Source organism: Alsobacter metallidurans (assembly GCF_014636935.1).
Classification (GTDB): domain Bacteria; phylum Pseudomonadota; class Alphaproteobacteria; order Rhizobiales; family Beijerinckiaceae; genus Alsobacter; species Alsobacter metallidurans.
Genome location: NZ_BMES01000002.1, coordinates 1,532,948 through 1,648,290 on the forward strand (window position 1 = coordinate 1,532,948; position 115,343 = coordinate 1,648,290).

Consider the following 115,343-nt stretch of genomic DNA (forward strand, 5'->3'; position numbering starts at 1 on the left):
CAGCACGTCGAGGTCCTTGCGCGGCTCGATGAGGTTGAAGTGCACGTTGAGGCCGTGCGCGAACATCAGGGCCGCGCCCTGCTTCATGTTCGGGGCGAGCTCGTCGCGGTAGATGTCGGCCTGCAGCTCGTCCGGGGTGAGCATCATCACCACGTCGGCCCACTTGGCGGCTTCCACCACGGTCATGACCTTGAGGCCTTCGCCCTCGGCCTTCTTGACCGTCGGCGAGCCGGCGCGCAGCGCCACCGCGATGTTCTTCACGCCGCTGTCGCGCAGGTTCAGCGCATGGGCGTGGCCCTGCGAGCCGTAGCCCACGATGGCGACGTTCTTGCCCTTGATCAGGTTGATGTCCGCGTCGCGGTCGTAATAAACGCGCATGGTCTGGTCCTCTCCTGGGCTCCCGCCCCCGGCGGTTCGGCCCTCGTGTGTCTGGTTCCGTCCGGCCGGGTGGTGGAAGGAAGGTCCGGCCGGTGCTTTACTGGTCGAGGGCCCGTGAAACAAGCCCCAAGGCCAAGGTTGGCTGCGCGGAACAGCCATGCCGCCGCGCAATGATGTTTCCGCGAGCGCTTCGCGCCCAGGCGCTTTGCTGCCCACAACCCTTCATGCAGGACAGATTCATGCTCTCCCCCGTTCCCGCCACGTCGATCCTGTCATTCTGGCGCGAGGCCGGCCGGGATCGCTGGTTCGCCAAGGACGACGCCTTTGACGCGGAACTCCGTGAACGTTTCGAACCGACCCGGCAGGCCGCCGCCGACGGGCAGCTGGACGCTTGGTCCGAAACGCCGGAGGGCGCGCTTGCGCTGGTCCTTCTGCTGGACCAGTTGCCCCGCAACCTCTTCCGCAGGTCGCCCGAGGCGTTCGCCACCGATGAAATAGCCCGCCATGTCGCCTCCGCTGCCCTGGAGCGCGGCTTCGACCGGCAGGTCGACCCGGTGTTGCGCCCCTTCTTCTTTCTCCCCTTCATGCATTCGGAGGACCTCGCCGAGCAGGACCTCTGCGTCCGGCTCTATGAAGCCGCCGGCGACGAGGACGGCGCCAAATGGGCGAAGATGCATCGCGACATCATCGCCCGCTTCGGCCGCTTTCCGCATCGCAACCCGGTTCTCGGCCGCGACACCACACCCGAGGAAGCCGAGTTCCTGGCCGGAGACGGCTTCAAGGGCTGAGGCGCAAGCCTCAGGCCGGAAGCTCCAGCCCTTCCTTCTCGAACACCTTGCGGACCGCCGGCCGCGCCGTAACCCGGCGGACGAGCGCGGTCCAGTTCGGGTAGTCGGCCGCCATGTCGAAGCCGAGCGTCGGGCCGCGGCCCCAGAGCCAGAACACCGTGAGATAAAGGTCCGCGACCGAGAAGCTGTCGCCCGCCGCCCACTCGCGGCCCTTCAGCCGCGCGTCGACCTGCGCCCACACGTCCCGGCAGGTGGCCCGGCCCGCTTCCACAACCTCCGCCTTAGCGGCGTCGGACGCCGCGTAGCGCTCTGGCCGGCGCACATGCGCGTAGGAGACGTGAACCGTGGAGGAGCACCAGGCCAGCCACTCGGCGCAACGTACGTCGTCGCGCACGTCCTTGGGCCACAGGCCGGCGGCCGGATGGGTCAGCGCGATGTAGCGTAGAATGGCCGGAACTTCGGTGAGCACCCAGTCGCCATCCGCCAGCGCGGGCACGCGCGCCTTGGGGTTGATGGCCAGGTAGGCCGGCGAGCGCTGCTCGGCCTCGGCGAAGTTAACCCGCACGGCCTCGTAGTCGGCCCCGGCTTCCTCCAGCGCCATGTGGGCCGCGAGCGAGCAGGCGGCCGGCGAGAAGTAGAGCTTCAACGTCATGGCGTTTCCTCAGGTGTTGTTTTTGGTGTGGTCAGAGCGCCTCGGCGCCGCGCGCCATGGCGGCGATGCCGGTGCGAGACACCTCGACGAGGCCCACCACCGCCATCACGCGCAGGAAGCGCTCGATCTCCTCGGTCGCGCCCGTGATCTCGAACACGAAGGAGGTCAGCGTGGCGTCGACCGTGCGCGCCCCGAACGCGCTGGCGAGGCGCATGGCCTCGACCCGGCTCTCGCCCGAGCCGACCACCTTCACGAGCGCGAGCTCGCGCTCGATGGCCTCGCCCTGGATGGTGAGGTCCACCACGCGGTGCACCGGCACGAGCCGGTCCAGTTGGGCCTTGATCTGCTCGATCACCGGCCCGGTGCCGGTCGTCACGATGGTGATGCGCGAGACATGCGCCTCGTGCTCGGTTTCCGAAACCGTGAGGCTCTCGATGTTGTAGCCGCGGCCCGAGAACAGGCCCGAGATCCGCGCGAGAACGCCGGGCTCGTTGTCGACCAGCACCGACAGGGTGTGGCGCGCCGGCGGCTGCGTCTTGGGCGCGTCGGAATAGTGGGATTTCATCGGCATGTTCATCGTCGCCCCGCTTCGCTGTTCTGCTTGTTCTCAGCCCCTGAACGGCCCGACCTGTGGCTCGTCCACCTCGTCATGCGCGACGATCCAGGGCTCGGCCATGCCGGCCTGCTGCCATTCCACGAAGGCCGGGTGATCCAGCACGGCGTCCATGTAGGCGCGCGTGTCGGCATCCACCTCGATCGAATAGCCCCGCAGGCGCGTCACCACGGGCGCGAACATGGCGTCCGCCGCCGTGAACGCGCCGAACAGAAACGGCCCGCCCGCTTTAGCCCCGAAGCGCTCGCGCGCCTCCCGCCAGAGATGAACCACCCGCGCCACGTCCTGCGCCACGTCGGCGCCGCGATCCTTCGCGGCGTAGCGCTTGCGCAGGTTCATCGGGCAGGCCGAGCGCAGCGCCCGGAACCCGGCATGCATTTCCGACGCGATCGTGCGCGCGAAGGCCCGCGCCGCGATGTCCGCCGGCCAGACCGCCTTCTCGGGAAACCGGTCCGCCACATATTCCATGATCGCGACCGTTTCCCACACGGTGACGTCGCCATCCACCAGGATCGGCACCGTCCGCCCCGCCCCGTAGGCCTCCACGCGCGGCCGGAACTCCGGCGTGTCCAGCGGGATCAAGTCCTCCTCGAACGGCACGCCAAGCGCCCGCAGGAGAATCCAGGGACGCAGTGACCAGGACGAATAGGCCTTGTTGCCGATAGCGAGCTTCATGGGGCGGGCTCCTGATGACGCGGGACGGGCTCGGCCCGCTTGGCGGGCTCGCGCCCGCCCCGGATGATTAGACCAACTCGCGCCCGCGCGCGTCGATGATGTCGCCGGTCTTGCCCTCGAAGTCCGGCAGGATCATCTCGTTGTGCGCCTTGCCGGACGGGATCATCGGGAAGCAGTTCTCTTCCTTGGCGACGATGCAGTCGAAGATCACGGCCTTGGGGCTGTCGATCATCTCCATGATGGCGCGATCGAGGTCGGCCGGGTCCGAGCAGCGGATGCCGTGGCCGCCATAGGCCTCGGCCAGCTTCACGAAGTCCGGCAGCGCCTGCGAGTAGCTTTCCGAGTAGCGCCCGCCATGCAGCAACTCCTGCCACTGGCGCACCATGCCCATGTACTCGTTGTTCAGGATGAAGATCTTCACCGGCAGCCGGTACTGCAGCGCCGTCGACATCTCCTGCATGTTCATCAGGATCGAGGCTTCGCCGGCGATGTCGATCACCAACGCGTCCGGATGCGCCATCTGGGTCCCGACCGCGGCCGGCAGGCCGTAGCCCATGGTGCCCAGGCCGCCGGACGTCATCCAGCGGTTCGGCTCCTCGAAGCGGTAGTACTGCGCCGCCCACATCTGGTGCTGGCCGACCTCGGTCGTGATGTAGGTATCGCGATCCTTGGTCAGCTCGTAGAGCCGCTGCACGGCGTATTGCGGCTTGATCACCTTGGCGTCGTTTCGGTAGCCGAGGCAGTTGCGCGCGCGCCAGCCCTCGATGCGCTTCCACCACTCGCCCAGCGCCGCCTTGTCGACCTGCGGGGCGCGGCTGCGCCACAGGCGCACCATGTCCTCCAGCACGTGGCCGCAATCGCCGATGATGCCGATATCGACGCGCACGTTCTTGTTGATGGAGGACGGGTCGATATCCACGTGGATCTTCTTGGACTTGGGCGAGAACGCGTCCAGCCGGCCCGTGATGCGGTCGTCGAAGCGCGCGCCGATGCAGATCATGACGTCGCAGTCATGCATCGCGAGATTGGCCTCATAGGTGCCGTGCATGCCCAGCATGCCCAGCCACTGGTCGTCGGCGGCCGGATAGGCGCCGAGGCCCATCAGCGTCGACGTGATCGGATAGCCTGTCAGCCGCACCAGCTCGCGCAGCAGGGCGGACGCCTCGGGGCCCGAATTGATGACGCCGCCGCCGGTGTAGAACACCGGCCGCTTGGCCGAGGCGATCAGGTCGACCGCCGCCTGGATCTTGCCCATGTCGCCCTTGATCTGCGGGCGATAGGTCTTGTGCTGGTTCGACATCGGGCGGACATAGGTGCCCTTGGCGAACTGGACGTCCTTGGGGATATCGACCACGACGGGCCCCGGCCGCCCGTTCGAGGCGACATAGAACGCTTCGTGCAGGATGCGCGGCAGGTCCTCGATCGAGCGGACCAGATAGTTGTGCTTCGTGCAGTGGCGCGTGATGCCGACCGTGTCGCACTCCTGGAAAGCGTCCGAACCGATGAGATGCGTCGGCACCTGCCCGGTGATGCAGACCAGCGGGATCGAATCCAGCAGCGCATCGGTCAGGCCCGTGACGGCGTTGGTCGCGCCGGGCCCCGATGTCACCAGCACGCAGCCGACCTTGCCGGAGGACCGGGCGTAGCCCTCGGCGGCGTGGACGGCGCCCTGCTCGTGCCGCACCAGCACGTGCTTCACCTTGTCCTGCTGGAAGATGGCGTCGTAGATCGGCAGCACCGCGCCGCCCGGATAGCCGAAGAGGTGTTCGACGCCCTGGTCCTGCATCGCCTGGACGACCATTTCGGCGCCGGTCATCTGTCGGGTCATCGCTTCGCTCCCATCGGTTCAATCAGTGTTCGTTCGAGGTGAGGCAGACATTCGGGCAACAAAAAAGGCCCCGTTAGGGACCTCGGACACGGCGCCATCGTCGGGAGTGCGGTCTTATGACCGTCCCGTCTCTGGCGCCCCGGTTACAATAAGAATGTTGCGCACGCGTGCGTCCCTCGATGCGAAATCGTGCGGGACCGTAGTCGGGCGGCTACCTGCCGTCAAGCCGGTTTCGTTGCTGGCGCGCGATTGTCGACACCTCCCACCGGCGCGCCCTCCACAAAGCTCCAGCTCGCCAGCACGGCCCGCTCGGCCTCGGCGGGGTCGACCCAGAGCCAGCCCTCGCCCTGGTGCCGGAACCAGGTGAACTGGCGCTTGGCGTAGTGGCGCGTGTCCGCCTTGGCGCGCTGGATGGCTTCCGGCAGCGCCATCTCGCCGTGCAGAGCCTTGATCAGCCAGGGCGCGCCATGGGCCCGCATGCACGGCAAAGCCGGGTCGAGCCGCCGCGCCGCGAGCGCCTTCACCTCTTCCAGCGCGCCGAGGCTCACCATGGCGTCGAAGCGGGCGTCGATGCGGGCATAGAGCGCGTCGCGCTCGGGCGCCAGGAACACGCGCAGGCATGCGTCCGCCTCCAGCAGCGCCCCCGCCCGTGCGCCTTGGAACCGCACAAGCGGCTGCCCGGTCGCCTGAAACACCTCCAGGGCGCGGATGATCCGCTGGCGGTCGCTTGGCCGCAGCTGCGCGGCCGTTTCCGGATCGCGGTGCGCGAGCTCTTCGTGCAACTGCTCGGCCGGCACGTCGTGCGTCGCGGTGCGCACGGCCACGCGGATGTCCTCCGGCACGGTCGGAATATCGGAAAGCCCTTCCGTCAGGGCTTTGAAATAAAGCCCCGTTCCGCCCGTCACGATCGGCAACGACCCTTCAGCCCGCGCCTGCGCGAGTTCGGCCTCCATGGCCCGCAGCCATTTGCCGACCGACCACGCCTCGGCGGCGTCCACGGTTCCAAACAGCCGGTGCGGCGCGCTGGCCTCCTCGTCGGGCGTCGGACGGGCCGTGAGGATGCGAAGGTCGCGATAGACCTGCATGGAATCGGCGTTGATCACCACGCCGCCGAGCCGGCGCGCCAGCGCGATCGCGAGCGCGGACTTGCCGCTCGCGGTCGGTCCTGCGATGAGGATCGCCTGATAACCCTGCGCCACGGCGCCTTGCTCCTGCCCGGACCTTGTCGGCCCATGATCGACCACGTCGCGACGCTCGTCTCGAGCCCCGAACGCCCCGCCCTTTCCGATGCGCTGCTGGCGCGCGTCGCGCAAGTCCTGCCGGGGGCGGGATCGCCGCACATGCTGAATCCCGGCGTGGCGGCCGACATCCCGTTCCGCACACCGGCCGCCGCCGGCGACGTCCCCTATGACGCCCGCGCGCAGGCCGACCGCGCCCGCGCGGCGCTGGATGGCGCCCCTGTCGACGTAGTCGTCCAGCCGGTCGCGACCCGCCGCAAGAGGCTGTTTTTGGCCGACATGGATTCCACCATGATCGGGCAGGAATGCATCGACGAGCTGGCGGATTTCGTTGGCCTGAAGGACCGCGTCTCGGAGATCACCGAGCGCGCCATGCGGGGCGAGATCGCGTTTGAACCCGCCTTGCGGGAGCGTGTCGCCCTGCTGGCCGGGCTGGATGCCGGGGTGGTGGACCGCATCATCGCCGAGCGCATCACGCTGACGCCGGGCGGCTCGGCCCTGGTCCGCACCATGCGGCGCGACGGCGGCTACGCCGCGCTGGTGTCGGGCGGCTTCACGCTGTTCACGGCGCCGATCGGACGCACGATCGGCTTCGACGAGGATCGTTCAAACGTGTTGATCACAGACGGAACGAGGCTCGCCGGCCGCGTCGCGGAGCCGATCCTCGGCAAGGAAGCCAAGCTCGCCACGCTGATCGAGCTGCGCAACCGCTTCGGCCTCGCGCACGCCGACACGCTCGCGGTCGGCGACGGCGCCAACGACCTCGCGATGCTCAACGAAGCCGGCCTCGGCGTCGCTTTCCGGGCCAAGCCCGCGGTCGCCGCCGCAGCCCACGCCCGCGTGGAGCACGCCGACCTCACCGCTCTGCTGTATGCTCAGGGATACCGGGTTGAGGATTTCGCGGCCTGAAGCTCCGGCAAAGGGAAGCCTCTCCCGCAACCGCCATCCTCGTCATTGCGAGCCGGAGGCGAAGCAATCCAGCCTAAAGGCCCGGCGTTAGCTGGATTGCTTAACAACGCTCGCAATTACGGCCGAGCGGGTAACCGAGCCTCCGCGATCGGGAATCATGGCGCTGCCTCTCCACCGTCATCCCCGGCGACCTGCGGAGCAGGTCGGGAAGGGGATCCAGGGGCAAAAGCGCTCACCCCTGGATTCCCTTCCCGGCGCTACGCGCCGCCGGGGATGACCGAGGAAATTGAGCCTCAGCGCAGCTGAGTTGATGAAGGCGAGCTATGGCGCCGCGCGAGGCCTTCTCCCCGGAACGGGAGAAGGTGGCGCGTTGAGACAGATGAGGGGAGCGGCCCGACCGCCCTCACCCCAGCCCTCTCCCCGTCCCGGGGAGAGGGGGCCGATGGCGGACGTGTCCGTCAGTCCAGCCCCACCGCCACGAAGCGCACTTCGCCCTGGGCGTTGGCGACCAGCAGGAGAGCGGACTTCTTGCCGTCCTTCTTGAGCGCGTCGATGCGGCGCGTCATGGCGTCCGGGGTCGTCACCGGCTCCTGCTGCACCTCGACGATCACGTCGCCTGGCTGGATGCGTTTGTCGGCGGCCGGGGAGTTGGGATCGACGCGGCTCACCACCACGCCGCGCACGGTCTCCTTGATCGAGTAGCGCTTGCGCAACTCGTCGGTCACCGGGGACAGCTCGAGGCCGAGCGCGCGCTTCACCACCGGCTTGTCGGCCTCGGGCGCGCTGTTGTTGTTGCTCGCCAGTCGGGTCTTCTCGCCGTCCTCGAGGCGGCCGAGTTTCACCGTCTTGGTTTCTTCCTTGCCCTTGCGGACGATCTGGACCGCGACTTCCTTGCCCACGGGCGTCTGGCCGACGATGCGGGGCAGGTCCTTGGATTCCTTCACGTCGACGCCATCGAACTTGACGATCACGTCGCCTGCCTCGATGCCGGCGGGCTTGGCCGGGCCCTTGTCGTCGATGCCGGCCACAAGCGCGCCGCGCGGCGAACCGAGGCCCAGGCTTTCCGCAATGGCGTCATCCACGTTCTGAATGCGCACGCCGAGCCATCCGCGGCGGGTCTCGCCAAACTGCACCAGTTGGTCGATTACGGGCTTCGCCATGTTGGACGGCACCGAAAAGCCGATGCCGATGGAGCCGCCCGACGGAGACAGGATGGCGGTGTTGATGCCGATCACGTCGCCGTCCATGTTGAACAGCGGGCCGCCCGAATTGCCCTTGTTGATGGCAGCGTCGGTCTGGATGTAGTGGCCGTAGCTCTGGTCAGAGATGTCGCGGTTGCGCGCCGACACGATGCCGGCCGACACGGACCCGCCGAGGCCGAACGGATTGCCGATCGCGATCACCCAGTCGCCGATGCGCGACTTGTCGCTGTCGCCGAACTTCACCGCCTTCAGCGGCTTGTCGGACTTCACGCGCAGCACCGCGAGGTCGACCTTGGCGTCCTTGCCGACCACCTCGGCCTTCAGCTTGCGGCCGTCGGTGAAGATCACCGTCACGTCGTTGGCGTCGCCGATCACGTGGTTGTTGGTGATCACCAGCCCGGAGGCGTCGATCACGAAGCCGGAGCCGAGCGAGTTGGAGCGCCGCTGCGGCCGGGGCGTTCCAGGCCCCTGCTCGCCATTCTGGCCGCGCTGGTTGAAGAAGTCGTCGAAGAACTCCTGGAAGGGCGAGCCCGGCGGCAACTGCGGCGTCGGCACCGAGCGCTGCTCCGTCACCGTTGTGGCGGCCGAGATGTTCACCACCGCGTCCGTCACCTGCTCGGCGAGATCGGCGAAGGATTCGGGCGCGCTTCGCGCAAACGCCAAGGAGGGCGCCGCGATGGAGCCGGCCCCGATGGCCGTCGCCGCGACGCCTGTCGCCGTGACGGCCGCGATCGCCGTGCGCCGCAGGGTGATCAGGAAAGGCTTGGCCATGGGCATCCTCTGCAATGTTCGAACGCAGGCCGGCGTCGGTTCGCCGCCGCCCCGCGAAGCTGTGTGATCCACCGATGGCATCAATTTAGGGCAGAATGCGGACGCGGACGAGGGCTAGCTCGACCAATGTCCGCTTCGTGACCTCATCGGGCCACGACGCCGTCATTGCGAGCAGAGCGAAGCAATCCAGCTGACGCCGGTCATCGAGCCGACCGGCTGGATCGCCACGTCGCTCCGCTGCTCGCGAGGACGAAGGGGCGCCCAAAGGCGCCCCCGGGCCAATCCTCAGGGCTTCGGCTCGCCCGGCGCGGGCGGAGCCGCGGTCGAGACGCCCGGAGCCGGAGCCGGCGCCAGCGTGGCGGGAAGCCGTTGCTGGTCCTTCTTGGCGACAGGGTCGCCAAAGTACCGGAAGAAGTCCGAGTCTGGCGACAGCACCATCCGTGTGTCCCCCGACCGCATCGACGCCTCGTAGGCCTGCATCGACCGGTAGAAGGAGAAGAAGTCCGGATCGCGGTTGAAGGCGTCCGCGAGCAGCCGGTTCTTCTCGGCCTCGCCGTTGCCTCGCAACTCGTCGGCGCGGCGCGTCGCGTCAGCGCGCAGCACGACCACGTCGCGGTCGGCCTTGGCCTTGATGGTCTGCGACATCTGCGAGCCGTTGGCGCGGATGTCCGCCGCCTCGCGCTGGCGCTCCGTCTGCATGCGCTGGAACACCGCCTGGCTGTTTTGTTCCGGCAGGTCGGCGCGCCGCAGGCGCACGTCGACGATCTCGATGCCGAGCCCGTTGGCCTGGCGGTTCACGTCGTCGCGGATCTTGTGCATCAGCGTCTGGCGGTCGGTGCGCACCACGCCCGTGAAGCTCGCGTCGGCGAGCACGGAGCGCACCGTCGAGTTCACGATGGAGGTGAGACGCGCGCTGGCTCCGCTCACGGTGCCGACGCTCTGGTAGAAGCGCAGCGCGTCGATGACGCGATAGCGCGTGAAGGCGTCCACCACGAGGCGCTTCTGGTCGGACGCGATGACCTCCTGCGAGGGCAGCTCGAGATCCAGGATGCGCTTGTCGAGGTCAACCACGACGTCGATGAACGGCGCCTTCACGTAGAGGCCCGGCTCCGTGATCGGCGGCCGGGCGACCTTGCCGAAGCGGAAAACGAGCGCCTGGGAGGTCTGCCGCACCACGAAGGTGGAGCTGTAGAGCAGCACCGCGGCGAGCAGCGCCACGATGATGGCGACGAGGCGAGTGGTCGAGTTCATTTCTGCGCTCCCTGCGTCGGACGGCGCTGGAGCTCGTTCAGCGGCAGATAGGGCACCACGCCCTGGCCGTTGCCGTTCTTGGTGTCGATGATGATCTTGTCGGACGCGCCGAAGACGCGCTCCATGGTCTCCAGATACATGCGCTCACGCGTCACGTCCGGAGCCTTCCGGTATTCCTCGTAGACCTGCTTGAAGCGGCTCGCCGAACCGTTCGCCTCCGCGATGATGCGCTCGCGATAGGCCTCGGCCTCCTGGACGATGCGGGCGGCCTCGCCTCGCGCTTCCGGCACGACCTTGCTGGCGTAGGTCTCGGCCTCGTTGCGGGCGCGGTCCTGGTCCTGCCGGGCGGCCTGCACGTCGCGGAACGCGTCGATGACCTGCTGCGGCGGGTCCACCTTCTGCAGCTGCACGAGGCGGATCTCGACGCCGGCCTTGTAGGAGTTCAGCACGTCCTGCATCAGCTGCCGAACCTCGGTCTCGATCGCGCCGCGGTCGGTGGTGAGGATCTGCTGGATGTTGCGGCGGCCCACGACCTCGCGCATCGAGGCTTCGGCCACGGCCTTCACGGAGGCCTCCGGCGCCTGGATGTTGAACACGTAGTCGGCCGCGCGGGCCGGGTTGATCTGCCACTGCACGGCGAAATCGATGTCGACGATGTTCTCGTCGCCGGTGAGCATCAGGCTCTCTTCGCTGACATCGCGGAAGCCGACGCTCCGGCGCGCGCCCTCGGCGCTGCGGTAGCCGACCTCGGTCGTGTTCACGGTCGTGACGGCGCGCTTCTCGACGCTGCCGATCGGCGACGGGAAGTTGTAGTTCAGGCCCGGCTGGGTCGTGCCCGTGTAGCGGCCGAACACCATGTTGAGGCCGACCTCCTCGGGCCGCACGGTGTAGAAGCCGGTCGCCAGCCAAAGGAGCACCGCGCCGAGCGTGATCGCGGCCGCGCCCTTGGCGCCCATGCCGCCGCCGCCGGGCATCACCTGCCGGAGCTTGTCCTGACTGCGCCGAAGGAGCTCTTCGAGATCAGGCGGCGCACCGTTGCCGCCGCCGCCGCCCTGCGGGCCCGTTCCCCACGGTCCCTGCTTGCGCGGCCCCCAGGGTCCTCCCCCGCCGCTCTGATTGCTCCACGGCATCCAGCTGTCCTTCTTCCGCTCTGGCTGGTTATCGCTCGCGAGCCCGAGGGCGCGCGGCGTGTTTATGGCACGGAAGTGGGGTTTCGTCTGCGCTTCGTCAACGGAGGCTCGGCCGGATGGTTGACGAACCGGCGCAAAAGCCGCGGTCAGGCTTAACCGCCCGGCTGCGCCCGGATGCGCTCATAGTCCACGAACGAGAATGCGAACTCGTCGTCCGGCCCGGCCGGATGATCCTCGCGCGCAAGTTGCCGGAACTCCGCCGCGCTCACGGCCGGAAACGCTGCGTCGCCATCCGGGCTCGCCCGCACCACGGTGAGGCGGATCGCATCCACGAGCCCCATGGTCTCGGCGTAGACCTGTGCGCCGCCCGCGATCACGACGCTGTCGGCCCCCAGCCGCGCGCCGATCTCCTGGCCCAGCCTCAGGGCCTCGTCCAGATCATGCGCCACATGCACGCCATCGACCGCGAACGCCGGATCGCGCGTCAGCACGATGGTTTCGCGCCCGGGCAGCGGCTTGCCGATCGACAGGAAAGTCTTGCGCCCCATGATCAGCGGCCGCCCGATCGTGAGCGCGCGGAAGCGCCGCAGGTCGGACTTCAGCCGCCAGATCAGCCCGTTGTCGCGGCCGATCACGCCGTTCTCGGCGGCCGCCACCACGCTAACGAGCGGAAGGGTCGCCATCACCGCGCCTGGTCCGCAAGACGCCAAAGCGCCTCGCCGGTGACGCGGCACTTGAGCCAATCGTCAAGCGTCTCGGCTCCCTGCGCCTTGTAGAACGCGATGGACGGCTCGTTCCAGTCCAGCACCTGCCACTCCAGCCGGGCCAGGTTCTCGGCCACGCAGCGCTTGGCCAGGTTGGCCAGCAGCGCCTTGCCGAGGCCGTGGCCGCGCGCGTCCGGCCGCACGAACAGGTCCTCCAGGTAGATGCCGTGCCGGCCCCGGAAGGTGGAGAAGTTGTAGAACCACAGCGCAAAACCCACCGGCTGGCCGGCCCATTCGGCGATGTCGCAGAACACGCGCGGCTCCTCGCCGAACAGCGCCTCCCCGATCATCTCCGGCGTGGCGTCGATCTCGTGCGCCAGGCGCTCGTACTCGCCGAGCTCGCGGATGAGCTGCATCACGAGCGGGGCGTCGCCGCGAACGGCGGGGCGGATGTGCTGGTTCATGAAAGGTCCGGGATTCAGACCGCCACCGGCGCGCGGATGGCGGGGTGCGGCTCGTAGCCTTCGATGATCACGTCTTCATACGCGAAATCGAACAGGCTCTTCACGTCGGGGTTCAGGGTCAGCCTGGGCAGCGGCCGCGGCGCGCGCGACAGCTGCAGCGTCGCCTGCTCCATGTGGTTGGAATAAAGGTGCGCGTCCCCGAAGGAGTGCACGAACTCGCCCGGCTTCAGCCCGGTCACATGCGCCACCATGGCGGTCAGCAGCGCATAGCTGGCGATGTTGAACGGCACGCCGAGAAAGATATCGGCCGAGCGCTGGTAGAGCTGGCAGGAGAGCCTGCCCTCCGCGACATAGAACTGGAACAGACAGTGGCACGGCGCCAGCGCCATCTTGTCGAGATCGGCCGGGTTCCAGGCCGACACCACCAGCCGGCGCGAATCGGGGTTGCGGCGGATCTCGTCCAGCACCCAGCGGATCTGGTCCACCGTGCCGCCGCCCGGCTTTTCCCAGCTGCGCCACTGCTTGCCATAGACCGGGCCGAGCTCGCCCTCGTCGTCGGCCCACTCGTCCCAGATGCTCACGCCGTTGGCCTGCAGGTAAGACACGTTGGTGTCCCCGGCCAGAAACCACAGGAGCTCGTGCACGATGGATTTCAGGTGCAGCTTCTTGGTCGTGACCATCGGGAAGCCGTCGGCCAGGTCGAAGCGCATCTGGTGCCCGAACACGCTGAGCGTGCCCGTTCCGGTGCGATCCGCCTTGCGGACGCCCTCGGTCATCACCCGGCGCAGGAGGTCGTGGTAGGCTTGCATCGCAGAATCCTCTTCGCCGGACCTTATGCCATTGCGGACCGCCGGCCATCACCGACCGCGCTCCTCTTCACAACTTTTCCGATATTACGCTTGGCGAAAGCGGCGCCCCAGCGCCTGTCGGGACGGTTTTCGCCCCCCGCCCCTTCCGTTCGCGGAGCCGAGGCCCTATATTCACTCCTGTCGCCCGCAAGGGCGTCTATGGCGATAAACGGTCATCAGAATAAGCCTTACGGACCCGGGGGCGGTACCCGGCGCCTCCACCAGAACCCAGTCTCGGCTCTCCGGAGCTGGGCTCCGGCGGGGGCGAAACAGGATCGACGTGGGTGTAAAAGGTGCTCTTTCGCTCGGCATGGTACCGCCGTTATCGGGCTAAACTTATAGTTGCCAACGACAACTATGCTCAGGTTGCGGTGGCCGCGTAAGCGGTTTCTGAAACCTAAACAAAGCCCTTGCGGGTAGCACCGTAAGGCGGGGCTCGGAGGCGCCTGGCAACAGAAGCCTCCACTTTCCTTTTTCTCCGCTCCGGTTCGGGAATGCCGCAGGACCTCATCCGCTACGACCTTCTGGTGCAGGACGCGCTCAAGGGCGTTGTCCGCAAGGTCCTCGCCGACGCCGCCACAGTGGGCCTGCCGGGCGAACACCACTTCTACATTTCGTTTCGCACGGGTGATCCGGGCGTGCGCATCTCCAGCCGTCTTCGCGAGAAGTACCCGGAGGAGATGACGATCGTGCTGCAGCACCAGTTCTGGGACCTGTCGCAGACCGAGCACGCCTTCGAGGTCGGTCTGTCCTTCTCGGGCATCCCCGAGCGCCTGCTGATCCCGTTCGACGCCCTGACGGGCTTCTTTGATCCGTCCGTGCAGTTCGGCCTTAAATTCGAGCTGTCCGGAGCCGAAAGCGCCGACAACGACGAAGCCGAGCCCGACGAGGACGCCGCCCCGACGCCGATCGCGTCGGCGCCTGCCGCCCTGCCCCTGCGCAAGGTGGAAGCGAGCGAGCCCGCGGCCGACAAGGGCGAAGACGCCGATGCGGACGACAAGTCCGGCGCGCAAGTCGTCAGCCTCGACGCGTTCCGCAAGAAGACCTGATTTGGCGGCGGCTGGGCATGGCCGAGATCATCAACCTGCGGCGCGCCCGCAAAACCAAGGCGCGCGCCCAGGCGGACGCCAAGGCGGATGAAAACCGCGCCCGCTTCGGCCGTCCCAAGGCCGAGCGCACCCTCACCGCGAAAATCGACGACCTCGCCGCCAGGCGCCTCGAAGGACATCGCCTCGAACGCGATCAGCCTGACGGCGACCGCGTCCAGCCCCATCGCTTCCCCGACGACGAAACATGAGCGCGCCGCACTCGCGCGTGGTGAAGAGATCCGTCTTGCTCTCCGGACATCGCACCAGCGTATCGATCGAGGAGCCCTTCTGGGACGCCCTGAAGGAGATCGCGCAGGCGCGCGACACGAGCCTCAACGGCCTGATCGCCACCATCGACGCCGCGCGTAACGGCGAGAACCTGTCCTCGGCGATCCGGATCGCCGTTCTCGCGCATTACCGCCGTCAGGGCGCCGACGGCTGACCAGGCTCCGTGAAAGCCGGCTTGCCGGGGCTCTGCGGGACGCGAAGGTCCGGCGTGGCTTGGCCCATGATGCGGGCCGCCTCGGCCGCCCCTGAGTCGTCCTTGGTCGCCGGAGCCGCCTCACGCGCCGCCTGGGCCCGCGCGGCCCGTTCGGCCTCCACGCGCTGCCGCTCGGCGTCGAGACGCACGGCTTCGGTTCGCGCGGCTTCGATTCTCGCGGCCTCCCTGCGGGCCGCCTCCGCGGCGGCGTCGCGCGCGGCCTGTTCGCGCTCGGCCTGGTCGCGCGCCGCCTGCTCGCGGAGCGCCTGCTCCTCGCGCGCCTTGCGCTCGGCCGCCCGCTGCTCCTCGAGGCGCCTGGTTTCGGCCGCGATCCGGGCCTCCTCGGCCTTGCGGGCCTCCTCGGCGATCCGCGCCTCCTCGGCGGCGCGGGCCGCTTCGGCCTCCTGGCGCTCGCGCTCCAGCCGATCACGCTCGGCCTTGAGCCGGCGCACGAAGAAGGAGCGTTCGCGCAGGTCGGCTTCCGCGGCCTCCACCTTTTCGAGTTCGCGCGCCACCGCGTGGGTTGTGAGCGTGTTGGTGAGCAGCGAGACGTCGAGCTCGCGTTCGGCCGGCCCCGTCCGGTTCTTGCGCCAGGACAGCCCCGCCTGCGGCGCGGGACCGGACCAGCCCGGCGGCGGCTCCGCCGAAAGCGCGGCCCGGCCGTCGAACCGGGCAGTGCGCAGATCAAGCATCGCCGAACCTTGCGCCGACGTGGCGCCCTGGATCGACGCCGGCCCAAGCCGGGCCACGCCGTTGCTCAGCGTCACCGGAAGGTCGAGCTGGGGTACCTGGAGTCCCGCACGGTCCAGCGCCGTCCGCAACGCGGCCGCCACCTTCTGCACATCCCCGACCTCGCTCTGCGCATCGAGCGACGCCGCCACGGCGGGCAAGGCCGCCGGGTCGAAACGCGGGATGATGAGAGACCGGATGCGTGTGCGCCCCCCGCCCGAGAGCGCGGCCACGAGCGCCGACGGCGTTTCACCCGCGGCGGCCCCGTCGATCTCGCCGTCCAGGGCCCCGGCCATCCCGGCGTCGGGCAGCAAGGCCGGCAGGGAGACCCCCGCGAGGCTGATTTTGCCCGATGCGTTGGCGAGGCCGCCCTGGCGGCGCAACTGGAACCCACCCCCGACCGATCCGCCCATGAACGAGGCCTGCGCTTGCGACACCTCCAGAAGGTCGGGAGTCCAGCGCAATGCGAAGCGCGCGTCGTCGGCCGTCCATCCCTGGCCAAGGTCGAGCGCCTTGGCCGAGATGGCGAGTTGCGTCGCGAAAGGCGGCGGAAGCACCGGTCCGAAGCGGCTGGACGACCAGAGGGCGCCCGCGATAGGCGGTTGGCTTGGACCGAGCGAAAGGCCCGCGACCCCGGCCAAAGCGAGGCGCTCAAACGCCAGCGAGCCATCGAGCGTGGCTTTTTCCAGGTCGAGCCCGAGCTTGCCGCTGAAGGGCTGCCCGCCGAATTGGCCGTTCAGGTCGGACAGCGCCCACTTGGCTTCCGCGATTGTCACGCTGGCCTTCGCCTGCAGGGGCGCACGGCTCAGGCTGTCGGGGCCCGGCAAGGCGAGCAGCTGCATCAGCGGCGCCGCATCGGCGGCGCTCAGCGTGAAGGCGCCGGAAACGTCGGGGTCTGCCGTGGTCTGGCCGATCCGCCCTTCGCCGGCGAGCGTCGAGCCCGCCGCCGAGCCGGACAGCCGCAACGTCGCGCCGCCGCCGAAGCGGCCGTCGACATCCACGGCGAGGCGGCCTGGACCAAAGCCCGAAAGCGGCAACGCCTCGAAACCGAGCTGGCGCAGGAAGGGCGCGCTCTCGGTCGCATCCAGCTTGAAACTCATCGTCACCCGGTCGGCCGACTGGCCGCCGCCGAGCGTCGCCGCCCCAGCAAGCCGCGAGCCTGCCGCGGTTCCATCCAGGTTGATCTCGGTCGCCCCTGCTACGCCGGCCGCGCGTGTGGCCGAAATCTTGAGCTTCAACGGACTGAGCGCGGCCGCCCGCGTGGCGAGGAGGCCCGGGAACCGGCCCGGCGCGACCTTTTTCAGCAGCTCGGCCAGCGGCTCCACCCGGCGTGCGTCCACGGTTGCGTCCAGCCGCCCGCCTTTCTCGCCGACCTGCCCGGACGCCGTCACGGAAGCGCCGCCGACATCGGCGATGTCCAGCATGTCGATTGAGACGCCCTCGGCCCCGACCGAGAGCTTGACGCTGAGTCGCCCAGCCCCGACCGTCGGTCCACGCGCCTGGCCGACACGCACATTGCGGGCGTTGAGCGTGATCGCGACGTCGACGCCCTGCGCGGCGGCCGCCAGCGTGGAGACATCCGGAGCCTGTTCGATCGCGAGGCCGTCGGACGTCAACTGGGCCTCGAAGCGCCCCCGCGTGGTCGCTTCCGGCGGAGTGAAGCGCACCGTTCCCTGCAGCGTCGAGCGCTCCACCCGCAGCTTCAGCCCGCGCGCCGCCATCACGGCGGAGGAGAGCGAAACATCGGCCTCGGCCGCCATGTCCTTGGCGTCGCCGAGTCGGTTTGACCGCCCTGAGCGCTCTGCCTCGGCCCAGCCGAGCAGCCGCGACGCGTCCTTGGAGGTGACCCGAATTCGGCCGTCGAGCCGGCCGCCCTGCCCGAACGCCGCCTGGCCGGCGAGTTGCAGGTCGCTCGAGCCCGGCAGCGCGGCCTGGAACTGCTCGATCGTGAGCCCGGGCCCGCCCAGCGCCAGAGACGCCCGGGCGCCGCTCACCACGTCGCCGCCCACGAGAAGCGAGCCGACCTTCACGCCCACGGCGACCCGCAGGGGTGGGCTCGCGCCCGCATCGTCCATCCCGAACGCGTTGATCCAGGCGCCGAGAACCTCGGCCGGCGCGGGCGCGGTGCGCCCCTGCAGCGTGAACGGTTTGTCGAGGTCGATCTGCTTGGCTTCCAGCGTCAGCGCGAGGCGCGGCTCGCCCTGCAGGTCGAGCTGGCCCGAGCCGCTGAGCTTCACCGGGATTTCGTCGCCGCCGGCCTCGATCTCGGCCTGGCTCAGGTCGCCTGTGCGATTGCGCAGCTTGAGGTTCGCTCCCAGCGTCCATGGCCGCAGCGCGAAGCCGTCCTTGTCCGGCCAGCGTAGGCGCCCGCCAGCCAGAAGGCGACCATCGAACGCGGCCACGCCCGCGGCGTCGAACTGGATGCGCCCATCCGCCTCGCCGCGCTGGTGCCCATTGATGGCTTGCAGCACGAGCTTGACGCGGGTTCCCTGCTCTTCGGGCGCGCCCGTCGCGAGACGCAGGTCCACCGGGTTGTCGCCGATGCGCGCCCGCAGATTGGCCCTCCAGGGCCCCAGCAACGCCTGGGCGTCCGCCTCGCCGTCAATGTCCTCCAGCGCCGAAACCCGGCCCGAGGCGGCGTCGCGCACCCGCACGGTTCCGTCACGCAGCACGAGCCGCTCGATGGCGGCGGCGCGCAGGCCGTCGCTCGCCTGCGCCATCGCGTCCTGACCCTGGATGGCGCCATCCGGCGTCACGGTCGCTTCCAGCAATGGCCGGTCCAGCGTCGCCTCGACCACGCGAATGTCGCCACGCAGCAGCGGCATCACGGAGATTTCCGCCAGCACCCGGTCGGCCGACAGCGTTAGCCCGCGCCCCGCCTGCCCCACCGAAACGGTCTGCAGGTCGAGATGTGGCGAGGGAAGCAAGCGGACTTCTATCGGCCCCGCCACCGTGACGGGCAGGCCGAAGGCTTGCGTGAGCCGTTCCTCGATCCGCGGGCGCTGCGCCGTCCAGTCGACGAAATACGGTCCGACCAACGCCGTCGCGAGGGCGACGATCACCAGGATGGCCAGGCCGGTCAGAAGATCACGCAAGAAAAAGGGTCTCGGCTCTTGGGTTTCGAAGCTGGCCCACCTTAGCCGACTCTATGGCGCGAGGGTGACGCGGGCGCGCCGCCCGCCTCATTCGCCCATTCGGCGTGTCCGGGATGTCACGAGGGGAGGATCTTGCCCGGATTCATGATGTTGAGCGGATCCAGCGCCCGCTTGATCGCCCACATCGCATCCAATGTGGCGGGCGGATGCTCCATCGGGAGGTACTTCATCTTCTTCTGGCCGATGCCATGCTCGCCCGAGCACGTGCCCTCCATCGCGAGCGCCCGCTCGACGATGCGCTCCACGAAGGCGCTCACCTTGGCGACTTCGTCCGGGTCGTCCGCGTCAAACAGCGGCAGGACGTGGAAGTTGCCGTCCCCGACATGACCCACGATAGGGGCGAGCAGCCCCGTGGCCGCGATGTCGGCCTGCGTGTCCTCCACGCACTCGGCCAGCCGCGAGATCGGCACGCACACGTCCGTGGACAGGCTCTTGGCCCCCGGCCGCAGCGCATGCGCGGCCCAGTAGGCGTCGTGCCGGGCCTGCCACAGACGCGTCCGGTCCTCCGGCTTGGTCGCCCACTCGAAGGCGCCGCCGCCATATTCCGCCGCGATCTCGCCAAAGCGCTCGGCCTGCTCGCGCACGCCCGCATGGGTGCCGTGGAACTCCACGAACAGCATCGGCTGCTCGGGCAGCGACAGCTTGGAATAAATGTTGATCGCCCGCATCTGCGCGGCGTCCGCCAGCTCGATCCGCGCCACCGGCAGCCCCGACTGGATGGTCGCGATGGTGACGTCGCACGCCGCCTTGATGCTCGGGAACGAGCACACGCCCGCCGATACGGCCTCCGGGATGCCATGCAGCCGCAACGTCAGCTCGGTGATCACGCCCAGCGTGCCCTCCGCGCCGATCAGCAGCCGGGTGAGATCGTACCCGGCCGAGGACTTGCGCGCCCGCCGGGCCGTCTTGACGATCTCGCCGTTCGGCAGCACGGCCGTGATGGACAACACGTTGTCCTTCATGGTGCCGTACCGTACCGCGTTGGTGCCCGACGCGCGGGTCGACGCCATGCCGCCCAGCGATGCGTCGGCGCCCGGATCGATAGGAAAGAACAGCCCTTGGTCGCGCAGGTGCTCGTTCAGCATCTTGCGGGTGACGCCCGGCTCCACCACGCAGTCGAGATCCTCCGCGTGCACCGCGACCACGCGCTTCATCAGGCTGGTGTCGATGGAGACGCCGCCGAACGGCGCGTTGACGTGCCCCTCCAGCGAGGTGCCGGTCCCGAACGGGATCATCGGCACGCGGTGTATCGCGCAGAGCCGCACGATGGTGGCGACTTCCTCCGTCGTCTCCGGATAGACCACGACGTCCGGCGGCTGGTTCGCCACCCAGGTCAGCGTGTGCCCGTGCTGCTCGCGCACCGCCTGGCTGGTCACCGTCCGATTGCCGAACTGCCGCGTGAGCGCCAGCGTGACCGCCGCAAGCGCCTCGGCGTCGGGCCGGGCGGGCTTGTCGAAGGCCGGTGCGGCGGGTGAAATCGTCATTGCGTCTTGCCTTCGCGTGGCTGTTTGGGGATCATCCTAGCCGGCTTGCCGAAACCGGCAACCTGCCGCCCGCCGAAGCGCGGGGGCGCGCCCGTCGAGATCGAGACCAGAAGGGTTTCATGAAACGGACCCCCGAGAGCGCCGCGTTCTTCTTTGCCCCCTTTGTATCCTCCACGATGAGGATCGAGCCCGGCTGGATCGACTACAACGGCCACCTCAACATGGCCTACTACAACGTCCTGTTCGACCGCGCCGTCGACGAGGCCTTCGCGATGGTGGGGCTGGGCGAGGACTATGTCCGCGAGCGCCGCGCTTCCTATTTCACGGCCGAGTGCCATGTCCAGTACAAGCGCGAGCTGCGGCTGGAGGATCCGGTCCGCGCCACCATCCAGCTGCTGGATTTCGACGAGAAGCGCCTTCACGTCTACATGGAGCTGCGGCACGCCTCCGAGTTCTGGCTGTCGGCCACCTCCGAGAACATGATGCTGCACGTCGACCTCGACAGCCGCAAGGTCGCCCCCTTCCCGGCAGACGTGTTCGCCAGCCTGGCCATTATGAAGGCGGCCCATTCGGGCCTGCCCCACCCGGAAGCGCTCGGCCGCGTCATCGGCATGCCGGCCCGCGCCCGCGCGGCGCCGTCCGGCGTGCACTGACCCTGACGTCAGGCCCGCGACGCGACGCTTCGCCCTGCGTCCACCAGCGACTTGGCGCCGAACAGGATGAACATCACGCCCACCACCCGCGTCACCACGCGCCCGTGCCGCAAAAAGAACCGCCGCACCAGCGGCAGCCCAGCCCAGAACAGCACCACGATGTAGCCCAGAAAGAACCCGATCACGGCCGCGCCCATCAGCGCCGGGGCGGCGCTCCAGTCGATCTCGGCCGCATAGCGCACCGTCAGGGCCGTGAACACCGCCAGCGACACCGGATAGGATTTCGGATTGGTGACGCCGAACAGCAGCCCGGCCCGGATCGGCCGGAGGCTCCCGATGATCGCGGGTTCGCCCCCGCCCCGCGAGAACGCCGCCTTGCAGCCGAGATAGATCAAGTAGAGGCCGCACCCGACGCCAAGCGCATCGAACAACGCCGGGCCGATCTGGTTGACGCCCACGATGGCGGCCAACGCCAGAGCGCCCCACAGCAGGTCGCCAGCCAGATGCCCAAACAGAAACCGTGCGCCGGCGCCGCGCCCATGCTGCGCCGCCAGCGCGAACACGGCCAGAAATGCAGGCCCGGGCGTGACCGCGTAGATGAAACCCGCCACGACCGTGGCCCAGAACAGCGCTTGCGACATTGATTCCCCCGCCGGAGGATCACACGGCTGGCCGCAGCCGGGCAAGGCCAGGTGGTGCAATCCCTACGCTTACGAAGCAACAACACCACCATGGGATGCAAGATCTTCATGATCGTTTCAGAGTGTTTCTTCACCCGATCGCAATTCGCCGACTGTACAACCAAGTTCAATCGGCATGCCCAAAAGAATAAAGCATGCCCAGGGACGTCACCATGACCACGGACAGAGCTATCCCGGCGATGGCGGCAGCACAGCCATGTTCTCAGCCACGAACAAAGGCGCCGCCGCGCAACCGCGCTGGCCTGTTGACCCGTCTCTTACGGCTCAGACCTTCTGAATGCCCGCATTGCGAACTTTGCACGTGTCGCAGAACAACCGCGCACGGCGGCTGAAGTCTCTCCTTTCAGGCTCCCCGTCGACTCCGCCCCCCTTTCGCTTCATTTTGGCGGGAGAACGAATCGGAACCAGCGCGACCGTTCTGATGTGCCTCGCCGCCGCATCCCTGCGACGGGTTCGCATCGGTCGCCTCGACGGACATCATTCGTGAGCAATCCACTCAGCCTCGACGACGACTACCAGCCGCGTCCCGGCGGCCTCGCCGCGCGCGCCCGCGCCAGCGTGTCGGGCGGCCAGCAGGCCAACTATCTGCAGAACCTCAATCCCGAGCAACGCCGCGCGATCGAGACCACCGAGGGTCCCGTGCTGGTGCTCGCCGGCGCGGGAACCGGAAAGACGCGCGTCCTCACCACGCGCATCGCGCACATCATCGCAACGGGGCTCGCTTTCCCCTCGCAGATCCTTGCCGTCACCTTCACCAACAAGGCCGCGCGCGAGATGAAGGAGCGCGTCGGCCACCTGCTCGGCGGCGTGGCCGAGGGCATGCCCTGGCTCGGCACCTTCCATAGCGTCGGCACCAAGATCCTGCGTCGCCACGCCGAACTCGTGGGCCTGCGCTCGGATTTCACCATCCTGGATACGGACGACCAGATCCGCCTCATGCGGCAGGTTATTCAGGCGGAGGACATCGACGAGAAGCGCTGGCCGGCCCGCGCCCTGGCGGCTTTCATCGACGGCTGGAAGAATCGCGGCCTCACCCCCGATAAGGTCCCGGCCGGTGAATCCGCCGCCTTCGCGAATGGCCGCGGCGGCAAGCTCTACGCCGCCTACCAGGCGCGCCTGAAGCAGCTCAACGCCGCTGACTTTGGCGACCTCCTGCTGGAGAACCTGCGCCTGTTCCGCGAGCACCCGGACGTGCTCCAGAGCTACCAGGAGCGGTTCAAGTACATCCTGGTGGACGAGTACCAGGACACCAACGTCGCCCAGTATTTGTGGCTTCGCCTGCTTGCGCAGGGCCGCCGCAACGTGTCCTGCGTGGGCGACGACGACCAGTCGATCTATGGCTGGCGCGGCGCCGAGGTCGACAACATCCTGCGCTTCGAGCACGACTTCCCGGGCGCGACCGTGGTGCGGCTGGAGCGGAACTACCGCTCCACCGGCCATATCCTGGCCTCCGCCTCCCACCTGGTCGCCCACAACGAGGGCCGGCTCGGCAAGACTCTCCACACCGAGGACGAGCCCGGCGAGAAAGTGACGCTCACGGGCGCGTGGGATTCCGAGGAGGAGGCGCGCCTGATCGGCGAGGAGATCGAGGCGCTGCAGCACAAGGGCCACTCGCCCGCCCAGATGGCCGTCCTGGTGCGCATCTCGGCGCAGATGCGTGAGATCGAAGATCGCTTCGTCACGCTCGGCCTGCCCTACCGGGTCATCGGCGGCCCGCGGTTCTACGAACGGCTGGAGATCCGCGACGCGCTCGCCTATCTGCGCTGCGTCGCCAATCCCACGGACGACCTCGCCTTCGAGCGCATCGTCAACACGCCCAAGCGCGGCCTCGGCGACGCCACCATCGAGCAGCTCCACGTCTACGCCCGCAAGGCTCGCATTCCGCTGATGCAGGCCGCCCGCCAGATGGTGGAGACCGATGAGCTCAAGCCGAAGCCCCGCTCCACGCTGCGCGAGCTGATGGCGGCGTTCGGACGCTGGGCTTCCCGTATCGACGGCATGAAGCACAACGAGCTCGCCGAGCTGGTTCTGGAAGAGTCCGGCTATACCGACATGTGGCAGAAGGACCGCACGGCCGAGGCCGCGGGCCGGCTGGAGAACCTCAAGGAGCTCGTCCGCTCCATGGAGGAGTTCCCGGACCTCGGCGGCTTCCTGGAGCACGTGTCGCTCGTCATGGAGGCCTCGGACAACGACAGCACCGAGAAGGTGTCGATCATGACGCTCCATGGCGCCAAGGGCCTGGAGTTCGACACCGTGTTCCTGCCCGGATGGGAAGAGGGATTGTTCCCCAACCAGCGCGCGCTGGACGAGAGCGGCAAGGCCGGGCTCGAGGAAGAACGCCGCCTGGCCTATGTGGGCATCACGCGCGCCCGTCGCCGGGCCAAGATCTATTTCGCCTCCAACCGCCGCATCCACGGCATGTGGCAATCCACCATCCCGTCACGCTTCGTCGACGAGCTGCCGGAATCGCATGTGGAAGTCACCGAGGCCCCGGCTCATTATGGCGGCTATGGCGGCAGCCGCTTCGACAGGGCGCAGCCGTTCAGCGGCTCCACCTACGACACGCCGGGATGGCAGCGCGCCCAGGCGCGGTCGCGCGAAACGGGAGGCGGCGGCTTCGGCGAGAGCAGGCAGAGCGGCTTTGGCGGCGGGCAGGCCCGCAAGGGCCCCTTGCTGATCGAGGGCGAGCTCGTGGCGAAGTCCAGCGTCGGCAGCGATTTTTCAACCGGCGACCGCGTGTTCCACGTCAAGTTCGGCAACGGCTCGGTGGCGGCGGTCGACGGCAACAAGCTCACCATCGATTTCGACAAGGCCGGCCGCAAGATGGTGCTGGACGGGTTCGTCCAGCGGGCGGGGTGAGCGCCGACGACGATGATCGTCCGGTCATCTCGGCCCGCATGAGCCAGCTTTAGCCACTCTTTGTAGGCAGCTCCTGCGGGTTGGAGCGACTGCCTAAGCAGCCACGGCGGCGCGCGCCTGAGCGGGCGGCTCGATCGCGATCACCATCACGGCCTCAGGGAAGTCGGAGGCCCATTCCGGATCGGCTTTGATCTCGGAGAGGTCGCGCGTCTTGGGGAGGGGGAACCCGCCCTCGATCATGCTCTCGGTCCAGCCCGCGAGGGCTTCATTCGCCATTGCGAAGATGTCGTCGAGTTCGTCGGCAGCCGAGAAGCATCCTGGCGCGTCGGGGAACACCATCCCGTAGGCGCTGTCCGGATCCTTGGAAACGAGCGCGATGTAGGGCTTCATGCCGATGTCCTCACGCCCACCCAGCCTGCTTCTGAATCGCTCGGCCCGTGCCGATTGGTATGTCCCGCTACGGATACGGGACAGTCACGATACCAAAATGGCCTGCCTTGCCGAAGTCATGATATGACCCTGTGATCCTGAGCAGCGTCCATCCTTCCGAACGCAAACGACGGATGATTGTCGGGCTATCCCGATCCAGACTCATCCCTGAAATGTCCTGCGCCTAATGGCAGGAGCTTAGCAGTTCTCCCGAGCTCGGCAATTCACGCCTTCGCCTTCCCGATCGTGTCCGCCATCTTGGCCCCGCGCGCGCCCATTGGGGCGCCGCCCTTCTTGGTGGTGTCGCGCGCGGTCTGGTGTTCGACCTCCGAGTTCAGCTCGGCGCCGACCAGGATGATGATGGTGGACACCCACATCCAGATCATGAAGCCGATCGCCGCGCCGAGCGACCCATAGGTTTTGTCGTAATTGGCGAAGTTGGACGCGTAGAGCGACAACCCGCCCGAGGCCGCAAGCCACAGGAACGCCGCGATGAGACTGCCGGGCGACACCCAGCGCCATTGCGGCTCGGTGCGGCTCGGGCCGTAGCGATAGAGCACGGCCAACGCCAGCACGATCACCCCCAGCATCACGATCCAGGGCGCGATCGCGACCGCCCAACCCGCCAATGGACCCAGCGGCAGCACGTGCAGCACCAGCGGCACCGCAACCACGGTGCCGAGCGTCAGCACCAGGAAGATGAAGCTGCCCAGGGTGAACACGAGTGATTGCAGGTTGAGCCACACGAAGGAGCGCTTCTCCTTTTCGGCATAGGCCACGTTCAGGGCGTCGAACATCGCCTTCATGCCTGAGTTGGCGCTCCACAGCGAAACCACGAGGCCGATTGCGAACGTGAAACCGAGCGTGCTGGTCTCCTTGGAGGTGATGCTTTTCAGCTGCTCGCCGATGATGTCCGCGGCGCCGTAGGGCAGGATGTCCTTGGCCTGGTCGAGGTGCTGCTGGATCGTCGCCGGATCGGCGAACAGCCCGTAGATCGCCACGAACGCGCCGATCGCCGGGAACAGCGCCAGCAGGGCGTAAAAGGTGACGCCGGCCGCATTCGCCATCACACGGTCGTCGTTGATCTCCTCGTAGACGCGGAACAGGATGTCCTTCCAGCCCTTGGCGGGGATCTGCTCCGGGCTCGTCGCCGTGCGTCCCCGCCCCGGCTGGGCGGCGTCCAGCAGGCCGCCATGCTCCTTGCGGCCGGGATCGTCGTCATGGCCGCGATCCGAGGCCCCCCCGGGGTTGCGCTCGAGCAAGCCCGCGATCGCGCCCACCAGCGCCATCGAGACGAGGCTGACGGCGGTCGCGCTCAGCCGCGACTTGCGGCGCGGGCGGAACGTGCGGGAGGCGAAGACGGACATGATTGCTTCCTGGAACGGCGACTGGGCCTCGCCTGTGCAACGATAGGCGCCGAAGCGAGGTTCCATCCTGTCCGGGCCGTGACAGTGGCGTACGCCGCTGTATAAGGGCGCATGCTCGAAGGTCTGCATCCAAACCGCCCCACCCACCTGGCGCGTCTCGTCACGGACGAGCACACCGCGCGCCGGGTCGCCGACATTCTCGTCGAGAGCTTCGACCCCGCCGAAACGGCGGCCGCGGCCTTCGAGAACGAGGCGACGCTGGCCTGGGAGGTCGAGGTCTACTTCTCCGAGCCCCCGGACCAGGATGGCTTGCGCGAACTCATCGCAATCGCGGCCGGCGAAGAGGCCGCCCGCGAGATCGTGTTCGAGACCATCGCCGAGAAGGACTGGGTGAAGGCTTCGCTCGACGGCCTCAGCCTGGTGCGCGCCGGGCGTTTCACCGTGCATGGCTCCCATGACCGCGACCATGTGCCGGGCGCCAGCATCGGCATCGAGATCGAGGCCGCACTTGCGTTCGGCACCGGCCATCACGGCACCACGCGCGGCTGCCTTCTCATGCTGGACCAGATCCTGAAGCAGCGTCGCCCCACGCATGTGCTCGACGTCGGCACCGGCACCGGCGTGCTCGCGATCGCGGCCGCGCGGGCGCTCCACCGACCCGTGGCGGCCGGCGACATCGATCCCGTCGCCGTGGAGGCCGCCCGCCAGAACGCCCGCAACAACAAGGCCGGCGCTTATCTGCAGCCGGTCGTCGCCAAGGGCGTCGGCCACCCGGCGCTGATGCGCGGCCGGTTCTATGACCTGATCTTCGCCAACATCCTGGCCCGCCCGCTGATGCGCCTCGCGCCCAGCATCGCCTCCGTGGCCGCCCCCGGAGCCGACGTGGTGCTCTCGGGCCTGATCCCGCGCGACGTGCCCGGCGTGCTGGCCGCCTATCGGGCCCAGGGCCTCCATCTTGTGCGCCGCATGGAGCTGGAGGGCTGGGCCACCCTGCAGGTGCGCAGCGGCGGCGCGGGCGCGCTCCGGAGCTTCTGACGCCGTCGTCTTGACGACACCGGGCGGCGCCTTGACGCCGCCAAGCGCCTCGTGCACGGCTTGCGGCCGGTTGCAGCAGGCAGGTGCGTGATGGCTAAAGCGGTGTTCCAGTCGTTCGACGAAAAGGCGGATCCAGCCCACGGAGCGAGCCGCGTCGCCGCGCTGCGGGCCGAGCTGGTTCGCCGCGGCCTGGACGGCTTCGTGATCCCGCGCACGGACGAGCACCAGAACGAATATGTCGCGCCCGCTTATGAGCGCCTCGCCTGGCTGACCGGCTTCACGGGCTCCTGGGGCCTCGCGATCGTGCTCACGAAAGAGGCCGCAATCTTCGTTGATGGTCGCTACACCGTGCAGGTGCGCGAGCAGGTCGACGTCGCCGTGTTCGCCCCGCAACACCTGATCGACGCGCCGCCCGAGGGCTGGCTGGAGAAGCGCCTGAAGCCGGGCCAGAAGCTCGGCTATGATCCCAACCTTCACACCCATGACGGCGTGAAGCGCCTGGAGCGCGCCTGCACGGCCGCCGGGGCCACGCTGGTCCCCACCGACGCGAACCTCGTTGACGCGATCTGGACCGAGCGCCCCGCGCCGCCGATCGAGCCCGTGACGCTGCACCCGCTCGAATACGCGGGCGAGCCCGCCTCCGCCAAGCTCGACCGTGTTCGCGCCCGGCTGGCCGAGCTCGGCGACGCCGCGCTGGTGATCACCGACCCGCACGCCATGGCGTGGACCTTCAACATCCGCGGCGGCGACGTCTCGCATACGCCGCTGCCGCTCGGCTACGCGATCGTGCCGCGCGAGGGCCGGCCCAGCCTCTACCTCGAAGCCTGCAAGCTCTCCAACGAGGTCCGCTCCACCCTGGAGGACATGGCCGACGTCCGCGATCCCGGCCAGCTCGATCGCAGCCTGCAGTCGCTCGGCGCCGCCAAGCTGAAAGTCCGCTTCGACGCCGCCACAGCCTCCCGCCGCCTCGTCGCGGTGGTCGAGAAGGCCGGCGGAACGCCGGACGTGGGCGTCTGCCCGGTGGCGCTGCTGAAGGCCGTGAAGAACGGGGCCGAGATCGAGGGCTCCCGCGCCGCCCACCGCCGCGACGGCGCCGCCATGGCGAACTTCCTCGCCTGGTTCGCGCGCGAGGCCCCGCGCGGCGGCCAGACCGAAATCTCCGCCGTGGAGGCGCTGGAAGGGTTCCGGCGCGACACCGGCGCGCTGGCCGACGTGAGCTTCCCGTCCATCTCGGGGGCGGGCCCCAACTCCGCCATCCCGCACTACCGCGTCACCGAGCGCTCCAACCGGCCGATCGAGCCCGGCATCTTCCTGATCGACTCCGGCGGCCAGTACCGCGACGGCACCACCGACATCACCCGCACGATGGCGGTGGGCGAGCCCACGGCCGAGATGCGCGACCGCTTCACCCGCGTGCTCCAGGGCCACATCGCGATCGCGACGGCGGTGTTCCCCAAGGGCACGTCCGGCGCCCAGCTCGACAGCTTCGCGCGCCGCCCCCTCTGGGAGGCCGGCCTCGATTTCGACCACGGCACCGGCCACGGCATCGGCAGCTACCTGTCCGTGCACGAGGGCCCGCAGCGCCTCTCCAAGCTCGGAACCACGCCGCTCGAGCCCGGCATGATGCTGTCCAACGAGCCCGGCTACTACAAGGGCGGCGCCTTCGGCATCCGCATCGAGAACCTGATCCTGGTGGAGCCGCGCGACATCCCCGGCGCCGAGCGCGAGATGTACGGCTTTGAGACGCTGAGCTTCACGCCCATCGACCTAGCGCTGGTGGAGCCCTCGCTGCTCACGGACGCCGAGCTCGACTGGCTCAACGCCTACCACGCGAAGGTGCGCGCCATCATCGGCCCCATGGTCGGCGGCGACACGGCGGTCTGGCTCGACCAGGCGACTCGGCCGATCAGCCGCTAGAACGCCCCGGACGGCGAGCCCCCGGCTCGCACGCTCCCCCTAGTGGCCGGGCGTCTCAGGCGCCCGCCTCGCCCACCAGCTTCAGCCAGGCGTCCTCGTCCATTACCTCGACGCCGAGGTCCCGCGCATTGGCGAGCTTGGAGCCCGCTCCGGGCCCCGCCACCACGATGCTGGTCTTCTTGGAGACCGAGCCCGACACCTTGGCCCCCAGCCGCTCGGCCATGGCCTTGGCCTCCTCCCGCGTCATCTTCTCCAGCGCGCCCGTGAACACCACGGTCTTGCCAGCCACCGGGCTTTCGGCCGCCACCTGCTCGGGCGGCTCCGGCGTCACTTGCTCCAGCAATTCGGCCACCACCTCGCGGTTGTGCGGCTCGCCGAAGAAGTCGACGATCGATTCGGCCACCACCGGCCCGATGCCCTCGATGGAGGTCAACTCGTTGAGCGCCCCGGTGGCCGGATCCGCGGCAGCCACGGCGGCGTCCAGCAACGCCGGCATGCCGCCATAGTGGCGCGCCAGCAGCTTGGCGGTGGTCTCGCCCACATGCCGGATGCCGAGCGCGAAAATGAACCGGTGCAGCGCCACGCTGCGCCGCGTCTCGATGGAGGCGAAAAGGTTCCGCACCGAGGTCTCGCCATAGCCCTCCCGGTCCTTGAGCCGGCGCAACGAGCGCGCATCCCGCGCCTGCAGGGTGAAGATGTCCTGCGGCCGGGTGATCAGCCCGTCGCGGTAGAAGCTCTCGATCTGCTTGTCGCCCAGCCCCTCGATGTCGAAGGCGTTGCGGGAGGCGAAGTGCTTCAGCCGCTCCACCGCCTGGGCGGGGCAGACCAGCCCGCCCGTGCAGCGGCGCACCACGTCTTCCTTGCCGGTCTTGGGGTCAATCTCCCGCACCGCGTGGCTGCCGCAGGCCGGGCACACATGCGGGAACGCATAAGGCTGCGCCCTGTCGGGTCGTTTCTCGGGCACATGGCCGAGTATCTGCGGGATCACGTCGCCGGCCCGCTGCACGATCACGGTGTCGCCGATCCGCACGTCCTTGCGGGCGATCTCGTCCTCGTTGTGGAGGGTCGCGTTGGTCACCACCACGCCGCCCACCGTCACGGGCTTGAGCCGCGCCACGGGCGTCAGCGATCCGGTCCGCCCCACCTGGATCTCGATATCGAGCAGCTCGGTGGTGGCCTTCTCGGCCGGGAACTTGTGCGCCGTGGCCCAGCGCGGCGAACGCGACACGAAGCCGAGGCGCCGCTGCAGGTCGAGGTCGTCCACCTTGTAGACCACGCCGTCGATGTCATAGGGCAGGCTGGCGCGCTGCTCCTCGATAGCGCGGTACACCTCCAGCATCTCGGCCACGCTCTCGCAGCGTCGCATGAGCGGATTCGTGGGCAGGCCGAACCGCGCGAAGGCCTCCACCATGCCGGATTGCGTCCGCGCCGGCATCTCGCCTTTGATCTCTCCCCACGCATACGCAAAGAACCGCAGCGGCCGCGCCGCCGTGATGCGCGGGTCGAGCTGCCGCAGCGAGCCCGCGGCCGCGTTGCGCGGGTTGGCGAAGGGCGGCTTGCCCTCCGCTTCCTGCCGGGCGTTCATGGCGGCGAAATCCGGCTTGGTCATGTAGACCTCGCCCCTGACCTCCAACACCTCCGGCGCGCCCGCGATTCGGTTCGGAATCTCGCCGATCGTCCTCACGTTCTGTGTGACGTCCTCGCCCTCCTCGCCATCGCCGCGGGTCGCCGCCACGACGAGGTCTCCCTTCTCGTAGCGCAGCGAGCACGACAGCCCGTCGATCTTGGGCTCCGCCGTCACTGCCAGCGGCTTCTCGGCCGGCCAGTCCAGGAACCGCCGCACGCGGCCGACGAACTCCTCAACCTCGTCGTCCGCGAACACGTTGGCGAGCGACAGCATCGGCATGCGGTGCCGCACCTTGGCGAACTTCTCGGAAGGCTTCGCCCCGACGCCTTCGAGCGCGCCCGTGGCGGCCGCCGGAAACCGCGCCGCGATCGCGTCCGCCCGCCGCCGCAATGCGTCATAGGCCGCATCCGAGATCGTCGGCGCGTCCTGCTGGTGGTAGCGCACGTCGTGCCCGGCAATCTCGGCCGCCAGCGCGGCGTACTCGGCCTTGGCCTCCCGCGCCGTCATCTTCTCCGGATCAAGCGCCCGCAGCGCCTCGCCTCTCGCCATCCCGCGTCCTCTGTCGCGCCGCTAGAAACAGTCTAATCGCCAGCCTCACAAAGGCCGCAGCCCCCACCCTCCCCTTGAGAGGAGGGTGGGCTGAGGCGTCTTTCCCCGAGTAAGCGGGACCACGCTCAATCCGCCGCTTCCAGCAGGCGGCGCGCCGCCGCCCTCGCCTCGTCGGTGATCACCGCGCCGGCCAGCATGCGGGCGATCTCTTCGCGGCGCTGGGCCTGGTCGATCGGCAGCACGCGCGTGGCGATGCGGTCGTCGCCGGCCGGCGCATTGTCGATCGGCTTTTTGGAGATCAGCAGGTGCCGCTCGGCGCGCGCCGCCACCTGCGGGGCGTGCGTCACCGCCATCACCTGCACGCGCTCGGACAGGCGCGCCAGCCGTCCGCCGATCGCGTCAGCCACGGCCCCGCCCGCTCCGCTGTCGATTTCATCGAACACCAGCGTGGGCGCCGAGCCCTTGTCGGCCAGCACCACCTTGAGGGCGAGCATGAAGCGCGAGAGCTCGCCGCCCGACGCCACCTTCATAAGCGGGCCTGGCCGCGTGCCCGGGTTGGTCTGCACCCAGAACTCCACCCGGTCGAATCCCTCGGCCGCGCGGCTCGCCTCGTCGGCGTCGATCTGCACGATGAAACGCGCGCGCTCCAACTTCAGCGGCGGCAGCTCGGCGTTCACGGCGTCTTCGAGCGCCTTGCCGGCTTTGCGACGGGCGGCCGACAGCGCCCGGGCGGCCGCCACATAGGCGGCCTCGGCCGCCTCCGTCTGGGCCACGAGGGCGGCCAGATGCTCCTCGCCGTGCTCCAGGCTCTCGAGGTCGCCCCGGAAGCGCTGGCGCAGGGCCGCGAGGCCATCCACCGCGACGTTGTATTTGCGGGCCGCGGCGCGCAGCGCGAACAGCCGCTCCTCGGTTCTCTCCAGCACGCGCGGGTCGAAATCGGCGGCGCGCTGCGCCTCCTCGATCACCTGCCGGGCCGTTTCAAGCGCGTTTAGGGCGTCATCCAGCGCCTTGACGCTCGGGCCCACCAGCTCGGGCGCCTGAACGCCACGCCGTTCCAGACGGCGCAGGGCGGCCGACAGCGTCTCGATCGGCGAGCCGTGCCCCGCCACTGCGTCGTGCGCCTCGTTGATCTCGCCGGCCACCTTCTCGGAGGCCATCATGCGCTGGCGCTCGGTCGCGAGCTCCTCCTCCTCGCCCGCCACGGGCGCGAGCTTGTCGAGCTCGGCCGCCGCATGGGTGAGGAAATCGGCTTCCTTGCGGGCCGCGTCGATGCGCGCCTGCTGGGCCGCAAGCGCGTCGCGCGCGGTCTTCCATGCCTTGTGCGCTTCGGCGACGGCCGCCGAATCACACCCGCCGAACGCATCCAGCAGCGCCCGGTGAGCGCCCGGGTCCACCAGCGCACGGTCGTCGTGCTGGCCATGGATCTCCACCAGCGCGCCGCCGATGCTGCGCAGCACCTGCACGCTCACGGGCTGGTCGTTCACGAACGCGCGGGTGCGCCCATCCGCGAACTGCATGCGCCGCAGGATCAGGTCGCCGTCGTCCGGGATGTCGTGCTGGCGCGCCAGCGCACGGGCCGGATGCGCGGGCGGCAGGTCGAACACGGCCGTCACCTGGCCGCGATCCTCGCCATGCCGCACCAGCCCGCCATCGCCCCGCCCGCCCAGCGCCAGCGAGAACGCGTCCAGCAAGATCGACTTGCCCGCGCCCGTCTCCCCCGTGAGCACGCTGAGCCCGGGGCCAAACGGAATGTCGAGCCGGTCGATGAGAACGATGTCGCGGATCGCGAGCTGAACGAGCATGCGCTATGTGTCGCGAGGCGCGAGCGAAAAATCAACAGGCGATAGAGCCGCGTCGCGTGATCGGCCCTGACGCGCCGCTGATCCGAGCCCCGCATCATCGATGATCTCCGCCTCTCCGTCATGGCCGGGCTCGTCCCGGCCATCCACGCGGGAGTCCAGCGCGTGGATCCCCGGGTCAAGCCCGGGGATATCCGTGGAGGGATGGCGCAAGTCGACCGCGAAATTCCAGCGCACTCGCCGCTCCCCAAAGCCCCTCATCCTGAGGAGCGTCGCCTCTTGGCGATGCGTCTTGAAGGATGAGGGGCGCTGGTGGCGCAGCGAAGCCGGACGCCCCAAAACGAAAATGGCCGGGACGAGCCCGGCCATTCCAATCGAGAACGAAGAAAACCCTTACGACTGGCCGATCCGGAACGCCCGCATGGCCTTGCTCATCCAGGAGCCGCCGTCCTCGCGGGGCTCGAGGCCGCGCGTCTGCAGCAGGGCGTAGGTGTCCTTGTACCACTGGCTTTCGGGGAAGTTGTGGCCCAGAACCGCGCCGGCGGTCTGCGCCTCGGCGACGATGCCAAGCGCCAGGTAGCACTCGGCGAGGCGGGCCAGCGCCTCCTCGATCTGATTGGTGGTCTGGTAGGTGCTCACCACCGTCCGGAAGCGGTTGATCGCCGCCGTGTAGTTCTTCTGCTTGAGGTAGAAGCGGCCCACCGTCATCTCGCGGCCGGCCAGCTGGTCCTTGGCGACCTGGATCTTGAACTTCGCGTCCGACGCGTATTCGGACTGCGGCCAGCGGGTCACAACCTCCTGCAGGGCGAGCAGCGCCTTTTCGGTGCGCTCCTGGTCGCGGCTGACGTCCGGGATCTGGTTGTAATACGACATGCCGACCATGTAGGCCGCATAGGCGGCGTCCGGCGTCGAGGGATGCAGCGACAGGTAGCGCTTGCCCGACGTGATGGCTTCTTCGTAGTTGCGGCCGGTGTAATAGGCATAGGTCTGCAGGATCAGCGCCTTCTTGGACCAGACCGAGAAGGGGTACTGCTTGTCGAGGTCTGCGAACTTCTTGGCCGCACCCTCATATTCGTTCTTCTGCAGCAGGCCGAGGCCCTGGTTGTAGATCGTCTCAGCCGGCACCGAGGGGGTGATCTCGGGCTTGTACTTCTCTTCCTTGTCGAAGGGGTTCAAGTTCGAGATCGTGTCGCAGGCCGTCATCGGCAGGATGAGCGCAAGCGCGAACAGCGAACGCGCGAGACGGGCGCCCTGGGGGGAGAGAAAACGAATCTCGAAGCGCATGAAAGCCAGGCCCTCAGGTGAACGCCGCCCCGACCGCGTGGCGGCGAAGCGCAAATGACGCGCGCTTGTTTAGCGCAAGCCGTGCGGGATCGCTACCCGCCCGCGATGCGCGCCATGAAAATGCCCGAAGCTCGCCCGCGAGGGCGCCCTTCGGGCCACAGGGCGACGGAAGATCAGTTGGTTTCGGCCGCGAAGGCCAACGCCGGCCGGGCAGCCGATTCGGCGTGGCCGGTCTCGCGACGGCCGTTCTCGACAATCGCGTAGTTGGAGCGGTCGGCGAACAGCGCCTGCAGCACTGCAACATTCATGCGGTGGCCGCCGCAGTAGGAGCGGTAGCAACCCAGGATCGGCGAACCGGCGAGCGACAGGTCGCCCACCGCGTCCAGCGTCTTGTGGCGCACGAACTCGTCGGCGAAGCGCAGACCCTCGGGGTTGATCACCCCCTCGTCGCCCAGCGCCACCGTGTTGTCGAGCGACGCGCCCAGCGCGAAGCCGGCCTTCCAGAGGCGCTCCACGTCCTTCATGAAGCCGAAGGTGCGGGCCCGCGCGATGTCGCGGCGGAACACGCCTGGCTCCAGATCCAGAACGCGCTTCTGGCGGCCGATCAGCTGGGTGTCGAAATCGATCTCGACCTCGAGGCGGAAGCCGCGCGCGAAGGGGCGAAGCTCGGAGAACGCCCGGCCCTGCTCGACGCGCACGGGCTTGAGGATCTTGATGTAGCGGCGGCCCGAACCCTGGCGCTCGAGGCCGACCTGGTCGATCGCGTCCACGAAGGGGGCGGCGCTGCCGTCCATGATCGGAACTTCAGGGCCGTCGATCTCGACCAGGACGTTGTCGACGCCCAAGCCCGACAGGGCCGCCATAAGGTGTTCGATGGTGGCGACCGCCCCGGAGGCGGTCTCGCCGATGATGGTGCAGAGTTCCGTCGCGCTCACGGCGCTGTGGCGGGCCTGGATGAGGCGCTCACGGCCGCCGTCGAGGCGGGTCCGCAGGAAGCTGATTCCGGAGTCGACGTCGGCAGGGTGGAGAACGATCCGGACAGGAGCGCCCGAATGGACGCCGATGCCCTGCAATTCTACGCGGTCGCGAAGTGTCGTCTGCTTTTGACCAGCCATCATACCGTTCCACACATCCGCAATCCGGCGCTCTGGGCCGGAAAGCCATCCGTGTTCTGTTGACGCGCCCCTGCGAGTTTGTTTGGAGCTTTTTATCGGGCCGAAACCCGTCTCGCGAACCGGAACATACAGACGACCCGGAGTCGGGCCAAATCACGCTTTCTAACGCTTTGTAACACTCGCAATGCGAGCAATTCGTTAAGAAAAATAAAGGGTTCAGGCGTGGTTACAAATGGGTGAAGCCCGGCGCTGCGGGGCGCCGGGCTTCGAGAGGCCACGAGGGTTAGAAGATCAGTTCGACTGCCGGCGCAAGAACGCCGGGATCTCGAGCTGATCGTCCTCGAGGCGCTGGCTCGTGGGGCGGCCGTGCATGTCGAGCCCGCCCTGGGGCGCGCGGACCTGCGGGGCCGGGCGCTTGGCGTAGTCCTGGTGCACGGGGGCCGGCGCCTGCGGCTGGGCCTGCGGCACGTAGGTCGGCTGCGCCGCCCGCTGCTGCGGCGCGGGCTGTTGCACGGGAGCCGGGGCCGCCGCTTCCTCGCGACGTCCGAACCCGGCCGCGGCTAGGCGCTCCATCAGGGTCACGCGCTTCTTCTCGGGCGCCGGGGCGGGAGCCTGGGCCTGGGCGGGAGCGCGGTCCTGCATCATGCGCTGGCCCGGCAGCGGCAGCTCGTCCACGCGCGGCATGCGGGGCGGACGCACCACCTCCTCGGCGCGCGGGGGGATGAACGACGTGGGCTGGGGCGCGGGCTCCTGCATCGGCGCGCGCGGCGCCTCGGGCATGGGCTCGTACACGGCCGCCTTCGGCTGCGCCGGGCGCAGGGTCACGTCATTGTGCGTGATCGCGGGCGCGGCCGGCTCCGCGTACGCGGGCGCGGGCGCCTGCGCGGGCTCGGGCTGCTGCGTCTCGATGCGCGGCACCGCGCGGGCTTGGGCCTGCGCCATCTGCTCGTGGCGCGTGCGCACCTGCGTGCGCAGCCGCTCGGCCACCTCCGCGATCCCCTGGTCCATCGCGGGCGCGGAGCTCTTCTCCAGCAACTCGCTGTCGATGCCGGTGGCGACCACGGAGACGCGGACGATGCCTTCCAGCGAGTCGTCGCGGGTGGCGCCGAAGATCACGTTGGCGTCCTGGTCCACTTCCTCGCGGATGCGGGTGGCGGCCTCGTCGACCTCGTAGAGGGTGAGGTCGGAGCCGCCCGTGATGGAGATCAGCAGGCCGCGCGCGCCCTTCATGCAGACGTCGTCGAGCAGCGGGTTGGCGATCGCGGCCTCGGCGGCCCGCATGGCGCGCTTCTCGCCCGTGGCCTCGCCGGTGCCCATCATCGCCTTGCCCATCTCGCGCATCACGGCGCGGACGTCGGCGAAGTCGAGGTTGATCAGGCCTTCCTTGACCATCAGGTCGGTGATGCAGGCGACGCCCGAGTAGAGCACCCGGTCCGCCATCGCGAAGGCGTCCGCGAAGGTGGTCTGCTCGTTGGCGACCCGGAACAGGTTCTGGTTCGGGATCACGATCAGGGTGTCGACGGCCTTCTGCAGCTCGTTGATGCCCGACTCGGCGAGCCGCATGCGCCGCGCGCCCTCGAACTGGAACGGCTTCGTCACGACGCCGACCGTCAGGATGCCCATGTCGCGGGCCGCGCGGGCCACCACAGGGGCCGAGCCCGTGCCGGTGCCGCCGCCCATGCCGGCCGTCACGAACACCATGTGGGCGCCCGACAGCTGGTCGCGGATCTCGTCGATGACTTCCTCCGCGGCCGCGCGGCCGACTTCCGGCTGCGAGCCGGCGCCCAGGCCCTCGGTCACCTGGATGCCCATCTGGATCACCCGGTCGGCCTTGGACATCGTCAGGGCCTGCGCGTCGGTGTTGCCGACCACGAATTCGCAGCCCTGCAGCCCGAGCTCGATCATGTTGTTGACGGCGTTGCCGCCGGCGCCGCCGACACCGAACACGGTGATTCGGGGCTTGAGCTCACGGATGTCCGGAACCTTCAGATTGATCGTCATGATGTGTGGCCTCTCGTTTCTGTACTGGCGCCCCGCAGCGCCTTGTCTTGCCTCGTGGGACCTTGGCCGCCGCGCCTCGGTCCCGGTCCCTGTTTAGAAACTCTCCTTCAGCCACCGTCCCATGCGGGAGAAGTAGCCGTCGGTTCCGGTCGCCCGATACGCGCTCGGGCGGGGTACGAAATGTTCCAGCGCGGCCACCTGGGGGTAAACCAGGAGGCCGACCGGGGCCGCGAAAGAAGGACCTTTCGCGGCTTCCGGCAAACCCTGCACGCCAAGCGGCCGACCGATGCGGACCTGCTTGGACACGATCGTGCGGGCGAGCTCCGGCATGCCGGTGAGCAGCGCCCCGCCGCCGGCGAGCACGACGCGCCGACCCGTTTCGGCCGAGAAGCCCGACGCCTTGAGGCGATCCCGGACCAGCTCGAGCATTTCCTCGACGCGCGGACGGATGATGCGAACCAGGTGCGACTTCGGCACGTGGTTCACGGCGTCCCGCTCGTCCTCGTCCACGGACGCGACCGCGATGGTCTCGCGCTCGTCCGAGGATGTCGCGATGGTGGAGCCGTACAGCGTCTTCAGCCGCTCGGCGTGCGCGACGGTGGTGGAAAGCCCCCGCGCGATGTCCATCGTGATGTGATTGCCGCCCACCGCGAGCGAGTCGGTGTGCACGAGGTGCCCGCCCGCAAACACCCCGATGGAGGTCGTGCCGCCGCCGAGATCGATCACGACCGCGCCCATCTCGGCCTCGTCCTCCACCAGGGCGGACAGGCCGGCCGCGTAGGGCGTCGCCACGACGGCTTCGACGTCGAGGTGGCAGCGCTCCACCGCGAGCATCAGGTTGCGGACGGCGTTCTGGTCGGACGACACGACGTGCATGTCGACGCCGAGCTTCTCGCCCACCATGCCGTGCGGGTCGTTGATGCCCTTGGTGGCGTCCAGCGCGAAGCCGGTCGGCAGCGAATGCAGCACCGTGCGGCCGGGCCGCGCGCCCGTGGTGCTGGCGGCCTCCAGCACGCGATGAATGTCGCCGTCGCTGACGCCCGAGCCGCGCAGGCCGACGCCCGCATGGTAGCTGTCCGAACCGAGCCGCCCGCCCGTCATGTTGACGATGGCGGAGCGGATCTCGACCTTGGCCATGCGCTCGGCCGCGTCCACGGCGAGCCGGATGGCCTGCTCGGCCCCTTCGAGGTCGACGATGGCGCCGCCCTTGAGGCCGCGGGACCGCTGGTGGCCGATGCCGATGATGCGCGCCCTGTGGGTGCGGCCGCGCAGGAGGTCGCTTTCCGCCGCCGGGTCCAACCGGGCGACGAGGCACACGACCTTGGTGGTTCCGATGTCGATCACGGAGAGCACCATGCTCTTGCGCGGCGACAGCGGTTTCAGGCGCGGAGTCAGGCTGGGGTGACGATGGCTCACGTCGCGCTGCCCTTTATCTTGCTTTTGGCCTTGAGCGCTTCCGCGCGGGCGGTCGCCGCCTCTTCGCCGAGCCGCAGCACCACCCGGTCGGGGATGCGCAGATCGATGGCGAGGACGTCGCGGTCGAGAATCTTCTGGTCTTTGATCAGCCCGGCGAGCCGGGTGATCGCCTGCGACGGGTTTTCTTCCGGCAGGCGCACGTCGACGCCGTTGTCGAGCTTCAGCGTCCAGCGACGCTCGCCCACGAACATGCCGGCGCGCACATGCGCCTTCACGTCGGGGGCTGCGTCCATGAGTTTGGTGAAGGCCGTGGCCTTCAGGTTCGCACCGGGCCCGACCACGAGAGGCAGCCGGTTCAGGCGCGAATCGCTCAGCGTGTCCGTCACGGTGCCGTCGGCCGCGACCACGAAGACCTGGCCGTTTTTCTGCCAGAGCGCGTAGGCCTCTCGCTCCACGAGCGTGATCGCGAGGCCGCTCGGGTAGAGCTTGCGGACCGTGGCGTCCTTCACGAGCGGCATGTTCATCAGCCGCTCGCGGGCGGCGGCCGCGTCGAAGAACGGCAGCGAGCCGCGCGGGTCGATTCCGGCGACCTGCAGCACCTCGGTCTGGTTCAGCTCCACCAAGCCGCTGATCGCGACGTTCTGGATGCTGAAGCCGAACGCCCTGGCGACCACGTCGCGTGGCGAGCCGTAGCGGGCTGAAAAATCATCGTACTGCCCGCCCTGCACCGCGCCGTAAAGGCCGGCGCCGGCGAGAAACAGCGTGAGCAGGATCGTGCCGGTGAAACGCGGCAGGCGCGAGCCGGCCCGCTCCGAGGCGCGGATCAGCGGCTGGCGCGGCCGCGCCGGAGCGCGCCGTGAAACCAGCGCCGTGGACCGGGCCGGCGCCACGGCCGGAACGCTCGCGCCGGCATAAGCCGGCTGAGCCTGCGGAGCCCCAAAGGGCCCGCTCACCGATCGCAGGAGGCGTCCTCCACCATCCATCGAACCAACTCACCGAAACTATGGCCCGCGTGGGCCGCCAATTCCGGCACAAGAGACGTCTCGGTCATTCCGGGTTGCGTGTTGACTTCGAGACAGACGAGCTCGCCGGTTCCATCCGGCCGATCGTCGTATCGGAAGTCAGCACGACTGACGCCCCGGCAGCCAAGTGCTTGATGCGCCGTTAACGCCAACTCTTGAACCTGTTGGTAAATATTCGGTTTAATTTCTGCCGGAAGGACGTGGATCGACCCCCCCTTCGCGTACTTCGCGTCGTAGTCGTAAAACAGCCCCGTGGCGGGTCGGATGTCGATCACGCCCAGCGCCTTGTCGCCCATCACGGCGCACGTAAGTTCCCGTCCCGCCACGTAATTTTCGACCAGCATCATCTCCGAGATGTCCCAGTCCTCCCGCGCCAGCTCCTGCGGCGGATGGCTGCGATCCTCGCGCACGATGATGACACCGACCGACGAACCTTCGTTAACGGGTTTGATCACGTACGGAGGCTCCATGACGTGCCGCTTGGCCGCTTCGAGCCTGTGAACCGTGATGCCGCGCGGCACCGGAACGCCCGCCGCCGCCATCACGGCCTTGGCCCGATCCTTTTGCATCGCAAGGGCCGAAGCGAGCACGCCCGAGTGCGTGTAGGGGATGCGCAGCATCTCGAGGATGCCCTGCACGATGCCGTCCTCGCCCCAGCGGCCATGCAGCGCATTGAACGCCACGTCGGGCTTCAGGCGCGCCAGCGTGGCCGCAATGTCGCGGTCGACGTCAATCCGCGTGACGCGGTAGCCTTCGCCCTCCAGCGCATTGGCGCAAGCGCCGCCCGAACTCAGCGACACGGTGCGCTCGGCCGAGAGGCCGCCCATCAAAACCGCGACATGCTTGGTCATCGTGTTGTCTCCTGTTCGGCAGGGGGCGGTGCGGTCCTTCTCCCCGGGAGAAGGTGGTCCAAACAGCCGGATGGGGGTCCGATGGCCGGCACTGGCCAGCTGCGGCCGGAACTCCGACCGCCAGTCCCTCATCCGTCAGCTTCGCTGACACCGCCCCCCGGGGGGAGAAGGGCCGCGCCGCGACGTAGCGAATCAGGCTTGCAGCCCGACCCGCTTGATTTCCCACTCGAGCTCCACGCCCGACGTTTCGCGCACGCGCCTGCGCACCTCTTCGCCCAGGCCCTCGACCTCGGCGGCGGTGGCGCCCGGCTGCGCGATCAGAAAATTGGTGTGCAACTCGGACACCTGCGCGCCGCCCATGCGCAGGCCCCGGCAGCCCGCCTTGTCGACCAGCTCCCAGGCCTTGAGGCCCGGCGGGTTCTTGAAGGTGGACCCGCCCGTGCGGGTGTTCACCGGCTGGGAGGCCTGCCTCGCCTGCGTGATGTCGTTCATCTCGGCCAGAATGGCGGCCGGGTCGCCGGGCCGCCCCTCGAATGTCGCCTCGGTGAAGATCACGTCCTCGGCCACGCCGCAGTGGCGATAGGTGAAACCCATGTCGGCGAGCGCATAGGCGCGGACAGTCCCGTCCCGCGACACGCCGCGGCAGGACACCAGCACGTCCTTGGTCTCGCCCCCGTAGGCGCCCCCATTCATCCGCAGTGCGCCGCCGATTGCGCCCGGGATCCCGCGCAGAAACGACAACCCCGCCACCCCGGCCTCGGCGGCGACGCGCGCGACCTTGACGTCCGCCGCGCCCGCTCCGGCGCGAATGCGCAGGCCGTCGACCGCAATCGCCTGGAACCCCTTGCCGAGCCGGACCACCACGCCGGGCACGCCGCCGTCCCGAACCAGCAGGTTGGAGCCGAGGCCCACGACCAGGATCGGGACGTCAGACGGACAGCCGCGCAAAAAGATCGCGAGATCATCCTCGTCAGCGGGCTGGAACAGGGTCTGAGCGGGTCCGCCTGTGCGGAACCAAGACAGCCCGGCGAGCGGCGCATTCGCCTCCAGCGAGCCTCTCAGGCCCGGCGCGGCGGCATGGAGCGTGGCGGTGATGTCCGGGAAGCTCACCTCTTCGCGCCATCCAGCGCGGCGAGTTCGCCCGGCAGGGCGTAGGCCCAGTTGGTGATGGTGCCCGCCCCGAGGCAGACCACGTAGTCGCCGGGCTGCGCGACGCCGTACACGAGGCTGGCGAGTTCCGCCGGGCCGCTGAGCCGCATGACGTTGCGGTGGCCATGCGCCTTGATGCCCTGCACCAGCGAATCGCGGTCCGCGCCCGGGATCGGCTGCTCGCCGGCCGCGTAGGTGTCGGCCACGATCACCACGTCGGCGTCGTTGAAGCAGGTCGCGAACTGGTCGAACAGCGCCGACAGGCGCGAATAGCGATGCGGCTGCACCACCGCGACCACGTTGCCGGTGGTGGAAGCGCGCGCGGCGCGCAGCACGGCCGCGATCTCCACGGGGTGGTGACCGTAGTCGTCGAAGATCGCGACGCCGTTCCAGTCGCCCGTGCGGGTGAAGCGGCGCTTCACGCCCCCGAAGGCGCCCAGCGCCTCACGGATCTTCTCGGGCGTCATGCCCAGATGGTACGCCACCGCGATCGCCGCCGTGGCGTTGAGCGCGTTGTGGTGGCCCGGCATCGGCATCGTGAGATCGTCGATGCGGGTGAGCTCGCCGCTCTTGCGGTCGCGGATCTGCACGCTGAAGCGCGAACGGCCGCCTGTGAGGTCGATGTTGGACAGCCGCACGTCCGACTGGGGGTTCTCCCCGTAGGTGATCACCCGGCGATCCTCGATCTTGCCGACCAGCTCCTGCACGGTGGGATGATCGAGGCACATCACCGCGAAACCGTAGAAGGGCAGGTTTTCGACGAAGGCCCGGAACGCGTCCTTGATGGCCTCGAAGGTCTTGAAGTGGTCGAGGTGCTCGGGGTCGATATTGGTGATGATCGCCACGTCGGCGGGCAGCTTCAGGAAGGTGCCGTCGGATTCGTCGGCCTCCACCACCATCCAGTCGCCCGCGCCGAGGCGCGCATTGGTGCCGTAGGCGTTGATGATGCCGCCGTTGATCACCGTCGGATCGAACCCGCCGGCGTCCAGCAGGGTGGCGACCAGCGAGGTCGTGGTGGTCTTGCCGTGCGTGCCCGCGATGGCGACGCATTGCTTCAGGCGCATCAGCTCGGCCAGCATCTCGGCGCGGCGCACTACGGGCAGCCGGCGCTCGCGGGCGGCCATCAACTCCGGGTTATCGCGCTTGATCGCGGTGGAGACCACCACCACGGCGGCGTCGCCCAGCGCCTCGGCCGTATGGCCGACATGCACCACGATGCCCTTCTCGCGCAGGCGCTTGACGTTGGCGCTGTCGGACGCGTCCGTGCCCTGCACCGTGTAGCCGAGATTGTGCAGCACCTCGGCGATGCCCGACATGCCGATGCCGCCGATGCCGACGAAGTGGATGGGGCCGAGTTCGGTCGGCAGCTTCATGAGGGGTTCTCCATCAACATCGGCATTGGCGCTAGCGGGCGGAGGCCGCGACCTCGGCGACGAGGTCGGCGAGCCGGTCCGCCGCATCCGGGATGCCGGCGCTTTTGGCCGCTTCGGCGGCGCGGGTCAAACCGGAGGGGTCGGCCAGGCGGGCCGAAAGCTCGGCCGCAAGGCGTTCGGGGGTGAAATCGGCCTGGCGGATCACCGTCGCGGCGCCGCTCGCCTCGAGGCTCACCGCGTTGGCGGCCTGGTCGCCGTCCAGCGACTGCGCCAGCGGCACGAGGATGGAGGGGCGGCCGATCACCGTGAGTTCCGCCACCGTGGACGCGCCCGAGCGGGCCACAACGAGCTGCGCCTGCGCGATGCGGGCCGGCATGTCGCCGAAAAAGGGCGAGACCTCGGCCGCGACGCCAAGCCGGGCGTAGTGGTCGCGGACGCGGGCGAGGTCCTCGTCGCGGGCCTGCTGCACAAGATGCAGCCGGCCGCGCTCGGCGGGGGTCAGACGCTCCAGCGCGGGCGGGACGACGTCGCTCATCACCCGCGCGCCCTGGCTGCCGCCGAACACCACGACATGGAGCGGCCCGCCGGGCTCCGGCGCGGCGAATGGGATCCGGGCGGCGTCAAGCACGGGCAGGCGCACCGGGTTGCCGGTCTGGCGCTGCTTGCCCTTCAGCGCGCCCGCGACGCCGCGGACATCCGCAAAGCCGGTCGCGATGATCCGCGCGCGCGGCGCCAGCAGCCGGTTGGCGCGGCCGAGCACGCCGTTCTGCTCGTGGATGATGGTGGGAACGCCGCGCAGCGCCGCCGCCAGCACGGGCGGGACCGTCGGGTAGCCGCCGAAGCCCACCACGCAGGCGGGCTTGAGCCGGCCCACCAGGCTCCACGCCGCCAGCACGCCCTGGGCGAGCTTCGCGCCGGCGGCCAGCATCTGCGCGGGCGAACGGCCGCTGGGCGTCGCGGACGGGATCTCGTGCGTCTCCGCGGCCGGGAAGGCTTTGCCGTACTTCGTCGCCCGCTCGTCGGTGGCGAGGTGCACCGTGAACCCGCGCGCCGCCAGCGCGTGCGCGAGCGCCTCGGCCGGGAACAGGTGGCCGCCGGTGCCGCCGGCGGCGAGCAGGATGAGCTGGCCCGCCATCAGGCGTAAGCCTCCTCGTCGCGGTGGGTCGGGACGATGCGGTCGTAGTATTCCGAGCGCGGCCGGCGGCGCGTCACGGCCAGCAGGAAGCCCATGGCCAGCGCCAGCGAGATCAGCGACGAGCCGCCATAGCTGATGAACGGCAGCGTCATGCCCTTGGCCGGCATGATGTGCACGTTCACGGCCATGTTGATCACCGACTGCAGCCCGAACAGCATCACCAGCCCGGCCGCCGCCAGGCGACAGAACGGCTCCTCGTTGCGCCGCGACAGCACCAGGCCGCGCAGCACCACCATCGCGAAGATCGTCAGGAGGCCGATGCACACCAGGATGCCGAATTCCTCGGCCGTCACCGCAAAGATGAAGTCCGTGTGGCTGTCCGGCAGGATGCGCTTCACCGTGCCCTCGCCCGGCCCCTTGCCGAGCCAGCCGCCCTGCACGAAGGAGTCGATGGCGTTGTCCACCTGGAAGGTGTCGCCCGACGCCGGATCCAGGAAGCGGTTGATGCGCGCCGCCACGTGCGGCAGCAGGTGGTAGGCCACGAACAGCCCCAGCATGCTGATGCCGCCAAGGCCGGCGACCCAGAACAGGTGGAGGCCGGACAGGAACACGAGCCCGCACCAAACCAGCGTGATCAGCATGGTCTGGCCGATGTCGGGCTGCAGCACCAGCGGCACGATCGTGCAGGCCAGCAGCGCGAAGCCGAAGATGTTGCCCGGCACGTCGTTGCGCCGCCCGCCTTCCGAGAACGCCCAGGCGGCCAGGATCACGAAGGCCGGCTTCACGAACTCGGACGGCTGCACGGCCACGCCCGCGAACGAGATCCAGCGCCGCGCACCCTTCACCTCGGCGCCGAACAGCAGCGTGCAGACCACCAGCCCCATCGCGATCACGTACAGCCCCAAGGCCGTCCGGCGCACATGGCGCGGCGACAGGAAGCTGATCACCAGCATCACGATCAGCGCCGGCACGAGGTAGAACACCTGCCGGTAGACGAAATGGAAGGTCGGCAGGCCCAGCCGCTCGGCCACCGGCGGGCTGCCCGCCATGGTGAGCACGATGCCGAGCACCATGAGCAGCATCAGGCTGAACAGCAGCAGCCGATCGACGGTCCACCACCAGGTCGCAACGGGCGAGCGTTCCAGACGGGACGGCATGGGTCAGGCCTTTCCGAGCGGGATGACGTCAGGCAAAGCGAGCACGAGGTCGCGGAAATGCGCGCCCCGCACCTCGAAGTTCGGATACTGGTCGTAGGACGCGCAGGCCGGCGACAGCAGCACGACCGGCTCGGCCGCGTCCGATGCGGCGGCGTCCGAAGCCGCCATTGCGACCGCGGCGTCCAGCGTTCCGCAGCGCGCGTACGCGACCTTGCCCTCCAGCGTCGCCGCGAAGGCGTCGCTCGCCTGGCCGATCAGGTAGGCCTTGGCGACCCGGCCAAACAGCGGCGCCAGCGGCTGGACGCCGCCCTCCTTGGCGACGCCGCCGATAATCCAGTGGATCGCGCCCGGAAAGGCGGCCAACGCCTTCTCGGCCGCATCCGCGTTGGTGGCCTTGCTGTCGTTCACGAACAGCGTCTTGCCGGCGCGGCCGACCTGCTCCATCCGGTGCGCCAGGCCCGGGAAGCTCGCGAGCCCCCGCCGGATCGCCTGCTCGTCGACCCCGATCGCCTCCAGGGCCGCAATCGCCGCCGCGGCGTTCTGGGCGTTGTGCGCGCCGCGCAGCGAGCCGATCCCGGCGAGGTCGGCGAGCACGATGCGCCGCCCATGCGCCTTGCGGACGACCACGTGGTCCTCGGCGTAGAGCCCCTCGTCGAGCTCGCGCTCAACCGACACCGGAATCACCGCGCGGCCGGCCGCCTGCAGCCGTACCGCGATGGCGCGGCACCAGTCGTCGTCGACGCCCACCACCGCAAGGTCGGCGCGCGCCGCCAGCCGCTCCTTGATGGCGGCGTAGTTCTCCATGGAGCCATGCCGGTCGAGATGATCGGGCGTGATGTTCAGCAGCACGCCGACGCTGGGCGCCAGCGAGGGCGCGAGGTCGACCTGGAAGGACGAGCATTCGACGACATGCACGCGCCCGGCCGCGGGCGGATCCAGCAACAAGACTGCGGTGCCGATATTGCCGCCCATCTGCACGTCCATCCCGGCCGAGCGCACCAGATGGGCGATCAGCGCCGTGGTGGTCGACTTGCCGTTGGTGCCCGTGATGGCGATGAACGGCGCGTCGGGCGCAATCGCGGCGCGCTCACGGCAGAACAGCTCGACGTCGCCGATGATCTCGATCCCGGCCGCCCTCGCTTTCTCAACGGTCCAATGCGGCGCCGGGTGCGTCAGCGGCACGCCGGGCGACAGGATCAGGGCCGAGAAGCTGGACCAATCGGCGGCTGTCAGGTCTACCACCGGAATTCCGGCCTCGGCGGCCTTGCCGCGCGAGGTTGGCTTGTCGTCCCACGCCGCCACGTGCGCCCCGCCGGCCGCCAGCGCCTGAGCGGTGACGAGCCCAGAGCCGCCGAGCCCGAACAGGGCGACCGAGCGCCCGCGAAAGCAGGTGACGGGAGTCATGGCGTCGCCCTATCCCAGAAAGGCCGCAGCCCCACCCTCCCCCTCGAGGCGAGGGTGGGCTCGCGGCGGTCTGCTGAGGTTCGGACCATCCCGCTCACCGGAGCTTCAGGGTGGAGAGGCCCACCAGCGCGAGCACGATGGCGATGATCCAGAAGCGCACCACGACCTGCGGCTCGGACCAGCCGAGCTGCTCGAAATGGTGGTGGATCGGCGCCATGCGGAACACCCGCTTGCCGGTGAGCTTGAACGAGACCACCTGGATGATCACCGACATGGCTTCCAGCACAAACAGCCCGCCCACGATGGCGAGCACGATCTCGTGCTTGGTGGCGACCGCCACGGTGCCGAGCATGCCGCCCAGCGCCAGCGAGCCGGTGTCGCCCATGAAGATCTGCGCCGGGGGCGCGTTGAACCACAGGAAGCCGATGCCCGCCCCGATCATGGCGCCGCACAGCACCGCGAGCTCGCCAGTGCCGGGCACGAAGTGGATCTGCAGGTAGTTGGAATAGATCGCGTTGCCGGAGAGATACGCAATGAACCCGAAGGTCGCGGCCGCGATCATCACCGGCACGATCGCGAGGCCGTCGAGGCCGTCCGTGAGGTTCACGGCGTTGCCGGCCGCCACGATCACGAGCGCCCCGAAGGCGATAAAGAACACGCCGAGGTTGATCAGCACGTCCTTGAAGAACGGCACCGCAACTGCGCCGGCCAGCCGCACCGCGCCGAAGCCCGACATCTTCGGAATCACATAGGCGATCACCACGCAGGCCGCGCCCGCGATCACGAATTCCAGCGCGAGTCGCGAGCGGCCGCCAAAGCCCGCATGGCTTTGCTTGGTGACTTTCAGATAGTCGTCATAGAAGCCGATCGCCCCGAAACCGAGCGTCACCACGAGGACGACCCACACGTATGGGTTGAACAGGTTGCCCCAGACCAGCGTCGAGAACACGAAGCCGGACAGGATCATCAGACCGCCCATGGTGGGCGTGCCCTTCTTGGCGAGGTGGCTCTGCGGCCCGTCCGTGCGGATCGGCTGTCCCTTGCCCTGCTTGATGCGCAGGCCGGCAATGATGCGGGGGCCGAAAAAGAACACGAAGAACAGCGCCGTGGCGGTGGCAGCGCCGGTCCGCACCGTGATGTAGCGGAAGATGTTCAGCACGCTGAGCGTGGAGGAGAAATCGGAGAGCCAGGCGAGCATGGGGCGGCGACCTCAGGCGGCGTTGGTCGCGAAACGCGACTTGAGGGCGGCCACGATGGCGCCGGTGCGGCTCCCATTGGAGCCTTTGACGGTGACGACGTCGCCGGCGCGCAAGGCGCCCAGCACCGCGCCGGTGAGCTCGGCGGCGTTGGGCGCATAGGCGCCGCGCTTTTCCAGCGGCAGCTTCTGCCAGAGGTTTTTCATCAGCGGCCCGGCCGCGAAGACGAGGTCGATGTTGCAAGCCGCCACCGCCTCGGCGAGGCCCGCATGCAGCGCCGGCCCCTCAGGGCCGAGCTCCAGCATGTCGCCCAGCACCACGATGCGGCGGCCGCGCAGGCCGACCGGCGTCTGCGCGAGCACGTCCATGGCGGCCCGAATCGAGGCCGGATTGGCGTTGTAGCTCTCGTCATAGAGCGCGATCTCGCCGCCGGGCGCCGGCAGGCGGATCTGCTCGCCGCGTCCGCTGGGCGGCGTCACCTCCGCCATCGCGATGGCGGCAAGCGCCAGGTCGGCGCCAAGCGCCTCCACGACGGCCAGCACGCCGAGGCTGTTCATCGCCACATGCTTGCCCGGGCTGGCGATCCGGTAGGTCGCGGGCTCGCCGAACAAGGTGGCCTCCACGATCGACTGGTCCGGCTGCAGGATGATGCGGGTCATGCGCACATCCGCGCCGGGGGTCTCGCCGAAGCTCACGACGCGGCCGGCGGGCGAGTTCTCGGCGGCCTTGCGCAGGCGCTCGTAATGCGGGTTGTCGCGGTTGATCACCGCCACGCCGCCGGGCAGCAGCCCGGAGAAGATTTCCGCTTTCGCGTCCGCTATGGCCTCGATCGATCCGAGGTTCTCGAGATGCACCGGCTCCACGGTGGTGATCAGCGCCACGTGCGGCTGCACCATGGCGACCAGCGGCTCGATTTCGCCGGCGTGGTTCATGCCGATCTCGAACACGCCGAAGCGGCTGTCGGCTGGCATGCGGGCGAGTGTCAGCGGAACGCCCCAGTGGTTGTTGTAGGAGGCCGCCGAGGCGTGCGTGGCGCCCTGCGCCGAAAGCACGGTGCGCAGCGCCTCCTTGGTGCCGGTCTTCCCCACGGAGCCCGTGACGGCGACAATGCGGGCCTGGCTGCGGGCGCGGGACGCCCGGCCGAGCGCCACCATGGCGTCCAGCACGTCGGCCACGACGTAGAGGGCGCCCTGTCCCTCGAATTCGGCGGCGCGGTCCTGCGCCACCACGGCGGCGGCCGCGCCCTTGGCAAGGGCGGCGGCCACGAAGTCGTGCCCGTCGCGAGCGTCGCCCTTGATGGCGAAGAAAAGATCGCCCGGCTGCAACGTGCGGGTGTCTATCGAAACGCCGCAGACGTCCGGCGCCTCACCGATCGCGCGAGCCTGCATGGCGGCCACGAGCGCGTCTCCGGTCCAGAGCGGCGGGCGGGCGGCGGAGGGCGTCATGTCGGTCACGGTCAAGCCTCGGCGAGAGCGGCCGCAACCGCGTCGTGGTCGGAGAAGGGGAGCACCCGGTCGCCTATGATCTGGCCCGTTTCATGGCCCTTGCCGGCCACCAGCAGAACATCCCCGGGCTGTAGCCCCAAAGCCGCAGTGCGGATCGCCTCGGCGCGATCGCCGATCTCGCGTGCGCCCCGCGCGGCGGCCAGGATCTCAGCCCGGATCGCGGCCGGGTCCTCGCTGCGCGGATTGTCGTCCGTAACGATGGCGACGTCGGCCTTTTCGGCCGCGATCGCGCCCATGATCGGCCGCTTGCCGCGGTCGCGGTCGCCGCCGCAGCCGAACACGCAGATGAGCCGCCCCGTCGCATAAGGCCGCAGCGCGTCCAGCGCGCTCGCGAGCGCCTCAGGCTTGTGGGCGTAATCCACCACCGCCAGGCCGCCATTGCGCTCGCCGATGCGTTCCAGCCGTCCCCTGACGCCCTGCAGCGATGCGAGGGCCGCCATCACGCGGTCGAGGTCTTCCCCCGCCGCGATCGCGAGGCCGGCCGCCACAAGGGCGTTGGACGCTTGAAAGTCGCCGACGAGCGGCAGGCGCACCCGGAAGCTGCGGCCCTCGGCCTCCACCATGAGGTTCTGCGCGAAGCCATCCCGCTCCAGGGCGACGAGGCGCAGCGTCTTGCCGGTGCGGCCGGTGGACACAATGCGCTGGCCGCGCGCCTTGGCGGCCATCATGACCTCGATGGCGTGCTCGCCGTCCTGGTTCACCACGGCTGCGCCGTCGGCCGGCAGCAGCGTGTCGAACAGGCGCAGCTTGGCCTTGAGGTAGTCTTCCACGGTCGGGTGATAGTCGAGATGGTCCCGGCCCAGATTGGTGTAGCCCGCCGCCGCCAGCCGGACGCCGTCCAGGCGGCGCTGGTCGAGACCATGCGAGGACGCCTCCATGGCCAGGTGGGTCACGCCCTGCCCGGCGAGCTGGTCCAGCGTCTGGTGCAGCGTCACCGGGTCCGGCGTGGTGAGCGAGCCATAGACGGCGCCGCCCGGCGCCACCACCCCGATGGTCCCGAGGCTGGCGGCCTGGCGCCCGCAGGCGGCAAAGATCTGGCGGGTGAACTCCGCGACGGACGTCTTGCCGCTCGTGCCCGTCACGGCCACGATCGTGGCCGGCTGGCGCGGATGCATGCGGGCCGCGGCAAGCGCCAGCGCGCGGCGCACGTCCTCTACCTGCACATAGGCGACATCGGCGGGCAGATCCGCCGGCCGGGGCCCCTGCCCTGCCACGGCGGTCGCGCCGGCTTCCGCGGCGGCGCGCGCGTATGCGAGCCCGTCCGCCTTGGCGCCCGGCGCGGCGAAGAACACGAAGCCCGGGCCCGCCTTTCGGCTGTCCACCGCAACGCCCGCGACCGGACGATCGCGGTCCGGTCCAAAGGCGTGCGGAAGCAGGACTTCCGGAAGAAGGTCGGACAGCTTCATCAGCGAGTTCCCCAGGCCCCCATGCGGGCCATGATCGGGAACGGGGCGACCGGCGGATCGAAGCGCGGCGGGAGGCCCAGGATGGGGGCGACGCGTTCGATGACCTTTCCGGTGGTGGCGCCCGCGTTCCAGGCGGCGGTCGCGAAGCCGTAGGTTTCGGGCAGGCCCTGCGGCTCGTCGTAGATCACCAGGAACAGGTATTTCGGCTTGTCGGCCGGCGCAATCGCCATAAAGGTGGTGAACAGCCGGTTCTTGCTGTAGCGCCCGCCGATCACCTTCTCGGCCGTGCCGGTTTTGCCGCCCACGAAGTAGCCCGGCACCGCGGCCTTGCCGGCCGAGCCCTTCTCGGCGTTGAGCCGCATCACGTAGCGCAGCGCCTCGCTGGTCTCGGGCTTGATCACCCGATGGCCGAGCTTGGCGGCGTCCTCGGCGGTGCGCTTCAGGAAGGTCGGCGTCAGCATGTTGCCGCCGTTCACCAGCGCGCCCACGGCGGCCACCGCCTGCATGGGCGCCACCGCGAGGCCGTGGCCGAACGCGATCGTCATGGTGTTGAGCTCGCCCCAGCGGGCGGGCACGATCGGCTCGGCGCTTTCGGGCATCTCGGTCCGCATGCGGTCGAGCTGGCCCATCTTCTTCAGGAAGTCCTTGTGCCCCTGCACGCCGATGGCGAGCGCCATTCGGGCGGTGCCGATGTTGGAGGAGTGGATGAACACCTCCGGCACGGTCAGCACGCGGTTGGTGCCGTGATAGTCGTGGATGCGGAAGCGCCCATAGGCCAGCGCGTTTCGGGCGTCGAAGCTGGAATTGATCGACACCTTGCCGCTGTCCAGCGCCATCGCGGTGGTGAGCGCCTTGAAGGTCGAGCCCATCTCGTAGACGCCCACCGTCATGCGGTTGATGCGGTTGGGCTCCAGCGCGTCGACGGGGTTGTTGGGGTCGTAGTCCGGCAGCGACGCCAGCGCGACGATCTCGCCCGTGGTGACGTCCAGGATCATGCCGGCGCCGGCCTTGGCCTTGTATTTGTCGACGCCCTTCTGCACTTCGTCGCGCAGCGCGTGCTGGGCGCGCAGGTCGATGGAGAGCTGCACCGGCTTGAGGTCGGTGGACTGCCGGGCGAAGCCCGCCATCGCGAGGTCGGCCATGCCCTGGCCGTCGATCCACTTCTCGATGCCGGCGATGCCCTGGTTGTCCAGGTTGGTGAAGCCGAGGATGTGCGCGGCCGCGACGCCGTTCGGGTAGACGCGCTTGTTTTCCGGCATGAAGCCGACGCCCGGCAGGCCGAGGCGGTAGACCTCCTGCTGCTGCTTGGGGGTGATCTCGCGCTTCACCCAGACGAAGCCCTTTTTGGAGCCGAGCTTGTCGCGCAGGTCGCGCGCATCGACATCCGGCAGCACGGCGGTGATCAGCTCAACCGCCTCGTCCTTGTCGATGATGCGTCGGGGCTCGGCGAACACCGACACGGTCTTGATGTCTGTGGCCAGGATCTCGCCGTTGCGGTCCACGATGTCGGGCCGGATGCCGGCCGTTTCCTGCTGCGCGCGCTTGTAGTTGGTGGGCGGGTCCGGCCGCAGCCCGAGCTGCACCAGCCGCCCGGCGATCACCGCGTAGATGATCGTGAAGCTCGCAGCCACGATGAAGACGCGGTGCCCGCTCTTGTCGAGCCGCATCTGGAACAGGTTCTGCACGCCGCCCACCAGCCGCTGCGCGATGCTGCGCCGCGGCGCGCGCTCGAGCGCCTCGGGCGCGTCGTCATAGGCCGGATCGGGAGAGCCCTGATGGTCGCTCATCTGATCCTCACTGCTGCTTCTTGCGGATGGACGAGGTGGTGGTCGTGTCCTGGCGCGCCGCGCCCGGCGTCGCCCCGGGCGTCGTGGTGGGGGCCGAGAGCCCCAGCGCCTCGAGCTTCTTGCCGATGCTGTCCACCGGCGCCGGCCGGGTCGGGATCTCCGACCACCGCGTGATCTGCCCGATGGTCGCCGGCTGCGTCTCGGTGAACTGGTCGGCCAGCGCCTGCAGCCGATCCGGCTTGTTGAGGAACTGCCACTCCGCCCGCAGGATCGCGATGCTCTCGCGCTCGCGGGAGATCTGGTTCTTCAGCTTGGCGGCCTGCTCGGTCAGGTAAATCGTGTCGTACTTGACCCGATACGCGTAGAGCGCCGAGCCGATCAGCGCCAGGATGGCGGCGAGATGGAGGAAGCGGCGCATGGGTCAGCGGCCCTTCTTCTTGGCGCGGGGGGACGCGTCCGGCGCGGGCGCGGCAGGGGCCGTGGTGCGCTCGGCGGCGCGCAGCTTGGCCGAACGCGCCCGCGGATTGGCGGCGAGTTCGTCGTGCTGGGCGGTGAGCGGCTTGCGGTTCACCAGCGTGAAGGTGGCTGCGCCCCGCTCCAGCGCGGGCGCATGGCGCGACGGCGCGGCCTCGCGGCCGGCCCGCTCGGTGAGGAAGCGCTTCACGATCCGGTCTTCCAGCGAGTGGAACGTCACCACCACGAGCCGCCCGCCGGGCGCCAGAGCCCGCTCGGACGCTTCCAGCGCGCGCTCCAGCTCGCCCAGCTCGTCGTTCACGGCGATGCGCAGCGCCTGGAAGGTGCGGGTCGCCGGATGAATTCCGTCCGGGCTTTGCCACACAACCTTGGAGACGATGTCGGCGAGCTGCTTGGTGGTCTCGATCCGCGCGCCCTTGCGGGCCGCCACGATTGCGCGCGCGATGCCGCGCGAACGGCGCTCTTCGCCATACCGGTAGATGAGGTCGGCGAGCGGCCCCTCCTCCATGCCGTTCACGAGATCGGCGGCGCTTTCGCCGGCCTTCTCCATGCGCATGTCGAGCGGCCCGTCGAACCGGAACGAGAAGCCGCGCTCGGCGTCGTCGAGCTGCATGGACGAGACCCCGATGTCGAGCACCACGCCGTCGAGCGGCAGGAATCCATGGCCCGAGGCCACGCTTTCGAGATCGCCGAAACGCTCCTGCGCGAGAACCAGCCGCCCGTTCATGGCCGCCACGAGAGCCTGCCCGGCCGCGATCGCTTCCGGGTCACGGTCCAGCGCGAGCACGCGCAGGTCGGGCGCGGCCTCCAGGATCGCGCGCGTGTAGCCGCCGGCCCCGAAGGTGCCGTCGAGGTAAAGGCCGCCTGGCCTGGGAGACAGGGTGTCGAGAACTTCCCGCGCCAGCACGGGAACGTGACGAACCGGTCCGCCAGCGGCCTCGGGCATCCGAGCGCCGCGATCCGTCATCGTTCCCGTGCTCCGGGCGTCGAACTTGGCCGCAGGCCGCCGAGCTCCTTCTTGAGATCCCTCACCTTTCGCCTGGCCTCGTCGAGATGACGTTGGAAACGAGAGGGCTCCCAGATCTGGAACTTGTGCCCTAGCCCCACGAAGGTCACCGCATCCGTGATCCCCGCGTGAGCCTTGAGCGTGTCGGTCAGCCCGACCCGGCCTTCCGGGTCGACCTTCAGCACTTCGCTGATGCCGTAGAGCGCCGTCGAGAAGTGATCCCGCTCGTCCGAAAACGGCGGCAGCGTCTCGATGAGGCTGTCGATCTCCCGCAAGAGACCGTTGCCTCCGGCGTCCAGAGCGTCCGCCTCCAGGGATGGGTGCACGTAGAGCCCCTCGAACCCGTCCCTCGCCAGGACGGACCGGAAAGACGCCGGGATCGATACGCGACCTTTCGCATCCAGTTTGTTGGTGAAGCTGGAAACGAAGCGGTCCATCGAACTCCAGACCCGCACACACTCCCGAAGACGCCGCCTTGGCGTCCGCGATCCCGTCCTGACGCAGGCCGCAGGGAGCCGTCACGGAAGGGCAGGCCTCTGCCGTTTCCATGGGGTTCCGCCGCGATACAGACGCTTCGAACGGGATGATTTGGGATAGCATGGGCTGGTATGGGCGTCAATGGAAACGGGGCTGCGGAGGCGGTCGAATCCCCCTTCTCGCATTACGGGTGGTTAACGTTAACGAAGGGTTGCGAGTGAGGTTGTGAGCGCATCGCCAAGGCTCAAAAACCGCCGATTGGCGGCGGCCGCACGCGATGCCGGGCCAAGGCCGCAAACGCAAAAAGCCGGCGGCATCGCCGTCGGCTCGGGTCTGGCGCAAGGTTGAAGAATGATCGAGGTAGAAGCCCACCGAGATCGGGGCCCTCGCTGAACCCGGACGAAAGAGATCGCCAGTCGGCCTGTAAGCCGGGTTCTGTAGGGCCGCGGCGCTTGCGCGACGCGACGTGACGGCCATTCCTCTGGGACGATCGTTGCCGACCGCCTCGAGCAACCAACCCGGGCCACAAGGGATTGAGACATCCCCGCAACGGTTTCCCGCCGCCATGGCCCCTATTCGGTTTTGCTCCCGGCGGGGCTTGCCATGCCGCCTCTGTTGCCAGACGCGCGGTGCGCTCTTACCGCACCCTTTCACCCTGACCCCGGCCGGAGCCGAGGCGGTTTGCTTTCTGTGGCGCTTTCCCTGGGGTCGCCCCCGCCGGACGTTATCCGGCGCCGTGTCTCGATGGAGCCCGGACTTTCCTCCCTCCTCGCGGAGAGCGGCCGTCCAGCCGACTGGCCGGGCGGGTATGGCGGAGCCGGCCGGCGCGGTCAAGCGACGCGCCGGCCAGGGTCAATGCCCGAGCAGCCTCAGTTGCTCGCCATGATGGCCTGAGCCTTGCCGCAATAGGCGCGGTTGGCCGCGTTGATGCGCTTGGCGTAGTGGCCGCTCTGGTAGCGCATCACGGTCGCGCAGGTGGAGCCGCCCGACATGCGGTAGGCCTGCGCCAGGTACTTCATGCCGTAGGTCAGGTTGGTCTCGGGGTTCTTGAGGCCTGCGGCGCCGCCGCCATAGCCCAGCCCGCGCGCCGTCTGCGGCTTGATCTGCATGAGGCCGACCGCGCCGCCATTGCTGACGCCCGGCTGGTACCGGCTCTCGATGCGCACCACCGCGTCGGCGAGCGCGAACGGGATTCCGTTGGCGGCCGCATGCTTGGCGATCATCGCCTTCAAGCCGGAGCGTGCCTCGGAGCCGTAGCCGAGCGCCTTGCCGTGGCGCGTGCGCACCGGGGCCTCGACGGCCGGGGCGGCCTGTGGAGCCAGCGCGGGCGTCGGCTGCGCGGCGGAGGCCGCCGGAACCGTGGCGGGAGCCGGAAGGCTGCCGGTCTCGAGCGACGCCACCTTGCCAAGGCGCGAGGCCGCACGGGCTTCGCGGGCCTTTTGCACCTGCTCGCGGCGAGCGGCGCGGCGCTCCTGGCGGGTCAGCGACTTGGCCTTGGCGTTGGTCTGGGCCTGGGTCTGGGTCGTGGCCGCCTGCGCGGCGTTTTCGGTGCGGGCTTTTTCCTGCAGCAGAACGTTCAGCGGGCTCGAAGGGTCGCCGACATTGGCGCTTGCGCCGGTCGAAAACCCCGTGGCGACACACGCGGCCAGGCAGGCCGCGGCGATCGTCTTCTTCATCGATGTACTCCAACTCGGGTGGTGAAACCGGCAGGGCTGCGCCCGTCTGGCCGGGGGACGCCGATGCGTCCATGCGGTGGCCCCTTCCCCGTCCCCTGCAACGCAGAAGAACATCCCGGGCGCGCGCGTTCTGGCGCTTCCGGCGGCAAAGGGGCCTTCGCGGTCCGCCGTTCCGGCGAGCGCAATGAAGCGCCCGGCGAGGGGATGCGGCGAACCGGAGCTGAAAAGGGCTAGTTGGCGGTCGCGACCGTGGTCTTGACCTTGGCGCAGTAGGCTCGCGCCGCTCCCGTCATCGACGTGGCGCGATGGCCCGCCTGGTACTTCAGAACTGTCCTGCAGGTGTCCCCGCCGGACAGGCGATAAGCCTGCGCGAGATAGAGCATCCCGTAGCGCAGGTTGGTGTCGGCATCGAGCAGGCCGGCCGCACCGCCCGCATAGCCCAGCGAGCGGGCCGTCGCGAAGCTGATCTGCGTGAGCCCCAGATTGACGCCGTTGCGAGCCGCAGCATTGTAGCGGCTCTCGACCCGCACCACCGCGTCGGCCAGCGCCGGCGGGATGCCGTTGCGGGCTGCGTGCTGGGCGATCAGCGCCCGCACCGATCCGGCAGGGGCCGAGGCGTCGGCGGCCTTCTCGATCACGGCCGACGGTGTGGTCTCGGGCCCGATGGAGGCGGTCTCGACGAGCTTGGCGGTGACGACCGTGGGCTTGGCGGCGGCCGCACGGGTCTCGCCCTTGTCGCTTACCGCGATGATGCCGGCCTTGATGCGGCGCTCCTTGAGGGCAGCCTGATCGGCGGGCTTGCCGTCCTTGCCGGCGCCGAACAGCGCTTCGGCGAGGGACTTAGGCTGCTCGGCGGATGCGTGCTCGGCTGCCTTGGTGGAATTTTCGGGAACAACCGCGCCGGCGGCGCGTTTCTGGCCAACGCTGCGCTGCTCGGAGGCTCCAGCATCATCCTGGCCCGCGGTCGCGGCCACGCGCTTCACCGTCCGGCTCGACGCCTGGGCGGGAGAAAACGCCATGACGGCTATGGCCAAGCTCGCGCCGAATACCGGCAGCTTCGCGCTGTTGATCATGGTGGATCCTTTCGCCAAAGCGACATCCAGGTGCTCCTTCGTAGAACGCTCCTCAGGGTAGGGGAGATTAAGGCCAAGATGTGACCGGGGCAACTGGCCAAATTACTGATGCCAATCGGCAGCTTGGACTGGAGCCTGAAAACTAGATTAGTTCGCTCGCGAATAATACAGCGTTGCATCCGCTCTACTTGCTCCCGTGTCGAAACACTTGCTTTCCAAGAAGAAGGCGTGAATTCGGCAAAATGCCGATTCGCTCCGTTCGCACGGCCAAGTTCCCGTTGGCGTAGGCCAAGGGGGGAGGTACAATCCTCTGCTCGCGAAGGCGGGCTGCCGGGTTGAACAGGGGGCGTTGCATGAAGAGATTTCTGGTCATTTCCGCCGTTGCGCTCGCGCTGGCCGGCTGTGGCAGCACCCAAGGCGACCGCGCCCTCGTTGGCGGCGCGATGGGGGCGACAGCCGGCGCGGTGATCGGCGGTTTGGCCACGGGCCGGGCGGGCGGCGCAGTCGCGGGCGGCCTCATCGGAGCGGCCGGCGGCGCCATCGTGGGAGCCGCCACCACGCCGCAACCGGAGGTGCAGTGCTACTACAGCCGCTATTACGGCCGTCGGGTGTGCCGCGAAGTCGTGTATTGAGTTCAGCAGAACGGGATTGCGCGAACGCCGGCCCCGGGGCCGGCGTTTTCGTTTAGAAAGCCACCGTGGAGAAAAGCGTGGGAGTGCGGGTGTGATGTGGGGCAAGCTCGGCGGAGCCGGCCTTGGTTTTGCGATAGGCGGCCCGATCGGCGCCCTTCTGGGCGTGCTGGCCGGGCATGTGGTGTTCGACTCCGGGCTCTTCGCCGACGACAAGCAGCTGGTGTTCACGACCGGCCTGATCGCGCTCTCGGCCAAGATGGCCAAGGCCGACGGCGTGGTGACGCGTGACGAGGTCGCGGCGTTCCGGCAGGTGGTGTCTATCCCCGAGGATGAGGTCGTGAACGTCTCGCGCCTGTTCGATTTGGCGCAGCAGACTTCCGCGGGCTTCGAGGCCTACGCGCAGCAGATCGGCGAGCATTTCCGCGACGAGCCCGCCCTGCTGGAGGACGTGCTCGACGGGCTTTTCCACATCGCCAAGGCCGACCACGCGATCCACGAGGCCGAGCTGCGCTACGTCGCCGAGGTGGCGCGCATCTTCGGCTTCTCGGGCGCCGAATACGGGCGCATCGCGGCCCGCCACGTGCGCCTGCCGGACGACCCCTATTTCGCGCTCGGGGCCGAGCGGTCGTGGGATGACGAGCAGCTCAAGCGCCACTACCGCCAGCTCGTGGCCGCCAACCACCCCGACCGGCAAATCGCGCTCGGCCTGCCGCCCGCCGCGGTGAAGATCGCGACCGACCGCCTGGCCGCCATCAACGCCGCGTGGGAAACGCTACGCCAGGAACGCAACATCCGTTGAGCGCAGGTCCTTTCGGAAAGCCATGTCACTCCTGACCCCCGACAGCCCCCTCGCCCAGAAAGTCGTGCCCTCCCCCAACCAGGGCGAGCGCAAGGGCGGACGGCGGCCCGACATCCTCCTCGTCCACTACACCGGCATGCGCGACGCAGCGTCGGCGCTGGCGCGGCTCGCCGACCCGCTGGCGGAGGTGTCCTGCCACTACGTCGTGCTGGAGAACGGCCGCATCCTCCAGATGGTCCCGGAAGCGGCGCGCGCATGGCACGCCGGCGCATCCGTGTGGGCGGGCGAGACCGACATCAACTCGGCGTCGATCGGGATCGAGCTCGTGAACCCCGGCCATGACGGCGGCTACCCGGATTTCCCCGACGCGCAGGTCGAGGCCACGATCCGGCTTGGGCTCGACATAACGAGCCGCTGGCGCATTCCGGCCCACCGCGTGCTGGCTCATTCGGACGTCTCGCCCGGCCGCAAGGTCGATCCCGGCGAGAAGTTCCCGTGGGAGAGCCTGCACGCCGCCGGGCTCGGCCACTGGACCTCCCCTGCCCCGCTGGGCGACGGCCGATCCTTCGGGCCGGGCGAGGAAGGCCAGCCCATTCAGGCGCTGCAGGCCATGCTGGCGATGTATGGCTACGGCCTCGACATCTCGGGCGTCTTCGACCCGCGCACCGAGGCGGTCGTGGCGGCGTTCCAGCGCCATTTCCGGCCTGCGCTGGTGGATGGCGTGGCCGACGCGTCCACGATCACCACGCTGCGCGACCTCATCCGGTCTCGGCCGGAGCCCGCGGCGTAAGTTTCTGCGAGGCCTGGCCTACGCGCCTTGCGAGCGCCGCAATCGGTTCCCATCTGCGCCCCTCGTCCGGCGGTTGTCGCCCGGGCCCCGTTCGCGAGGAGGCTCACGTGAACCCCATCCCCGACCAGACCAATGGCGGCTTCGGCTGGCGCTGGAAACCCGTCGACATCGTCGTGCTGGTGATTGCCTTCGCGGTGTACTGGCCGCTCGGCTTCGGCGTGCTCGCCTGGAAACTGTGGAACGACCGCCAGCCGGTCCCGCAGGATCTCGGCCAGGCGCTTCAGACCGGCTTCGACCGCCTGCAGCGCGCCTTCGAGGGCGTGTTCAGCTCGGTGTCCGGCGCCGGCTTCACGGCCGCCGGCCCGGCTCCCACCGGCAACGCCGCCTTTGACGCGCATGTGCGCGCCGAGTGGTCGCGCATCGAGGCGGATCGCCAGAAGCTCAACGACGAGGTCGCGGCCTTCCGCGAGTACCTCAACAGCGAGCGCACCGGCGACCGCGACGTCTACGAGCGCTTCCGCCAGTCGCGCGGGGTGTGAGGGGAAGCCACTAAGCTGCTTCAACACCCCTCATCCTGAGGAGCCATGCGTCAGCATGGCGTCTCGAAGGACGAGGGGCTCCAGAACGCAACCTGGTTGAGCGCCCTGGAGTCCCTCGTCCTTCGAGACACATCGCCAAGGGGCGATGTTCCTCAGGATGAGGGTGTTGTTGTTTTGGGCCCGATCGCGAAGAGCGGCTTCTGCCTACCCGTTCGCGGCGCGCCGCAGCTGCGCGTCCGCGGGCGTGGCTTCCGCCTCCGGCCGCATCCCCAACAGGTGACACGTGGCGTAGACCAGGTCCGCCCGGTTCATCGTGTAGAAATGGAAATCCCGCACGCCGCGGTCCAGCAGGTCGATGGCCTGCTCGGCCGCCACCGCGGCGGCGATCAGGCGGCGGGTCGCCGGGTCGTTCTCCAGCCCCTCGAAGCGCTCCGCCAGCCAGTTGGGCACGCTGGCGCCGCAGCGCGCCGCGAAACCCGCCGTCTGCTTGAAGTTCTGCACCGGCACGATGCCGGGCACGATCGGAATGTCGATGCCGCGCGCCCGCGCCCGTTCGACGAAGCGGAAATAGACCTCGTTGTCGAAAAAGAACTGCGTGATCGCGCGCGTGGCGCCCGCATCCACCTTGGCCTGCAGCACGTCGAGATCGTGGTCGACGGACGGGCTCTCGGGGTGGCGCTCCGGATAGGCCGAGACGAAGACCTCGAAGTCGCCATTGCGGCGCACGCCGCGCACCAGCTCGGCGGTGGTCTGGTAGCCTTCCGGATGCGGCGCATAGGCGCTGCCCACGCCGCCTGGCGGATCGCCGCGCAGGGCCACGATGTGGCGCACGCCGGCGGCCGCGTAGTCGCGTACGACGCCGTCGACCTCGTCCCGGCTCGCGCCCACGCAGGTCAGATGCGCAGCCGGCTTCAGCGCCGTCTCGCGCACGAGCCGCGTCACCGTGGCCTGTGTCCGTTCCCGGGTCGTGCCGCCGGCCCCGTAGGTGACGGACACGAAATCAGGCCGCAGCGGCTCCAGCCGCTTGATCGCGTCCCACAGGGCGACTTCGCCCTCGTCGTTCTTAGGCGGAAAGAACTCGAACGAAACCCGGATCGGGCGCTTGCCGCAGCGGCGGCTGAGAGGGATGGGGGAGCGCGGCATCACGCGACCTCCTGGCTCGCACGGGGGATGATGTCGGTGATGACGCGCCGGTCGCACGCCACCCACAACGACACCGTGAGACGGTCGGGCTCGTCGCCCGGCGCGCGCAATTCTCCATAGGACAGCGCGTCGAGCCCGGCCTCGGCCAGCCACGCCTCCATCTGCTCGCGCGCGAAGCCGAGCCGGCGATGCGCATGCGCCTCGCGCAGGAACTCCAGCCCATGCGGGGCGAAGTCGACCACGATCAGCCGCCCGCCCGGCGCCAGCAAAGCCGAAGCCTCCCGCAGCGCGCGGGGCGGGTCTTCCAGGAAGTGCAACACCTGGTGGACCACCACGAGGTCGAAGGCCCCGCGCTCCACCGGCGGGGCGTAGATGTCGCCCTGGCGCAGCTCCGCGCCGCGGATGCCGGCGAGTTCCATGTTGGCGCGCGCGACCGCCAGCATGGCGTGGTTGCTGTCCACCCCGACCGCGCGGGCGGCGCGCGGCGCCAGCAGCGCCAGCATGCGGCCGGTGCCGGTGCCAAGATCCAGCAGCGCACGGATCGGCTTGTCGCCCACGGCGGCCAGCACGGCGGCCTCAACCTCGTCATCGGCGGCATGCAGCGAGCGAATACGGTCCCACTCCACGGCGTGGCGATTGAAATAGGTCTGCGCCGCCTCGCTGCGCGCCTGCCGAACGGCAGCGAGCCGGGCCTTGTCGGCCGCCACAACGGGGTCGGCCGGGTCCAGCCGCTCGGCAAGATCCCGCGCCAGCGCGCCGGCCGGCGTCCGCTCGGCGATCCGGAAGAACGCCCACGCGCCCTCGCGGTGCCGCTCGATCAGCCCTGCTTCCGCCATCAGCTTGAGATGCCGCGAAATGCGCGGCTGCGACTGGCCGAGGATCTCGGTCAGGTCGGAAACGTTGAGTTCGCCTTCGGCGAGCAGCGCCAGCACCCGCAAGCGCGTATCCTCGCCGGCGGCGCGCAACGCCGTCACTAGCGCGTCAAGGCTGACGGGAGCGAGAGTAGGAGGATGGGGATCGAAGCGCGACATAAAGATATGTTTATGTCGGCAAACATTCCGATGCAAGCGAAACGTCGCAAACAGGCGATCGAACGTCGTTTGGTGGTTACATCGCGCACCCGCCGATACACCCTCCCGTCATTGCGAGCCAAAGACGAAGCAATCCAGACGCCGGCCATAGCCTGCTGAGCCGCGGCCGGGCGCCGTTGGGGCTATTCAGAGAGGCCGCCATGCACACCCTCGCCGCGAGGGGGAGGGTGGCGCTTCGCGCCGTTCTGGATCTCCCCACCCGTCATTGCGAGCTGGAGGCGATGCAATCCAGCCTTACGCCCGGCTATCAGGCTGGATTGTTTCGCTCCGCTCGCAATGAAGGCGAGGCGCGACGATGGCCGTGTGGGAGAGGTGGGGCGCGAGAAGTGCGGCGCCGGAACAGCGACGACGCTCACAGCTCCGCCACGGGCCGCCCGGCTTCCACCACGGCGAAACGGCAGGTCGCGCCGCAGAAGCGCTCCAGCAACGAGGCGAGGTCGGCGGCTGCCGCTTCCACGCTGCCGACGCCGTTGGATTGCAGCGTCACCACGGCGCGGCGTGTGTCGGGGGTGATGATGCTGCGGGCGTCCTGGCGCCAGTTCCAGCGGCGACAGAGCACGTGCCGCGCGTCCGCGAACACCACCTCGCCGGGCTTGGGCGGATCGTTCGGGTCCGTCCCCTCCTCCGCCGCCATATCCAGGAAGGTGTCGTCCGGCCGCGCATAGCGGAACGCCAGCGGCGGCGCGACCTTGTCGAGGTCGTCCGCCCCGACGCACAGCACGTGGCCGAGCGACACCGCGTTGTAGGCGTCCACGAACCCGTTGATGCGCGGCAGCTCGCGCTCGGCAAGGACGTTCTTCACCAGCCGCTCCACCGAGCAACGGTAACTCGTCTTCTTGATGCCGAAGCCCTTGTAGGCGGAACGCCACGCCGCGACGCCCGGGATCGCGGACAGTTCCGTTCCACCCCAGCGCGACCGGCACTCCGCCTCTCGGCGGGCGATCTCGTCGGCCAGCTCCGGCGGACGCTCGGCCGGGATGGCGAGGTTCTCGGCCACCAGCACGGCGGCGCGGAACTGCGGGAAAGCGTCGACGAGCTCGTTAATGGACAGCTGCGGCATCGGGGTCTCGGGCAAGAGAGGCGGGCGGCGCGAACCATCGCGCAGCGGCGCGCCCCGGCGCAAGCGCGGCGTAAGTTCACCGGAACGGCGGCTCGTCGAAGCTCCGGAGCTTGCGCGAGTGCAACTGCTCCTTTTGCTGCTTCAGGAGGTCCAGCGCCGCGATGCCGATGGTCAGGTGCTCGCCGATGGCGCGCTCGTAGAAGGCGTTGGCGGCCCCCGGCAGCTTGATCTCGCCATGCAGCGGCTTGTCGGAGACGCACAGCAGCGTGCCGTAGGGCACCCGCAGCCGAAAGCCCTGCGCCGCGATGGTGCCGCTCTCCATGTCCACCGCGATGGCGCGGGAGAGGTTGATGCGGCGGCGCTCCTGCGTCCAGCGCAGTTCCCAGTTCCGGTCGTCGTTGGTGACCACCGTGCCGGTGCGCAGCCGCCGCTTCAAAGCCTCGCCGCGGTCGCCCGTCACTTGCGCGGCGGCTTCCTGCAGGGCGACCTGCACCTCGGCCAAGGCCGGGATCGGCACGTCGGTCGGCACCAGCGCGTCGAGGATGCGATCCTGCCGCAGATAGCCGTGCGCAAGCACGTAGTCGCCGATCATCTGGCTCTGCCGCAAGCCGCCGCAATGGCCGACCATGAGCCAGGCCTGCGGCCGCAGCACCGCCAGGTGGTCGGTGATGTTCTTGGCGTTGGACGGGCCGACGCCGATGTTCACCAGCGTGACGCCCATGCCGCCGGGCGCGGTGAGATGGTAGGCCGGCATCTGGAAACGATGCCATGGCGCTTCGGCCACCAGCGCGTCCACGGCGTCGGCCGACATGCCGGGCCGGATGACGCCGCCGCCGGGCAGGATCAGCGAATCGTGCGGGCCCTCGCCCGAGGCCAGCTTCTCGACGCCCCAGCGCACGAACTGGTCCACATAGCGATGGTAGTTGGTGAGCAGGATCCAGGGCTGGATGCCGCGCCAGTCCGAACCCGTATAGTGCACCAGCCGGCGCAACGAGTAATCCACCCGCACGGCGTCAAACAGCGACAGGGGCCGGGGCTCGCCCTCGCGGATCTCGAACTGCCCGTCCGCGATCTCGTCGCCTACGGCGGACAGAAGCGGCGTAGGAAAGAACCGCGCCAGCTCGGCCGCCGTGACGCCGCCGCGGCCGAGCTCGTCGCCCCGCTCGAACACGTAAGGGTATGGAATTTCCTGATCGCCGACGCCTACCTCGATGCGCGCGCCGAACTCGCTGGAGAGTGGCCGCAGTTGTTCAAGCAGGTAGGTCCGGAAAGCGGCCGGCTGCGTGATCGTGGTGGCGTAGACGCCGGGAGCCGGAAACTTGGCGAAAGCGCGCCTGTTGGTGGCAGGCACGCCGTCGGGCTCGTAGACGAGGCGCAGCGCCGGGTAACGGAACGCCAGCCGTTCTTCGGCGGTCGGATGTGCGCCGTTCGCCAGGAAACGTTCGAGCGCACTCCTCAGCGCGCAGGTGGCCGCATCGTAGAGCGCCTCGAGGCGGTCCACGGCCGCCTCGGGAGACGCAACCTGCATGTAGCTCGCGCCGAGCGCGGGGGCTGAAGGGGGGGAAACCGTCAAGACGAACCTCGCTGCGTTTCCCCAGCCAGATACGCCGCTGGGCGCGTGCGAGTCAAAGCAGAGCCCGAAATCGAGCCACCACTTACGTTGATTTTTATCAAATATTCAACAATCGACTACAATCTGCCTTGGCGCGTAGTTGGTCCCTCATCCATGTTTCAACGTCTCCTTCGCACGTTCACGGCGGCCGCCGAGGAGCCGGATGCGTCCGCGCCGATCCCATCTGCGGTTGTGGCCGAAGTTTCGCCGCCGCCGCCAGTCCACATCGCCACGCGGGTGATCAACCTCTCCGAGCTTTCTGGCCTTTCTGCCCGCGACTTCGAGCTGAACGGCGAGCCCGCCGCCATGGCGCTGGTGTTCGTGACGCCGCATGCCGACTTCGGCGCGGTGATGCACGGCCTCAAGCGCGTGGCATCGCCGCGCACCGCCTTGTTGGGCGTGTCGACAGCCGGAGAGTTGTGCAGCTCTGAAGGCGCATCCCTGTATCTTCCGGCCGACGGCCCGTGGCGCACTGTGGTGCTGCAACTGTTCTCGCGCGCCATGATCGCCGACATCTCGATCGCGGTGGTGGACCTCCACTGCGCCGACATCCGCTCCGGCGCGGTTCGCCACACGGAGGCCGAGCGCGTCGCGCTGATCCGCCGCGAGCTGGAGCGGGTTTCGATCCCGTTCGACGTCGACAATCGCGACACCTTCGCGCTCACGCTCGTGGACGGGCTTTCGGCCAGCGAGAGCTTCCTGATGGAAGCCGTGTACCAGTGCGGCCGCTTCCCGTTTCTGTTTGCGGGCGGCTCGGCCGGCGGCACGCTCGACTTCAAGAACACCTGGCTGTTCGACGGGGACAAGGTGGTGCAGAACGCCGCCATCCTGGCCTTCGTCAAGACCGCGCCGGACTATCGCTTCGGCCTGCTGAAGACGCACAATTTCCGCCGCACCAACACGAGCTTCCTGGTGCTGGAGTCCGACCTGCCCAAGCGCACCGTCTCGCTGGTGGCCGGTGAGGACCACCTGGAGCCGGCCTCGATCATCGACGCGCTCTGCAAGGCGCTGCGCTGCGACCGGCATGAGCTCACCGTGAAGCTGCGCAAGCGAACGCTCGGCATCGAGCTCGACGGCGAGATGTATGTGCGCTCCATCGCGGGCATCGACCTCGACGCCGAAACCATCGCGTTCTTCTGCGACATTGGCCGCGGCGATCGGCTCTGGCTGCTGGAGGCGGAGGACATTGTCCAGTCCACGACGGCCGCCTATTCGGAGTTCATGCGCGGCAAACCGCCCGCCATCGGGGCCATCCTGTCCGACTGCATCTGCCGGCGGCTGAACAACGGCCCGGATCTCGCGCGGCTGCGCCTGTTCGACACGATTCCAACGGCGGGCTTCTCCACCTTCGGCGAGCTGCTCGGCATCAACATCAACGAGACGCTCTGCGCGCTGGTGTTCTTCCATGCGCCGGCCGGTACGCGCTTCCGCGACAAATACGTGGACGAGCTGCCGGTCCATTACGCGCGCTTCGCCAACTATTTCATGCACCGGCGCGTCGCCCATGCGGACTATCTCGGCCAGGCGCGGCGCCGTCTCATCGACATGCTGAACCACGAGCTGCAGGCCGGCGCCAAGCTGGTGGAGCAGATCAACCTTGTCACCCGAAAAGTCGGCGACCTGTCCAACGACATCGCGAGCGTGGAGTCCAAGCTCACAGACACCACGAGTTCGCTCGGCATCTACGAAAAGTCCCGCGCCCAGCTCGACACCGAACTGGGCAAACTCACCGAGGTGGGCCGCTCCATCGAGGCCGTGCTCAACGTCGTGAAGGGCATCGCCGACCAGACCGCGCTGTTGTCGCTCAACGCCACCATCGAGGCGGCGCGCGCCGGGGAGGCGGGACGCGGCTTTGCGGTGGTGGCCAACGAGATCCGCAAGCTCTCGGCCGACACCAAGATCGCGCTCGAGAAGGCCGCCTACGGCATGGACCGCAGCGGCGGCGAGGCGATGTCGATCATCCAGAGCGCCGTGGACGCCGTCGGCCGGCAGGTGCAGGACACGTCCAAGACAGTGCGCAACGCCCGCGGCTCCAGCCAGAAGCTGGAAGTGGAGCTGCGCGGAATCCTCGAAGTGGCGGCCTCGCGCTTCGTCGAATTGCGGACCGAGCTCGACAGCTTCAGCGGCTACAACGACCAGGTCGCCCGCCTCTCCCGCGTCGCCTTGCGCCTCGCCGATTTGGACCGCGCTGCGTAGTGCGCCTCGCCGTCATCGCGAGCGCAGCGAGCCCTTCACCCTCCCCTTGAGGGGGAGGGTCGCCGCGCAGCGGCGGGGGTGGGGTGCAGCCGGGCGTAAGGCCCACCCCTCACGGACAGCAACCTGCCCCGACGTCACCCCACCCCGCCGGCCTTCGGCCGACGACCCTCCCCCTCGAGGGGAGGCTGGCTGCGGCTTCACTCTTGGGCTCACTCTCTCCGTCACCCCCGGCGGCGCGCAGCGCCGGGAAGCGCATCCAGGGGTGCGCGCCTTTGCCCCGTCATCCCCTGCCCGCCCTGCTGCGCAGGTCGCCGGGGATGACGGCGGAGAAGGAGCGCCAAGCCAAAAAGCTGCCTGTAATCTTCGGGCCACCCTCCCCGTCATTGCGAGCGACAGCGAAGCAATCCAGCTAACGCCCGGCCCTTAGGATTGATTGCTTCGCCTCCGGCCCGCAATGACGGCCAGGCGTTGTCAGCGGCTGAACTTCTTGTACTTGATCCGGTGCGGGATGATGCTGTCGATGCCGAGCCGGCGCTTCTTGTCTTCCTCGTAGTCCTGGAAGTTACCCTCGAACCACTCCACGTGGCTCTCGTCCTCGAATGCCAGGATGTGGGTCGCGATGCGGTCGAGGAAGAAGCGATCATGGCTGATCACCACCGCGCAGCCGGCGAAATCCTCCAGCGCCTCTTCGAGCGCCCGTAGGGTGTCGACGTCGAGGTCGTTGGTGGGCTCGTCGAGCAGCAGCAGGTTGGCGCCGGTCTTCAGCATCTTGGCCAGGTGCACGCGGTTGCGCTCGCCGCCCGAGAGCATGCCGACCTTCTTCTGCTGGTCGCCGCCCTTGAAGTTGAAGGCCGCGCAGTAGGCGCGTGAATTGATCTCGCGCTTGCCCAGATAGATGATGTCGTTGCCGCCCGAGATCTCCTCCCAGACGGTCTTCTTGTCGTCCAGCGCGTCGCGCGACTGGTCGACATAGCCGAGCTTCACGCTCTCGCCGATCGTGATCTTGCCGGCGTCCGGCGGCTCTTGGCCGGTCAGCATCCGAAACAGCGTCGTCTTGCCCGCGCCGTTGGGGCCGATGATGCCCACGATGCCGCCGGGCGGCAGCTTGAACGACAGGTCGTCGATCAGGAGGCGATCGCCATAGCCCTTCGACAGGTGCTCGAAGTCCACCACGTTGTTGCCCAGGCGCTCGGCCACAGGGATGATGATCTGCGCGGTGGTCGGGGCCTTGTCGTTCTGCTTGGCGACAAGATCCTCGTAGCGCTGGATGCGCGCCTTGGACTTGCTCTGCCGGGCCTTGGGCGAAGCCGAGATCCACTCGCTCTCGCGCTCCAGCGCGCGCTGGCGGGCCTCTTCCTCGCGGCCCTCCTGCATGAGGCGCTTCTGTTTCTGCTTCAGCCAGGACGAGTAGTTGCCCTCGTACGGGATGCCGCGGCCGCGATCGAGCTCCAGGATCCAGCCCGTGACGTTGTCCAGGAAGTAGCGGTCATGGGTGACGATCAGGATCGCGCCCGGATACTCGCGCAGATGGCCTTCCAGCCAGGCGATGGACTCGGCGTCGAGATGGTTGGTGGGCTCGTCGAGCAGCAGCAGCTCGGGCTGCGACAGCAGCAGCTGGCACAGCGCCACGCGGCGGCGCTCGCCGCCCGAGAGCTTGGAGACGTCCGCGTCGTCGGGCGGGCAGCGCAGCGCGTCCATGGCCTGGTCGACCTTGGAGTCGAGATCCCAAAGGCCCTTGGCCTCGATCTCGTCCTGCAACTGCATCATCTCGTCGGCCGTCTCGTCCGAGTAGTTCATCGCGAGTTCGTTGTAGCGGTCGAGCACGGCCTTCTGCGGGGCCACGCCTTCCATCACGTTCTCGCGCACCGTCTTGGTCGCGTCGAGCTGCGGCTCCTGCGCGAGGTAGCCGACCCGCGCGCCTTCCTGCACGAAGCCGTCGCCGGAAAATTCCTTGTCGATGCCCGCCATGATGCGCAGCAGCGTCGACTTGCCCGAGCCGTTGACGCCGAGCACGCCGATCTTGGCGGTCGGGTAGAAGGACAGGTGGACGTTGTCGAGGACCTTCTTGCCGCCCGGGTAGGACTTGGTCAGGCCCTGCATGTGATAGACGTATTGATAGGAGGCCATGACCCGCCCTTCCGCTCTTCGCCGCCGCAATGGGATTGCGGCGTATCTAGCGATTGTCGTCGGCTCCGGCAAGGGAAACGCCGCCGCGACGATGGCCTTGCGCCGGAACAACGCCCCTCCCCGCCCATTGAGTCACCGGCCCGCAAGGAGAACAGCCGATGACCCGCGACCAAGAACCCGCCCCCGGCGAAATGGGCGGCGCCCTCAACCAGAACCAGCAGTCCGACGCCAACCAGAACAGCAAGACGCTGGGCGGCAAGTCGCAGAAGGGCCCGCCCGCCCATCAGGGCCCGGTCGGCGGCGGCAAGGAAAACGCCGAGATGCGCCGCCGCGGCGCCGGCGTCGACACGGCCGACGATCGCGTGAAGGGCTGGCGGGATTAGACGCGCGTCCTGCTGCTGGCGTCGCGCAAAACACAAAAAACCCTCATCCTGAGGAGCAGGCCCCCTCGGGCCTGCGTCTCGAAGGGCGAGGGCTCCAGCTCGCGCGATCGTGGTCGCGAACTGGATCTCTCGTGCCTAGAGACACACCGCCCTGAGGCGATGGTTCTCAGGCTATGGGAAATCGCGGCCCCGGCCCATCGCTCAGGCGGCCGGCGAGCCCTTTTCTTCTTCCTCGAACGTCACCGCCACCGCGCCGTTGGCGGACAGGCGCACTTTGTCGCCCTCCACGTCGGCGACGAGGCCGAGCGACACGTAGTGGTGATGCCCCTTGTGCGCGCCCTCGCCGCTGTCCTGCTTGGTCAGCTTGATGCGCTGGCCCTCGACCCTGTCGACGGTGCCGACATGCGCCCCGTCGGCGCCGATCACTTCCATGTGCTCTTTGATCTGGCTCGCATTCATTGTGGGATCTCCGTTGGAGGTTGCGGGCGACAACGCCCGACCCGCCGCGAAGATGCGTCCCGATCGCCAGCAACAAACCACCGCAGGGATTGCGCCCCGCGCGCCGAATCCGTACCACTGCGGCCGGGGCCTGTAGCTCAATGGTTAGAGCCGACCGCTCATAACGGTCTGGTTGCAGGTTCGAGTCCTGCCGGGCCCACCAGCTGATTCAGTTACTTAGGTCGTGTTTATATCGAAATTCAGTCAGGTGCGGCACTGATTACGGCACCGGAATAGCCTGCTAAGAATGGAAGCCACCCGCTGCCCCGGGACTGACCCCTAAGCATCATAAGCGTACCTTTAGTGCCTGTGCTCCGCTGCTGCGATAGTGGCCAGTGGTCCAGAAGCGCCGATTTAGACGGGTCCGCTGCGCGCCAAGAGGCGACATTGCGCTCCCGCAACCGGACTGCCCGCTCCCGACCCTGAGCAGCCCCTGCTCCGGAAGGCGGGGGCCCGCTCAGTTAGTAGCAGGGGAGGCTCGGACTCGTGCGTCCAGTCTTCCGATTAGAACACCACCCGAGAAGCCAGATGAGCCCCCAGCGCCATCGGGCCGAGGAAAAAGCAGCGCCGAAACACCTTCTCGCTGACCCGGCCCCGCACCCATCCGCCCACGAACATGCCAAAGAGTGCAGGTGGTAGTGCGAGCGCCGACGCGGCAACCGTGCCGCTCTCGAACGAGCCGCCTACTTTCAATGCGGCGGCGAGCGCCACAGTAGACACCGTGAACGAGAGCCCAAGCGCCTGGATCAGGTCGTCTTTCTGCAGGCCAAGCGCTCCGATGTACGGCACCGCCGGGATTACGAACACGCCCGTGGCGGCTGTTACCAGCCCCGTCACGGACCAGCCACTGCGCGGCGTGCGGCGAAACCGAGAAGCGCACGGCGGTGAGGCCGAGAACGGCGTAAGCCATCAGCGCCACGCCGAGACCAATGGCAGCTTGGCCGGTATGGCTACCCCGCTGATGCCGCTGCCGGCCAATGTGCCTGCGACAACGCCGGCCATCATGGGCCAGAGCCGGCGGGTCAGTGCACCGAGGCGCGGCCCAGTCGCGAGTTGCCAGACGTTGGTGACGAACGAGGGCACGATCAGGAGCGAGGCGGCTTGTAGTAGCCCCATCGCGACGGTCGGCAAGCCGAGCCCGATCACGCCCTTGACGAAGCGGGCGATCAGTAAGGTCAGGGCTGCGACAGCTAGTTTGAGCGGTTCTAAGGCGAAAGGCATTTCAGCTTGTGTGTTCGAGCGGATGAGGGGCGGATGTCAGTCATGCAACAGCATGTCCGCAGCGCAGCTTTCTCGATGCTCATGGAAGCTACAGGAGCTGCCCGGTGCTCGGCAGCGCGAACCGGAGCGCTCACACAGGCGCGCGCATTAGTTTCGAGAAGGGCGGCGAGCGCGAGGCGGTCAAGTCCGCAAGTTATAGGGCGACGGCTTCAGGGAACCCCTTACAGTCGATGCTCATGGCTCGTGCACACCGCGTCCTCACCGCACTTTGCGAACGGGCGTGGTGCACGACAATGCGGAAGTGAGTAGGGTCAGGCTTCGGCTAATCCGAAGGCGTTTGTCTTTCTAAGTTGGGCTTGGCCAACCGAGGATGCGCTTCGATCTAACTGACCTGCGTCTGCTCGTGCACGTCATCGAGGCGGAGAGCATTACACATGGGGCTGAGCGAGCCGGAATCGCGATCGACTCCGCCAGTGAGCGTATCCGCGGGATGGAGCTGGCCGGAGGCGTGCCCCTGCTGAAACGCCGACCTCGCGGTGTGCGGTCGACGCCAGCCGGTCAGGCGGTCGCCCACCATGCACGCGTTATGCTGGGCCAGATTGAGCAGATGGGCGGAGATTTAGGGCAGTATGCCAAGGGTTTGCGCGGTCACGTGCGTGCGCTGGCGAACACCGTGGCCGTGGCCGTATTTTTGCCGGATGCTCTGGCTTCCTTCCTCGCAAACTATTCCTAGATCAACGTAAATCTGGAGGAGCGGCCGAGCCGTGAGATCGTCGCCGCAATCGCTGGCAGGCTCGCCGATTTTGGCATCGTCGGCACCACGGTCGACCTCCGCGCATTGGAGACGCTGCCGTTCCGGATCGATCAGCTCGTCCTAATTGTACCGGCCGGCAACGCCCTTGCTGATCGAACGGAAATCCCGTTTCGAGAAGTGCTCGACGAGCCCTTAGTAGGCTTGGGACATGGCAGTGCGTTGCAAGCCCACCTCGCCAGCCACGCCGCTAGGGCGGGCCGCGCGGTCAACTTCCGGCTGCGCGTAGGCGGGTTCGAGGCGTCTGCCGAATGGTCGAGAGCGGCGTCGGGGTCGGGGTCGTACCCGAAGCTGCTGCGCAACGATCAGGTGAGCGAGGGACGATCCGCGCAGTTCCGCTTAGCGATGCGTGGGCCCTTCGAAACTTGACGCTTTGTGCCCGCAGCGTCGCGGCCCTGCCTGCGCATTCCCAGCAGCTTGTACGGCATCTGACTGGCGATACGCCACATCTGCGTGCGCTGTAGTGCTATGAGCCATAAGCGGTGACCAAGTGCCTCCACTGATGATCCTGCTGCCCGTTTGATGTCCCGCTGGTGCAACCAGTTGCACGGTTCTGTTGAGTGTTAGTGGAGCTGAGGGGAGGCGAACCACCAAGGAATGGTTCGAGCAAAAATAACGTCTTGTGCTGCTATCAGGACGGCGCGTGCGACACCTCTGTGGACCACTAATGTCAGCGCGAACCATTCTCTATCGAAACATTGCACTGGAGCTTAGGGCAGTCCCTAAGCTTCCTGAGTCCTGCCCTGGCAACATACGTTCCAGACAAAACGGCTTGAGGCTGAGTTGAGGGTCCGCGGTGGGTCCGGCAGGAGGGCCGGCCACTTGAAACCTCCGTCGCGATCACATTAGTTTGGCCGCTGTTGGGAGCGCCCCTGTGTTACAGGTCTGTGCCACACAAGCGGAGGTCGGCTCGCCAGAAGCGGAAATTTGGCTTCGGGTCGATGTCGTTGAAAAAGTCGCTCCCTGGCCAGCGCCGAGAGGCGGGCAGCGCGAGTCGAGAAGCGTCTTCCTCCTCAGGCCGGCATCACCTGCGGTCCATTCGGCAGGAGCTTCGCCAGCTTCCTGAGGTTCTGCGCGGCGGCGGCGAGGTGGAACTCATCTCGGGCTCCCAGTGGCCCGCGTAGCCGCAGTCGGTCGAGCCTCAAGATCCGCTTCAGGTGCGCGAACAGCATCTCCACCTTCTTCCGTTGCCGGCGCGAGGTGGCGTACTCGTCGGTCTCGGCAATGGCCCTCGCCATGTCGCGGGCGCCTTCATGGATCGAGCGCGGGATCTTGCGGGCCGGCGTGTTCGGGCAGCACCGAGGCTTCATGGCACAGGCGTCGCAGTCGTGCTTGCTAGCGCGGTAGCGCATCATTCCGTCCTCGTCGGCCAGCGGACGAGGATTGCGATAGGTCCTCTGTCGCTGCCTCAACAGCTTGCCGGCGGGGCAAACGTAGGCGTCCTGGTCGTGGTCGTAGGTGAACTCTGATCGGCTGAAGGTGCCGTCCTGGCGCCCCGACTTGTCGAAGACCGGGATGTGGGGCTCGATCCCCCGCTCGTGGACAAGCCAGGCGAGGTTGTCGGCCGAGCCATAGGCACTGTCTGCGGCGAGCCGGGCGGGCCAGAGGTCGAAGCGGTCTTGCGTCCGCTCGATCATGGTGCGTGCCGCACCGACCTCAGCTTGCCGGATCGCGCGGCTGGCTTCCACATCGACGATGACCGCGTGTTGGAGGTCGATGAGGTAGTTGGTCGCGTAGGCGAAGAAGGCGTGCCCCTTCAAGGCGCCCGTCCATTGCGCGGCCGGATCTGACTTGGACACGAACTTGGGCTTCACCCCGCTGGCGGCGCCCCAGGCCGCTTCGTCGAGTGTGTCCAGGTACTCCCGGACTGAACGCCTCGTCTCGGCAAGAGCTGTCCAGTCCACCGTCTCGGATCCCTCGGCGGAGCGCTGCCTGTTCGCGTCCGCCTTGATCAGACTGGCGTCGACGGCAAAGCCCTCTCCGCCGACCAGGCCCTCGTCCATGCAGCGCCGCACGGTGGCCTCGAACAGCTCGCGCAGCATGTCGCTGTCGCGAAACCGACCGTGACGGTTCTTCGAGAAAGTCGAGTGGTCCGGCACGGCCCCGTCCGGCCCAGCCGGCAGAACCAGCGATAGGCCAGATTGAGGTGAACCTCCTCGCAGAGCCGGCGCTCCGAGCGGATGCCGAAGCAGTAGCCCACCAGCAGCATTCGGATCATCAGCTCAGGGTCGACCGATGGCCTACCCATCTCGCTGTAGAAGGGACGAAGGGGGGCCCGGATGCCGGCGAGATCCACGAACCGGTCTATGCCGCGAACGAGGTGATCAGCCGGGACATGTCGCTCCAGGCTGAACTCGTAGAACAGCGCTTCTTGAGCCACCGTCCGTTCGCCCATCATCGCGTCGTCCCCCAGCCCAAGGACAACTGAATCAGGACTTCACACCGGCAGCAACGCCGACTTTTTCAACACAATCGGCCAAAAGCGGCCGCTCCCTTTGCCCGGTCAGCTGGGTAGGGGCCGGACTTGTCGCGGCGATGTGGATTGTGGCTGGTCTATGCCCGGATGAGGTGAGCAGCCGGGACTTGCCGCTCCAGACTGAGGAACAACGCCTCTTGAGCCACCGTCCGTTCGCCCATCACGGCGTAGTCTCCAGACCCGAGGACGACTTGATCAGGACTTCACACCCGCTAATCGGCACCGGTCGGCTGCGTCGCATCAGTGGTCACTCGCCGAGTATTCTGACTGAGCCGCCCGCGCGCTCCAGCAGGCGCTCGTACAGGTCCAGGAACAGGATGTTCTAGCCTTTCCTTTCCTAGTGAAGCTCACATCTGGGGAACGAGCGTCACCAGTCGCGCAAAGCATTGTGGCTGCCGTGGTGCCGAAGCAGATTCGCCCGGTGTAAATATTGACGACGATGCTCGGGATGTCGGGCGAGGGGTAGCGCCGGTCGCCGCCTACCTGAGCGCAATTCGCATTACACGCTCAATTTAACTCGACTCACGCTCGATTTGATGTCTGTGGCGTACGCTTCAGCGATTTCGGACATGTTGACTGCATCTGCTGCTGTCGATTAGCGTCGCGGGATGTTGATGGAGAGCCCCGATGTCGAGCGCGGCACGTCTACTCCGGCTAGCCTGTTTGGTCATTACAGGGGCATTTAGCCAGCCTGCGGCCAGTCAAGTTACATCGACATGCAACAACGTAGCACGAAATGTAACGATTGGAGACAACTCGTCTTTCATTCAGGTTGTCGACTGCGTTCCGGTCGATCCCGCGAAATCTTTCAGCATCAGGTACGTGTGGCTTGATGCAACAAACGTTTCTTTTCTACTTAGCGGCTATAATGAGAAGCTTCTCAGTGCAATAGTTGGATATCCAGCCGTTGTATTGCGCAATCCAATCTATGATCGTATCCAAACGCTGTACCGTGACTATGGCGAGCGTATAGCTTCCACCACGTTTCCTAATTTTTTCGCGCGATTCAATAGCAATCTTCTTGGATCTACAGGAGGTCTATTGAGCAGCAACACGGAATTCGAGGAGGTTTCTGATGCAATCCGCCGACGCATGAGGTTTTATACTGGAGAAAAAAATATCATTTGGCCCGAATTAGCCGCTTCCGCAGATTTAGCTCGTACACGGGCGTTACCATCAGGATGGCGGTTAACATATACGGAGTCTGGCGACGGGATTTCTCCCACTAGGCCAATTGATGCCCTTAATTGCACGATGTTGTACCAGCCTGTTTCTGCCAACGAATTAGAGAACTATTGGCAGAAGGTGAATGAGGTCAAGCGAGCAATCCTTTCAAAATCGCTGAAAGAGGATTTTACGGTTACCGAGAAACACTACGGATTGTTCGATCAAACTGCAATGGTTTCAGGAAATAAGACAGTCGAAGCGGTTAAAGCTTTGGCAGATGGTGGGTCGTGGCCTGCTGACTACCTTTTTAAGTATGGGTCTTTCTCGCTGGACGGATGCGGGAAGAACATTTTCGGCTTCGTCGCTGTTCCGCGTAAGCTTTTTGTCTTGGTTGCAATTGTCAAGGCAGAGCGAGCATCCGTTAGCATAGATGGCGTTGACTACTTGGCTGACAAAGGGGGCGGCTTGCGGACTCAGATCAACGAGACCGAGTCCGTAAGAGATCGATTTCCCGAGCAGACGATTAGTAAGGATCGATCCCTCATCATACCGCTTCGGCTGGATCTACGCTACGACTTGGATGAGGAGCCTATATCGAGAATCATAGAGAATAAGCTTTCCATAGCTCAGCAGAGGGCGATCACTAAAATTCCAAACAGCGTTTTTTCCGCGGTCATTGGTGGCCGCACGATCGCCAAGAGCAAAGATAGTTTCGGGCAACCACAATTTATGCAAGTGAACCGTGCTTACACCTCAGGTGAGGCTAGATCGCTCCAATCCATTGTTGTGGACGGTACCTCATATCCCGTAAAGCCCGCGCCTCGGACGGCCCTAGTTTCGGTAGGAGAACTCGATGGTGGATCCTGCCCCTTCCTAATGGTCAAGGAGAGCGATGGGGATTGGTCCCTACAAGGGCGCGTCCTGGTCGGCGCGAATCAGCGATCGCTGGCTAGGTCAGAAGCCGTCAAACTTCCTGTTGATACGTCCGACATTCGGATCGAGGAACGTGAGCCAGAAATCACTTACATAAGCACTATAAAAATCAGATACTCTGGTCTGCAAGAGGCAGAGCTTGCCAGCAGCGTAATTTTGCAACCTGGCGAATCATTATCGCTGAAATTACCAAGAGCCGCTGACAATGAGACAACGTTGATGCTAACAGGGTACTATCGAACTACAACCGACTGATCGAGGAAAATGGAGATTACGATGCAGCGCCTACTACTCGCGGCAGCAGCATTCACTGCACTTTCAACGGGCGCAAGTTCGCATAGCTCACCGGACGACCTGAAGCAAGCGCCCCAGCTGGACATTAGCCCTCCTTCTCTAAACGTAACCTCTCCCGACCCGTTCGTGCCCCGGATTGTGGAGGGCGTAATCGACAGTTTCAAGCTCTGGCAAGCCGGAACTGCCATCTCAGCGTGCTTTTATGGAGGTTCAGAGGACGTAAGAAGTGCTTTCCGATCGGCCGCCGGAGAATGGCTCAGATTGGCCAATCTGAAAATTAATTTCGATAGTCTAGGGGTAAACTGTTCTGCGGCAAATCCGAGCCAGATCAGAATAGCTTTTCAGCGGACTGGGAACTGGTCTTATGTAGGAACTGACAGCATCCGAGTCGATCGTGCGACGCCGTCTTTGAACATTGAGGCGGGTAACTCTGACGGCTCTGCGCTGAGTGATGCTGCATTGTTCAAGCAAGTTGTTCTCCACGAACTAGGACACGCACTTGGCATGCAACACGAGCACCAAAGTCCTGACGCCCGGTGTGATCTCGAGTTCAATTGGGAAACTATCTACGCTACCTACTGGCAGAATTTTCGATGGGACAGAGCGAAAGTCGATGAAAATCTTCGCTCCCTGATTAAATCAGCTAGGTTGCGGACCAGTGGTTATGATAAGAATTCTATCATGCACTACTATTTTCCGGCATGGATGTTTAGGTTGGGACAAGCGAGTAGCTGTTTCGTGGAGCATAACACAACCATCTCTCGACTCGATGGAGAGAGTATTTCGGCAGCATACCCGTCAGATCCTGCGAAACAGGTTGAACTCATTAAAGGTCGAGAACGAAAAGCAAAAGAAGTGCTTTCTGGTCTGGGCCTCTCTGCTGAAAGCACCAAGTCGATATCCGACAAGATCAACGAAGTTGTGCAAACCGCTGCACCCGGCCTGAGCGTTACCCTCGTTAATGGTGGCGACCTCGAGGCCACCGGTGGGTGCGGACAAACCTTGATCTCCGGCTTTTCGACCGGAGCGGGATCTTCGGTAAGTATCTCGACCAACTCAGGTTGCGGTAAAGCACCGTGACTGAGGTTCTCCAGGAGCGCCCACCGGCTATTTTGCTATCCTCTCGATTCGCAATATCGAGGCCTTTGTTGGCTTCGATCCCGAGGTAGTGCACCGTGCGCTCCAGCTTGGCATGCCCAGTAAGAGTTGGCAGGCCCCAGTTGAGGGTACTTAGCACCACGAGCGCGGGGCAAGTGCAGGCAAGTCGGGTCTTGGCACTGCACTCTGACCATTGAGCGCTAACGCCGGGGGCTGTCCAACGTTTGTGACAGCTAAAACGTTCGATCAGGGCAGCTGGTCGATGTCGGGCAAGGGAAGCTGCGGATCCCAAACTGCACCAACCTTATTCAATAGATCGTCAGCCACCGCAGGATATTCGGCGAACGCCGAGGTTTGAACTAACTTCAGCTCAGCTGGCGTCACTCGATCATACAATGCATAGCAAATCTCGTCGTTGTTGTGCCGGCTGCGATAGGCGATGCCGTCGAGGTTTCTGCTATAAAATGCGAGCGATAATAGCTGCGGAGGACCATAATCATCGCCGCTGCAGATATCGCTGGTCACCCCGTGCCAAGCGAGACCTCCACCATGCAGCTGCGCAACGTCAACATCTCGTTGCAGCTCCAAGGTCGACCACGACCGTCTTCGCACGGAAGGCCAGGCGACAATCCGCGCTGCCCTGCGGAGTACAGTTTCGGCAAATGCACCCGTTAGCTCTTGGGCGGCGTAGAGGGTGCCAAATTCTCCGTCAGGCGCGTCAAAACGATTGCCGGGCAAGTTGCCCGGCCCAGGCCCAAACCACACAGGCTCGTTAGTGCTCCAATGAACACGCGTGACGCGCGTGCCCGCGGGTAGGCGGACGATCAGGCACTCGGCCGGCAAAGCCGGCGCCGACGTCGCCATCAGCCCTCGTCCAATCCAAGAAATGCGCGTGCGGCCGCTATCACCGTTTGGACGTTACCGCCTTTTAAAAGGTCAATCGGCACTGCCCCGCCTAATGCAGGATCGGGCTCAACCAAATATTGTAAGGCCGACCAGCTGCCGGCCTCACCAAAAAGCAGAAGAACATCTTTTAGGTGCGGAACAACGGTAGATCCGGCCTCGCTCTGGATCAGCTGTATCGCGGGTACTACTAACGTCTCTCCAATCATCAAACCGAGGGCGGCCCCGCTTTTTATGCGTTTGTGCATGGCTTGACGCGATATATTAAGCTGCTTGGCGGCGCCGGTCAGCGTAAGCCTTTCACCGGCTTTTGTGAGTAGATTTTCTTGAATGGTGCGGAGAGCTTGAACCTTTTCCGCGCTGGGTTTGTTCTCTCTAGCCAATTCTTCTGATAGATTGGCCGCGAGTGCTAGCTGGTCCACATAGGCATCCACATGGCGGACCAACTCTCTAGATGCCCGGGTCCGATCTTGTTCAAACAGCTGCTTCAACTGGTTATCTGCGGGGGTTAGCTCGCAGAGGCTCCAAAACGCCGTCCGATACAGAGGCTCCGCCTTCTCTGGTAGGGACCATTCATGCACAAGCAGATGCCGTGTTTCCTTCCACCGCGCAAAGCACCTTTCGGCGAGTTCGCCATACCAGCCCTTGGAGCTACGACGAAGCGTGACCCCAACTTTTCGCGGAACATGTACTGCGGCAGTGTCGATCGCTCCGAACAAGTAAAATGTCGCATGATCAACTCGCTGCGAAAAACGTGCGAGCGCGGCGACGTCGCTGCGATGCAATTCAAGCAATGTGTACTCGTCGGAGTACGCTTCCGCCTTATTGACTGTCGGTTTAGCTTCTGGTTCATCCGACGGCATCAAATATTGCAATCGTGTTTTCATCCACTGATCGCTGGGTCCAGTAAACAGACAGGAGGCTCGACCGAGAAAACTCTGCTCTTGCTGCAACTGGTGGATCATGTCACGCACGAACCGAGCATCCGACCAGATCGGCGCTTCCGGCTCTGACGCCGGTAGATTTCGCCCTAAAACAGCGGCAAGGGCGTCAGTCACTGATTTTTTTGGATCGACCATGGTCATCCTAAGTTGCCAGTAAGTGGTTGATATAAGCGCTTTGCATGAGGTGTCAACCCGCCCTGTCAACCGAGCCCCTTGTGTCCATTTGCGGATGATCCTTGCCTGCGGGATTACAGTGGGTCGGTGCTGGAGCTAAACGGGCCCAAGAGGGCCGCGGACTGGTGGTCACCGTGAGGTATGCGGTTCTGGAACTCAACGGGACGATCAAACACGAGGCGGATGGGGTTAGCCCAGGGCTCCGTCACCGACCATAGAGCCAGGCTGGGAATTCGTTAAAGAAGACGCTGAGCGAGTACATAGCTCGCGGCCTTTCCGATAAGAAGTGAACCCTCCCGCAAAGAGCCACGCGCGTTCATCACCTGCAATTGGTTCCGGAACGTCGCACGCGATAGCTCGGCTGAGTTTAGGCGTCCTCTGGGGCGAGCGTCACCGCTCCCGGAGAAAGCGAAAATGGAAAAGTGCGAGCTCGACACACAGCCTAGCATTCTGCGGTCTCGTATCCGCGCTTCCAGGCTGCGAAACGACTAGTATCGAAGCCGCTTCTCTATTCAGCTTGTTCGCACCAAGGCCCTCGACGCCCGCGCTAAAAACGAAGACTATGGCGTGGACGCGTCGATGATGACGGGGGTGGGCATGGCTAACAGGATCAGCTTGGGCGACCTGATCGCGAAGGTGAGCACCCGGGCGCTGAAGAAGGACGCACTCGAGAAATACTTCGAGTACGACGCCCTCAATAGTCGAAGCTTTCAACCGGCTTTTCGTCTCAGGACGGACATGGTTGACGTGTCTGGCGCGGAGCGTACAGCGAGCGCGGCCGGTCACACTCTCGCCTTGGAGGCCATCCTCGGCGCGCAGGAGGCTGTTCGGGAAGAACACGGCGGGGACGCCCCGGCCATCTTGGCAGAGGGCGACTCGTGGTTTTCCCATCCGCTCGTGACGACGTCTATTGACGCCCTGCAGGAGCGGGGCCATGACGTCGAAAATATAGCTAAAGCAGGTGATACGATCGAGAATATAATCGCACAGAAGCAATATCGCTCTATTTTGAAACAGAAAAAGACCACCCACTTCTTGTTTTCGGGTGGTGGCAACGACGTGCTGGGGCAGCTGCGTAACTTAGTCAACCGCGTCAACTACGACGTCCTTGACGCCAAGAACCCGAGCCATGTCGCTTACTACATCAAGCCCGAATTCGAGGAGGTGCTGCTCACGTTGCGCCAGCACTACGTGACCCTTATCAACGACGTGCGGCAGGTCTCGCCGGCGACGATGATGATTATCAACGGCTACGGTTACGCCCGCCCGCAGGCGCACGGTATCTATATCGGTGATGATTTCGAGTTTCTCGGCTTCGAGCTGGCGTTCAAGAAACCACACATGAAGATGTCGTTGGCGATCGTGCGTCGCATGGTGGACCGCTTCAACGTCATGCTTGACACGCTGGCGCGCAACACCACCAAGGTCCGCTACGTCGACCTTAGGCCTGCCATCTCTCAGAACAATGGCGACGACTGGTTCGACGCCGAACTACACCCGTCCGCCGCTGCAGCGCGCCGACTGGCAGACCTCTTCGAAGCCGTCCTGCCCGCGCCGGCCCAGAACATTCCGCTGGCGTGAGATGTTCAGACCCGGCCAGCGTCGGAAGTAAAGCCTGCCTCGGCGGAAACCCTCCGGCGATCGGCACGGATCTAATGCGTCTCCGTCAGACACTCCGAGTGCTCCGGGTACACCATTTGTACTCACATATCCGGTTCTCGCGGCGCCGCGGCCTGCTGCTCGGGTTGCTTCACGCGTCACTCTAGCCGACCTTATCGCCGCCTCGACCGGCAGCTTAGGCTGGCGCATCGCGATGGGCCTGTTCGCCGCCTGGTTATGCTCGCGGCCTGCGCTATCGCCGTCGCACTCTCGGCGCCCGAGCGGCGGGGCTGCGGTGCCGGTCCAGAGAGAACGACCTTGACGGTGTTTCTGCCTCTAGTCAGACTGGCAAGATCAGAGGAGTGTAGAGACATGAAATTGCTCTTAGCTGCCGCTTTCCTCTGCAGCTGCTTTGCCGCGGCTCCTGCCAGCTCGCAGAGCAAAGTAGAGGCCGCGCTTACGCGAGAAGCGCAATCCAAGAAAGTTGTTCGCGTCCTGGTGGTAACGCGGCCAGATCCGCACGCCACCAACGGTGGCACTCCTTTCGCAAGTGCGCAGTCATACCTATCTGGCATCTTGGGCGGTTCGGCCAAAAATGTAACTGCGATCGGCTCGCTCCCGGTGGTTTCCGCGGAGGTGGACGCCAGCGCACTCGAGAAGCTCAATAACGATCCCAATGTAGCGCTTGTGACGAGGGATACACCTCAGCCTTTGGCTTTAATGGACAGCGTCCCATTCATAGGCGGCAGCGCGGCTCATAGCGATGGCTATGACGGTCACGGATACGCGGTTGCAGTACTGGATACCGGCGTTCAATATGATCATCCCGCGCTCGCCGGCTCTATATCTGCCGAGGCATGCTTCTCGACGCCCTCGTCTAACCAGTACAAGCTTAAGTCTTTGTGCCCCGGGGGGCACGACGTTTCACTGGTTGCTGGTGCGGCGCGGGGATGCCCCTCCGCTATACCCGGCTGTGAACACGGAACCCATGTCGCGGGCATCATAGCCGGCCATAACATGAAGTTCGAAGGCAAGACGTTTGAGGGTGTCGCGCCTAAAGCGACGCTTGTAGTCGTTCAGGTATTCACACAGTTTCTGGATCAGGATGAATGCGGCGGTAGCGCTCCTTGTATCCTTAGCTTTACGTCAGACCAGTTACGGGCGCTGGAATGGCTTTATAAGCAAATTGACCGGTTTAACATTGCGGCGATTAATATGAGCCTCGGAAGCGGGTATTTCGATGCTCCATGCGACAGAACGTCGGCACTGACGGAGATCATAGAGCGGCTCAAATCAAAAGGGGTAGCGACCGTTGTGGCTGCGGGAAACAGTCACTACTTCGACGCGGTTGCTGAGCCTGCCTGCATTTCGTCAACGATATCGGTGGCAGCGGAGAACAAAGCGGGGGACATAGACGTCGAATACTCGAACCGGTCTAATCTCGTTCATTTTGTTGCCCCTGGAACTCGAATAGTTTCCTCCGTCCCAGGGGGCGGGTACACTGCGCTGTCCGGCACTTCTATGGCCGCGCCCCATGTAGCAGCGGCTTTCGCAGCATTCCGTAGCAAATACCCGAGCCTGACTGTCCGGGAAATCGAAAATAAGCTCGTAGGTGCAGGTCATCCAATTGAGGACCCGACGACCGGCGCCAAATTCACCTCTTTGTCGCTTCGAGAGGGGTCGATGCAGCGGCCCGCGACTGTGCCGGCGGCAACAGCGGCTCCTGAAAAGCCGTCCGGGCTCAGCAACTCGGCTGCGGCCGACGGGAGCTATATAGTCAGAACGGACAAGTCCCAAGGTGATGTGAAGTCGAGCATATCGGAAGCATGTCAGGACAAAATCTGTGAAGTGAAACAAATCAACCGGAATGAGTATAAGGTTGATATAGTGCCCAAAAGCGGTTCAACCACAGGATTGCCAATACCTGCGCCAAACGCTCAGGAGTTGGAGCGGATACTTGGCGGCCCAAATTCCAACGTTAGGGCATTTGAGAATAGAAAAGCATCGCCTTTCTGATAAAATCTGGGGTAAAGGCGATGAAAAGCTCTGCTGTCATCTTATGCGGTCTAATCCAGGTGGCTCTTAGCATCAGTGCGCATGCTAGCTCTTCGAAAAGCGACCACAGTTGCAGCTGTCTTGGGGACAGGTTCGGCGATCGCGAGCTTTGTTACGGCTACGACCTTAGGCTCGGCCAAGGCCGCATCGAGCTGACTGAGGGCGAGACACACGGAGTAGGACGATCCTCTAAGCGTAGCATCAAGACCGGTACTCTATATACATCGACTATCAGGACAGAAACCGGACAAAGCATGAAAGTTTTCGCTCTGCGCAAGAAAAGCGGGCGCACATTCGTTTACACGGATCGTTTCAAACCGGGCGGCTATAGCTTCGTAGCCTTGTGCCGGTGATACCCTCATCGTGTCGTGAACGGGGAAGATCAGAAACCATGCGCGTGTCAGCTTTGTTTGCTATGTTCGCTTCGATTTCCACAATCGTATGTGCAGCGGAGCGTTCTGTAGCGCAAGCTAACGCTCCGATACCGGATGCTGCGCTTTCGGCGGCGATGACCTATAACATCGTTACCGAGCAGGCAATCTATCAATTTTCAAGTTACGCACGGGCTGACATCGTTCGGGAAATTGTGCGTCACTGGCCTGATGCAGACAAGTCCGGGATTAACACCGCGAAAAGAATACAACATTTTTTTGCTCAGATCGCGGTTGAAACAGGCGGCTTGGCCGATTTGGAAGAGAACCTTAACTACAGCGTAAAAGGTCTAATTCGGGTATGGCCGAAGCACTTCAACAGCAAGAATGCTTCCGCGTATGCAGGGGATGGCTACAAGCTTGCGAATTTTATCTATGGTGGACGTTACGGAAACCGCCCCAAGACGGATGACGGTTATGTGTATCGAGGAAGTGGATCGATGCAGCTCACCTTCCGGGGTAATTTTAGGGATCGCGGTAAGGAACTTGGGCTCGGAACCAAGTTGATGGACAACCCTGACTTGGTTCGTGAGCCGCCTATGGCTTTCCAGACTGCCTGGGCGTATTGGGCCGCGAAGAATGCAAACGAGCTGGCCGACAAGGACGATGTTGTTGGCATTCGTAAGGCGGTGAACGGTGGCCTTAATGGATTGCCGAACGCGAAATATTGGTTGGCGAAAGCCCGAGCTGCTTTCAAAGCCACTGGCGCTGGCGTATCAGAAGCCGAGGCGATCGATGCCGAAAAGGACGCGGCAACTAGGGCTGCGCTTCAGAGCCTGGGTTATAAGGCTCCAGCCGGTATAGCAAGCGGAGCTGACAAAGATGTTGTACCGAGCTTACTAAAGCAGTTCCAGAGGGATAATCACCTCCCGGTCACCGGAGGCCTAGATGCAAGGACAGAGAGACTGCTGTTCAGTCCGCAAAATATACCCCGCGAGTAGAGGCTTCTTAGCACATCATACGCGTTCGAAGCGCGGAAAGGCGTGCAACCGGTTGCACGGTGGGCGCTGGTGTCATCCAGGCGGACTTGTAACATCGAAGCACAAGCGGCGTGCGCGCCGACGTAGCCGCGTTTGTACCAAAGTTCGGATTACGGCGGGCAGGCCGCGCTCCGTCAAGCGGGCAACGCAGGTTTTGTTTTCACGCTAGTTAGATGCCGCTCGAATGAGCCCCGAAGGCCAACGGGGTCAGTGCGCAGCTCCGACGTGATGGTCCGTGTAGTCGGTAGAAACGTGGTTTGTCGCTGAAATCGAAGATGCGCATCAGCACGAAGGTGGGCTCTTCCTCGTAAGCACGGACCTCATTCGCAGCTACGATAAACGGAGCTCCGTGGTTGCCGTTCGTGGTTTTGACCTTAATAGCAAGCGGACGCCCCGCAGGATCGAAACCTGCAATGTCATACCCTAGCCCGTCTCCCACGTTGGCACTCACCCAAATGACTTTTTCCGCGAGATCCGCTCTTCCTGCTGCCAGGAGTTCCGATTTCAGCACGCCTACTGCCCATTCTTCTCCAGCGCGGCCTAAGCGACGGTTGCGCTCGTCGCGTCCCGCGAAATTCACCCGAGCAGCACTTCGTTCACGCTGCACTTTGGCTGCGATATGAGGAAGGGGAGGAGCGACTTCTAAATCTCTGATTTTCCGCTCGTTGGTCTGCGGTGCGGGCGGCACCCCATCGAAGCGCCAGCTGCCGACATTGGCTCGACGCCAGGAACCAGACATTCCGTATAGCGCTAGGCAGGACTCGAACTGCCCCAGGAACGGCAGATCTCTCCAAGCATACAACAGCTCCCTTTGCGGGATTTTCTCCACTTGATGGGTCGGCCGAAACGTCACGCTCGCCCTTGGGCGACGCCTCCTCAAAGTTAGTCTGACGATCAGCTTGCCGCCAGCGCGAGCAGCATTTGCGTCAGTTCCTGATACTCGTCGGTCGAACTGACTGGCACGATCCGAATTTTGAAATCCTTGAACCAGCGCTCCTTCTCCACCTCATTGATCTTCTCCTTGGTCAAGACCGCGTAATGCGTCGGACCTGAATCCGGGGAGAAAGTGCTGGCCACATAGTTGAGCATGAGGTTGAGTTCGGGATCCGTCATCGACGCGCCAATGAACACCACCGTGTACATCGAAAACATCGTCGCCAGCATGTGCTGGTAGGCCGGCTCTTTAAACAGGATGTTCCGATAGTCCTGGTCGGTGAGAATTATGCCGTCCCCGCTTCGCCCTGCATCGCCATGGGCTTTGAGGATAAAAAAATCTCGGCTTGATAGACTGCGACGGACTTCACCGGCGTCCTTGAAGGTGCATACGGTAACGTCCGGATCTCGCTGCCTGAACGTCCGCTCGATCAGGGAGTCGTAGTTGGTCGTCACGACGAACTGCAGCTTCTCAAGCTTGAGCATGGCCTCGTGCAAGGCCGTCGGTTCGGGCTTCGGCTCTATGAACACCCGCCGGATATAGCCGGCGAAGAAACTTCCGAGGTCGGACTTCAAACCGGACGCCGCCATCAGGTAGCGGCCCTGGCTGATCAGGGACTCGTAGTCCGCAACCTTGTCGGCGCCGATGCCGACGCTCGTCTTGGTTTCGGCGAGCATACCCTTAAGGAAGTCACCCCAATTCGGCAGTCCCGCCCCGACGGAGGCGCCGGCGCCGACGAGCAGGCCGCAGTGGCCTTTGCGGTATTGATCTATGAGCGGGCTAGGGAGGTCAGCCGGGTCGAAGGCCATCATTTCACCTCCACGTTCCTGAAGAACCTAGCTATGGCTTTGAGGCGCGCTTGCAGGCTTGCGGCCTTCGCGCCTTCAGCGCGGAACGCGAAGAGGTAGTCATACAGCGATCGGTCGAGGGGCTGTGCGTCCTTTCGCCGGCCGTTGAGCAGCAGCTCAGGTGAGGACGTATAGTTCCGGCGGCGCTCTTCAAATGCGTCATAGGCAGCCGTGAACTTGGCCACATTGATCGCCTTTCCGCTCATTTGGAGCTTTATGATTAGCGCCAATAGGTCGACGAAGATCCACTTCCGAGTGATCGGATAGCGCGTATGGGCGTCGACCTCCGAAAGGACGTTGAGGGCGTCGCCGACCTTGGCGGACAAGGCCATGATCTCTTCCGTCGGGCGGTGATTATACTCTGCTTGGAGGTCCCGAAGGTCGGTTGATTTCATATCGCGGCTGCCGTCGTGCGCCCCGACGGCGAAGGCGTAGCTCGCGAAGTCGAAGTGCTTGGTGCGGTCGTCCGTGATTTTGGTGTTGGCGAAGAACTCGTGCGACTTGGCCATAAGCTGGATCATGTTCCGCATGGGACCAAGCTGAGCGTTGCGCAATTCCGCGGGATTGAGCGGCATACCCATCTGCAGGCGCGCGAACAGCGTTGTGATCTCGTCGTTAGTGGATTCGAGAATTTCGCCCACGCCGATCTCGAAACTCGCGAACCGGCCCTTCAGCAATTTGTCGAGCTGCGGGTAGCTCTTGTCCGCAATGACATGACTATCCACCGCGGGAAGCGCTGGATTGTTCTTCAGACTGAATCCGAGCTGTCTTGAGCCCCCGGCCGGCTTGGCGACGAAGTCCCAAATGGCCCGCAGGCGCTGCTGGCCATCGACCGCCTCGTAGTCATGGAGACCTCCAAGGGGCAGCTTGCGAAGATAGATTTTGGGGACGTCCATGCCGCGCAAGATCGAGTCGATCAGCAACACCCGGCGCCCATCTTTCCACGCGGGGCCGCGTTGCCAAGCCGGATTGAGATCGATTTTGTCCTTCAGCTTAATGAGCTTCTCGATCGGCCACAGGTGCTGTTCAACCTTCATTTAGGATCCGCCTCCCCGCCGCCCCGCACCCAGGATTTTCCAACCTCGAGGCTTCGGCATCGATTTGCATGCCGCTGGGGTTGTGTCGAGGCCGTTCTCCCACCGACCGGGTGATCACGCTTGGCGCTGCGCGGCAATGGCGCGCGCGATGCGTTCGGCCGCAAACCAGACCTCCGCGCTCGTCGTGAACCGACCGACCGAAAAGCGAACGCACTCCGCGGCCTCGTCAGCGGTCATGCCGATGGCCAAGAGCACCTCCGACGGACCGATGATCCCAGACGTGCAGGCCGAGCCGGTCGAGGCCGCGACATGGGGTTGGAGCCTGGTTAGAAGATCGACAGCATCGACGCCCGGAAGTCGGACGTGCAGGCACCCGGGATGTCTTGGTGTGCCTGCCACCGTGATGGCGAACTCGACGCCGTGGGCGCTCAGGCTGTCGGAAAGACGAGACCGCATGGCCGCAACCTTGGGCCGCTCCACGCCACCCTGCCGAGCTAACAGCTCGCAGGCGACGCCTAAACCGACACAGAGCGGTGTGGGGATCGTCCCCGGCCGCAGCCCCGCCTCCTGTCCTCCGCCGAAGGCGATGGGCTGTGGGCGCCAGGGCGCCTCTTCGGCAACCACCACGGCGCCGACACCGCTTGGGCCGCAGATCTTGTGCGCCGACAGGGCAAGGGAGTCGGCGCCCCAAGCTCGGAGATCGACCGGCCCCGCCGCGAGCGCTTGGGTGGCGTCCACATGCACGAAAGCGCCGACCGCGCGCCCGAGCGCGGCCATCTCTGCCGTGGGTTGAATCGTTCCGATCTCGTTGTTGACGGCCATCACCGACAGCACGGCGACATTGTCGTCCAGCCGGTCCTTCAGCGCTTCAAGGTCGATGAGGCCGTCGCGACCGACAGGAAGCGCCTCCGTGCAAAACCCTTCCAGTTTCAGAGCTCTGGCCGGCTCACTGATTGACCTGTGCTCGATGGCGGAGACGAGAATCCGCCGGCGAGACGCAGGCGCGCTTCTGGCTGCGCCGAGCACTGCAATGTTATTAGCTTCCGAGGCTCCGGAAGTGAAATAGACCTCGTCGGGTTCAGCATTGACTAGATCGGCGACTTGCCGGCGCGCCACATCCACGCGATTACGGGCGCGCCAGCCGAAGCTGTGCTCTTCTGCGCTCGCGTTGCCGGGCGTAGCATAGGCCCGGTTCATGGCCTCTAGGACAGCCGGGTCGACCGGCGCCGACGCCTGATAGTCCAAATAAGCGGACGAATCGTTCATAGTTCCCCACGCACTGGCGACGTCCGCCAGGAGTTGACATAAACCGTCCGGATGGGTCTTTTCAACTGGTAGTACTGACCAGTGAGACCCCATGCCCCGTAGCCTCCTCATAGCCTCGGACAGTCGACTTCAATTTGCGGGCCACGAAACTTTCCCGCTTCGGTACGGATGGCTGAAAAAGGCCTATGATGCCGTAGTGGAAAGAGCCGACTCAACGGGAAACGGTGCGACCGTGTTCAATGATGACGCAGCGATTTCGTGGTTCGGCGTCGGTCGCAACATGGTGATTTCTATTAAGCATTGGGCGATTGCTACCGACATATTGGTCGCAGAGGACCGCCCCGGCGAGCGGGCCGCTCATATTCTTCTCGGGCGAACCGGGAAAATGCTCTTTGGCGAGAATCGGGATCCCTATCTGGAGCATCCCGGCTCGCTTTGGCTCCTGCACTGGATGCTTGCCGGCAAGCCGGGGCGCGCCACGGTGTGGCATTGGGCTTTTAACGAGTTCCACGAACCCACCTTCGACCGCGAGCTGATGCGGCGTCGCCTTCATCGTCGGTGCGATGAGCTGAGCGAATCCGGCCGTCTCGGCAAGGAGCGCACGATCAGCGACATCACTATCCGCCGTGACGTCGAGTGCCTGGTGCGGACCTACTTCGCCCTGCCCGGGGGTGCACGGCGTGCGCCTGAGGACAGCATCGAGTGCCCGCTGGCCGAGCTGGGCCTCATCCAAAAGGCAGGCGTCGGCGAACTCTATCGCTTTCGGCGCGGACCGAAGTCCTCCTTGCCCGACGAGGTGTTCCTCTTCGCCTTGCTGGATTTCTGGCGCACCTACTATGCGGCGCGAAAGTCCTTCTCAGTGGACTTCCTGACCTTCGAACGCGGGTCGCCCGGCCAGGTCTTCCTGCTTGACGAAGAGGCGGTCGCGGAGCGCTTGGTACGTCTCGACGCCTTGACCGACGGCGCGGTGCGCTGGGACGAGTCCTCCGGCATGCGGCAACTCTATGGCCACAAGCTCGAGAGCATCGACGAATGGGGCCTTCTGCGAGCGATGTACGACCGCGACCTTCGCAGGGGGGCAGCATGACCGGCACTCTCAATCAGATCGTTCACGTCGCCCGCCGCTTCACCCGCTCAATCCGAGTGGACACCGATCTGAGCGACCCTGCGGCCCTGGAAGGGTTCGTCTGTTCGCAGTCGGCGGTTGACGCGTTGCTCGCTATGGGCCGCCATCGTGAAGCCACCGGCCACGCCGCATTCACCTGGACGGGCCCGTATGGGAGCGGCAAGTCCAGCTTGGCGGTCGCCCTGGCAGCGCTACTAACCGAACCGCCGAAACTCGCCCGCCGGTTCTTCGAGACGTCCGACCCCTCCGACGCCGACGAAATCTTGGCCCTGTTTAGGCCGTCGCGCCGCGGTTGGACCGTGGCGCCCGTGGTCGGCCTTCGCGCCGACCCGGAAGCCACCATCGTGAAAGCCCTGAAAGCCGCGCTTCCTACCGGCGCGCCGGTGCGAAAGCGAGATGAGCGCTTCGCGACCTGGATGCAGCGGATCGCCGCCGCGGTTCCCTCGGAGGGCGTCGTCCTCCTCATTGACGAGATGGGTAAGTTTCTGGAGCACGCCGCCGTAGAGCACGGCGATGTTCAGGTCTTCCAGGAGCTCGCGGAGATCGCCTCGCGGTCCGCCGGCCGGCTCATCGTCGTCGGCATCCTGCATCAGGCCTTCGACGAATACGCCCACCGCCTGTCCCGGGAGGGTCGCGACGAATGGATGAAAGTCCAAGGCCGCTTTCTCGACATCCCCATCAGCTTGGCGGGCGAAGAACAGATCGAGCTGATTTCGCGTGCGATCGAGAGCAAGGCGCCGGCGGACCTGCCGTCTGGCCCCGCCGAGGTCGTGGCGCAGGCAATGCGCGGAATGCGGTCCGGGTCCCCGAGGCCGCTGGAGGATCGGCTCAAGGCCTGTTGGCCGCTACACCCGACGGTGGCGGCCCTGCTCGGCCCGATCTCCCGGCGGAGATTCGGCCAAAGTCAGCGCAGCATCTTCGGCTTCCTGACCTCCGCAGAGCCGTTCGGCTTCCAGGAATACCTGAATACGACCCCACGCTGCGGCGAGGAATATGGCTCCGAGCGTCTGTGGGACTACCTGCGTGCCAACCTCGAACCGGCGATTCTGGCATCGCCGGATGGCCACCGCTGGTCGACGGCGGTCGAAGCGGTCGAGCGATGCGAAGCGCGGGGCGGAACTGCGCTACATCTTCGGCTCTTGAAGGTGATTGCCCTGCTGGATCTGTTCAAGGACCGGTCCGGCCTGCAGCCCAGCCTCGACCTCGTCCGCACCGCCTTGCCCGTCTCGACGGATGCGGACTTCGAGACCCTTCTCGCCGACCTGCTGGCCTGGTCGGTGATCGTACACCGCCGTCACGCCGGCGCCTTGGCGATTTATGCGGGCAGTGATTTCGATATCGAACGCGCGGTCGAGCAGGCCCGCGAGGCCGGCGTCGCGGTCGACTATCGGCAGCTAGCGCAACAGGCCGCCCTGCAGCCGATCCTTGCCAAGCGGCACTACGAGACCACCGGCGCCCTTCGTTGGTTCGAGATCGATCTGGCGCCAGTCCATGAGGCGGAGGATCGCGTTCGGCACTACAAGCCCGCTACGGGCGCAGCCGGGCTGTTCATGCTCCTGGTCAGCGCCAAGGGAGAGCCGATCGCCAAAGCCAAGAAGGTCATTCGGTCGCTTCGACGGGTAGGGGACGACAGGCTGATCGTGGTCGGCTGGACCCGGGACAGCTTTCGCCTGAGGGAAATGGCCAGCGAACTGGCGGCGCTCGAACATGTGCGGGCCAATCGGCCAGAGCTCGAAGGCGACGCCATCGCCCGGCGCGAGGTCGACGCGAGGATCGCGCGCATCAGCGCAGACCTTGAGGACCGTCTCGCAGAGGCCATCGACGTCGTCGACTGGTCGTTGCCCGAAGGCGCGCAAGCCGAATCCGCGAACCGCCTGTCCGGTCCGGCGGCCTTGAGCATCTTAGCCTCCGGCCTGGCCGACTGGCGCTATCCGCTGACGCCTCATCTTCGCAACGAACTGGTCAATCGCACCCGGCCGTCTTCCAACGCCGCTGCTGCGACCCGGGCGTTGCTGAGGGCCATGGTCGAGCAAGCCGGCGAGGAACGGCTGGGCATGCAGGGCTATCCGCCGGAGGCCGGGCTGTTCGTCAGCCTGGTCGAGGCCACCGGCCTCTATCGCCAAGACGAGGCCGGCAAGCTCGCTTTCCATGCGCCGACCGAAACTGACTCGTCGCGGCTTTATCCGCTCTGGGGAGCCGCGGACGCTGCCCTCAATTTATCGGTGCGCGGCTGCACGCTCGAAGAGCTGTTCGCCGTCTGGCGAAGCCCCCCCTACGGAGTTCGAGACGGACTGTTGAGCATCCTGGCCGTCGCTTATCTGCTCACCCGTCGCGACAACACCGCGATCTACCTCGACGATGTATTTCGGCCTCAGGTGGACGGCTTCTTCGTCGACCGGCTTCTGCAGGAGCCTAATGCTGTGCGGTTGCGGCAGGTGGAGATCAGCGACGTCGACGCCGGCCTTGTGGCGGCATTGGCCAAGCATCTGAGCGTCGATGATCGTTGTATCGACCCGACGCCCCTCGAAGTGGCCAAGGGCCTGGTCAGCAAGATCCGCGGCCTTCCGTCGTGGACGACCCGGACAGCAACGCTATCGAAATCGGCGGCCGCTCTGCGGACGTCGGCGCTGGCGGCGAGCGATCCGAACGAGCTGCTGTTCGAGGATTTGCCTCGCGCCACGTTTGACGGTTCGGAGCGCGTTGGCGTGTCCTTGGCCCGAGCGGTGGTGCGCGCGATCGATGAATTGGAGGCTGCCTACCCCGCCATGCTCGAGGCCATGGCCGCCACGCTCCTGGCGGAATTGCGCTTCAAGGGCGCCGCGTCCGGCGACTATGGTCCGCTTCAGAGGCGGGCCGCGAACGTCCGCGGATTGACCGGCAATTTCCGGCTGGATGCTCTAGCCACCCGCTTGACGACGTTTGAAGGCCGGCTCGAGGAGATTGAGGGGCTGGCCGGCCTTGCGGCGAACCGGCCATGTCGGGATTGGGTGGACCGCGACGTCGATGCGGCTCGGATCGAGCTCGCGGCGCTCGCGCAGCAGTTTTTGAAGGCCGAGGGCTTCGGCCATCTGAAGGGCCGCAGCGATGGCCGCCTGACCCTCGTCGTCTACATGAGCGATCCTGCCTATCCGGAGCCCGTGGCCAGCGAGGTCGAACTCGACGCCCTTGAACGCAAGGCGGCCGAGGAGCTTTCGGCCAAGCTTGCGGCGGTGATCAGCAAGGCCGGCGCAGCCGACCACGTCGCACTCGGCGCATTGGCCAAGCTTAGCTTGACCCTCGCTCCTCACACGTCGGCGCCGACCGATAAGCGCGTGGTGGCGTAAATGGTCGAGCGTCACGTCCTCGGTATATCAGGCGGCAGGGACAGCGCGGCCTTGGCCGTCTACATGCGCCAGCACCATCCCGAGCTGGATATCGACTACTTCTTCACCGACACGGGGAAAGAGTTGCCGGAAGTCTACGAGTTCCTTGGACGTTTGGAGGGGTTCCTCGGCAAGCCCATACTGCGCCTCAACCCCGAGCGAGACTTCGATTTTTGGCTGCGCGAATACAACAATTTCCTACCATCGCCCCAGACCCGCTGGTGTACGCGACAGCTGAAGATCAAGCCGTTTGAGGAGTGGGTCCGCCCGTTCGTGAAGGCGGGAGACATCGTCAACAGCTACGTCGCCATCCGGTCCGACGAGGACTATCGCGAAGGCTACGTCTCTGCTCAGGAGAATCTGCAGATCCACCTGCCGTTCAGGACCGCGGGCATCGACAAAGCCGCCGTCGGCGAAATTCTCGAAGCCGCGGGCATCGGCCTTCCCGAATACTACCGCTGGCGCTCGCGGAGCGGCTGCACTTTCTGCTTCTACCAGCAGAAAATCGAATGGGCCCGGCTGCTCGACGAACATCCCGAGGCGTTCGCTGAAGCTCAACGGTACGAGAAAACCGCCATGGAGCACGGCTCCCCCTTCTCGTGGAGCCATGGTGAGTCGCTCGACAGCCTCGCCAGGCCGGAACGGCTTCGACAAATCCGCATCGACCATGAGAAGCGGGTCGCCCGCGTGCTGGCGCGCCGCCCGGTCAACGCTTTGGTCAACGACATGCCGATGGACCTCGACGAGGTCTATGGCCAGGGCAAGGTCTGCGTGACTTGCCACAAGTGATGCCCCGGCCAAATCTCCTGCGCGGACGCTCGCCTTGAGCGCGGCTCCCCACCGCCCGCGACCCGAACGGGTGCTTTCGCAATCCGCACCGGTAAGCTAGCGTTAGTCAGGGGGACGCTTATATGCGTCAAAAGGGGGACGACATGGCTGGTGACGAGGACGAGCCTTCGGAAACGCGCGCGTTCAACGAGCGCGAGATGGATAAGATTATCCGTCAGATTGTGGACAAGGTCCGCCGCAATTACTTCGAAAACGGCGAGACCGCTCGCGGCATTCCCGGCGAGGTCAAGAAGATCATCGAAGCCAACATGGATCACGTCTAAATGTTGATCCAGCGTATTCGCCTTACCAACTGGCGCAGTTTCCACGGCGAGAACGACTTCTTCGTGTCACAGGACCCGGCGAAGAACGTTACGCTTATCCGTGCCGAGAATGGCGTGGGCAAGACCAGTTTGCTGGCCGCCATCAACTGGTGCTTCTTTGACATCCTGCCGGCTGAGAGCGAGTTCGAGAACCCCAAAGAGCTCGTCAACAAATTCGCCGCCACCCATGAGCACGTGACGAAGACGAGCGTCGAGATCGACTTCAAGCACGAGCAGAAGCTTTACCGCGCGAGGCGAACCTTTGACGAAAGGACGGGCACGACCGATCCGCTTCGGCTGCTCGAGCTGGCGGCTGGCGGCGAGGTTCCGAGGTCGAAAGATCGCCCCGATCGCTTCATCAACTCCGTAATCCCGCGGGAGATGGCCCCTCACTTCTTCTTCTACGGGGAAGCGACCAGCCGCTACACCGGCGCCACCGGCGCCAAGAAATTCGGGGAGGCGGTCAAGGGCATCCTCGGATCGACAGTGGCCCGGATGGCCTTGGAGGACCTCAAGAAGGCCTGGCAGGAGTACAATCGTCAGGCATCAGACAATACCAGCGCGGAGGCGCAGGCTGCCGAGCGCGAGATCCAGCAGATCGAACAGAAGATTGCTCGCTACCAGGAAGAAGTCGGCAAGATCGACGGGGAGATCGAGGCCGCGAACAACCGCATCGATCGGCTGAACCAGGAACTCGCCGGGACAAAGCCGGCGAAGGATGCGCAGGCGCGGCGCACCAAATTTGAAGGTCAGCTCGCCGCCAAGGACGCAGAGAAGACCAAGGCTTTGCAGCGTTCCAGATCCTGGATACAGACCTACATCACCGCGGTGCTTGCCGAGGAGCTGGTGCTGGAAGTTGCCGAAGTGGTAAAGGCGGAGGAGACTCGGCGGAAGCTTCCCTCCCCCTACGATAAGAAGCTCGTTAACGAGATCCTCGAAGACCAGATGTGCATCTGCGGCCGGCCGGTGACGATCGGCAGCCACGAGCATGAGCACATTAAGACGCTGCTCGAGACGGCGGGCGACCAGGCTGTGATGTCGAGGGTGATCTCAACGGGTCAGGCGATCGGACGTTTCGAACAGCGCGCCGGGACCGCCTGGGGCGAGTATGAGCGCAACAACGAGGATTTGCGCAAGGTCGAGGGCGAGATTCAGCGCCTCGACGCGGAGCTAACTGAAATTTCCAAGGAGCTCGCGGCCAATCCGATCACAGACATCGCAGAGAAGGAGGCGGCGCGCGAACGAGCCAAGACTCAGCGGACGCAAGCGATGGATCGCAAGGCCGACGTTCGGGCGTCGATCACGAACCTCGACCGGGAAAAGTCTGATCTGGTGCGCCGGCGCGACGAGCTTATCAAGAAGTCCGACGCGGCTAAGCGCTACGTAAAGCGGGCGCAGCTGTCGGCCGCCCTGATGTCGCGGCTGGAGAGCCGCTTGGCGAATGAGGAGGAGCATGCACGTTCAGCGATCGAAAGCGAGATCGACCGAATCGTGCAGAAATTCATGCGCAAGTCGGCGACGGTAAAGCTCGACAAGAATTACCAGCTGAGGCTTTACGACGAGAACGGGGTCGAGGTCGCCAAGAGCACCGGCGAGAACCAGTTGCTGGGGCTGGCCTTCACAGGCGCGATCGCCAAGTACGCCAAGGAACGCGAACACGACGACGACGATATCCTGCTGCCTGGCACCGTCGCGCCGCTGGTCGTCGACTCGCCGTTCGGCCACCTTGACCCGCTCTACCGTCGTGGCGTCGCAGAGTTCCTGCCCAACCTGGCGTCCCAGGTCATCCTTCTGGTCTCCACGTCTCAGGCATCCGAGGCTGTCATGACCACCCTCGCCGACAAGATTGGCGAGCAATATCTGCTGACCCGCCACAACCGCAGCGACGCGGCCGGGAAGCTGACTGAGTACATCGAAATCGGCGGTAACACCTACGATCTAACGACCTACAACAGCGAGATCGAAGGCACTCGCATCACCGAGGTGGCCTAACCATGCGGCTCATCACGTCTCCGGTTCGACGCAGTAAGGTCTACGAGAACACGCTGCAGGCGCTCGGCGGCAAGGACGCCGCGCTGTTCCCGACGCTGCGGGAAGCGCTCAGCTTCTGCGCCGTCCTTGGCTACAAGGAGCGCCGCAAGACTCCCCTCAACCCGCATGCGGGGACTGAGGATATCGCAGGCGCTCAGTACCAGATCAACGAGGCCGTCGACATCGTCTTCGCCTTGGCACTCGCCGACGGCAAGAACTCGGACATCCTCCGACCGGAGCAGGAGAAGGACTGCGTTCAGATCTATGAGGAGTACGCCAACGGCGGGCTCGACCTCGTTCAGAGCTGGATCGAGCGCTACTCCGACGTCAGCGTCGAAGACGCTGTCTGGCGGGGGCTCAACACGATCGGTGTCAGGCCACCCGCGCCGTCGAAACCAGCCGACGAGGTTGTCGGACCCAAGTTCTGATGCTTCGCACGCTCGAGCTGAAAACCAATTACACGTCGGAAGCCGACAACATCTATTCCGACTTCTTCCTGCCTGCTCTCAGCCAGGCGGTAACTTATCGGCGCGCCGTGGGCTTCTTCTCGCTCGGCGTCCTGCTGAACGCCCCGGCGGCCATGTCGGCCCTCGTCACCAGCGAAGGGCGGATAGAGCTGATCTTCGGCAAGCTAGTGTCTCCTGAGGATTTCGAGGCGATCCAGGCCGGCGCCGCTACGCCTTGGTCCGCCGAGGAGCTGCCAGACTTCGGGCGAATTATCGCCGAGCATGCCGGCAGCTTGTTGGAGTATCGCATCCGGCTCTTGGCCTGGCTGTTCCGAGCTGGCCGATTGGAGATGAAGGTCGCCGTCCGACCGAATGGGATGTTTCACCAGAAGATCGGCATTTTGGAGGACCGGCTCGGCGACGTCGTCTCGTTCAGCGGGTCGATGAATGAAACGATGAGCGCTTTGGACCCGCGCTTCAATTCGGAGGAAATTACCGTCTTCCGCTCGTGGACCGCGGGGCAAAAGGCCTATGTCGAAAACCACGCGAGCAACTTTGCGCGGCTGTGGTCGGGTGAGACCGGCAGCTCCACCATCGTCTGCGCCCTGCCAGAGGCGGTCGAACGGGGCCTGAACTTGGTCATGGAGGAGCTTCCCGACTCGCCCTCGTCGGACGAGGAGGCGGACCGGGTGAGAGCCTTCTTCGCGAAGCGTGGCCTTGGCGGCTTTGGCAAAGGCGACGGCAGCGGTATCGTCTACGACACCGCACCGGCGGTACCAAAAACGCTCCGCGGATCGCCCTTCCAGATGCGCGACCACCAGCTGGAGGCCCTGCGCGCCTGGAGCGGCAACGGCTATAATGGGATCCTTGAGTTGGCGACCGGCGCCGGCAAGACCATGACGGCGATCTACGCTGCGACGAAAACCGCGGAGGCGAACGAGGGCGTCGCCCTCATCGTCGCCGTTCCCTACCAGGACCTAGCCGACCAATGGTGCGAGGAGCTCCGGCTGTTTAACATTCATGCGGTCCGCTGCTACGGCAGCCGGGCGGAGTGGGAGCCGGTGGTCCAAGCCTACCTCCGGCGGAACCGTGACCGGCAGAAAGAATTCCTCGCGGTCGTGGTCGTCAATAAGACTCTTAAGACCGACCACTTCCAGGCCTTTGCCAAGCAGCTCGACAGCCGGCGCCTATTCTTCATCGGCGACGAATGCCACCACCATGGCAGCAGTGGCTACGTGGGGAAACTGTTCCCCGGCGCGAAATTTCGCGTCGGCTTGTCGGCCACACCGTTTCACTATCTCGACGACGAAGCCAACCAGCGCCTCAGCGATGTCTATGACCGCTCGGTCTTCCAGTACACGCTCGCCGACGCCGTGCGCGACAAGGTCCTGAGCCCCTATGAATACCATCCCGTGCCGGTGGAGCTCACCGCGAAGGAAGTCCACGACTACATCGAACTTAGTGACCAGATCGCCCGGGCGTTTTCCGCTGCGAAGAAGGATATGGGCGGGCCGAGCGGCCAGAAGCTCAAATCCTTGCTCATGCGGCGGGCTCGGCTGATCGGCGCCGCCGAGAACAAGATGGCCGAGCTCAACCGCCTCCTCGACCAACAGAAGGTGGCGCCGCATTCCCTGTTCTATTGCAGCGACGGCCGCACGCTTAGCGACGACGACGATTACGATCAGCACGGGGCGGACGCGGCGGAAGTGAAGCAGCGCCATGCCGTGGCGCAGGCGCTCATCAAGCGTGGAGTCCGCATCTCGCCGTTCACGTCCGACGAGAACCGGTGGCAGCGGCGAGAGATCTTGCGGCAGTTTAAGGACGGCGAGACCGAGGCGATGGTGGCGATCCGCTGTCTGGACGAGGGCATCGACGTGCCGGCCTGCCGGACGGCCTACCTGATCGCCAGCTCCCGCAATCCGCGCCAATTCATCCAACGCCGTGGCCGTATTTTGAGACGCGCCGAAGGCAAGGACCGCGCGACCATCTATGACTTCGTAGTGGTGCTGCCCGAAGACAATATTCCCGACCAGCACGTGGCCGCGGATTTCCTGCGCAACGAGCTGGGGCGCGTCGCGGACTTCGCCCGGAACTCGCTTTATCCAGCCAGTTCGATTGAGCCACTGCTTCCCTGGTTGCGAAGGTACGATCTGGAGCATCTTGCTACCTGATACCTTCTCAAAGCGGACGTTCCCACGTCCCCTAAGGGTCAGTAGCACGCGTTCAGCTCAATCGGCTTTGCGCCAGGAGCAGAAGTTTGCGTCTTGCCATGAAGCGGACCCGCTTCTCCAAGCCCCTTTGTGACAAATGCTCTTTAAGGACAGCGCAGCACGAATGGGCGCGGGCGGTCGCACCGAAGTACGGCGACAGACCAGATCGTGCGCTTTCCGTCAGTTGGACCCAATTACAGCCAAAGCAGCCGCCGCGTCAGCGTCGGCAGGTTCGGACTGAAGGTACAATCGGAGGTCGGCCTTCGCGCGCGCCGGATCACCCAAGGTGACATAGGCCAAGCCACGTTCTTTAAGGGCCTGCGTCCACTTGGCATCCAGATTGAGCGCCTCGGTGAAATCGCGAACGGCGCCGTTGATGTCACCCAGCTTGGCGAGCAGTCGTCCTCGATCGACGTGAAGCCCCGCATTGGCGGGCTCGATCTGCAGGCCCGCGCTGAAATCGCGGATGCTGTCGGGATAGCGGCCGAGATCCTCGTGAACGATACCGCGGCTGCGATAGACAAAGGCGTGGCCCGGGGCGAGCCGTACGGCGGCGTCGGCGTCCGCGAGAGCGTGAGCAAAGTCACCTTTCTGGCGGTATGCGTTCATGCGATTGTCAAAGTAGCCGGCGACCCGGCCGTTCAGCCGGATCAGTGCATCGAAATCACGGATCGCCTGGTCATACTGCCGCAATTCCACAAAGGCCAAACCTCGCCGTAGATAAGCTCGTTCGGACAGCTTCGCGTTCCGGATCGCCGGAAGAGCGCGCGTGCAGGCCTCGACCTTCTGCGGCGCGGTTCGCGCATCGCGGCAAGACGGCCAGCCCACATCCTGAGCAAGCGTAGAACGGCTTGCGCCAATGCAAAACAGCAGCGCAAGACCGCATGCCGGGGCCATGCAGATCGCAAAGGATCGCGGCATGGTCAGGGTCCTGGTCATCGTGGCGGCTCCGCGGCCGTCGGGCTGCCATTCAGGTCCAGACGCGGGGCCGGCCGCCGTTGTGGCAACGGGTGGACCGGTTCGGCGGGCGGCGCCGAGGTACGAACAGAATGAGGCGAGTGCATCCGCGACAGCACGCGCCGAACAATCGGCTCCGTTTCCGAAGTCCAGGGCTCGGGCGCACTCCGCAATGCTGGCGTGGCTTCGCCGTTCGTGAGGTGCACAACCTTGTAATGGCGTCTGCGCAGTTCCTCCAGAAACGCAGGCAGCATGTCGGCCGTCTGGGCGCGTGCGTCGTGCAGCAGAATGATGCCGCGCCCTGCCTCGTCCAGCCGTTGAAGCAGCAGCCGCAACTGCGTCTCCGGGGCCATCGGGCGCCAATCGGATGCCCAGAGATCCGTGCCGAACACGACGAAGTTTCGCTCCGCCAAGATCGCATTCAGCGATTTCGTGTCCGCAAACCCCGGGAACCGGAAAAACGGAAACTTCGGCGCGCGGCTATTGAGGCCGCCCCAGCCGGCCGCCTTGTCGACGGCGGTTATTCCCTTTTCGATGTCGAAAACCGCGTCAGCGTCGGACATCCCCCGCAACGTCTGGACGGGGTGGGACCAGGAATGGTGGCCCACGCTATGCCCGTCCTGAGCCTCCCGTCGAACGAGCGCCGGGTGCTTCTCGGCGTTCCGTCCGATCAGGAAAAACGTCGCCTTCACGCAGGCGCGTTTCAGAGCGTCAAGGACGCGAGCAGTGGTTTCGGGGTTCGGCCCATCGTCGAACGTGAGTACGACTTCGCCTTCATCCAGATCGAGCGTTTGTTGGTAGGTCTTGAGCCCAATCTGCAGGCCGCCCTTGCCGCCGACCCGGATGGTGCGGCCGGCGAGCGCGTGTGGGCCACCACATGCGCCCTCGCGCGGGTCGGCGTTGGACGGCTCGGCCTGGTCCGGCTCGGCGCTTGGGATACCGGCCACAGGCTCCTGAGACCAGGCCCGCGCGCAGCCGGCAAGGGAAAGCGCGAGACACAAGGCCGCGTTCACCGGAAGGGACGCGAGCGTCGTCAAAACCGCTGCTCCACCTTGGACTGCTCGCCCACCACCCGGGGCGACGACATCATGTTGCCGACCACGAATTCGAAAGATGACAAACCGCGGGAGCGAACGTTGCGGGCAGCGCTTTCGAAGTCGAATTCCACCATCCCGGTCACCCGGCACCCGCCGGACGACGCGTCGCAAACTGCCGCGACAGAGCCTGGTCTGATCAGAAAGCGTCTGACGGGCCAGCGCGCGTTGTAGGCCAGTTTCTCCGCCATGATGTCCGGTGCGGTTCGCTGCCGGCCATAGAAGCTGACGACCGGCGCGTAGAGGTCAGCGAGGCGCGCGCCTGCGCTCTCCCCGTCCGAACTTGACGTCCAATAATAGCGAGACACGAAGGTCTGCGCGATCTGCTGGATCACGCGCTGGGCGGATTGGGTTTCTTGCGCCGCGCGTTCCTGGGCCTCGCGTTGCGCGCGGTCGCGCTCCTGGGCTTCACGCAAGGCGCGCTCACGTTCCTGCGCCTCACGTTGCAGACGGTCTCGCTCCTGGGCGTCGCGCAGGGCGCGGTCGCGTTCCTGGGCTTCGCGCTGCAGGCGGGCGTCGTCGCGCTCGCGCGCACACGCGAGCGAGAAATCCTCCACCACCCTCCTGAACCGGCTCGCCGGGTAGGCGGTGGCGAAGCCGGAGATCGCGACCGTGTCGGCGCAGGACGCCACGGCGCGCTGGAACGCACGCTGCTCCTTCACGGCCGACTGGCGGTCGACGAAGTGGCGCGCATACGGATACTGCGACGCTGCGGCGTCGCAGCTGCGCTGCAATCCGTCGAGGCTGGCGGCCTTGAGGGCGACCGGATCGGCGTTGAGGTCGACCTTGTTGCACTCAGTCGCCAGCCCGGCGAAAAACCCGCCCGGGACCAGCGCGAAGGCGCCCGTCAGGGTCGAGGTCGCGTCGATGGTCAGGTTGGTCGGCCCAAGCTTCTGGACGAGCGCCGAGTGGAGGTCCGCGAAGGTGAGGCCCTCCTGCGACAAGAGCGGCAGCAGGTCGTCCCTGAGGGACGCCCGCGCAATCAGCGGACTGGTTCCGGGCCGCGCCGTTTTCCGTCGAGCCGCGATAACGCTCGCCTCCCGCGGCGACGCGGCGCCCTCGACCGCGCAGGCCCGGTCCCCCTCCCCCAGCCTGCGGCATTCGTCCACGATGGCGACGAGATTCCGCGGCGACCGGCCGGCGATGCGCCGCAGAACTTCGCTGAGCCGGACGGTCTCGGCTTCAAGTTGATCCGGCCGGTCGATCAGGTCAGCGGGCGCGTCGGTTGGAACGAGCCGGACGTCGTCATCGCTCGAGAGAGCTGCCCCGAGGACGAGAACCGCCACGTCGCTGCCGCTCGCGATCCGGGACGCATTGTCCCGAAGCAGGCGATCAAGCTCGAGGCGGTCGCTCGGACCAATCACCGACACATCGAAGCCGAGATCGAGGAGCCGTTTGCGGTAAGCCTCTTCGTCCGCATGCGCGATTGCCCAGCGCGGCGCGCGGCTGGCCGCGTCCGGCACGATGATGAGCGCCACTTTCGGGGCCGAAGCATTCTGGCGCAGTGGAGAGGCATAGGTGGACAGGCCAGGCGGGGTTGCGCCGGCTGCATCGATCATGGATGCGCCGCCGATGAGGGCCGCGATCGCGAGAGCGACGGGCGCTCGAAGGCGAACGCCGCCGAGGACGAACCGCGGGTTGAAGAACTGGAACATGACGCCACCCATCATCAATCGCGGCATGCCGCAGCGAGCCGGTCATTGCCCGCGACCAGACTGGCTGAAGCCGAACAAAGCGCTTTCAATTCAGTCGTGTGAGCTGCGGAACGGTTTTTCCAGAGCGCGTAATAGGAGATCGCTCGCTGAGCGTTCGGAGCCGCGGCGCGGCGGCCATCGTCCGAGATCCGCGGGTCATAGATCCTGGCGAGCTGCAGCGCCGCGTCCGGGTTGGCGTAGGGGTCGGCCGCTTCGAAAGCCCTGAACGCAACGGCGGGCTGGCCGGCCGCAAGCGCCTCCGAGCCGATGCCCATCAGGGCGGCCGGAGGGGCGGCGCGTTGAAGCAGGGCTTCGAGCTTCTGCGTCAGCTCGCCCGCGCTCACGGGCGACCTCGGCGTCTCGGGTTCTGGCCGCGGCCGCGGATGCGGCGTTTGTTGGACGAACCAGAACGCCGCGCCGGCGACGCCAACCAACACGATGGCGGCGGCCGCCCAGAGCGGCGCGCGCCGGCGCGGCGCTACCGCCGTGGGTTGAACTGCGTTGTCCAGAACGGCCGGCGGACGCGCGGCGACGATCGGCTCCGAAGGCTCCTGCTCGGCGGGCCTGGATTCCGCTGAAGGGGCCTCCCCTTCGGCGACCAGGGATGGGGTGGGCTTGCCGGTCCCCTGCAGCGACAGTGAACCGTCGATGCCGGGGGACGGCGTTATGGCCGGCCAGGTCACCACCCCGAGGGAGTGATCGCCTTCGGCCACGATCTCGATCTGCACGAGCTCCTCGATCCGGTCGACGATCTCAGGACCGATACGGATGACGGTCGACAGGGCGCGGCGCTCGATCGATCGCGGCTCCAGCCAGGCGACCTCCGGCTGCCAGTCCTCGACGCCGAGGTGACGTGGTTCGGCATCCAGGCGGCGGATCGAGATCTTCTCGAAAGGCCGGTCGCTGTGTCGCCCGAGATCAATGAAGGCGTAGCCGCCGGCCTGGTCCAGGTCTTCGCTGACGTCGATAGCCATAGGTATTTCCGTCGGGTTCGGGCGATCTAGGCTGCCCGCAACGTGTTGAGGATCGCGCCGAGGCGCTCATTCTGCTTGAGGTCGACCCGAAGACCGCTCGTGCTCACCGCATTGTCTTCCACCACTTGGTAGAAGCCGTGGAACCAGTCCGAGATGTACATCTGGGCGAAAGGCTTGGGCGGCGTGCCGATCGCAGACGCGTCATAAGTGATCGGCCGCTCGTCGAAGATCGGATGTTCGCCACCCTCGGCCGGAGCCTTCGGCCTCTTGGGCGGAGGCAGTTGACCAAAGCCCAGATCGCCGATCAGCCGGTTGAGCCTCAGCGCCGCCACGAGCGCGATCTTGGCGCTCGATTGCTCGGCGAGTTCCACGGTGGTCAGCGCCTTCAGGTCCTCGGCCAGGGCGGCTTCCAGGTCCGATCGCCGCAAGAGCGTGAGGATCTCGTCCGAGAGGGTCTTGAGGGCTTCGCGGGTTATGCCGAGCCGTCGCGGGGCGGTGTCATTCGACGCCAGGTCGCGTAGATGCCCGATCCAGGCCTCCACGGCCGCACGCGCATAGAGCTGCTCGCGGTCCGCCCCGCTTACGGGACCGGTCCGCGCGCCCGCGCCGACCTGGTCGGGACGCGAGATCCTGAAGCTCATCGAGGCCGCCGCCCGCGGCTTGTCGCCTCCAACGCCGCGCAGCACGCCGTAAATGATGTCGTTGAGTTGGCCGGGGTCGATCGCGAGCGCCCGCAGCAAGGCGCCGAACCCGCCCGCCTGAATAACGGGTTCAAGATCGTCGAAGGCCTTTCCGGCCGCCGCCCTGCGCTCCACGAGCCGCTGCTCGACGTCCAGCGAGACGTAGTAGCGGTCGAGCTTGGCCGCCATCTCCCGGCGCAGGTCGCCCAGGCGAAGGCGCAACTGGTCCAGCTTCATGTCGAGCCGGCACACCTTTGCGAGGTTCTCGATGATGTACGAGATGCCGCCGTCGTTGAGCTTCAGGGCTTCGTCAAACGCGCGGCCGGGATCCCGGAAGTGGGTCGCGGCTTCGGGCAATTCCATGAAGCCGCTTCGCAGTTCAGCGATACGCCCGCGCTTCTCCGCAATGGTTTCGATCTCGACCCGGCCATCGTAACGGATGATTGTTTCAGCCGGAAAATTTGGATTGCGGAACCAATAGCAGTTCTGGAACGCCTTTCCGGGCGTCCACTGTCGGGGCCAGGTGTGAGCCTTTCCGAAATAGCCGAGGAGCGACGCTTCGAGGCGGTTGCGGAACCGGAGCCCGCCTTCCTGCCCAACGTCTCCGGCCTTATCGATGAAGTGCGAGTCGAACCAGGTCAGCACGAGGAACAGGAGGTTCGCCTGGGCGGCCCGCGCCTCCGGCGTCGCCCCGTGGGTCGACGAGATCCAGGCGTCGATCATGTCGGGGAGCGTTGCGACCTCCTGGATGGAGGGCCGCACGCAAAGCAGCATGCTGGTCAATTCCTGTTCGGCCACGTAGCGGTCGAACAGATAGGCCACCTTGCCGCGCAGGAAGGTCTCCTTCAGCGCGTCCGGGCGCTCTGACAGAAAGTGGGCGAGATGAACCTTCTGGCGGCTGCGCGCCCCCGGGAAGTCGAGCAGGTCCGTGGTGGCGAAGAAAGAGCGCGGCTCGTCTACGAGCGAAATTCGCAGTTCCGCCGTCAGCGCCGCCACAAGAGCGCGTGGCAGAACACGTGAGCCCGAAGGCGAGCGCACCTCCAGGTCATCTTTCCCCTGCCCGCCGAGCCCGGCGAGCGTGGCGACATCCAGGATGCTGCCCTCCCGCGGAACGAGGGCGCCGAGCGGGCAGAACACCTCGTCTGGCCGCCCGAGCTGATCGATCGCGGTGGCGAGATCGAGGTATAGCCTGGTGAACTGCGCGTGCCCTCCCCACAGCAACGCGAACAATTCGGACTTGCCCTGCAGGTCCAGGTTGGGCGCCAGGGCGCGCGCCTGCTCCCAATAACGGCCGAGCGCATCGACGTAGCGCGATGATCCGAACTGGCGCTGGAAGTAGTCCTGCAGGTCGAGCACGTCCTCGTCTGTCAGCCCCCCGCCAGCCTGCCCGGCGCGGGTCGAAAGATTGGCGATGGTCTGGGCGATGAATTCGGGCGACGGGACCGTCTCTTTCGATTGGTCGCCGTCGAGGAAGAACGTGTTTCCCAGAACCTTGATGACGTCGAGCTCGGTGAGCCAACGCAGCCGCACCGGGAATCCGGCCGGCGACGGCCCGACGGGAAGCGCCGAGAAACGGGTCACCAGCCCGGTCGACTCCTTGTCGCCGATCGGGTTGATCTGGCTGATGAAGTCCAGCGGCTCCGATCCGTCGAACGCCGCTCGCAGCGGCCCCGTCTCGGGACGGGCGAGCACCTCCACAAGGTAGGATTTCCCCGCCTGGCTGGGGCCGAAGACGCCGACGCACATTGGCCGCACGGCCGCCTTTTCGATCCGCCTGGCCCGCAGAGCCGCGAGTTTCATCTCGCGAACGATCGCGTCCTTCTCCCGACCGACGGCATCCGCGTTCGCCTCGTCCGCAATCCATCGCGCCGCATCGCCGGCCAGCGTCGCGGTTTGGCCACACAGGGCCGCAAGCTCTTTCTGGGCCGGCTCTATCATCGCTGTGTCTACGCTCATGATGTCAGTCCAGGGACAGAATGCCGGTGTCGAGCCAATAGCCCTGCTCTGACGCCAAGGTGTCCAGAACGAGCTCCATCCGGTTCGATAGCTCGAGCCCGTTCTGGTCGACCGCCGAGATGATCTTGAAGTCTTCCTTGATGGCTTCGCTCAGCATCAGCGAGTCCGGGCCCTCGTCGTCGGCCGACGTCTCGGCGCTGCGCTCCAGTGTGATCTCGATGGGCAGGCGCACCGCATTGAGGTCGATGCCCGGCCGAAGACGCAGCCGGTAAAGCGGCGTCGCGATCCAGCGCTCTATCGGCAACTGCCGATAGCCCAGCCGCATCGGCGCGTAATATTTCAGGGTGGCGACTTCGTCACTGGCCGAGCGCTTCTGGTCCAGGTCGATATTGCGGAAGCAGAGCCGATCGTTTCTGAGCCGCCCGTCACTTTCGAGTTCACCGATGTATTTGGCGGTTGACCGCAGACCGAGCCTGTTGGTGAACATGGTGAAGTTGGTCAGCTGGCTCTCCGCCAGCGCGCAAAGCATGCCGCCCACTGCCGTGGTCGTCTTGGGATCGCCGATGCGACGGTTGTCGCGATCACGGAAGGGGTACCACGCGCCCGCCTGATACTGATGCAACGGGATGATGCGCTCGGGCGAGACGCCCAGCTTGCCGACAAGCAGGTCGACGACGCCCGCCAGCCGCGAGGGCCGGCCGGACAGCAGCACGACGTCGCAATCCAGCGCATGGATCGCTTCGGAGAGGTTGTCGAACACTGTGTCCAGCACGGCGACGACACAACTGCGAATGACGTCCGGATCGGACTGAAAGATGCACTGTTCCAGCGCAAAGGAAGGTGCGCCGGAGGCCTGAGCCGGCCCTTCCAGGAAGCGGAGCAGTCGCTGCCGTCCTTCGCTGTGAACCGGCCCGTGGGCCGCGTTGGCGAAAACCTCGCCGAACGAACGCACCGGAGCTGCGTCTGACACAGCCACGTCTGCGTCTTCCGCATCGGCCAGCAGCCTCAGCGCGATGGGTTCAAGCACCCTGACGACGAACTGGCGTCGAAGGTGCTTTTCCTGCTCGGCCATGTTGGCCCGGTCGCCGCCGAAGCGCTCGAGCAGGAAAGCCCTGGGATCGGGATGCCCGGCCTCGCGCAGCGCGCGTTCAATGGGCGGGATCACCAGGCGCTCGATGACGCCCTTCAGAATGTCGTCGCCGGCCAGACGGAAGCCCTCACGGACATTCTGGACCGGGTTTATGGCCCGGTTGCCCTCGGCGTAGTAGGTCGTGATCATCAGGTCGGTGGTGCCGCCGCCGACGTCGATGCTGGCGACCCTCAGCGACGGCTCAGGCTGGGCGCCGCTGGCCGGCTGGGCGCCCGGCTCGGCGAACGGACGCGGCCGACCCGCAAGGCGCAGGAAAGCGTCGACCGAGCCGCCCAGCTTCTGGGTGATCTCGCCATAGAGGTAGACGAACTGCACGCAGCTCGCCTCGTCCCACGCGACGTGGACCTCGGGTGGATCGATGCCGATGCCGGTGGTCTTGGACCAGCCCAGGAGTTGCCAGACGAGCTTCACCGCGCCTTCGGCGCGGCTGCGCAGCAGGCGCTGCTCCTGCACGGGCATTGCGGGCGGCAGGGTGAGGATGACCCGGCGCAGAAACCGCGGCGCATCCTTGGTCCGCCGGCGCTCGCGGACGCCGGCGTTGTTCACCATGCTGATCGCGTGAGCGATGATCTCGGCGACCATGAAAGAGTAATAGGACGATCGCGAAAACGTCAGCCGCCCGGCGCCGATCCGGTCGTCGGACCGGACCTGGAGGCCATAGCGCTTCTTGTCGGCGTCGAGTTGCGCGATGACGTCGCCACGCGCGTTCACGAATTGCCTGATGGCGCGATCGATCAGCGGCGGCGTGCCGTCGGCGCCGTAGTCCCGGTCCGGAAAGCGCCACTCCTGGTTTACCGGACGAACGTCGCACAGATAGCGTTTTGGGCTCGACAGGCCGCTCACCGCCTCCGTGCCCTGGGCCATCTCGCGGAAGCGCGCCGCCTCCGGGCCTACGCGCACCGGGCTCGGCCAGAAGAACGCACGCGAGCGCGACGACAGCCGAGACAGATGGTCCCGGCCAAAGCGCGCATGCGCGAGCTCGACATGGCTTTCGAACGGGTCGGAATAGGCTTTCTCGGGCTCCGAGAGGTCGCGCAGCTGCAGCACAAGCGAATTGTTGAGGTCGACGCGGTCCTCGTTCGGATGGGACTCGATCAGGATGCCGCAGGTCCGGCTGTTGCCGATGTCAAGGATGAGATCGACCATCACGGGCTTGATGGCCGGCGCAGACGAAACCGTGTCGGTGAGCCGTATGACTCGCGGAGCCGCCGTGGCCTGGAGGTATTCCAGCAGCACGAGATAGCGGGCGTAGTGTTCGAGCGCGTTGGGCAAGTCGGAGTCGCGAAGCGGCCTGTCCGGACGCTGCGCCTGCTTGAATTCGCGCAGCATCTCCTTGAGCCAGGCAGGCACCCAATCCTGGAAGCCCGCTGGACCGCCGCCGGCCTGCGTTGCGCCAAGAAACCAGCCGATGTCCGAGAACCGATGCGCAAACCGGAACTCGTGCTCGTTGGCCGCATCCTCTCGGCTGGGCGCCGTGTAGGGCCGATTTGGGCGTCGCTCGATGAGGTCGGTGTCGAAGGCGAAGACTGCGAGGTGCGTGAACGGGCCCGTCGCGCGATCGGGGGCCTCGACGATGCGCACGCGGGCCCAGTTGGTCGGCCCCATATCGAGCTCTTCGGCGCCTTCCACGTTGGCGGTGATGCGCAGCATGGGGACGGGCAGCCACTTGCCCAGCGCGAATTCCAGCGCGCCGCGTTCGGTGACGGTGTATTCGCGATCGTCGTCGCCAGCCGTGGCGTCGGCGCCCTCGTCCGAGGCTCCGTCCCAAGCGGGGATCAGCCGGTAGGTCGGGCGTCCGTCAATCCACGCCGCACGGTCGATCGCACGCTCGATGAAACGGCGCGACAGGCGCCCGGCCCTGTCGACGTTCATGCCGTATTCGACGAACTGGACGCCGCTGAACGGAACCAGGCGGATGGTGGGCCCGAAAGCCACGGGTTCAATGATCATGAGGGGCTCATTCGAGCGGAGACGTGAGTGTAAGGACGGGCTCTATCCCATCGTTCGCCGAGATCTCACGACGTTCCTCCCGGACAACCCGGCCATTTCGCCAGATCGCGACGTAATAAGGAATGCTGGCGCGAGCGTCGCCATAACGATTGAACATCGCGACGCCGACCTGATAGGCGCCGGGCGCGGGCGGTCGGTCGGCCCAGATGATGTGCTCCACGGCGCGGCTCTGCGGGGTGCCGCCGTCGCGGTTGAGGTCGGCCACGAGCTTTCCGCCGCAGGCTTCGTGATTTCGGTAGTTGATGATCGCTCCGCCCGGGCAACTCACATAGAGGTCCAGGTCCGAGCTTCCCTCCCAGGTCAGGGTGATCTCAAGATGCTTGCCGCGCTCCACCGTGCTGGGCAGGCGGCGAGTAATCTCCTCCTGAATCGGGAGGACAGGCGGCGGCGCGGCGGCGCGCTGCGGCGGCGCGGGACAACTCACCTCGCACGCCGCGATCTTCCGGGCGAGCGCCAGTTCGGCCGCCCTCGCCTGCGCCTCCAGGCTGGCGATGGCATCATTTGTCACGGGATCAACCGTGCCGCCGGCCGTGCAGTACTGCGGGAACAGGTTGCGCAGGGAGGCAGGCCACCGCGGCCCGCCAACCCCGCAGGCTTGCAGAAGCCGGCCGGCGAGCATGGCCAGCAGCACGAAAAACAGCAACCAGAGCGCCAGGCCCGCCAAGTTGCGCGACCAGGCCGCGCCGGGACTTTCCCCGGCACCGGCCGATGCCGCCGGGCCCGAAGGCGGCGCACGTTCACCGCCGCTTGGCGCCGCAGGTGCGGCCCGCACCGGGTCCGCTTGCTCGCGGGCCGCGATGATCGCCCCGGCTGCGGGCGCGACGACGTCGTCCGCCACCGCCGCTCTCCGCCCCCAATCGACCAGGATCGGCTGCTCGCCCGCGACCCAGACCGCGCTGTCGCCAGGCGCGACGACCGCCGCTCTCAAAAGGCTCGCCAGATCCTGCGAAGCCTCGCCCTGCTTTCCGAGCGTCTCCGCGAGAGAGACGATGTCGGCTTTCAAGCGTTCGAGGCGTTGGCGGACACGCGCCGCGACATCTTCCGGAAGCGAAAGCAGCGGCTTTGGTTCGACGTCCCCTTCCGCGTACCAGGCGATGTCGCTGCCCGAGCCGGCTCCCATGCGGGTCGGCTCGGCGAACAGCGCCGCATGCTCCGGCCCGAGGCGCTGCCGAACGACCGCGACCATCTGGCCGTGACGGTCGAGCAACCGGCTGTGATTGGGCTCGAGGCCGCGTCCGCTCGTGCGCGTGATCAGAGTGTTGGTCGACATGGCGCGATCACGGTGCAGGAGTGCGCGGAGCAGGCGCAGACGGCGGGGCCACTGGCGCGGCGGCGGGCTCGACACCCGGCTGCCGTTCATTTGGTTGCGAAGCGATGGTCGGCGCTGTCGCGCACGGGCCCTGCTCTGGACGGACATCCAGGCCTGCCGAAGCCAGGAATGCCGCGAGCCCGTCCGATCCGAGCGCGTAACGCGCCCGGATGCCGGCGCGATCGCTCGCGCTGCGGTCGAACGTGTTAACCCCCACGACCCTGCCGCAGCTGTCGACGAGCGGACCTCCGCTATTTCCGGGCGAAATTTCGGCGCTGTGCACCACCAACGTGACGCCATCCTGCGCGTAACGCTGGAGGTGGTTCACCACGCCTGCCTGCAAGACCGGCGAGAGATCGGCGGCCGCGGCGTCGTCTCCCCCCTTGAGCCGCTGGAAGCTGGGATCCGTGGTCATGTAGAGGCCCGGAAAACCAGCTGAAACCACCGGCTCCATGGGTCTTGCGGGAGATGCGAGCGCGAAAGCCTCAGCTCTGGATTGCGGCGCGACGCGCAGCAAGGCGAAGTCCCTGAGCGGGTCGGCATCCCCCGCCGCCGCCAGGGCGGCATGGATGACCCCCACCTGCTTGCCGGCGATCAGGATGTCTCCGCCACCGCCGGCCACATGCCTGTTCGTGACGATGAGTTCGGGGCTGACGAAGAAGCCCGACCCAAGCTTATCTCCCGCAATCACAAGAACCACGCCCCGTTCGAGGCGCGCGACAAGACTGGTCGGATCAGCGGTAACCGTCGGGGCGCTCGCAGCCGCGCCGGTCGCCCGGTCGCCAGCGCCCTGCCCCGGCGCGCGTGATCGAACGCTCGCGGGGTCGATCGGCATCAGCAGCGGCGCCTGGCTCTTCAGGCCGATGCAGTTCAGACCCATGGCCGCCCCGAGACGGTCGATCCGGGCGCGCAGGCCCGCCATGAGCCCGTCGCGCACGGCAGGGTCATCGCCGAGGACGGTGGCGCCCTGAAAGGCGAGCACGCCCGGCGCGAACGACAGGAGAAGCGCCGCGGCCGCGAGACTGCAGGCGATAGCCGGAGCTCCGAGCGATGACTGCCTCAAGCTTTTGGTCTGGCCCGCCGTCGCGCCGGAGACCGGACGCGTCGCGGCCTGCGTTGCGCCGTAGCGGGCCGCCCAATTCTCATCATTTGTCGCCGGGCGGACGCCATCGAAGTCGCCCAAGATCGATTGATTGTGGGTCGCAGCCGCTGCAGCGTCCTGCACGCCCAACGGCAGCAGCCCCCAGTCAAGCAGTAGCGGCTTGCCTCCCAAAGACGCCAGCGACTCGGACGACGCAACATTGAGGCAGGCGGCCAGCAAAGGCCCAATTTCTGCGTCGTGGAGCAACGGCCGGATCGTTGCGAGAACCGCCGCAACTTGCGACTTGAGAAGCGTTTGCCTCTCTCGATCAAGCTGCGACCAGCGCTCCAGAGCCGCTTCTGACGGTGCGTACCAATCGATGCGGGCGATTGTTTCTCCGTTGCTTCGGTGAAGAACTGGTTCAGCGAACAGCAGCGCCGCCGCACCTCCACAGCGCTCTCTCAACACCCCTTGGATGTCGGAAAAGCGCTCTATCGCGGGAACGCCGTGGGCCGATACTAGGCGGACTTTTCCGAGATCAAGACTTGATACAAATCGGCGCACGACAAACAATCTCGGCTGGAACACCCGCAGTTGACCGCAAAAACTAGCGGCCGATTATTAAAAAATCGCCGCTTGTTTATGAAAATCCACATTCTCCGACCGGTCCGCTTGCCGTTTTGACAGTACCGAACGTTGTTACCCATGAACACGTTCTGATCGGCTGCTCTGCGACCGTCCGGAGGTCGGGGCCAGCACGTCTTGACAGGCCGCAACACGAGTCCGCTCGGGGCCTGCGAGCGCTTTCCACGGAGCACCTTCGCGCCTGCACAACACGGCGGTCGAAAGCACAATGGGCCATCGCCTCCGCTCGAAATCGCGCGCGTCCTCCTCAGCTCTCAACGAGTTTCACTTGGTCGCTACCAACCGCGGTCGAGACTGGGTCGTCGCGTAGCCGGTCGCCCCTAGAGGGGCGAAGCCGTCGAGACCTCGCAGGATCGATTTGACCAAGCCATTAACAAAGGCCGAAGCGGCTCTCGCGCCAGGAACCCGCCTCAGGTTGCTGCACGCCCGGCTGCGTGGTGCTCGCAGCATCCAGCGATGGAATGTCGGGGTGCGGCCTAAAGTGCGCTGAACTATGCCGCACAACTTCGCTGGCGAGATTATCTCGGACCTATCCTGGCTGTATGACCAGCGAGCGTCCTCGGCCGTAGCCTGCACCCGGCAGCTTAGGAAGCTGTTCCGATCTGCTGGGTTCGGATTGTTCGGTCATTTCCATCCCCGCTCGGCTCGCGTTTCGTCGGGCTGCCTCGGCCGCGCCGCCTAGGGGCGCCGCGGAGGGACCCGAGCCTCTAAGCCAACCCGAGCTACTCTGTTGCATTGCCGATCCAAATGCGACGAGTAAGCATGCCTGCGCCTGACCCGCCGCGAGCTCGTTCCAAAGCCGCGAGCTTCTGTCGTTCTGTGAACCGTGACTAGGTAGGCACCGAATTGTTCCCGCGGGCAAGACAGGCCTTTGTAAAGTCCTACGCCGGCAGTCCAGTTTCCAGCGAGGGTGCCCGCCGGCCAGATTGGGGCATATGCTGCCGACCGGATCCGACTTCAGCCAAGGGTCGCGCTGACCGGGAAGAGGCGACGAGCTCGACCTCCCACGACCTGTCCATCCCTAGCCTCAATGAGCGCGTCGAGAGCCCCGCCAGATTTCGAATAGGCCGCGATCGACGGCGAGCTCGGCCGAGTCGGGATCCCAACGAATTTGCGGTAGGTCTGGGGATAAGCCTGCAGCGGCTCGCGTAGTATCCGTCCTGCTCGACCAAGTTAGGCTCGCCGCCCTCGACGTTGACGAGCACGCGCCGAAACCAGGCCGTGCCGCCCTGCGAGTTGCAAACCGCGACGCGCTGCTGGATCTCTAGCAGTTGCCAATCGTCGGGCGCGCCGAGGATCGCGGCGCGCTGCACGAGGCGGGCCGGCGACGTCTTGAGCCTGCGGCGGCCGTCCCGCTCGGCGACGGTTAGCTACGCCACGGCGCGCGCCAGCACGGCCGCCCGATCGTCGCCGAGCTCGACGTCGCCGAGCGGATCCCAATCGGCCGGCAGGTCGAGCGCGAGCAGGCCTAGCGCCTTGACGGTCTCGGCGATCGCGATCGCGTCGGGATGCGGCGCCGTAACGGCGAAGGGATCGGCGAACACGCCCCATTGATTGAGGCCGTCCTCGTCGACGAGCTCGAGCAGCTCGCCGAA

Annotated in this window: 87 protein-coding genes, 1 tRNA gene, 2 other RNA genes and 3 pseudogenes (2 of these 93 running past the window's edge); 30 read left to right on the plus strand and 63 right to left on the minus strand. The window is 66.3% G+C overall.

Features of this window, described 5'->3' with window-relative positions:
- A protein-coding gene (gene ilvC / locus IEV99_RS17665) for a ketol-acid reductoisomerase (RefSeq protein ID WP_188519042.1) crosses the window boundary here: on the minus strand, window positions 1–378 show its beginning. 642 nt of this gene lie to the left of the window's left edge; the window shows 378 of its 1,020 coding nt (coding positions 1–378); the start codon lies at window positions 376–378; the stop codon falls past the left edge of the window.
- A 239-nt stretch (window positions 379–617) separates the two neighbouring features.
- Here ilvC and IEV99_RS17670 point away from each other — a divergent pair, with 239 nt between their 5' ends.
- On the plus strand, window positions 618–1,166 hold the full coding sequence (locus IEV99_RS17670) for a DUF924 family protein (protein ID WP_188519043.1): 549 nt from the start codon (window positions 618–620) through the stop codon (window positions 1,164–1,166).
- Window positions 1,167–1,176: 10 nt separating this feature from the next.
- Here the strand turns inward: IEV99_RS17670 and IEV99_RS17675 are convergent, their stop codons facing one another.
- The 5 genes from IEV99_RS17675 to miaA all read right to left on the minus strand — a co-directional run bounded on the left by IEV99_RS17675 (window position 1,177) and on the right by miaA (window position 6,133).
- On the minus strand, window positions 1,177–1,818 hold the full coding sequence (locus tag IEV99_RS17675) for a glutathione S-transferase family protein (RefSeq protein ID WP_188519044.1): 642 nt from the start codon (window positions 1,816–1,818) through the stop codon (window positions 1,177–1,179).
- 31 nt (window positions 1,819–1,849) lie between these two features.
- Window positions 1,850–2,389, minus strand: coding sequence for an acetolactate synthase small subunit (gene ilvN / locus IEV99_RS17680; protein WP_371875801.1), 540 nt, complete (start codon window positions 2,387–2,389; stop codon window positions 1,850–1,852).
- 36 nt (window positions 2,390–2,425) lie between these two features.
- Window positions 2,426–3,106 (minus strand): glutathione S-transferase family protein, encoded by a 681-nt coding sequence (locus IEV99_RS17685; protein WP_188519046.1) that lies wholly within the window; start codon window positions 3,104–3,106, stop codon window positions 2,426–2,428.
- A 67-nt stretch (window positions 3,107–3,173) separates the two neighbouring features.
- Window positions 3,174–4,934, minus strand: coding sequence for an acetolactate synthase 3 large subunit (locus IEV99_RS17690; protein ID WP_188519047.1), 1,761 nt, complete (start codon window positions 4,932–4,934; stop codon window positions 3,174–3,176).
- 221 nt (window positions 4,935–5,155) lie between these two features.
- On the minus strand, window positions 5,156–6,133 hold the full coding sequence (gene miaA / locus IEV99_RS17695; RefSeq protein WP_244643912.1) for a tRNA (adenosine(37)-N6)-dimethylallyltransferase MiaA: 978 nt from the start codon (window positions 6,131–6,133) through the stop codon (window positions 5,156–5,158).
- Between the two features lie 36 nt (window positions 6,134–6,169).
- Between miaA and serB the strand changes: the two genes are divergently transcribed.
- Window positions 6,170–7,081, plus strand: coding sequence for a phosphoserine phosphatase SerB (gene serB / locus IEV99_RS17700; RefSeq protein WP_244643977.1), 912 nt, complete (start codon window positions 6,170–6,172; stop codon window positions 7,079–7,081).
- 458 nt (window positions 7,082–7,539) lie between these two features.
- Here the strand turns inward: serB and IEV99_RS17705 are convergent, their stop codons facing one another.
- The 6 genes from IEV99_RS17705 to IEV99_RS17730 form a co-directional block, all read right to left on the minus strand.
- A complete protein-coding gene (locus tag IEV99_RS17705; protein WP_188519049.1) occupies window positions 7,540–9,060 on the minus strand; it encodes a DegQ family serine endoprotease in 1,521 nt (506 codons plus the stop codon).
- A gap of 279 nt (window positions 9,061–9,339) precedes the next feature.
- Window positions 9,340–10,305, minus strand: a complete 966-nt coding sequence (hflC, locus tag IEV99_RS17710; RefSeq protein ID WP_188519050.1) for a protease modulator HflC — start codon at window positions 10,303–10,305, stop codon at window positions 9,340–9,342.
- Window positions 10,302–11,435 carry an FtsH protease activity modulator HflK gene (hflK, locus tag IEV99_RS17715; RefSeq protein ID WP_188519051.1) on the minus strand — a complete coding sequence of 378 codons (1,134 nt, stop codon included), beginning with the start codon at window positions 11,433–11,435 and terminating at the stop codon, window positions 10,302–10,304. Before hflK ends, hflC begins: the two co-directional genes overlap by 4 nt.
- A gap of 152 nt (window positions 11,436–11,587) precedes the next feature.
- Window positions 11,588–12,118 (minus strand): dihydrofolate reductase, encoded by a 531-nt coding sequence (locus IEV99_RS17720; RefSeq protein ID WP_188519052.1) that lies wholly within the window; start codon window positions 12,116–12,118, stop codon window positions 11,588–11,590.
- Window positions 12,118–12,603, minus strand: a complete 486-nt coding sequence (locus IEV99_RS17725; protein ID WP_188519053.1) for a GNAT family N-acetyltransferase — start codon at window positions 12,601–12,603, stop codon at window positions 12,118–12,120. Before IEV99_RS17725 ends, IEV99_RS17720 begins: the two co-directional genes overlap by 1 nt.
- Before the next feature lie 14 nt (window positions 12,604–12,617).
- On the minus strand, window positions 12,618–13,412 hold the full coding sequence (locus IEV99_RS17730) for a thymidylate synthase (RefSeq protein ID WP_188519054.1): 795 nt from the start codon (window positions 13,410–13,412) through the stop codon (window positions 12,618–12,620).
- 139 nt (window positions 13,413–13,551) lie between these two features.
- Between IEV99_RS17730 and ssrA the strand changes: the two genes are divergently transcribed.
- The 4 genes from ssrA to IEV99_RS17750 all read left to right on the plus strand — a co-directional run bounded on the left by ssrA (window position 13,552) and on the right by IEV99_RS17750 (window position 14,981).
- Window positions 13,552–13,918, plus strand: a transfer-messenger RNA (tmRNA) gene (gene ssrA, locus IEV99_RS17735).
- Between the two features lie 27 nt (window positions 13,919–13,945).
- Window positions 13,946–14,500, plus strand: coding sequence for an SspB family protein (locus IEV99_RS17740; RefSeq protein ID WP_188519055.1), 555 nt, complete (start codon window positions 13,946–13,948; stop codon window positions 14,498–14,500).
- A gap of 17 nt (window positions 14,501–14,517) precedes the next feature.
- Window positions 14,518–14,748 (plus strand): DUF4169 family protein, encoded by a 231-nt coding sequence (locus tag IEV99_RS17745; RefSeq protein WP_188519056.1) that lies wholly within the window; start codon window positions 14,518–14,520, stop codon window positions 14,746–14,748.
- Window positions 14,745–14,981 (plus strand): ribbon-helix-helix domain-containing protein, encoded by a 237-nt coding sequence (locus IEV99_RS17750; protein WP_188519057.1) that lies wholly within the window; start codon window positions 14,745–14,747, stop codon window positions 14,979–14,981. The genes IEV99_RS17745 and IEV99_RS17750 overlap by 4 nt, the downstream gene beginning before the upstream one ends.
- Here IEV99_RS17750 and IEV99_RS17755 read toward each other — a convergent pair.
- Both IEV99_RS17755 and IEV99_RS17760 read right to left on the minus strand, forming a co-directional pair.
- Window positions 14,963–18,844, minus strand: coding sequence for an AsmA family protein (locus IEV99_RS17755; RefSeq protein WP_188519058.1), 3,882 nt, complete (start codon window positions 18,842–18,844; stop codon window positions 14,963–14,965). The two genes, IEV99_RS17750 and IEV99_RS17755, sit on opposite strands and share 19 nt — an antisense overlap.
- Before the next feature lie 116 nt (window positions 18,845–18,960).
- Window positions 18,961–20,388: an FAD-linked oxidase C-terminal domain-containing protein gene (locus IEV99_RS17760; protein ID WP_188519059.1), complete on the minus strand. Its 1,428-nt coding sequence runs from the start codon at window positions 20,386–20,388 to the stop codon at window positions 18,961–18,963.
- Window positions 20,389–20,507: 119 nt separating this feature from the next.
- Between IEV99_RS17760 and IEV99_RS17765 the strand changes: the two genes are divergently transcribed.
- Window positions 20,508–21,041 carry a thioesterase family protein gene (locus IEV99_RS17765; protein WP_188519060.1) on the plus strand — a complete coding sequence of 178 codons (534 nt, stop codon included), beginning with the start codon at window positions 20,508–20,510 and terminating at the stop codon, window positions 21,039–21,041.
- Window positions 21,042–21,049: 8 nt separating this feature from the next.
- Here IEV99_RS17765 and IEV99_RS17770 read toward each other — a convergent pair whose 3' ends face one another.
- Complete coding sequence (locus IEV99_RS17770) at window positions 21,050–21,682, minus strand: LysE family translocator (RefSeq protein ID WP_188519061.1); 633 nt, start codon at window positions 21,680–21,682, stop codon at window positions 21,050–21,052.
- Window positions 21,683–22,225: 543 nt separating this feature from the next.
- Here IEV99_RS17770 and IEV99_RS17775 point away from each other — a divergent pair.
- Window positions 22,226–24,601, plus strand: a complete 2,376-nt coding sequence (locus IEV99_RS17775) for an ATP-dependent helicase (RefSeq protein WP_188519062.1) — start codon at window positions 22,226–22,228, stop codon at window positions 24,599–24,601.
- A 93-nt stretch (window positions 24,602–24,694) separates the two neighbouring features.
- On the opposite strand, the gene IEV99_RS17780 is transcribed toward IEV99_RS17775, so the two are convergent.
- Both IEV99_RS17780 and IEV99_RS17785 read right to left on the minus strand, forming a co-directional pair.
- The gene (locus tag IEV99_RS17780; protein WP_188519063.1) at window positions 24,695–24,991 is read right to left on the minus strand and encodes a type II toxin-antitoxin system HicB family antitoxin; all 297 of its coding nucleotides are present in this window, start codon (window positions 24,989–24,991) and stop codon (window positions 24,695–24,697) included.
- 263 nt (window positions 24,992–25,254) lie between these two features.
- Window positions 25,255–26,397 (minus strand): YihY/virulence factor BrkB family protein, encoded by a 1,143-nt coding sequence (locus tag IEV99_RS17785; protein WP_188519064.1) that lies wholly within the window; start codon window positions 26,395–26,397, stop codon window positions 25,255–25,257.
- A 111-nt stretch (window positions 26,398–26,508) separates the two neighbouring features.
- Here IEV99_RS17785 and IEV99_RS17790 point away from each other — a divergent pair, with 111 nt between their 5' ends.
- Together IEV99_RS17790 and IEV99_RS17795 are read left to right on the plus strand one after the other, a co-directional pair.
- A complete protein-coding gene (locus IEV99_RS17790; RefSeq protein WP_188519065.1) occupies window positions 26,509–27,432 on the plus strand; it encodes a 50S ribosomal protein L11 methyltransferase in 924 nt (307 codons plus the stop codon).
- A 90-nt stretch (window positions 27,433–27,522) separates the two neighbouring features.
- Complete coding sequence (locus IEV99_RS17795; protein WP_188519066.1) at window positions 27,523–29,349, plus strand: aminopeptidase P family protein; 1,827 nt, start codon at window positions 27,523–27,525, stop codon at window positions 29,347–29,349.
- Window positions 29,350–29,404: 55 nt separating this feature from the next.
- Here the strand turns inward: IEV99_RS17795 and ligA are convergent, their stop codons facing one another.
- From ligA to IEV99_RS17905, 23 genes are all read right to left on the minus strand, one after another.
- The gene (gene ligA, locus IEV99_RS17800) at window positions 29,405–31,525 is read right to left on the minus strand and encodes an NAD-dependent DNA ligase LigA (protein WP_244643913.1); all 2,121 of its coding nucleotides are present in this window, start codon (window positions 31,523–31,525) and stop codon (window positions 29,405–29,407) included.
- Window positions 31,526–31,650: 125 nt separating this feature from the next.
- Window positions 31,651–33,327: a DNA repair protein RecN gene (gene recN / locus IEV99_RS17805; RefSeq protein ID WP_188519067.1), complete on the minus strand. Its 1,677-nt coding sequence runs from the start codon at window positions 33,325–33,327 to the stop codon at window positions 31,651–31,653.
- A gap of 390 nt (window positions 33,328–33,717) precedes the next feature.
- Entirely contained in the window at window positions 33,718–34,608 is an 891-nt protein-coding gene (locus IEV99_RS17810) for an outer membrane protein assembly factor BamD (RefSeq protein ID WP_188519068.1), read from the minus strand.
- Window positions 34,609–34,781: 173 nt separating this feature from the next.
- Window positions 34,782–35,723: a UDP-3-O-acyl-N-acetylglucosamine deacetylase gene (gene lpxC, locus IEV99_RS17815; RefSeq protein ID WP_188519069.1), complete on the minus strand. Its 942-nt coding sequence runs from the start codon at window positions 35,721–35,723 to the stop codon at window positions 34,782–34,784.
- A gap of 291 nt (window positions 35,724–36,014) precedes the next feature.
- Window positions 36,015–37,724, minus strand: coding sequence for a cell division protein FtsZ (ftsZ, locus tag IEV99_RS17820; RefSeq protein WP_188519070.1), 1,710 nt, complete (start codon window positions 37,722–37,724; stop codon window positions 36,015–36,017).
- Window positions 37,725–37,817: 93 nt separating this feature from the next.
- Entirely contained in the window at window positions 37,818–39,080 is a 1,263-nt protein-coding gene (ftsA, locus tag IEV99_RS17825; protein ID WP_188519727.1) for a cell division protein FtsA, read from the minus strand.
- 56 nt (window positions 39,081–39,136) lie between these two features.
- Window positions 39,137–40,093 carry a cell division protein FtsQ/DivIB gene (locus IEV99_RS17830; RefSeq protein WP_194483078.1) on the minus strand — a complete coding sequence of 319 codons (957 nt, stop codon included), beginning with the start codon at window positions 40,091–40,093 and terminating at the stop codon, window positions 39,137–39,139.
- The gene (locus tag IEV99_RS17835; RefSeq protein ID WP_188519072.1) at window positions 40,090–41,013 is read right to left on the minus strand and encodes a D-alanine--D-alanine ligase; all 924 of its coding nucleotides are present in this window, start codon (window positions 41,011–41,013) and stop codon (window positions 40,090–40,092) included. Before IEV99_RS17835 ends, IEV99_RS17830 begins: the two co-directional genes overlap by 4 nt.
- Before the next feature lie 192 nt (window positions 41,014–41,205).
- Entirely contained in the window at window positions 41,206–42,123 is a 918-nt protein-coding gene (gene murB / locus IEV99_RS17840; protein ID WP_188519073.1) for a UDP-N-acetylmuramate dehydrogenase, read from the minus strand.
- Complete coding sequence (murC, locus tag IEV99_RS17845; protein WP_188519074.1) at window positions 42,120–43,535, minus strand: UDP-N-acetylmuramate--L-alanine ligase; 1,416 nt, start codon at window positions 43,533–43,535, stop codon at window positions 42,120–42,122. The genes murB and murC overlap by 4 nt, the downstream gene beginning before the upstream one ends.
- A 31-nt stretch (window positions 43,536–43,566) precedes the next feature.
- Window positions 43,567–44,670, minus strand: coding sequence for an undecaprenyldiphospho-muramoylpentapeptide beta-N-acetylglucosaminyltransferase (gene murG / locus IEV99_RS17850; protein WP_188519075.1), 1,104 nt, complete (start codon window positions 44,668–44,670; stop codon window positions 43,567–43,569).
- A complete protein-coding gene (gene ftsW, locus IEV99_RS17855) occupies window positions 44,670–45,827 on the minus strand; it encodes a putative lipid II flippase FtsW (protein ID WP_188519076.1) in 1,158 nt (385 codons plus the stop codon). The genes murG and ftsW overlap by 1 nt, the downstream gene beginning before the upstream one ends.
- Window positions 45,828–45,830: 3 nt before the next feature.
- Window positions 45,831–47,231, minus strand: coding sequence for a UDP-N-acetylmuramoyl-L-alanine--D-glutamate ligase (murD, locus tag IEV99_RS17860; RefSeq protein ID WP_188519077.1), 1,401 nt, complete (start codon window positions 47,229–47,231; stop codon window positions 45,831–45,833).
- 94 nt (window positions 47,232–47,325) lie between these two features.
- Entirely contained in the window at window positions 47,326–48,429 is a 1,104-nt protein-coding gene (mraY, locus tag IEV99_RS17865) for a phospho-N-acetylmuramoyl-pentapeptide-transferase (protein WP_188519078.1), read from the minus strand.
- Window positions 48,430–48,441: 12 nt separating this feature from the next.
- Window positions 48,442–49,872, minus strand: coding sequence for a UDP-N-acetylmuramoylalanyl-D-glutamyl-2,6-diaminopimelate--D-alanyl-D-alanine ligase (locus IEV99_RS17870; protein ID WP_188519728.1), 1,431 nt, complete (start codon window positions 49,870–49,872; stop codon window positions 48,442–48,444).
- 11 nt (window positions 49,873–49,883) lie between these two features.
- Complete coding sequence (locus IEV99_RS17875; protein ID WP_188519079.1) at window positions 49,884–51,338, minus strand: UDP-N-acetylmuramoyl-L-alanyl-D-glutamate--2,6-diaminopimelate ligase; 1,455 nt, start codon at window positions 51,336–51,338, stop codon at window positions 49,884–49,886.
- Entirely contained in the window at window positions 51,338–53,125 is a 1,788-nt protein-coding gene (locus IEV99_RS17880; RefSeq protein WP_188519080.1) for a peptidoglycan D,D-transpeptidase FtsI family protein, read from the minus strand. The genes IEV99_RS17875 and IEV99_RS17880 overlap by 1 nt, the downstream gene beginning before the upstream one ends.
- A 7-nt stretch (window positions 53,126–53,132) precedes the next feature.
- A complete protein-coding gene (gene ftsL, locus IEV99_RS17885) occupies window positions 53,133–53,543 on the minus strand; it encodes a cell division protein FtsL (RefSeq protein ID WP_188519081.1) in 411 nt (136 codons plus the stop codon).
- A 3-nt stretch (window positions 53,544–53,546) separates the two neighbouring features.
- Window positions 53,547–54,566, minus strand: coding sequence for a 16S rRNA (cytosine(1402)-N(4))-methyltransferase RsmH (gene rsmH / locus IEV99_RS23790; protein WP_244643914.1), 1,020 nt, complete (start codon window positions 54,564–54,566; stop codon window positions 53,547–53,549).
- Complete coding sequence (gene mraZ, locus IEV99_RS23795) at window positions 54,563–55,042, minus strand: division/cell wall cluster transcriptional repressor MraZ (RefSeq protein WP_244643915.1); 480 nt, start codon at window positions 55,040–55,042, stop codon at window positions 54,563–54,565. The genes rsmH and mraZ overlap by 4 nt, the downstream gene beginning before the upstream one ends.
- A gap of 448 nt (window positions 55,043–55,490) precedes the next feature.
- An RNA gene (rnpB, locus tag IEV99_RS17895) (RNase P RNA component class A) lies at window positions 55,491–55,880 on the minus strand.
- Window positions 55,881–55,951: 71 nt separating this feature from the next.
- Complete coding sequence (locus IEV99_RS23800) at window positions 55,952–56,758, minus strand: lytic transglycosylase domain-containing protein (RefSeq protein ID WP_244643916.1); 807 nt, start codon at window positions 56,756–56,758, stop codon at window positions 55,952–55,954.
- Between the two features lie 230 nt (window positions 56,759–56,988).
- Window positions 56,989–57,831, minus strand: a complete 843-nt coding sequence (locus IEV99_RS17905; protein WP_188519083.1) for a lytic transglycosylase domain-containing protein — start codon at window positions 57,829–57,831, stop codon at window positions 56,989–56,991.
- A 353-nt stretch (window positions 57,832–58,184) separates the two neighbouring features.
- Between IEV99_RS17905 and IEV99_RS17910 the strand changes: the two genes are divergently transcribed.
- The 4 genes from IEV99_RS17910 (at window position 58,185) to IEV99_RS17925 (ending at window position 60,591) form a co-directional block, all read left to right on the plus strand.
- A complete protein-coding gene (locus tag IEV99_RS17910; protein ID WP_188519084.1) occupies window positions 58,185–58,463 on the plus strand; it encodes a YMGG-like glycine zipper-containing protein in 279 nt (92 codons plus the stop codon).
- A 94-nt stretch (window positions 58,464–58,557) separates the two neighbouring features.
- Complete coding sequence (locus IEV99_RS17915) at window positions 58,558–59,262, plus strand: TerB family tellurite resistance protein (RefSeq protein ID WP_188519085.1); 705 nt, start codon at window positions 58,558–58,560, stop codon at window positions 59,260–59,262.
- A gap of 22 nt (window positions 59,263–59,284) precedes the next feature.
- On the plus strand, window positions 59,285–60,052 hold the full coding sequence (locus IEV99_RS17920; protein WP_188519086.1) for an N-acetylmuramoyl-L-alanine amidase: 768 nt from the start codon (window positions 59,285–59,287) through the stop codon (window positions 60,050–60,052).
- A 107-nt stretch (window positions 60,053–60,159) separates the two neighbouring features.
- Window positions 60,160–60,591: a DUF2852 domain-containing protein gene (locus IEV99_RS17925; RefSeq protein ID WP_188519087.1), complete on the plus strand. Its 432-nt coding sequence runs from the start codon at window positions 60,160–60,162 to the stop codon at window positions 60,589–60,591.
- A gap of 204 nt (window positions 60,592–60,795) precedes the next feature.
- Here IEV99_RS17925 and metF read toward each other — a convergent pair whose 3' ends face one another.
- The 4 genes from metF to IEV99_RS17945 form a co-directional block, all read right to left on the minus strand.
- The gene (gene metF / locus IEV99_RS17930; protein ID WP_188519088.1) at window positions 60,796–61,734 is read right to left on the minus strand and encodes a methylenetetrahydrofolate reductase [NAD(P)H]; all 939 of its coding nucleotides are present in this window, start codon (window positions 61,732–61,734) and stop codon (window positions 60,796–60,798) included.
- The gene (locus IEV99_RS17935) at window positions 61,734–62,765 is read right to left on the minus strand and encodes an ArsR/SmtB family transcription factor (RefSeq protein WP_188519089.1); all 1,032 of its coding nucleotides are present in this window, start codon (window positions 62,763–62,765) and stop codon (window positions 61,734–61,736) included. The genes metF and IEV99_RS17935 overlap by 1 nt, the downstream gene beginning before the upstream one ends.
- Window positions 62,766–63,177: 412 nt before the next feature.
- Window positions 63,178–63,885, minus strand: a complete 708-nt coding sequence (locus IEV99_RS17940; RefSeq protein WP_188519090.1) for a B3/B4 domain-containing protein — start codon at window positions 63,883–63,885, stop codon at window positions 63,178–63,180.
- Between the two features lie 76 nt (window positions 63,886–63,961).
- The gene (locus IEV99_RS17945) at window positions 63,962–65,413 is read right to left on the minus strand and encodes an AMP nucleosidase (RefSeq protein WP_188519730.1); all 1,452 of its coding nucleotides are present in this window, start codon (window positions 65,411–65,413) and stop codon (window positions 63,962–63,964) included.
- Window positions 65,414–65,611: 198 nt separating this feature from the next.
- On the opposite strand from IEV99_RS17945, the gene IEV99_RS23875 reads away from it, so the two are divergent.
- Window positions 65,612–67,693: an FIST N-terminal domain-containing protein gene (locus IEV99_RS23875; RefSeq protein ID WP_188519091.1), complete on the plus strand. Its 2,082-nt coding sequence runs from the start codon at window positions 65,612–65,614 to the stop codon at window positions 67,691–67,693.
- Window positions 67,694–68,164: 471 nt separating this feature from the next.
- Here IEV99_RS23875 and ettA read toward each other — a convergent pair whose 3' ends face one another.
- The gene (gene ettA, locus IEV99_RS17955) at window positions 68,165–69,820 is read right to left on the minus strand and encodes an energy-dependent translational throttle protein EttA (protein ID WP_188519092.1); all 1,656 of its coding nucleotides are present in this window, start codon (window positions 69,818–69,820) and stop codon (window positions 68,165–68,167) included.
- Between the two features lie 158 nt (window positions 69,821–69,978).
- Here ettA and IEV99_RS17960 point away from each other — a divergent pair, with 158 nt between their 5' ends.
- Entirely contained in the window at window positions 69,979–70,203 is a 225-nt protein-coding gene (locus IEV99_RS17960; RefSeq protein ID WP_188519093.1) for a hypothetical protein, read from the plus strand.
- 201 nt (window positions 70,204–70,404) lie between these two features.
- Here the strand turns inward: IEV99_RS17960 and IEV99_RS17965 are convergent, their stop codons facing one another.
- Entirely contained in the window at window positions 70,405–70,662 is a 258-nt protein-coding gene (locus IEV99_RS17965) for a DUF2171 domain-containing protein (protein ID WP_188519094.1), read from the minus strand.
- A 126-nt stretch (window positions 70,663–70,788) separates the two neighbouring features.
- On the opposite strand from IEV99_RS17965, the gene IEV99_RS17970 reads away from it, so the two are divergent.
- Window positions 70,789–70,864 (plus strand) — tRNA-Ile (locus IEV99_RS17970).
- Window positions 70,865–71,205: 341 nt separating this feature from the next.
- Here IEV99_RS17970 and IEV99_RS17975 read toward each other — a convergent pair.
- A pseudogene (locus IEV99_RS17975) lies at window positions 71,206–71,922 on the minus strand (sulfite exporter TauE/SafE family protein).
- A 370-nt stretch (window positions 71,923–72,292) separates the two neighbouring features.
- On the opposite strand from IEV99_RS17975, the pseudogene IEV99_RS17980 reads away from it, so the two are divergent.
- A pseudogene (locus IEV99_RS17980) lies at window positions 72,293–73,197 on the plus strand (LysR family transcriptional regulator).
- Between the two features lie 549 nt (window positions 73,198–73,746).
- On the opposite strand, the pseudogene IEV99_RS17985 reads toward IEV99_RS17980, so the two are convergent.
- A pseudogene (locus tag IEV99_RS17985) lies at window positions 73,747–75,131 on the minus strand (IS1182 family transposase).
- A gap of 705 nt (window positions 75,132–75,836) precedes the next feature.
- Between IEV99_RS17985 and IEV99_RS17990 the strand changes: the two are divergent.
- The gene (locus tag IEV99_RS17990) at window positions 75,837–77,564 is read left to right on the plus strand and encodes a hypothetical protein (protein ID WP_188519095.1); all 1,728 of its coding nucleotides are present in this window, start codon (window positions 75,837–75,839) and stop codon (window positions 77,562–77,564) included.
- Window positions 77,565–77,864: 300 nt separating this feature from the next.
- Window positions 77,865–78,683, plus strand: a complete 819-nt coding sequence (locus IEV99_RS17995; RefSeq protein ID WP_188519096.1) for a M12 family metallopeptidase — start codon at window positions 77,865–77,867, stop codon at window positions 78,681–78,683.
- Window positions 78,684–78,947: 264 nt separating this feature from the next.
- On the opposite strand, the gene IEV99_RS18000 is transcribed toward IEV99_RS17995, so the two are convergent.
- Both IEV99_RS18000 and IEV99_RS18005 read right to left on the minus strand, forming a co-directional pair.
- A complete protein-coding gene (locus IEV99_RS18000) occupies window positions 78,948–79,565 on the minus strand; it encodes an RES family NAD+ phosphorylase (protein WP_188519097.1) in 618 nt (205 codons plus the stop codon).
- Entirely contained in the window at window positions 79,565–80,689 is a 1,125-nt protein-coding gene (locus IEV99_RS18005) for a hypothetical protein (RefSeq protein ID WP_188519098.1), read from the minus strand. Before IEV99_RS18005 ends, IEV99_RS18000 begins: the two co-directional genes overlap by 1 nt.
- A gap of 600 nt (window positions 80,690–81,289) precedes the next feature.
- Between IEV99_RS18005 and IEV99_RS18010 the strand changes: the two genes are divergently transcribed.
- The 3 genes from IEV99_RS18010 to IEV99_RS18020 all read left to right on the plus strand — a co-directional run bounded on the left by IEV99_RS18010 (window position 81,290) and on the right by IEV99_RS18020 (window position 85,748).
- On the plus strand, window positions 81,290–82,303 hold the full coding sequence (locus IEV99_RS18010; protein ID WP_188519099.1) for a GDSL-type esterase/lipase family protein: 1,014 nt from the start codon (window positions 81,290–81,292) through the stop codon (window positions 82,301–82,303).
- Window positions 82,304–82,645: 342 nt separating this feature from the next.
- The gene (locus tag IEV99_RS18015; RefSeq protein WP_244643980.1) at window positions 82,646–84,337 is read left to right on the plus strand and encodes a S8 family peptidase; all 1,692 of its coding nucleotides are present in this window, start codon (window positions 82,646–82,648) and stop codon (window positions 84,335–84,337) included.
- Between the two features lie 430 nt (window positions 84,338–84,767).
- Window positions 84,768–85,748, plus strand: coding sequence for a glycoside hydrolase family 19 protein (locus IEV99_RS18020; RefSeq protein ID WP_188519101.1), 981 nt, complete (start codon window positions 84,768–84,770; stop codon window positions 85,746–85,748).
- 208 nt (window positions 85,749–85,956) lie between these two features.
- On the opposite strand, the gene IEV99_RS18025 is transcribed toward IEV99_RS18020, so the two are convergent.
- From IEV99_RS18025 to IEV99_RS18040, 4 genes are all read right to left on the minus strand, one after another.
- Window positions 85,957–86,616: a protein NO VEIN domain-containing protein gene (locus IEV99_RS18025; protein ID WP_210318669.1), complete on the minus strand. Its 660-nt coding sequence runs from the start codon at window positions 86,614–86,616 to the stop codon at window positions 85,957–85,959.
- 65 nt (window positions 86,617–86,681) lie between these two features.
- A complete protein-coding gene (locus IEV99_RS18030) occupies window positions 86,682–87,533 on the minus strand; it encodes an SIR2 family NAD-dependent protein deacylase (protein WP_188519103.1) in 852 nt (283 codons plus the stop codon).
- Window positions 87,530–88,606: a DUF262 domain-containing protein gene (locus IEV99_RS18035; protein ID WP_188519104.1), complete on the minus strand. Its 1,077-nt coding sequence runs from the start codon at window positions 88,604–88,606 to the stop codon at window positions 87,530–87,532. Before IEV99_RS18035 ends, IEV99_RS18030 begins: the two co-directional genes overlap by 4 nt.
- Window positions 88,607–88,720: 114 nt before the next feature.
- Window positions 88,721–89,872 (minus strand): cysteine desulfurase family protein, encoded by a 1,152-nt coding sequence (locus IEV99_RS18040; RefSeq protein WP_188519105.1) that lies wholly within the window; start codon window positions 89,870–89,872, stop codon window positions 88,721–88,723.
- A 91-nt stretch (window positions 89,873–89,963) separates the two neighbouring features.
- On the opposite strand from IEV99_RS18040, the gene IEV99_RS18045 reads away from it, so the two are divergent.
- The 7 genes from IEV99_RS18045 (at window position 89,964) to IEV99_RS18075 (ending at window position 100,159) form a co-directional block, all read left to right on the plus strand.
- Window positions 89,964–90,959 (plus strand): DUF4007 family protein, encoded by a 996-nt coding sequence (locus IEV99_RS18045; RefSeq protein WP_188519106.1) that lies wholly within the window; start codon window positions 89,964–89,966, stop codon window positions 90,957–90,959.
- Window positions 90,956–94,321, plus strand: coding sequence for a DUF6079 family protein (locus tag IEV99_RS18050; RefSeq protein WP_188519107.1), 3,366 nt, complete (start codon window positions 90,956–90,958; stop codon window positions 94,319–94,321). Before IEV99_RS18045 ends, IEV99_RS18050 begins: the two co-directional genes overlap by 4 nt.
- A complete protein-coding gene (locus IEV99_RS18055) occupies window positions 94,322–95,149 on the plus strand; it encodes a phosphoadenosine phosphosulfate reductase family protein (RefSeq protein WP_188519108.1) in 828 nt (275 codons plus the stop codon).
- Window positions 95,150–95,292: 143 nt separating this feature from the next.
- Complete coding sequence (locus IEV99_RS18060) at window positions 95,293–95,472, plus strand: hypothetical protein (protein ID WP_188519109.1); 180 nt, start codon at window positions 95,293–95,295, stop codon at window positions 95,470–95,472.
- On the plus strand, window positions 95,473–97,503 hold the full coding sequence (locus tag IEV99_RS18065; protein WP_188519110.1) for an AAA family ATPase: 2,031 nt from the start codon (window positions 95,473–95,475) through the stop codon (window positions 97,501–97,503).
- A 2-nt stretch (window positions 97,504–97,505) separates the two neighbouring features.
- The gene (locus tag IEV99_RS18070) at window positions 97,506–97,970 is read left to right on the plus strand and encodes a DNA phosphorothioation-associated 4-like protein (RefSeq protein WP_188519111.1); all 465 of its coding nucleotides are present in this window, start codon (window positions 97,506–97,508) and stop codon (window positions 97,968–97,970) included.
- Entirely contained in the window at window positions 97,970–100,159 is a 2,190-nt protein-coding gene (locus IEV99_RS18075) for a DEAD/DEAH box helicase family protein (protein ID WP_188519112.1), read from the plus strand. Before IEV99_RS18070 ends, IEV99_RS18075 begins: the two co-directional genes overlap by 1 nt.
- 219 nt (window positions 100,160–100,378) lie before the next feature.
- Here IEV99_RS18075 and IEV99_RS18080 read toward each other — a convergent pair whose 3' ends face one another.
- From IEV99_RS18080 to IEV99_RS18120, 9 genes are all read right to left on the minus strand, one after another.
- A complete protein-coding gene (locus tag IEV99_RS18080; RefSeq protein WP_188519113.1) occupies window positions 100,379–101,137 on the minus strand; it encodes a tetratricopeptide repeat protein in 759 nt (252 codons plus the stop codon).
- A complete protein-coding gene (locus tag IEV99_RS18085; protein ID WP_244643918.1) occupies window positions 101,134–102,192 on the minus strand; it encodes a polysaccharide deacetylase family protein in 1,059 nt (352 codons plus the stop codon). The genes IEV99_RS18080 and IEV99_RS18085 overlap by 4 nt, the downstream gene beginning before the upstream one ends.
- Entirely contained in the window at window positions 102,189–103,904 is a 1,716-nt protein-coding gene (locus IEV99_RS18090; RefSeq protein WP_188519114.1) for a caspase family protein, read from the minus strand. The genes IEV99_RS18085 and IEV99_RS18090 overlap by 4 nt, the downstream gene beginning before the upstream one ends.
- A 14-nt stretch (window positions 103,905–103,918) precedes the next feature.
- Window positions 103,919–104,917 (minus strand): hypothetical protein, encoded by a 999-nt coding sequence (locus IEV99_RS18095; RefSeq protein ID WP_188519115.1) that lies wholly within the window; start codon window positions 104,915–104,917, stop codon window positions 103,919–103,921.
- 26 nt (window positions 104,918–104,943) lie between these two features.
- Complete coding sequence (locus IEV99_RS18100) at window positions 104,944–107,553, minus strand: virulence factor SrfC family protein (protein WP_244643919.1); 2,610 nt, start codon at window positions 107,551–107,553, stop codon at window positions 104,944–104,946.
- A gap of 4 nt (window positions 107,554–107,557) precedes the next feature.
- Complete coding sequence (locus IEV99_RS18105) at window positions 107,558–110,653, minus strand: virulence factor SrfB (protein WP_188519116.1); 3,096 nt, start codon at window positions 110,651–110,653, stop codon at window positions 107,558–107,560.
- A gap of 7 nt (window positions 110,654–110,660) precedes the next feature.
- Complete coding sequence (locus tag IEV99_RS18110) at window positions 110,661–112,073, minus strand: hypothetical protein (protein WP_188519117.1); 1,413 nt, start codon at window positions 112,071–112,073, stop codon at window positions 110,661–110,663.
- Window positions 111,991–113,370, minus strand: a complete 1,380-nt coding sequence (locus IEV99_RS18115) for a trypsin-like peptidase domain-containing protein (protein WP_188519118.1) — start codon at window positions 113,368–113,370, stop codon at window positions 111,991–111,993. Before IEV99_RS18115 ends, IEV99_RS18110 begins: the two co-directional genes overlap by 83 nt.
- A 1,748-nt stretch (window positions 113,371–115,118) precedes the next feature.
- Window positions 115,119–115,343, minus strand: partial view of a hypothetical protein gene (locus IEV99_RS18120; protein WP_188519119.1) — the 3' portion only. The gene runs 129 nt beyond the window's last position; only the last 225 of its 354 coding nucleotides appear in the window; its start codon lies beyond the right edge, outside the window; it ends in the stop codon at window positions 115,119–115,121.

What these genes read in the sequence shown, in the direction of transcription:
- IEV99_RS17670 (WP_188519043.1), top strand. Translation starts at nt 618, where the DNA reads ATGCTCTCCCCCGTTCCCGCCACGTCGATCCTGTCATTCTGGCGCGAG.
- IEV99_RS17675 (WP_188519044.1), bottom strand. Translation starts at nt 1,818, where the DNA reads ATGACGTTGAAGCTCTACTTCTCGCCGGCCGCCTGCTCGCTCGCGGCC.
- ilvN (WP_371875801.1), bottom strand. Translation starts at nt 2,389, where the DNA reads ATGCCGATGAAATCCCACTATTCCGACGCGCCCAAGACGCAGCCGCCG.
- IEV99_RS17685 (WP_188519046.1), bottom strand. Translation starts at nt 3,106, where the DNA reads ATGAAGCTCGCTATCGGCAACAAGGCCTATTCGTCCTGGTCACTGCGT.
- IEV99_RS17690 (WP_188519047.1), bottom strand. Translation starts at nt 4,934, where the DNA reads ATGACCCGACAGATGACCGGCGCCGAAATGGTCGTCCAGGCGATGCAG.
- IEV99_RS17705 (WP_188519049.1), bottom strand. Translation starts at nt 9,060, where the DNA reads ATGCCCATGGCCAAGCCTTTCCTGATCACCCTGCGGCGCACGGCGATC.
- hflC (WP_188519050.1), bottom strand. Translation starts at nt 10,305, where the DNA reads ATGAACTCGACCACTCGCCTCGTCGCCATCATCGTGGCGCTGCTCGCC.
- hflK (WP_188519051.1), bottom strand. Translation starts at nt 11,435, where the DNA reads ATGCCGTGGAGCAATCAGAGCGGCGGGGGAGGACCCTGGGGGCCGCGC.
- IEV99_RS17720 (WP_188519052.1), bottom strand. Translation starts at nt 12,118, where the DNA reads ATGGCGACCCTTCCGCTCGTTAGCGTGGTGGCGGCCGCCGAGAACGGC.
- IEV99_RS17725 (WP_188519053.1), bottom strand. Translation starts at nt 12,603, where the DNA reads ATGAACCAGCACATCCGCCCCGCCGTTCGCGGCGACGCCCCGCTCGTG.
- IEV99_RS17730 (WP_188519054.1), bottom strand. Translation starts at nt 13,412, where the DNA reads ATGCAAGCCTACCACGACCTCCTGCGCCGGGTGATGACCGAGGGCGTC.
- IEV99_RS17740 (WP_188519055.1), top strand. Translation starts at nt 13,946, where the DNA reads ATGCCGCAGGACCTCATCCGCTACGACCTTCTGGTGCAGGACGCGCTC.
- IEV99_RS17745 (WP_188519056.1), top strand. Translation starts at nt 14,518, where the DNA reads ATGGCCGAGATCATCAACCTGCGGCGCGCCCGCAAAACCAAGGCGCGC.
- IEV99_RS17750 (WP_188519057.1), top strand. Translation starts at nt 14,745, where the DNA reads ATGAGCGCGCCGCACTCGCGCGTGGTGAAGAGATCCGTCTTGCTCTCC.
- IEV99_RS17760 (WP_188519059.1), bottom strand. Translation starts at nt 20,388, where the DNA reads ATGACGATTTCACCCGCCGCACCGGCCTTCGACAAGCCCGCCCGGCCC.
- IEV99_RS17765 (WP_188519060.1), top strand. Translation starts at nt 20,508, where the DNA reads ATGAAACGGACCCCCGAGAGCGCCGCGTTCTTCTTTGCCCCCTTTGTA.
- IEV99_RS17770 (WP_188519061.1), bottom strand. Translation starts at nt 21,682, where the DNA reads ATGTCGCAAGCGCTGTTCTGGGCCACGGTCGTGGCGGGTTTCATCTAC.
- IEV99_RS17780 (WP_188519063.1), bottom strand. Translation starts at nt 24,991, where the DNA reads ATGAAGCCCTACATCGCGCTCGTTTCCAAGGATCCGGACAGCGCCTAC.
- IEV99_RS17785 (WP_188519064.1), bottom strand. Translation starts at nt 26,397, where the DNA reads ATGTCCGTCTTCGCCTCCCGCACGTTCCGCCCGCGCCGCAAGTCGCGG.
- IEV99_RS17790 (WP_188519065.1), top strand. Translation starts at nt 26,509, where the DNA reads ATGCTCGAAGGTCTGCATCCAAACCGCCCCACCCACCTGGCGCGTCTC.
- IEV99_RS17795 (WP_188519066.1), top strand. Translation starts at nt 27,523, where the DNA reads ATGGCTAAAGCGGTGTTCCAGTCGTTCGACGAAAAGGCGGATCCAGCC.
- ligA (WP_244643913.1), bottom strand. Translation starts at nt 31,525, where the DNA reads ATGGCGAGAGGCGAGGCGCTGCGGGCGCTTGATCCGGAGAAGATGACG.
- recN (WP_188519067.1), bottom strand. Translation starts at nt 33,327, where the DNA reads ATGCTCGTTCAGCTCGCGATCCGCGACATCGTTCTCATCGACCGGCTC.
- IEV99_RS17810 (WP_188519068.1), bottom strand. Translation starts at nt 34,608, where the DNA reads ATGCGCTTCGAGATTCGTTTTCTCTCCCCCCAGGGCGCCCGTCTCGCG.
- lpxC (WP_188519069.1), bottom strand. Translation starts at nt 35,723, where the DNA reads ATGGCTGGTCAAAAGCAGACGACACTTCGCGACCGCGTAGAATTGCAG.
- ftsZ (WP_188519070.1), bottom strand. Translation starts at nt 37,724, where the DNA reads ATGACGATCAATCTGAAGGTTCCGGACATCCGTGAGCTCAAGCCCCGA.
- ftsA (WP_188519727.1), bottom strand. Translation starts at nt 39,080, where the DNA reads ATGGTGCTCTCCGTGATCGACATCGGAACCACCAAGGTCGTGTGCCTC.
- IEV99_RS17835 (WP_188519072.1), bottom strand. Translation starts at nt 41,013, where the DNA reads ATGACCAAGCATGTCGCGGTTTTGATGGGCGGCCTCTCGGCCGAGCGC.
- murC (WP_188519074.1), bottom strand. Translation starts at nt 43,535, where the DNA reads ATGAAGCTGCCGACCGAACTCGGCCCCATCCACTTCGTCGGCATCGGC.
- murG (WP_188519075.1), bottom strand. Translation starts at nt 44,670, where the DNA reads ATGGCGGGCCAGCTCATCCTGCTCGCCGCCGGCGGCACCGGCGGCCAC.
- ftsW (WP_188519076.1), bottom strand. Translation starts at nt 45,827, where the DNA reads ATGCCGTCCCGTCTGGAACGCTCGCCCGTTGCGACCTGGTGGTGGACC.
- murD (WP_188519077.1), bottom strand. Translation starts at nt 47,231, where the DNA reads ATGACTCCCGTCACCTGCTTTCGCGGGCGCTCGGTCGCCCTGTTCGGG.
- mraY (WP_188519078.1), bottom strand. Translation starts at nt 48,429, where the DNA reads ATGCTCGCCTGGCTCTCCGATTTCTCCTCCACGCTCAGCGTGCTGAAC.
- IEV99_RS17870 (WP_188519728.1), bottom strand. Translation starts at nt 49,872, where the DNA reads ATGACGCCCTCCGCCGCCCGCCCGCCGCTCTGGACCGGAGACGCGCTC.
- IEV99_RS17875 (WP_188519079.1), bottom strand. Translation starts at nt 51,338, where the DNA reads ATGAAGCTGTCCGACCTTCTTCCGGAAGTCCTGCTTCCGCACGCCTTT.
- IEV99_RS17880 (WP_188519080.1), bottom strand. Translation starts at nt 53,125, where the DNA reads ATGAGCGACCATCAGGGCTCTCCCGATCCGGCCTATGACGACGCGCCC.
- ftsL (WP_188519081.1), bottom strand. Translation starts at nt 53,543, where the DNA reads ATGCGCCGCTTCCTCCATCTCGCCGCCATCCTGGCGCTGATCGGCTCG.
- rsmH (WP_244643914.1), bottom strand. Translation starts at nt 54,566, where the DNA reads ATGACGGATCGCGGCGCTCGGATGCCCGAGGCCGCTGGCGGACCGGTT.
- mraZ (WP_244643915.1), bottom strand. Translation starts at nt 55,042, where the DNA reads ATGGACCGCTTCGTTTCCAGCTTCACCAACAAACTGGATGCGAAAGGT.
- IEV99_RS23800 (WP_244643916.1), bottom strand. Translation starts at nt 56,758, where the DNA reads ATGAAGAAGACGATCGCCGCGGCCTGCCTGGCCGCGTGTGTCGCCACG.
- IEV99_RS17905 (WP_188519083.1), bottom strand. Translation starts at nt 57,831, where the DNA reads ATGATCAACAGCGCGAAGCTGCCGGTATTCGGCGCGAGCTTGGCCATA.
- IEV99_RS17910 (WP_188519084.1), top strand. Translation starts at nt 58,185, where the DNA reads ATGAAGAGATTTCTGGTCATTTCCGCCGTTGCGCTCGCGCTGGCCGGC.
- IEV99_RS17915 (WP_188519085.1), top strand. Translation starts at nt 58,558, where the DNA reads ATGTGGGGCAAGCTCGGCGGAGCCGGCCTTGGTTTTGCGATAGGCGGC.
- IEV99_RS17920 (WP_188519086.1), top strand. Translation starts at nt 59,285, where the DNA reads ATGTCACTCCTGACCCCCGACAGCCCCCTCGCCCAGAAAGTCGTGCCC.
- metF (WP_188519088.1), bottom strand. Translation starts at nt 61,734, where the DNA reads ATGCCGCGCTCCCCCATCCCTCTCAGCCGCCGCTGCGGCAAGCGCCCG.
- IEV99_RS17935 (WP_188519089.1), bottom strand. Translation starts at nt 62,765, where the DNA reads ATGTCGCGCTTCGATCCCCATCCTCCTACTCTCGCTCCCGTCAGCCTT.
- IEV99_RS17940 (WP_188519090.1), bottom strand. Translation starts at nt 63,885, where the DNA reads ATGCCGCAGCTGTCCATTAACGAGCTCGTCGACGCTTTCCCGCAGTTC.
- IEV99_RS17945 (WP_188519730.1), bottom strand. Translation starts at nt 65,413, where the DNA reads ATGCAGGTTGCGTCTCCCGAGGCGGCCGTGGACCGCCTCGAGGCGCTC.
- IEV99_RS23875 (WP_188519091.1), top strand. Translation starts at nt 65,612, where the DNA reads ATGTTTCAACGTCTCCTTCGCACGTTCACGGCGGCCGCCGAGGAGCCG.
- ettA (WP_188519092.1), bottom strand. Translation starts at nt 69,820, where the DNA reads ATGGCCTCCTATCAATACGTCTATCACATGCAGGGCCTGACCAAGTCC.
- IEV99_RS17960 (WP_188519093.1), top strand. Translation starts at nt 69,979, where the DNA reads ATGACCCGCGACCAAGAACCCGCCCCCGGCGAAATGGGCGGCGCCCTC.
- IEV99_RS17965 (WP_188519094.1), bottom strand. Translation starts at nt 70,662, where the DNA reads ATGAATGCGAGCCAGATCAAAGAGCACATGGAAGTGATCGGCGCCGAC.
- IEV99_RS17990 (WP_188519095.1), top strand. Translation starts at nt 75,837, where the DNA reads ATGTCGAGCGCGGCACGTCTACTCCGGCTAGCCTGTTTGGTCATTACA.
- IEV99_RS18000 (WP_188519097.1), bottom strand. Translation starts at nt 79,565, where the DNA reads ATGGCGACGTCGGCGCCGGCTTTGCCGGCCGAGTGCCTGATCGTCCGC.
- IEV99_RS18005 (WP_188519098.1), bottom strand. Translation starts at nt 80,689, where the DNA reads ATGACCATGGTCGATCCAAAAAAATCAGTGACTGACGCCCTTGCCGCT.
- IEV99_RS18020 (WP_188519101.1), top strand. Translation starts at nt 84,768, where the DNA reads ATGCGCGTGTCAGCTTTGTTTGCTATGTTCGCTTCGATTTCCACAATC.
- IEV99_RS18030 (WP_188519103.1), bottom strand. Translation starts at nt 87,533, where the DNA reads ATGATGGCCTTCGACCCGGCTGACCTCCCTAGCCCGCTCATAGATCAA.
- IEV99_RS18035 (WP_188519104.1), bottom strand. Translation starts at nt 88,606, where the DNA reads ATGAAGGTTGAACAGCACCTGTGGCCGATCGAGAAGCTCATTAAGCTG.
- IEV99_RS18040 (WP_188519105.1), bottom strand. Translation starts at nt 89,872, where the DNA reads ATGAACGATTCGTCCGCTTATTTGGACTATCAGGCGTCGGCGCCGGTC.
- IEV99_RS18045 (WP_188519106.1), top strand. Translation starts at nt 89,964, where the DNA reads ATGCCCCGTAGCCTCCTCATAGCCTCGGACAGTCGACTTCAATTTGCG.
- IEV99_RS18050 (WP_188519107.1), top strand. Translation starts at nt 90,956, where the DNA reads ATGACCGGCACTCTCAATCAGATCGTTCACGTCGCCCGCCGCTTCACC.
- IEV99_RS18055 (WP_188519108.1), top strand. Translation starts at nt 94,322, where the DNA reads ATGGTCGAGCGTCACGTCCTCGGTATATCAGGCGGCAGGGACAGCGCG.
- IEV99_RS18060 (WP_188519109.1), top strand. Translation starts at nt 95,293, where the DNA reads ATGGCTGGTGACGAGGACGAGCCTTCGGAAACGCGCGCGTTCAACGAG.
- IEV99_RS18065 (WP_188519110.1), top strand. Translation starts at nt 95,473, where the DNA reads ATGTTGATCCAGCGTATTCGCCTTACCAACTGGCGCAGTTTCCACGGC.
- IEV99_RS18070 (WP_188519111.1), top strand. Translation starts at nt 97,506, where the DNA reads ATGCGGCTCATCACGTCTCCGGTTCGACGCAGTAAGGTCTACGAGAAC.
- IEV99_RS18075 (WP_188519112.1), top strand. Translation starts at nt 97,970, where the DNA reads ATGCTTCGCACGCTCGAGCTGAAAACCAATTACACGTCGGAAGCCGAC.
- IEV99_RS18080 (WP_188519113.1), bottom strand. Translation starts at nt 101,137, where the DNA reads ATGACCAGGACCCTGACCATGCCGCGATCCTTTGCGATCTGCATGGCC.
- IEV99_RS18090 (WP_188519114.1), bottom strand. Translation starts at nt 103,904, where the DNA reads ATGTTCCAGTTCTTCAACCCGCGGTTCGTCCTCGGCGGCGTTCGCCTT.
- IEV99_RS18095 (WP_188519115.1), bottom strand. Translation starts at nt 104,917, where the DNA reads ATGGCTATCGACGTCAGCGAAGACCTGGACCAGGCCGGCGGCTACGCC.
- IEV99_RS18100 (WP_244643919.1), bottom strand. Translation starts at nt 107,553, where the DNA reads ATGAGCGTAGACACAGCGATGATAGAGCCGGCCCAGAAAGAGCTTGCG.
- IEV99_RS18105 (WP_188519116.1), bottom strand. Translation starts at nt 110,653, where the DNA reads ATGATCATTGAACCCGTGGCTTTCGGGCCCACCATCCGCCTGGTTCCG.
- IEV99_RS18110 (WP_188519117.1), bottom strand. Translation starts at nt 112,073, where the DNA reads ATGAACGGCAGCCGGGTGTCGAGCCCGCCGCCGCGCCAGTGGCCCCGC.